The sequence below is a fragment of the Corynebacterium sp. HS2168-gen11 genome, assembly GCF_024834075.1.
Lineage (GTDB): Bacteria > Actinomycetota > Actinomycetes > Mycobacteriales > Mycobacteriaceae > Corynebacterium.
Genome location: NZ_JANUXR010000004.1, coordinates 57,672 through 173,014, shown reverse-complemented (window position 1 = coordinate 173,014; position 115,343 = coordinate 57,672). Strand labels below are relative to the sequence as shown.

105 protein-coding genes, 8 tRNA genes, 1 other RNA gene and 1 riboswitch (2 of these 115 cut by a window edge) are annotated in these 115,343 nt (G+C 53.4%); of the genes, 53 read left to right on the top strand and 61 right to left on the bottom strand.

What is annotated here, in order from left to right:
* Both NXS99_RS04500 and lpdA read right to left on the bottom strand, forming a co-directional pair.
* Window positions 1-290, bottom strand: partial view of a succinate dehydrogenase cytochrome b subunit gene (locus tag NXS99_RS04500; RefSeq protein WP_259287458.1) — the beginning only. 481 nt of this gene lie to the left of the window's left edge; only the first 290 of its 771 coding nucleotides appear in the window; its start codon is at window positions 288-290; its stop codon lies off the left edge, out of view.
* A gap of 481 nt (window positions 291-771) precedes the next feature.
* A complete protein-coding gene (lpdA, locus tag NXS99_RS04495; protein WP_259287457.1) occupies window positions 772-2,187 on the bottom strand; it encodes a dihydrolipoyl dehydrogenase in 1,416 nt (471 codons plus the stop codon).
* Window positions 2,188-3,189: 1,002 nt separating this feature from the next.
* Between lpdA and NXS99_RS04490 the strand changes: the two genes are divergently transcribed.
* From NXS99_RS04490 to NXS99_RS04425, 14 genes are all read left to right on the top strand, one after another.
* The gene (locus tag NXS99_RS04490) at window positions 3,190-4,257 is read left to right on the top strand and encodes an alpha/beta hydrolase family protein (RefSeq protein WP_259287456.1); all 1,068 of its coding nucleotides are present in this window, start codon (window positions 3,190-3,192) and stop codon (window positions 4,255-4,257) included.
* Window positions 4,258-4,440: 183 nt separating this feature from the next.
* Window positions 4,441-6,441 carry a prolyl oligopeptidase family protein gene (locus NXS99_RS04485; RefSeq protein ID WP_259287455.1) on the top strand — a complete coding sequence of 667 codons (2,001 nt, stop codon included), beginning with the start codon at window positions 4,441-4,443 and terminating at the stop codon, window positions 6,439-6,441.
* 22 nt (window positions 6,442-6,463) lie between these two features.
* Window positions 6,464-7,840, top strand: a complete 1,377-nt coding sequence (locus NXS99_RS04480) for a M1 family metallopeptidase (protein ID WP_259287454.1) — start codon at window positions 6,464-6,466, stop codon at window positions 7,838-7,840.
* A 3-nt stretch (window positions 7,841-7,843) separates the two neighbouring features.
* On the top strand, window positions 7,844-9,106 hold the full coding sequence (locus NXS99_RS04475; RefSeq protein WP_259287453.1) for a lipopolysaccharide biosynthesis protein: 1,263 nt from the start codon (window positions 7,844-7,846) through the stop codon (window positions 9,104-9,106).
* Window positions 9,107-9,286: 180 nt separating this feature from the next.
* Window positions 9,287-10,279, top strand: a complete 993-nt coding sequence (rfbB, locus tag NXS99_RS04470) for a dTDP-glucose 4,6-dehydratase (RefSeq protein ID WP_259287488.1) — start codon at window positions 9,287-9,289, stop codon at window positions 10,277-10,279.
* Window position 10,280: 1 nt separating this feature from the next.
* The gene (gene rfbD, locus NXS99_RS04465; protein WP_259287452.1) at window positions 10,281-11,666 is read left to right on the top strand and encodes a dTDP-4-dehydrorhamnose reductase; all 1,386 of its coding nucleotides are present in this window, start codon (window positions 10,281-10,283) and stop codon (window positions 11,664-11,666) included.
* A gap of 10 nt (window positions 11,667-11,676) precedes the next feature.
* Window positions 11,677-12,558 carry a glucose-1-phosphate thymidylyltransferase RfbA gene (gene rfbA, locus NXS99_RS04460; protein ID WP_259287451.1) on the top strand — a complete coding sequence of 294 codons (882 nt, stop codon included), beginning with the start codon at window positions 11,677-11,679 and terminating at the stop codon, window positions 12,556-12,558.
* 3 nt (window positions 12,559-12,561) lie between these two features.
* A complete protein-coding gene (locus tag NXS99_RS04455) occupies window positions 12,562-13,383 on the top strand; it encodes a glycosyltransferase (protein WP_259287450.1) in 822 nt (273 codons plus the stop codon).
* Window positions 13,384-13,410: 27 nt separating this feature from the next.
* Window positions 13,411-14,115, top strand: coding sequence for a glycosyltransferase family 2 protein (locus tag NXS99_RS04450; RefSeq protein ID WP_259287449.1), 705 nt, complete (start codon window positions 13,411-13,413; stop codon window positions 14,113-14,115).
* Window positions 14,112-14,507, top strand: coding sequence for a DUF2304 domain-containing protein (locus NXS99_RS04445; RefSeq protein ID WP_259287448.1), 396 nt, complete (start codon window positions 14,112-14,114; stop codon window positions 14,505-14,507). The genes NXS99_RS04450 and NXS99_RS04445 overlap by 4 nt, the downstream gene beginning before the upstream one ends.
* Window positions 14,504-14,677, top strand: a complete 174-nt coding sequence (locus NXS99_RS04440) for a hypothetical protein (protein WP_259287447.1) — start codon at window positions 14,504-14,506, stop codon at window positions 14,675-14,677. The genes NXS99_RS04445 and NXS99_RS04440 overlap by 4 nt, the downstream gene beginning before the upstream one ends.
* A 109-nt stretch (window positions 14,678-14,786) precedes the next feature.
* Window positions 14,787-15,644, top strand: a complete 858-nt coding sequence (locus tag NXS99_RS04435; RefSeq protein WP_259287446.1) for a DsbA family protein — start codon at window positions 14,787-14,789, stop codon at window positions 15,642-15,644.
* Window positions 15,645-15,649: 5 nt separating this feature from the next.
* A complete protein-coding gene (locus NXS99_RS04430) occupies window positions 15,650-16,477 on the top strand; it encodes a cytochrome c biogenesis CcdA family protein (RefSeq protein ID WP_259287445.1) in 828 nt (275 codons plus the stop codon).
* Window positions 16,478-16,562: 85 nt separating this feature from the next.
* Window positions 16,563-18,209 (top strand): AMP-binding protein, encoded by a 1,647-nt coding sequence (locus tag NXS99_RS04425; RefSeq protein WP_259287444.1) that lies wholly within the window; start codon window positions 16,563-16,565, stop codon window positions 18,207-18,209.
* Between the two features lie 314 nt (window positions 18,210-18,523).
* On the opposite strand, the gene NXS99_RS04420 is transcribed toward NXS99_RS04425, so the two are convergent.
* The 8 genes from NXS99_RS04420 to NXS99_RS04385 all read right to left on the bottom strand — a co-directional run bounded on the left by NXS99_RS04420 (window position 18,524) and on the right by NXS99_RS04385 (window position 23,526).
* Complete coding sequence (locus NXS99_RS04420) at window positions 18,524-18,832, bottom strand: hypothetical protein (protein ID WP_310593302.1); 309 nt, start codon at window positions 18,830-18,832, stop codon at window positions 18,524-18,526.
* Window positions 18,833-19,050: 218 nt separating this feature from the next.
* Entirely contained in the window at window positions 19,051-19,350 is a 300-nt protein-coding gene (locus NXS99_RS04415) for a hypothetical protein (protein ID WP_259287443.1), read from the bottom strand.
* Window positions 19,351-19,606: 256 nt separating this feature from the next.
* Window positions 19,607-19,909, bottom strand: coding sequence for a hypothetical protein (locus NXS99_RS04410; RefSeq protein WP_259287442.1), 303 nt, complete (start codon window positions 19,907-19,909; stop codon window positions 19,607-19,609).
* Between the two features lie 218 nt (window positions 19,910-20,127).
* A complete protein-coding gene (locus NXS99_RS04405; protein WP_310593301.1) occupies window positions 20,128-20,436 on the bottom strand; it encodes a hypothetical protein in 309 nt (102 codons plus the stop codon).
* Between the two features lie 241 nt (window positions 20,437-20,677).
* Window positions 20,678-20,977: a hypothetical protein gene (locus NXS99_RS04400; RefSeq protein ID WP_259287441.1), complete on the bottom strand. Its 300-nt coding sequence runs from the start codon at window positions 20,975-20,977 to the stop codon at window positions 20,678-20,680.
* Window positions 20,978-21,233: 256 nt separating this feature from the next.
* A complete protein-coding gene (locus NXS99_RS04395; RefSeq protein WP_396124813.1) occupies window positions 21,234-21,542 on the bottom strand; it encodes a hypothetical protein in 309 nt (102 codons plus the stop codon).
* Window positions 21,543-22,193: 651 nt separating this feature from the next.
* Window positions 22,194-22,269: transfer RNA gene (locus NXS99_RS04390), tRNA-Thr, on the bottom strand.
* Window positions 22,270-22,335: 66 nt separating this feature from the next.
* A complete protein-coding gene (locus tag NXS99_RS04385; RefSeq protein WP_259287440.1) occupies window positions 22,336-23,526 on the bottom strand; it encodes a DNA polymerase III subunit delta' in 1,191 nt (396 codons plus the stop codon).
* A gap of 60 nt (window positions 23,527-23,586) precedes the next feature.
* Here NXS99_RS04385 and NXS99_RS04380 point away from each other — a divergent pair, with 60 nt between their 5' ends.
* Both NXS99_RS04380 and NXS99_RS04375 read left to right on the top strand, forming a co-directional pair.
* Window positions 23,587-25,110 (top strand): adenylate/guanylate cyclase domain-containing protein, encoded by a 1,524-nt coding sequence (locus NXS99_RS04380; RefSeq protein WP_259287439.1) that lies wholly within the window; start codon window positions 23,587-23,589, stop codon window positions 25,108-25,110.
* A 296-nt stretch (window positions 25,111-25,406) separates the two neighbouring features.
* Window positions 25,407-27,371: an OPT family oligopeptide transporter gene (locus NXS99_RS04375; RefSeq protein WP_259287438.1), complete on the top strand. Its 1,965-nt coding sequence runs from the start codon at window positions 25,407-25,409 to the stop codon at window positions 27,369-27,371.
* Between the two features lie 280 nt (window positions 27,372-27,651).
* Here NXS99_RS04375 and NXS99_RS04370 read toward each other — a convergent pair whose 3' ends face one another.
* Window positions 27,652-29,088: a hypothetical protein gene (locus NXS99_RS04370; RefSeq protein ID WP_259287437.1), complete on the bottom strand. Its 1,437-nt coding sequence runs from the start codon at window positions 29,086-29,088 to the stop codon at window positions 27,652-27,654.
* Between the two features lie 258 nt (window positions 29,089-29,346).
* On the opposite strand from NXS99_RS04370, the gene NXS99_RS04365 reads away from it, so the two are divergent.
* The 7 genes from NXS99_RS04365 (at window position 29,347) to NXS99_RS04335 (ending at window position 35,988) form a co-directional block, all read left to right on the top strand.
* On the top strand, window positions 29,347-32,334 hold the full coding sequence (locus NXS99_RS04365; protein ID WP_259287436.1) for a DUF4040 family protein: 2,988 nt from the start codon (window positions 29,347-29,349) through the stop codon (window positions 32,332-32,334).
* A 5-nt stretch (window positions 32,335-32,339) separates the two neighbouring features.
* The gene (locus NXS99_RS04360; protein WP_259287435.1) at window positions 32,340-32,777 is read left to right on the top strand and encodes a cation:proton antiporter subunit C; all 438 of its coding nucleotides are present in this window, start codon (window positions 32,340-32,342) and stop codon (window positions 32,775-32,777) included.
* A gap of 5 nt (window positions 32,778-32,782) precedes the next feature.
* Window positions 32,783-34,306 carry a monovalent cation/H+ antiporter subunit D family protein gene (locus NXS99_RS04355; protein WP_259287484.1) on the top strand — a complete coding sequence of 508 codons (1,524 nt, stop codon included), beginning with the start codon at window positions 32,783-32,785 and terminating at the stop codon, window positions 34,304-34,306.
* 2 nt (window positions 34,307-34,308) lie between these two features.
* The gene (locus tag NXS99_RS04350; RefSeq protein WP_259287434.1) at window positions 34,309-34,716 is read left to right on the top strand and encodes a monovalent cation/H+ antiporter subunit E; all 408 of its coding nucleotides are present in this window, start codon (window positions 34,309-34,311) and stop codon (window positions 34,714-34,716) included.
* 43 nt (window positions 34,717-34,759) lie between these two features.
* Window positions 34,760-34,990 carry a cation:proton antiporter gene (locus NXS99_RS04345; RefSeq protein WP_396124815.1) on the top strand — a complete coding sequence of 77 codons (231 nt, stop codon included), beginning with the start codon at window positions 34,760-34,762 and terminating at the stop codon, window positions 34,988-34,990.
* A gap of 1 nt (window position 34,991) precedes the next feature.
* Window positions 34,992-35,303, top strand: a complete 312-nt coding sequence (locus NXS99_RS04340; RefSeq protein ID WP_259287432.1) for a Na+/H+ antiporter subunit G — start codon at window positions 34,992-34,994, stop codon at window positions 35,301-35,303.
* Window positions 35,304-35,433: 130 nt separating this feature from the next.
* On the top strand, window positions 35,434-35,988 hold the full coding sequence (locus NXS99_RS04335) for an RNA polymerase sigma factor (protein WP_259287431.1): 555 nt from the start codon (window positions 35,434-35,436) through the stop codon (window positions 35,986-35,988).
* Window positions 35,989-36,046: 58 nt separating this feature from the next.
* Here NXS99_RS04335 and NXS99_RS04330 read toward each other — a convergent pair whose 3' ends face one another.
* The 3 genes from NXS99_RS04330 to NXS99_RS04320 all read right to left on the bottom strand — a co-directional run bounded on the left by NXS99_RS04330 (window position 36,047) and on the right by NXS99_RS04320 (window position 40,916).
* Window positions 36,047-37,579, bottom strand: a complete 1,533-nt coding sequence (locus tag NXS99_RS04330; protein WP_259287430.1) for a catalase — start codon at window positions 37,577-37,579, stop codon at window positions 36,047-36,049.
* A 777-nt stretch (window positions 37,580-38,356) separates the two neighbouring features.
* Window positions 38,357-39,388, bottom strand: coding sequence for an aspartate-semialdehyde dehydrogenase (locus tag NXS99_RS04325; protein ID WP_259287429.1), 1,032 nt, complete (start codon window positions 39,386-39,388; stop codon window positions 38,357-38,359).
* 262 nt (window positions 39,389-39,650) lie between these two features.
* Window positions 39,651-40,916 (bottom strand): aspartate kinase, encoded by a 1,266-nt coding sequence (locus NXS99_RS04320; protein WP_259287428.1) that lies wholly within the window; start codon window positions 40,914-40,916, stop codon window positions 39,651-39,653.
* A gap of 184 nt (window positions 40,917-41,100) precedes the next feature.
* On the opposite strand from NXS99_RS04320, the gene NXS99_RS04315 reads away from it, so the two are divergent.
* On the top strand, window positions 41,101-41,952 hold the full coding sequence (locus tag NXS99_RS04315; RefSeq protein ID WP_259287427.1) for a DMT family transporter: 852 nt from the start codon (window positions 41,101-41,103) through the stop codon (window positions 41,950-41,952).
* Window positions 41,953-42,077: 125 nt separating this feature from the next.
* Here NXS99_RS04315 and NXS99_RS04310 read toward each other — a convergent pair whose 3' ends face one another.
* Entirely contained in the window at window positions 42,078-43,277 is a 1,200-nt protein-coding gene (locus NXS99_RS04310; protein WP_259287426.1) for a hypothetical protein, read from the bottom strand.
* 530 nt (window positions 43,278-43,807) lie between these two features.
* Between NXS99_RS04310 and leuA the strand changes: the two genes are divergently transcribed.
* The 5 genes from leuA (at window position 43,808) to NXS99_RS04285 (ending at window position 50,554) form a co-directional block, all read left to right on the top strand.
* On the top strand, window positions 43,808-45,625 hold the full coding sequence (gene leuA, locus NXS99_RS04305; RefSeq protein WP_259287425.1) for a 2-isopropylmalate synthase: 1,818 nt from the start codon (window positions 43,808-43,810) through the stop codon (window positions 45,623-45,625).
* A 195-nt stretch (window positions 45,626-45,820) separates the two neighbouring features.
* Window positions 45,821-46,966 carry a S1 family peptidase gene (locus NXS99_RS04300; protein ID WP_259287424.1) on the top strand — a complete coding sequence of 382 codons (1,146 nt, stop codon included), beginning with the start codon at window positions 45,821-45,823 and terminating at the stop codon, window positions 46,964-46,966.
* A gap of 129 nt (window positions 46,967-47,095) precedes the next feature.
* A complete protein-coding gene (locus NXS99_RS04295) occupies window positions 47,096-48,334 on the top strand; it encodes a BRCT domain-containing protein (RefSeq protein WP_259287423.1) in 1,239 nt (412 codons plus the stop codon).
* A gap of 162 nt (window positions 48,335-48,496) precedes the next feature.
* Window positions 48,497-49,816, top strand: coding sequence for a MurT ligase domain-containing protein (locus tag NXS99_RS04290; RefSeq protein ID WP_259287422.1), 1,320 nt, complete (start codon window positions 48,497-48,499; stop codon window positions 49,814-49,816).
* A 6-nt stretch (window positions 49,817-49,822) separates the two neighbouring features.
* A complete protein-coding gene (locus NXS99_RS04285; protein WP_259287421.1) occupies window positions 49,823-50,554 on the top strand; it encodes a type 1 glutamine amidotransferase in 732 nt (243 codons plus the stop codon).
* A gap of 40 nt (window positions 50,555-50,594) precedes the next feature.
* Here the strand turns inward: NXS99_RS04285 and recR are convergent, their stop codons facing one another.
* The 6 genes from recR to ffs all read right to left on the bottom strand — a co-directional run bounded on the left by recR (window position 50,595) and on the right by ffs (window position 56,364).
* Window positions 50,595-51,251 (bottom strand): recombination mediator RecR, encoded by a 657-nt coding sequence (recR, locus tag NXS99_RS04280; protein WP_259287420.1) that lies wholly within the window; start codon window positions 51,249-51,251, stop codon window positions 50,595-50,597.
* A 159-nt stretch (window positions 51,252-51,410) separates the two neighbouring features.
* Window positions 51,411-51,731: a YbaB/EbfC family nucleoid-associated protein gene (locus NXS99_RS04275; protein ID WP_259287419.1), complete on the bottom strand. Its 321-nt coding sequence runs from the start codon at window positions 51,729-51,731 to the stop codon at window positions 51,411-51,413.
* A 76-nt stretch (window positions 51,732-51,807) separates the two neighbouring features.
* Complete coding sequence (locus NXS99_RS04270) at window positions 51,808-54,216, bottom strand: DNA polymerase III subunit gamma and tau (protein ID WP_259287418.1); 2,409 nt, start codon at window positions 54,214-54,216, stop codon at window positions 51,808-51,810.
* 45 nt (window positions 54,217-54,261) lie between these two features.
* Window positions 54,262-54,822: a suppressor of fused domain protein gene (locus tag NXS99_RS04265; RefSeq protein ID WP_259287417.1), complete on the bottom strand. Its 561-nt coding sequence runs from the start codon at window positions 54,820-54,822 to the stop codon at window positions 54,262-54,264.
* A gap of 22 nt (window positions 54,823-54,844) precedes the next feature.
* Entirely contained in the window at window positions 54,845-56,116 is a 1,272-nt protein-coding gene (locus NXS99_RS04260; RefSeq protein WP_259287416.1) for an aminotransferase class I/II-fold pyridoxal phosphate-dependent enzyme, read from the bottom strand.
* Between the two features lie 151 nt (window positions 56,117-56,267).
* Window positions 56,268-56,364, bottom strand: an RNA gene (ffs, locus tag NXS99_RS04255) — signal recognition particle sRNA small type.
* Between the two features lie 131 nt (window positions 56,365-56,495).
* Here ffs and NXS99_RS04250 point away from each other — a divergent pair.
* Window positions 56,496-56,581, top strand: a tRNA-Ser gene (locus NXS99_RS04250).
* 198 nt (window positions 56,582-56,779) lie between these two features.
* Here the strand turns inward: NXS99_RS04250 and NXS99_RS04245 are convergent.
* Together NXS99_RS04245 and gluQRS are read right to left on the bottom strand one after the other, a co-directional pair.
* Entirely contained in the window at window positions 56,780-57,967 is a 1,188-nt protein-coding gene (locus NXS99_RS04245; RefSeq protein ID WP_259287415.1) for an HNH endonuclease, read from the bottom strand.
* Window positions 57,968-58,081: 114 nt separating this feature from the next.
* Window positions 58,082-58,975, bottom strand: coding sequence for a tRNA glutamyl-Q(34) synthetase GluQRS (gene gluQRS, locus NXS99_RS04240; protein WP_259287414.1), 894 nt, complete (start codon window positions 58,973-58,975; stop codon window positions 58,082-58,084).
* Between the two features lie 24 nt (window positions 58,976-58,999).
* Between gluQRS and NXS99_RS04235 the strand changes: the two genes are divergently transcribed.
* Window positions 59,000-59,647 carry a queuosine precursor transporter gene (locus NXS99_RS04235; RefSeq protein WP_259287413.1) on the top strand — a complete coding sequence of 216 codons (648 nt, stop codon included), beginning with the start codon at window positions 59,000-59,002 and terminating at the stop codon, window positions 59,645-59,647.
* Between the two features lie 5 nt (window positions 59,648-59,652).
* Here NXS99_RS04235 and NXS99_RS04230 read toward each other — a convergent pair whose 3' ends face one another.
* The 6 genes from NXS99_RS04230 to NXS99_RS04205 form a co-directional block, all read right to left on the bottom strand.
* The gene (locus NXS99_RS04230) at window positions 59,653-61,014 is read right to left on the bottom strand and encodes a threonine/serine exporter ThrE family protein (protein ID WP_259287412.1); all 1,362 of its coding nucleotides are present in this window, start codon (window positions 61,012-61,014) and stop codon (window positions 59,653-59,655) included.
* A gap of 57 nt (window positions 61,015-61,071) precedes the next feature.
* Window positions 61,072-62,328 carry a tRNA guanosine(34) transglycosylase Tgt gene (gene tgt, locus NXS99_RS04225; RefSeq protein ID WP_259287411.1) on the bottom strand — a complete coding sequence of 419 codons (1,257 nt, stop codon included), beginning with the start codon at window positions 62,326-62,328 and terminating at the stop codon, window positions 61,072-61,074.
* A gap of 10 nt (window positions 62,329-62,338) precedes the next feature.
* Entirely contained in the window at window positions 62,339-64,720 is a 2,382-nt protein-coding gene (locus tag NXS99_RS04220; RefSeq protein ID WP_259287410.1) for an MMPL family transporter, read from the bottom strand.
* 326 nt (window positions 64,721-65,046) lie between these two features.
* Window positions 65,047-65,137 (bottom strand) — tRNA-Ser (locus tag NXS99_RS04215).
* A 69-nt stretch (window positions 65,138-65,206) separates the two neighbouring features.
* Window positions 65,207-65,704 carry a nucleoside deaminase gene (locus NXS99_RS04210; protein WP_259287409.1) on the bottom strand — a complete coding sequence of 166 codons (498 nt, stop codon included), beginning with the start codon at window positions 65,702-65,704 and terminating at the stop codon, window positions 65,207-65,209.
* A 12-nt stretch (window positions 65,705-65,716) separates the two neighbouring features.
* On the bottom strand, window positions 65,717-66,202 hold the full coding sequence (locus tag NXS99_RS04205) for a tRNA adenosine deaminase-associated protein (RefSeq protein ID WP_259287408.1): 486 nt from the start codon (window positions 66,200-66,202) through the stop codon (window positions 65,717-65,719).
* 39 nt (window positions 66,203-66,241) lie between these two features.
* On the opposite strand from NXS99_RS04205, the gene NXS99_RS04200 reads away from it, so the two are divergent.
* Entirely contained in the window at window positions 66,242-67,252 is a 1,011-nt protein-coding gene (locus tag NXS99_RS04200; protein WP_259287407.1) for a prephenate dehydrogenase, read from the top strand.
* A gap of 174 nt (window positions 67,253-67,426) precedes the next feature.
* Here NXS99_RS04200 and NXS99_RS04195 read toward each other — a convergent pair.
* The 5 genes from NXS99_RS04195 to NXS99_RS04175 all read right to left on the bottom strand — a co-directional run bounded on the left by NXS99_RS04195 (window position 67,427) and on the right by NXS99_RS04175 (window position 70,580).
* Window positions 67,427-67,502: transfer RNA gene (locus NXS99_RS04195), tRNA-Arg, on the bottom strand.
* 72 nt (window positions 67,503-67,574) lie between these two features.
* On the bottom strand, window positions 67,575-69,152 hold the full coding sequence (locus NXS99_RS04190) for a DASS family sodium-coupled anion symporter (protein ID WP_259287406.1): 1,578 nt from the start codon (window positions 69,150-69,152) through the stop codon (window positions 67,575-67,577).
* A gap of 592 nt (window positions 69,153-69,744) precedes the next feature.
* Entirely contained in the window at window positions 69,745-70,047 is a 303-nt protein-coding gene (locus tag NXS99_RS04185) for a hypothetical protein (RefSeq protein WP_259287405.1), read from the bottom strand.
* A gap of 364 nt (window positions 70,048-70,411) precedes the next feature.
* Window positions 70,412-70,487, bottom strand: a tRNA-Arg gene (locus NXS99_RS04180).
* 1 nt (window position 70,488) lies between these two features.
* Window positions 70,489-70,580 (bottom strand) — tRNA-Ser (locus NXS99_RS04175).
* 129 nt (window positions 70,581-70,709) lie between these two features.
* Here NXS99_RS04175 and NXS99_RS04170 point away from each other — a divergent pair.
* Window positions 70,710-71,732 carry a pyridoxal phosphate-dependent aminotransferase gene (locus NXS99_RS04170; protein ID WP_259287404.1) on the top strand — a complete coding sequence of 341 codons (1,023 nt, stop codon included), beginning with the start codon at window positions 70,710-70,712 and terminating at the stop codon, window positions 71,730-71,732.
* Between the two features lie 134 nt (window positions 71,733-71,866).
* On the opposite strand, the gene NXS99_RS04165 is transcribed toward NXS99_RS04170, so the two are convergent.
* Window positions 71,867-71,954 (bottom strand) — tRNA-Ser (locus NXS99_RS04165).
* Between the two features lie 109 nt (window positions 71,955-72,063).
* Complete coding sequence (locus NXS99_RS04160; RefSeq protein WP_259287403.1) at window positions 72,064-73,296, bottom strand: aminotransferase class V-fold PLP-dependent enzyme; 1,233 nt, start codon at window positions 73,294-73,296, stop codon at window positions 72,064-72,066.
* A 67-nt stretch (window positions 73,297-73,363) separates the two neighbouring features.
* Between NXS99_RS04160 and NXS99_RS04155 the strand changes: the two genes are divergently transcribed.
* Together NXS99_RS04155 and NXS99_RS04150 are read left to right on the top strand one after the other, a co-directional pair.
* A complete protein-coding gene (locus NXS99_RS04155; RefSeq protein WP_259287483.1) occupies window positions 73,364-74,257 on the top strand; it encodes an ABC transporter permease in 894 nt (297 codons plus the stop codon).
* A gap of 29 nt (window positions 74,258-74,286) precedes the next feature.
* The gene (locus tag NXS99_RS04150; RefSeq protein ID WP_259287402.1) at window positions 74,287-75,105 is read left to right on the top strand and encodes an ABC transporter ATP-binding protein; all 819 of its coding nucleotides are present in this window, start codon (window positions 74,287-74,289) and stop codon (window positions 75,103-75,105) included.
* 47 nt (window positions 75,106-75,152) lie between these two features.
* On the opposite strand, the gene NXS99_RS04145 is transcribed toward NXS99_RS04150, so the two are convergent.
* From NXS99_RS04145 to NXS99_RS04135, 3 genes are all read right to left on the bottom strand, one after another.
* Complete coding sequence (locus NXS99_RS04145) at window positions 75,153-76,289, bottom strand: HNH endonuclease (protein ID WP_259287401.1); 1,137 nt, start codon at window positions 76,287-76,289, stop codon at window positions 75,153-75,155.
* An 86-nt stretch (window positions 76,290-76,375) separates the two neighbouring features.
* Complete coding sequence (locus NXS99_RS04140) at window positions 76,376-77,392, bottom strand: S1 family peptidase (RefSeq protein WP_259287400.1); 1,017 nt, start codon at window positions 77,390-77,392, stop codon at window positions 76,376-76,378.
* A gap of 9 nt (window positions 77,393-77,401) precedes the next feature.
* Window positions 77,402-77,632: a hypothetical protein gene (locus NXS99_RS04135; protein ID WP_259287399.1), complete on the bottom strand. Its 231-nt coding sequence runs from the start codon at window positions 77,630-77,632 to the stop codon at window positions 77,402-77,404.
* Between the two features lie 87 nt (window positions 77,633-77,719).
* On the opposite strand from NXS99_RS04135, the gene NXS99_RS04130 reads away from it, so the two are divergent.
* Window positions 77,720-78,637: a glycosyltransferase gene (locus NXS99_RS04130; RefSeq protein WP_259287398.1), complete on the top strand. Its 918-nt coding sequence runs from the start codon at window positions 77,720-77,722 to the stop codon at window positions 78,635-78,637.
* Here the strand turns inward: NXS99_RS04130 and NXS99_RS04125 are convergent.
* Together NXS99_RS04125 and NXS99_RS04120 are read right to left on the bottom strand one after the other, a co-directional pair.
* Window positions 78,591-79,022, bottom strand: a complete 432-nt coding sequence (locus NXS99_RS04125; protein ID WP_259287397.1) for a GtrA family protein — start codon at window positions 79,020-79,022, stop codon at window positions 78,591-78,593. The genes NXS99_RS04130 and NXS99_RS04125 overlap by 47 nt on opposite strands.
* Window positions 79,023-79,040: 18 nt before the next feature.
* Window positions 79,041-79,907, bottom strand: a complete 867-nt coding sequence (locus tag NXS99_RS04120) for a hypothetical protein (RefSeq protein WP_259287396.1) — start codon at window positions 79,905-79,907, stop codon at window positions 79,041-79,043.
* 166 nt (window positions 79,908-80,073) lie between these two features.
* Between NXS99_RS04120 and NXS99_RS04115 the strand changes: the two genes are divergently transcribed.
* The 5 genes from NXS99_RS04115 to NXS99_RS04095 all read left to right on the top strand — a co-directional run bounded on the left by NXS99_RS04115 (window position 80,074) and on the right by NXS99_RS04095 (window position 87,946).
* Window positions 80,074-80,301, top strand: a complete 228-nt coding sequence (locus NXS99_RS04115) for a hypothetical protein (RefSeq protein ID WP_259287395.1) — start codon at window positions 80,074-80,076, stop codon at window positions 80,299-80,301.
* A gap of 126 nt (window positions 80,302-80,427) precedes the next feature.
* Window positions 80,428-81,855 carry an FAD-binding oxidoreductase gene (locus NXS99_RS04110; RefSeq protein ID WP_259287394.1) on the top strand — a complete coding sequence of 476 codons (1,428 nt, stop codon included), beginning with the start codon at window positions 80,428-80,430 and terminating at the stop codon, window positions 81,853-81,855.
* Between the two features lie 22 nt (window positions 81,856-81,877).
* Window positions 81,878-82,639, top strand: coding sequence for a decaprenylphospho-beta-D-erythro-pentofuranosid-2-ulose 2-reductase (locus tag NXS99_RS04105; protein WP_259287393.1), 762 nt, complete (start codon window positions 81,878-81,880; stop codon window positions 82,637-82,639).
* A 103-nt stretch (window positions 82,640-82,742) separates the two neighbouring features.
* Window positions 82,743-84,764: a galactan 5-O-arabinofuranosyltransferase gene (locus NXS99_RS04100; RefSeq protein WP_259287392.1), complete on the top strand. Its 2,022-nt coding sequence runs from the start codon at window positions 82,743-82,745 to the stop codon at window positions 84,762-84,764.
* Window positions 84,761-87,946, top strand: a complete 3,186-nt coding sequence (locus NXS99_RS04095; RefSeq protein ID WP_259287391.1) for an arabinosyltransferase domain-containing protein — start codon at window positions 84,761-84,763, stop codon at window positions 87,944-87,946. Before NXS99_RS04100 ends, NXS99_RS04095 begins: the two co-directional genes overlap by 4 nt.
* Here NXS99_RS04095 and NXS99_RS04090 read toward each other — a convergent pair.
* Together NXS99_RS04090 and NXS99_RS04085 are read right to left on the bottom strand one after the other, a co-directional pair.
* Entirely contained in the window at window positions 87,885-88,715 is an 831-nt protein-coding gene (locus tag NXS99_RS04090; RefSeq protein WP_259287390.1) for a PrsW family intramembrane metalloprotease, read from the bottom strand. The two genes, NXS99_RS04095 and NXS99_RS04090, sit on opposite strands and share 62 nt — an antisense overlap.
* Window positions 88,716-88,720: 5 nt before the next feature.
* Window positions 88,721-89,125, bottom strand: a complete 405-nt coding sequence (locus tag NXS99_RS04085; protein WP_259287389.1) for a hypothetical protein — start codon at window positions 89,123-89,125, stop codon at window positions 88,721-88,723.
* A gap of 136 nt (window positions 89,126-89,261) precedes the next feature.
* Here NXS99_RS04085 and NXS99_RS04080 point away from each other — a divergent pair, with 136 nt between their 5' ends.
* Window positions 89,262-91,199: a M13 family metallopeptidase gene (locus NXS99_RS04080; RefSeq protein ID WP_259287388.1), complete on the top strand. Its 1,938-nt coding sequence runs from the start codon at window positions 89,262-89,264 to the stop codon at window positions 91,197-91,199.
* Here NXS99_RS04080 and NXS99_RS04075 read toward each other — a convergent pair.
* The 3 genes from NXS99_RS04075 to NXS99_RS04065 all read right to left on the bottom strand — a co-directional run bounded on the left by NXS99_RS04075 (window position 91,189) and on the right by NXS99_RS04065 (window position 93,342).
* Window positions 91,189-92,364 carry an HNH endonuclease gene (locus NXS99_RS04075; protein WP_259287387.1) on the bottom strand — a complete coding sequence of 392 codons (1,176 nt, stop codon included), beginning with the start codon at window positions 92,362-92,364 and terminating at the stop codon, window positions 91,189-91,191. The two genes, NXS99_RS04080 and NXS99_RS04075, sit on opposite strands and share 11 nt — an antisense overlap.
* Window positions 92,365-92,462: 98 nt before the next feature.
* The gene (locus NXS99_RS04070) at window positions 92,463-92,906 is read right to left on the bottom strand and encodes a YbjN domain-containing protein (protein ID WP_259287386.1); all 444 of its coding nucleotides are present in this window, start codon (window positions 92,904-92,906) and stop codon (window positions 92,463-92,465) included.
* A complete protein-coding gene (locus tag NXS99_RS04065) occupies window positions 92,893-93,342 on the bottom strand; it encodes a YbjN domain-containing protein (RefSeq protein WP_259287385.1) in 450 nt (149 codons plus the stop codon). The genes NXS99_RS04070 and NXS99_RS04065 overlap by 14 nt, the downstream gene beginning before the upstream one ends.
* 145 nt (window positions 93,343-93,487) lie before the next feature.
* Here NXS99_RS04065 and NXS99_RS04060 point away from each other — a divergent pair, with 145 nt between their 5' ends.
* Window positions 93,488-94,372, top strand: a complete 885-nt coding sequence (locus NXS99_RS04060) for an alpha/beta hydrolase (protein WP_259287384.1) — start codon at window positions 93,488-93,490, stop codon at window positions 94,370-94,372.
* On the opposite strand, the gene NXS99_RS04055 is transcribed toward NXS99_RS04060, so the two are convergent.
* From NXS99_RS04055 to NXS99_RS04030, 6 genes are read right to left on the bottom strand one after another with little or no spacing between them, the layout of a single operon-like run.
* Window positions 94,361-95,152 carry a VOC family protein gene (locus tag NXS99_RS04055; protein ID WP_259287383.1) on the bottom strand — a complete coding sequence of 264 codons (792 nt, stop codon included), beginning with the start codon at window positions 95,150-95,152 and terminating at the stop codon, window positions 94,361-94,363. The genes NXS99_RS04060 and NXS99_RS04055 overlap by 12 nt on opposite strands.
* On the bottom strand, window positions 95,152-95,442 hold the full coding sequence (locus tag NXS99_RS04050; RefSeq protein WP_259287382.1) for an RNA-binding S4 domain-containing protein: 291 nt from the start codon (window positions 95,440-95,442) through the stop codon (window positions 95,152-95,154). Before NXS99_RS04050 ends, NXS99_RS04055 begins: the two co-directional genes overlap by 1 nt.
* A gap of 2 nt (window positions 95,443-95,444) precedes the next feature.
* The gene (locus NXS99_RS04045) at window positions 95,445-95,765 is read right to left on the bottom strand and encodes a heavy metal-binding domain-containing protein (RefSeq protein WP_259287381.1); all 321 of its coding nucleotides are present in this window, start codon (window positions 95,763-95,765) and stop codon (window positions 95,445-95,447) included.
* A 1-nt stretch (window position 95,766) separates the two neighbouring features.
* Window positions 95,767-96,462: an SDR family NAD(P)-dependent oxidoreductase gene (locus NXS99_RS04040; RefSeq protein ID WP_259287380.1), complete on the bottom strand. Its 696-nt coding sequence runs from the start codon at window positions 96,460-96,462 to the stop codon at window positions 95,767-95,769.
* A complete protein-coding gene (locus NXS99_RS04035; RefSeq protein WP_259287379.1) occupies window positions 96,459-96,881 on the bottom strand; it encodes a MarR family winged helix-turn-helix transcriptional regulator in 423 nt (140 codons plus the stop codon). The genes NXS99_RS04040 and NXS99_RS04035 overlap by 4 nt, the downstream gene beginning before the upstream one ends.
* A gap of 51 nt (window positions 96,882-96,932) precedes the next feature.
* On the bottom strand, window positions 96,933-98,021 hold the full coding sequence (locus NXS99_RS04030) for a TIGR00730 family Rossman fold protein (protein WP_259287378.1): 1,089 nt from the start codon (window positions 98,019-98,021) through the stop codon (window positions 96,933-96,935).
* A gap of 227 nt (window positions 98,022-98,248) precedes the next feature.
* Between NXS99_RS04030 and NXS99_RS04025 the strand changes: the two genes are divergently transcribed.
* Window positions 98,249-99,244 (top strand): ROK family protein, encoded by a 996-nt coding sequence (locus NXS99_RS04025; protein ID WP_259287377.1) that lies wholly within the window; start codon window positions 98,249-98,251, stop codon window positions 99,242-99,244.
* On the opposite strand, the gene NXS99_RS04020 is transcribed toward NXS99_RS04025, so the two are convergent.
* Together NXS99_RS04020 and NXS99_RS04015 are read right to left on the bottom strand one after the other, a co-directional pair.
* Window positions 99,236-99,748 carry a gamma carbonic anhydrase family protein gene (locus NXS99_RS04020; RefSeq protein WP_259287376.1) on the bottom strand — a complete coding sequence of 171 codons (513 nt, stop codon included), beginning with the start codon at window positions 99,746-99,748 and terminating at the stop codon, window positions 99,236-99,238. The genes NXS99_RS04025 and NXS99_RS04020 overlap by 9 nt on opposite strands.
* Window positions 99,735-100,313, bottom strand: a complete 579-nt coding sequence (locus NXS99_RS04015; RefSeq protein ID WP_259287375.1) for a nitroreductase family protein — start codon at window positions 100,311-100,313, stop codon at window positions 99,735-99,737. The genes NXS99_RS04020 and NXS99_RS04015 overlap by 14 nt, the downstream gene beginning before the upstream one ends.
* Before the next feature lie 220 nt (window positions 100,314-100,533).
* Here NXS99_RS04015 and NXS99_RS04010 point away from each other — a divergent pair, with 220 nt between their 5' ends.
* The gene (locus NXS99_RS04010) at window positions 100,534-101,751 is read left to right on the top strand and encodes a dicarboxylate/amino acid:cation symporter (protein ID WP_259287374.1); all 1,218 of its coding nucleotides are present in this window, start codon (window positions 100,534-100,536) and stop codon (window positions 101,749-101,751) included.
* Here the strand turns inward: NXS99_RS04010 and thiC are convergent.
* Window positions 101,729-103,306, bottom strand: coding sequence for a phosphomethylpyrimidine synthase ThiC (gene thiC / locus NXS99_RS04005; RefSeq protein WP_310593300.1), 1,578 nt, complete (start codon window positions 103,304-103,306; stop codon window positions 101,729-101,731). The two genes, NXS99_RS04010 and thiC, sit on opposite strands and share 23 nt — an antisense overlap.
* Window positions 103,299-103,416: riboswitch (TPP riboswitch) on the bottom strand. Its footprint overlaps the gene before it by 8 nt.
* Window positions 103,417-103,560: 144 nt before the next feature.
* Between thiC and NXS99_RS04000 the strand changes: the two genes are divergently transcribed.
* Window positions 103,561-104,742 carry an HNH endonuclease signature motif containing protein gene (locus NXS99_RS04000; RefSeq protein ID WP_259287373.1) on the top strand — a complete coding sequence of 394 codons (1,182 nt, stop codon included), beginning with the start codon at window positions 103,561-103,563 and terminating at the stop codon, window positions 104,740-104,742.
* Here the strand turns inward: NXS99_RS04000 and NXS99_RS03995 are convergent.
* From NXS99_RS03995 to NXS99_RS03980, 4 genes are all read right to left on the bottom strand, one after another.
* The gene (locus NXS99_RS03995; RefSeq protein ID WP_259287372.1) at window positions 104,698-104,943 is read right to left on the bottom strand and encodes a hypothetical protein; all 246 of its coding nucleotides are present in this window, start codon (window positions 104,941-104,943) and stop codon (window positions 104,698-104,700) included. The genes NXS99_RS04000 and NXS99_RS03995 overlap by 45 nt on opposite strands.
* Window positions 104,943-105,938, bottom strand: coding sequence for a biotin synthase BioB (gene bioB / locus NXS99_RS03990; protein WP_259287371.1), 996 nt, complete (start codon window positions 105,936-105,938; stop codon window positions 104,943-104,945). The genes NXS99_RS03995 and bioB overlap by 1 nt, the downstream gene beginning before the upstream one ends.
* Window positions 105,939-106,004: 66 nt before the next feature.
* Complete coding sequence (locus NXS99_RS03985) at window positions 106,005-107,306, bottom strand: MFS transporter (protein ID WP_259287370.1); 1,302 nt, start codon at window positions 107,304-107,306, stop codon at window positions 106,005-106,007.
* 64 nt (window positions 107,307-107,370) lie between these two features.
* A tRNA-Leu gene (locus NXS99_RS03980) sits at window positions 107,371-107,454 on the bottom strand.
* A gap of 136 nt (window positions 107,455-107,590) precedes the next feature.
* Between NXS99_RS03980 and NXS99_RS03975 the strand changes: the two genes are divergently transcribed.
* Genes NXS99_RS03975 through crgA form a run of 7 tightly spaced genes read left to right on the top strand, consistent with a single transcriptional unit; the run spans window position 107,591 to window position 114,752 of the window.
* Entirely contained in the window at window positions 107,591-108,259 is a 669-nt protein-coding gene (locus NXS99_RS03975) for a DUF3662 and FHA domain-containing protein (RefSeq protein WP_259287369.1), read from the top strand.
* A gap of 6 nt (window positions 108,260-108,265) precedes the next feature.
* Window positions 108,266-108,688 (top strand): FHA domain-containing protein, encoded by a 423-nt coding sequence (locus NXS99_RS03970; RefSeq protein WP_259287482.1) that lies wholly within the window; start codon window positions 108,266-108,268, stop codon window positions 108,686-108,688.
* A complete protein-coding gene (locus NXS99_RS03965; protein WP_259287368.1) occupies window positions 108,688-109,929 on the top strand; it encodes a PP2C family serine/threonine-protein phosphatase in 1,242 nt (413 codons plus the stop codon). The genes NXS99_RS03970 and NXS99_RS03965 overlap by 1 nt, the downstream gene beginning before the upstream one ends.
* Window positions 109,913-111,202 (top strand): FtsW/RodA/SpoVE family cell cycle protein, encoded by a 1,290-nt coding sequence (locus tag NXS99_RS03960; RefSeq protein WP_259287367.1) that lies wholly within the window; start codon window positions 109,913-109,915, stop codon window positions 111,200-111,202. The genes NXS99_RS03965 and NXS99_RS03960 overlap by 17 nt, the downstream gene beginning before the upstream one ends.
* Window positions 111,199-112,581, top strand: coding sequence for a penicillin-binding transpeptidase domain-containing protein (locus NXS99_RS03955; protein WP_259287366.1), 1,383 nt, complete (start codon window positions 111,199-111,201; stop codon window positions 112,579-112,581). Before NXS99_RS03960 ends, NXS99_RS03955 begins: the two co-directional genes overlap by 4 nt.
* Window positions 112,582-112,609: 28 nt before the next feature.
* Entirely contained in the window at window positions 112,610-114,445 is a 1,836-nt protein-coding gene (locus tag NXS99_RS03950) for a Stk1 family PASTA domain-containing Ser/Thr kinase (protein ID WP_259287365.1), read from the top strand.
* Between the two features lie 37 nt (window positions 114,446-114,482).
* Window positions 114,483-114,752, top strand: a complete 270-nt coding sequence (crgA, locus tag NXS99_RS03945) for a cell division protein CrgA (RefSeq protein ID WP_259287364.1) — start codon at window positions 114,483-114,485, stop codon at window positions 114,750-114,752.
* Window positions 114,753-114,794: 42 nt separating this feature from the next.
* Here crgA and NXS99_RS03940 read toward each other — a convergent pair whose 3' ends face one another.
* Window positions 114,795-115,319 (bottom strand): peptidylprolyl isomerase, encoded by a 525-nt coding sequence (locus NXS99_RS03940; RefSeq protein WP_259287363.1) that lies wholly within the window; start codon window positions 115,317-115,319, stop codon window positions 114,795-114,797.
* 5 nt (window positions 115,320-115,324) lie between these two features.
* Window positions 115,325-115,343: the end of an ATP-binding cassette domain-containing protein gene (locus NXS99_RS03935; RefSeq protein WP_259287362.1), read on the bottom strand. 707 nt of this gene lie beyond the right edge of the window; only the last 19 of its 726 coding nucleotides appear in the window; the start codon falls outside the window, past its right edge; it ends in the stop codon at window positions 115,325-115,327.

The following is a 115,343-nucleotide window of genomic DNA, read 5'->3' as shown; positions in this document are numbered from 1 at the left end:
AAGATCCACAGGAATACTCCGTGTGGCAGCAATGGGTACATCAGGTTACGTAGCCATTCGCCGTAAACGTCGATTGGATAGGAGCCCGCATGGTCACCCTCAGTGTATGCAGGCAAGAAAACCTTTAAGTTACCAACCATGTGGAACACGACGAAGCCAGCGAAAATTAAGCCAGTTACGGCCATGGCGAGCTTCAAGACCCAGGTTGGTTGAGATGGCCGCTTACGAAGCGGCTTTTCAGTAATTTTGCCGTGAGCGATTGCGTCACGGTCGATATTATTAACAGTCATGGCACCTCCAGTGTCGTCTTTACTTTATTAGGGTTAGGCACAGTTAGACCACTTACACCGCCGTGTAGTGCGATAGCTCACAATAGGAAAAAATAACGTTTCACCTGCAAATAAGGGTAGCCTGACCTATAAGTTTGAGATGGGTCTGGTTAGCCCATCGCATTAAGCAGGAGTTTTGAAAGAGCGCTAGATGACATCTTTCCAAGAGGTTAGAAAAAGTCTGATTTGTCACTCATCTTTCAGATACACCCTTTTGGAATCAATCAAACTATTGACCATTTCCCTTCCATCAAATCGTCGTCAAGCTTGCGCGGAAAATGACACGATTGTAATTTTTAAGCGTCTCCTCGCACGCGCGAGCTTATCGACGTTTCCTTCGCCAGCCTTCATCGCTTGCAGTTTTCAGTTCACAGTTGCCAGCGCATACGGAAAAGGGCCACAACGCGGTATGCGTCGTAGCCCTTTCCTGGCAAACATGGTCTTAGAGATTAATCATATGGCCCATAATGCCTTCGGCAGCTTCTTTCATTGCCTCAGACAAGGTTGGGTGAGTATGAACATTGCGTCCGATTTCTTCTGCGGTCAGATCGAAACGCTGTGCCAAGGTTAGCTCTGGCAGCATCTCAGACACGCCAGCACCAACCATGTGTGCACCAAGCAATTCGCCGTATTCGGCATCAGCAACCAACTTCACAAAGCCAGCGGTTTCAGCCAGGCCTTGTGCCTTGCCGTTGGCGCTGAATGGGAAGGTTGCAACCTTAATTTCACGGCCAGCAAACTTCGCTTTCGCCTGCTCCTCGGTGTATCCGAAGGAAGCAACCTGTGGATTACAGAAAGTAGCACGTGGCATCATCATGTAATCGCCAAGTTCTTGGGTTTCTGCGCCAGCAATGGTCTCGGCAGCGACCACACCTTGTGCTTCAGCAACGTGTGCCAGCTGCAGCTTTGCGGTGACGTCACCAATTGCATAGATACCTGGCACGTTGGTTCGCATGCGCTCGTCAATCTCAATTGCGCCGCGCTCGGTCAGCTTCACGCCGGTGTTCTCCAGGCCATAGCCTTCGGTACGTGGAGCAAAACCGATCGAAACCATCACACGATCAGCCTTCAAGGTTTCCGACTTGGAACCATCCTTGGATTCCACATCAACCTCAACACCAGCTGCGCCGCCAAGATCGCGAATAGCGGTGGTCTTGTGGCCGGTGAGCAGTTTCACGCCAAGCTTCTTGTATTGCTTTGCGATTTCCTTGGATACATCAGCATCTTCGTTTGGCAACACGCGATCCATGAACTCAACGATGGTGATATCAACACCATAGTTGGCCAGGACGTATGCAAATTCCATACCGATTGCACCAGCACCAACGATCACCATGGACTTAGGCGCTTCAGACTTTAAGATCTGCTCCTCGAAGGAAACAATATTGCCGCCGATTGTTACACCTGGCAAGGAGCGAACAACCGAACCGGTTGCAATAATGCAGTTATCGAAGGTAATAACCTTACCAGCGTCTTTGCCGGAGGTAATTTCCATGGTCTTGGCGTCCTTGAAGGAACCCAGACCATCGATTTCGGTGATCTTATTCTTCTTCATCAGATAGTGAACACCCTTGACAATGCCCTCAGAAACCTTCCGAGAACGAGCATGGGCTGCACCGAAGTCGAATGAAACTTCACCGGTGATACCGAAAGTCTTTGCCTCATGGTTAAAGATATGAGCAACTTCAGCATTCTTTAACAGCGCCTTTGACGGAATGCAACCAACATTGAGGCAAACGCCGCCCCAATACTGCTTTTCGACAACGGCAACTTTCTTACCAAGCTGAGCTGCACGGATGGCGGATACATAGCCACCAGGGCCAGCACCGAGTACTACTACGTCATAATGTTCAGTCACGACAACAAGAATACGGAAAAATACCGCAAATGTCGCATTTTTCCGAAAATCGTGACCAAGAAGCCACGAACATGCTCACCAAGATTCATTCTTCCTGCATTGCTATACCCCCATCAGGGATCAATCGAGTGAAGCACGGCGCCGCGTGTCACGCTGAAAATTGGCAATCAAGGCGGCGTCGTCAAGCAAAAACCGCAAGCAGATGTTTCACAACATCAATACTTGCGGTTGGTGCAATCAGGTGGGCTTAGAAGAGTCCCAAAAGAGACGCAATATTGCTTGAGGCGCTGGAGCCAAGGTGCAAGATCATGCCCAAAAACTTATTGATAGCCACGATCGCAACTTCGATAAATGAAAGATTCATACGAATTCAAACTTTCTGTCATTATGCAGCACTTTTCAACCGCAACGCCGTATCGGCACATGGTTGAAAACGCTTGCAACAAGAAATAAGGAGAGTACTGAATACGTATTGTAGCCTGCTGCGCAACCGAAGCGGGAACCAGCGCTGAGCGATGCAACCGCGTGAACGCTTGTAATGCTAAGCTTTGCGACGTCCAAAGGCGCCGCGCCACCTTCCGCGCCGAATCGCGCACGTCCACCTTCCCGCAACCGCTGGACACGCGTCGCGTTCACTCACCGACAACCACGCGAAATCCCACGATGCTTTGTAACTGCAACCACAGAAGTAATCAATTTTCACATTCCGCTTGCGCCGCCATGTATGCTTAAGCCAATAGACGTGTTGTCCATTACGCACACATGCATTCTTGTTCGATCAACGCTTATGCGGCTGTCGCAAATGCTCAGGTTTACCAGCACTCTGGTTGACCAGCACTTTCACACCCTAAAGCGTTGTTGATTCTCAGCACTGACTGTTTCGCAGGAGGCAGGCGCATGCCACTACCGGCATGTCACGATACCGGCATGCACCGCTTTCAACGTGCTGGTACACGAACATGAATGATGCGTGCATACGAACCAGTCAAGGATTATTGTGCCATGAAGATTTTGCACCGACTTGCCGCTGTGCTGTGCGCGGCCGCTGTTTCCACTGCCACTCCAGCATTTGCAAGCCCAGTTGCACCGGCACAGCTCGCTGGCAACGCTGAAGTTTCGCAGCTTACGGTAGGCAAAAATCTCGAGCAGAGTTTTGCATGGCAAAACACTGTCGATGGGCAGCGTGTACTGGAAGTGTGGGCAAGCTCCCCTGCAATGGATAACCGTCAGGTTCCGTTGCTCGTAATCAAGGCCCAAAACCCACATCGCCCAGTCCTGTACTTACTCAACGGCGGCGATGGCGGCGAAGGTCGTGCGAACTGGGTGGCACAAACTGATGTGATCGACTTCTACAAGTCAAAAGACATCAATGTGGTTATCCCAATGGCTGGCAAATTCTCTTACTACACCGACTGGCAGCAACCTGAACCAGTTTTGGGCGGCAAGCAAATGTGGGAAACCTTCTTAACTCGCGAGCTGCCTGGCCCAATAGAAAATCTTTTGCAAGCCAACGGCCGTCGTGCCATTGCTGGTATGTCGATGTCTGCCACCTCTGCCCTGCTGTTAGCAGAGCATAATCCACGTTTTTATGATGCTACCGCAGCATTTTCTGGTTGCTACGCATCTTCGAAGCCAGTACCTTGGCTGTTCACCGCAATTACCTTGCAGCGCGGCCTGACCACTCCAGATAAGATGTGGGGTCCATTTGGTTCCCCTGCATGGGTGTGGAATGACGCCATGATTCAAGCTGAAGGACTCCGCGGCACTGAGGTCTATGTTTCCTCTGGTTCCGGTTTAGCTGGCGAATGGGATCTGCCAAATGGTCCACGCCTGCGTTTTGAGCACCCATTGGTGCAATCCATTGCCAGCACCTCAACCATTGTCGAAGGTGGCATCATTGAAGGTGCAACCAACGCATGTACCCATGATCTCAAGGTCAAGCTGGACAAGCTCAACATTCCAGTACAGTGGAATTTCCGCGATACTGGCACCCACTCTTGGGGCTATTGGCAAACTGATCTGCGCGATTCTTGGCCAGTGTTCGAGCGCGCATTTAACCGCCCAGAATAATCTCTCCTTCACACACGAGGTAGGCGTATTGTTGCAGCATTGCTTGACGACGCCTGCCTCGTTGTCATATTGCAGTATGGCACCGATCGCCGCACTGAACGATTTATGTTTTAGACTCAACTATGGCGCATATTCGTCATTTCAATGTTTCTTTGCATGCGAAAGGTCTTCAAAAAGATTCTTATGACTTACGATTCAATTCTGGTTGAAGATACCCGCATCCTAGAAACCATCGACAATCCAGCAGCGATTGCCTGGTCTGCGAAGATGAGCGCCCGCACGGCCAAACTCGTCGATAAGCAGCTCGCGACTCGGCTATTTGAGGCACTTGTCAATGATGAGCGCATCATCTATGTGGTTCGTCGCGGGGAATATTTGTACAACTATTGGCGCGATGACAAGCATCTTCGTGGCCAATGGCGGCGGACGAGTTATGAGAGCTATCGCAGCGCCGATCCACAGTGGGATGTGCTGATTGATCTTGATGAACTGGCGCATCGTGAAAAGGAAAACTGGGTTTGGAAAGGCTCGATTGTTCGTGATGAACAAGATCTGGCCTTAATTAAACTTTCGCGCGGCGGCAGTGACGCCAACGTGGTTCGCGAATTTGATATGCACACTCGCGAGTTTGTACCAGGTGGTTTTGAGCTTCCCGAAGCACGTTCGCAGGTTTCGTGGGTTGATCGCGACACTTTATTAGTTTCCACCGACTTCGGCCCCGATTCCCTCACCGACTCCGGCTACCCGGCGCGGGCGCATCTTTGGCGGCGTGGCGTTGCCCTGGCGGATTCAGAGGAATTATTTTGCGGCAAGCAGAGCGATCTTCTGATCACGGCGTGGGCGGATACGGATCCTGGTTTTGAACGCATTTTCATTTCGCGCAATATTGATTTTTATACCACGCGCCGCTTTATTGTGTTGCCGCACGGTTTACAGGTGCTGGAAGTGCCGGAAAATTGCGAAGTTTCAGTGTATAAACACTGGATGTTCGTCATGCCGCGCGAACCGTATCAGGGTATTCCTGCCGGTGGTTTGGGTGTGATTAATTTTGATGAATTTTTAGCCGGCAGCCGCGATTATCAGGTAATTTTCCAGCCAACTGCTCATAAGAGCTTACAAAATATTACCTTCACCCGCGACAACATTATTTTGACCACCTTAGAAGATGTCGCCAGTTCCTTAGTGCGCATGCGCTTAGGCACTTGGGAACTTGAGCACATCGCGGTACCGCCCTTGACGTCGGCACGCGTGATTACTGCGGATATTCATAGTGACGAAATTTGGATTGGTGCGGCAAGTTTCACCCAGCCAGACACCTTATACCGGGTGACTGATACCACCGTGGAAGAAATTACCCATGCGCCTGCGCTTTTCGACGCCACCGGCTTGGAAGTGCGCCAACATTGGGCAACCAGCGCCGATGGAACGCAGGTGCCGTATTTCATTGTGGGCCGCTTTGATGCAATGGGCCAGCAACGTCCGCGCCCGACATTGGTGAAAGCCTATGGTGGGTTTGAGGTTTCGTTAATGCCTGGTTATATGGCGACGTTGGGTATTGGCTGGTTAGAGCATGATCATTATTATGTGCAACCAAATATTCGTGGTGGCGGCGAGTTTGGGCCAGCGTGGCATCATCAGGCAACGAAAACGAATCGGCATAAAGTCTATGAGGATCATCAAGCTGTGTTGGATGATCTGGTTGCCAGGGGATATAGCACGCCGGCGTCGGTGTATGTGCGTGGTGCATCCAATGGTGGATTGTTGGCGGCAACTGCGCTCACGCAGTATCCGGAAAAAATTGGTGGGGCGATTATTCAGGTGCCGCTGACTGATATGTTGCGGTATCACACGTGGTCTGCAGGTGCTTCGTGGATTGCCGAGTATGGGGATCCGCGCGATCCAGCGGAATATGCCGCCTTAGCAGCGTATTCGCCATTAGCTCATGTGCCAGCAGCCACTCAGCAGCAGCTACCGCCAGCATTAATTACAACCTCAACCCTTGATGATCGCGTGCATCCTGCCCATGCGCGATTATTTGCACACGCATTAGCAGCAGCTGGTCAATCGGTGGCGTATTTTGAAAATACTGAAGGTGGGCATGCCGGTGCCGCCGATAATGCCCAGACCGCGTTTATGGAATCTTTGGTTTATAGTTGGATCCACAAACATCTCACGCAGGACTAAATCACTTTTGGGAATACCTGTTATGACCTCACTTCCGTTGCGTTCGACTCCGATTCCTGGCGTGCGCGATGCGTATACTGGCGTTGATTTCAATCTCGGCTTTCATGTGCGCCATTATGATCTCAACTTGGAATACGCTCTTGGCCCGAATTTTTTACGCGCACGAGCTGCACTGCGCATTGATCTCTACCAGCAATTACGCACCATTGTTGTAGATCTTGCGGATTGTTTCCGCGTGCGTAAAGTCCGCGCTGTGGGCATTGCCGGTGTAACTGCTATAGTGTCGAAATTCAAACATAGTGGCAATAAGCTGCGTGTTCATTTCACCACTGCCTTGCCAATTGATTCGCAGCTGAAAATACTGATCGAATATTCCGGCAACCCCACCCCTATTGCTTCACCGTGGGGCACATTGGGGTGGGAAGAATTAACCGATGGTTCCTTAGTTGCCAGCCAGCCACATGGCGCCCCAAGCTGGTTTCCGTGCGATGATACCCCTGATGAAAAATCCACCTACGATATTCGGATTCTCACCGATCACGCCTATACCGTGGTTGCAAATGGCACGCTCGTAGAAGTTCGTCGCCAAGGCGCGCGCAAACAGTGGCATTATCGCATGGAACAACCCATGGCTAGTTATCTTGCAACGGTGCAAATTGGTCGCTACGAGAAGTTCACGCTCCCCGACCACGCTGTCACAACCACTGCATATGTCCCGCCTATGCTTCTCGACGCCTTCCGCCAGGAATTTGCGCACCAGGGCACTATGATGGATGCGTTTATATCCATGTTCGGACCCTACCCATTTTCCGAATATGCCGTGGTGATTACCGCTGACGAACTAGAGATTCCGCTTGAGGCACAAGGATTAGCCACCTTTGGTGCCAACCACCTCACGAGTGATCACCGTTTTGAACGCTTGATCGCCCATGAATTAGCACATCAATGGTTTGGCAATGCTTTGGGATTAGCCCAGTGGGACGATATTTGGCTCAATGAAGGCTTTGCCTGTTACGCCGAATGGTTGTGGTTCGAGTATAAGGGTGAAAAATCAGCTGCGCAGTCAGCCTATGAGCATTACCTGCGGTTACAAGCGCAACCACAAGATCTACTATTGGCGAATCCAGGGCCTGCTGATATGTTTGATGATCGCGTTTATAAGCGTGGTGCTTTAACGCTGCATGCATATCGCGTTGTGCTCGGTGATACCGAATTTTTTGCCATGCTGCGCCGGTATGTACAAGCGTGCCTGCACAGTGTGGTCGAACCACTTGATTTCAAAGTGCACCTGCATAGCAGCGCTGCTGCGATTGGCGTTGCGGCCGCTACTATTGATCAATTGTGGCGTCAGTGGTTACATGAGTATCCGCTTCCAGCATTCCCCAAGCCCGAAGGATAGAACATGACCGTCCATGATGACCGCCCAAGTTCTTTGAAAGTACTGAGTATCGCTACTGTTGTTGCTGGTCTTTCTGGTTTTGCGGTGATTTTACTCGCGGCACGCACCTTTGATTCCGATACTTTTCGCGCTGGTGAATTTGCTGCGTACTGGGGATTCTTCTTTGCCGCCACCGGCATTTTAACAGGGCTTACCCAAGAAACCACGCGTGCAGTACGTACGCAACACACCACTGCTGCTCAACACTCACAACAGAAGCTGGCACGCCCATTTGTCGTAGGTGTGGTCTTGAGTGCACTCACTTTCGCGCTGGTGTTGATCAGTAGTCCAGTATGGTTGCATCGACTCGTCTCTGAACAGCACACCAATGCGCTCGTGCTCTTAGCAGTCGGGTTAGCAAGCTATGGCATTCAAGCCACACTTGCCGGACTCATTTCAGGCCATCACCTATGGTCGCGGTTGGCGGCATTAATTATGCTCGACACGGCTTCACGCATGGTGCTTGCCGGTGTGGCATGGTGGTTCAATTTAGGATTATTGGCATTTTTTATTGTCACCGTATTAGGCGCTGTGAGCTGGATTGTCATACTTGCGCTCTATGCCGATGTGCGTGCTATTCTCGCTGCTACAGCTGATGTGGCACCTCGTGAATTTCTTACTCAAGCTGGCTATGCGATGACAGCTTCAGGAGCCACCGCCATTGTTATTACTGGATTTCCAACCATTGTGAAGCTCACGCATCCAGAAGCTGCCGTGGGTGCGGCAATTAGCTATGCGGTTATCTTAACCCGCGCACCACTGCTCTTACCTCTCCAGCAATTCCAATCTGCCCTGATTGTGCGCTTCGTGGAACACCAACACAATCTTCTCCGCGCACTGCTTCGACCAGCTGCTGTGATTTGGGCTGTCGGTATTGGCGGTGCAGGCTTAGCGTGGCTCATTGGGCCATGGCTGTTTCGTATCTTACTGCCGGCAAGTTTTCTTACCTCAGGGGCACTGCTTGCCATGCTCACAATTGGTGCCACCTGCACAGCTTCCTTAATGCTGACAGGAACTGCCGCGTTGGCAGTCAATCAACATCAGTTGTATGTCACCGGTTGGGTGGTAGCCACGATTGTGACCATTGGCATTATGTTTGTACCATTGCCGCTGAGCACCGTCAGCGTACTTTCCTTAATAGGAGGACAAACGTTGGGCTTAGGCATCCACATCTTCGGCTTGCTGCGGGTTGCCAAACAAGCCACTCCGGTGCAAAGCGTGCACTAGCAGGTAAGTGCGCGCCTTCGCACGGTGGCCCTTGATGCGCACCTTCGCGCCGCAACCATCCTCGCCACCCAGCGCTCAACACGAGCTCAACATTTCGCCCACGAGACGCTCGTATTGTCATCAGCGGCACTGCCATGGCTTGTCATAAAGCTAAAGCAGGTAGAATGTGCTGCTATGAAGATGCTTGTCACTGGAGGTGCCGGTTTTATTGGCACAAATTTTATCCGCCGTACATTGGCTACTCGGCCAGAATATGAAATTACGGTTCTTGATAAGCTCACCTACGCTGGTAACCCTGAGAATTTACGTGGGCTGGATATTCGGTTTGTCCAAGGCGATATTGCTGATGCGGACATCGTCGATACGCTCGTTGCTACGCATGATGTGATCGTGCATTTTGCAGCGGAATCGCATAATGATAATTCTTTGGACAATCCATGGCCATTTGTGCACACAAATATCATTGGCACCTACACCTTACTCGAGGCGGTTCGTGCCCATGGGACGAGGTTGCATCATATTTCCACCGATGAGGTGTTTGGCGATTTAGCCTTGGATGATCCTGCGCGTTTTACGGAAACCACTGCGTATCGGCCGTCTTCACCGTATTCTGCAACAAAGGCAAGTTCTGATTTGTTGGTGCGTGCCTGGGTGCGGAGTTTTGGGATTCCGGCAACGCTTTCGCAATGTTCGAATAATTATGGGCCGTATCAGCATATTGAGAAGTTCATTCCGCGCCAGATCACCAATATTTTATGCGGTCTACCTGCGAAATTATATGGCACTGGGGAGCAAGTGCGCGATTGGATTCATGTTGATGATCACAACGATGCGGTGCATGTGATCCTCGATCGGGGTGAAATTGGCCAAAATTATATTATTGGTGCCGATAATGATCATGTGAATAATAAGCAGGTCATTGAGCTTATTTGTGAACTTATGGGACAAGGCAGCTACGAACACGTGGCAGATCGACCAGGGCATGATATGCGCTATGCGATGGATTCCACCAAATTGCGCACGGAATTAGGCTGGCAGCCTGCCTTTACCGATACTGAGACTGGCATGCGTACAGGATTATTGCACACAATTGAATGGTATCAGGAGCATAGAAGCTGGTGGCAGGCACAAAAAGCCGCCGTCGAGGCACGTTATCAGCAACAAGGACACTAAGATGCAAATTCGTCATACCCCTATTGCCGGCTTAGAAATTATCCAGCTTAATCTCCACGGCGACGATCGCGGTTGGTTCAAAGAAAACTGGAATCAGCGCGATTTCGCAGTCTTTACGGATGCAAGCTGGCAGCTGCAAACGTTTCGTCCGGTGCAACATAATCTTTCCTTTAATGCCACAGCAGGTGTCACTCGTGGCATGCACGCCGAGCCATGGAATAAGCTCATTAGCATTGCATATGGCGAAGTTATGGCCGCCTGGATCGACCTGCGCAGCGATTCCCCAACCTATGGCACTAAATTTCAACTCCGCATTGGGCCAGATCAGGCAGTTTTTGTTCCACGTGGGGTTGCAAATGGTTTCCAGGCATTAACGGCTACTACATATAGTTATTTAGTTGATGCTCATTGGTCTGCCGATGCGCAATATTTTTATGCCAGCTATCAAGAGATTTCCTGGCCGCTTCCTGTCACCGAACTTTCTGCCGCTGATCGCACGCATCCGCCACTTGCCCAAGCACAACCAGTCCCACCACTGCGGGTACTAATCACCGGAGCAACTGGGCAGGTTGGGCAGGCACTGCGAAAGTATTTCCCGAATGCGGAATTTAGCACGCGCGCCGATTTAGATCTCACCGCAGATCTGACCGCTGATCTGGCTTCTGATCTGAAACATGCCCGCGATTGGACGCAATATTCTGCGATTATTCATGCTGCTGCGTATACGGCGGTCGATCAAGCACAAAATGATGCGCAAACCTGCTGGCAGGTCAATGCTCATGCGGTCACCCAACTGGCAACAATTGCACGCGATTATAACCTTGTATTTGTCAATCTTTCTTCTGATTATGTTTTCGATGGCACGAAAGATACTGCTTATGTCGAAACCGATAGGGTTGCTCCATTAAATGTGTATGGGCAGTCGAAAGCCGCTGGCGAAATTGCTACTTCAATTGCACACAATCATTACAATATTCGCACGTCATGGGTGATTGGCGAGGGTGCGAACTTTGTTGCCACCATGCGTCGCTTCGCCGCTGAGGGCCGAAGTCCACAGGTAATCACCGACCAAATTGGCCGATTAACCTTCGCTGATGATCTTGCCCGCGGTATTGCTCACTTGCTGCAAACGCATGCGCCATTTGGCACCTATCATCTCACCAGCAGTGGTCCTAAAACTTCGTGGTACGAGATTGCTCAAGAAGTGTATCGCTTAAGTCATGCGGATCCAGCCTTGGTTCAGCCAATCACGGCAGCAGAATATGGCGCACAAGCCCCGCGTCCGCATAATTCTGTGTTGAACACGGCTAAACTTGAAGCCACTGGATTCCAACCTGCCGATTGGCGTACCCAATTAGCGGCATATCTTCACACATCTACCCCGTAAAGAGGAGCGCATGAAGGGCATCATTCTTGCTGGCGGCTCAGGCACCAGGCTGTATCCCGTGACCCAAGGCATTTCCAAGCAACTTCTGCCGATTTACGATAAACCAATGATCTTCTACCCCTTGGCAACGTTAATCCAAGCGGGTATCACGGAGATCTTAATTATCACCACCATCGAAGATGCCGAAAATTTCCAGCGCTTGCTTGGCGACGGCAGCCACCTGGGCATCCAGCTGCACTACGCACAGCAGCCAAAACCGGAAGGCCTCGCCCAAGCGTTCTTAATAGGCGAAGAGTTCATTGGTACTGACAGCGTGGCGCTGGCATTAGGCGATAATATCTTTGCTGGCTCCCAATTCACCTCAACCTTGGCTAATGTGCCTGAGCCAGTTGGCGGCACAGTTTTTGCCTACGAGGTGCGCGACCCGCAGCGCTATGGTGTAATTAGCTTTACTCCCGACGGCAAGGCGGAAAGCATTGAGGAAAAGCCGGAACATCCACGTTCGCCATATGCCGTGGTTGGGCTGTATTTCTATGATAATTCTGTGGTTGAGCTTGCCAAAACAGTGAAGGTTTCAGCCCGTGGCGAACTCGAAATCACCGCGATTAACGATGCCTATTTGCAAAAAGGCCAATTGCACGTCGAAAAGCTCGCCCCGGGAGATGTGTGGCTTGATACTGGCACCTTCGATTCGATGAGTGAGGCTGCCGCGTTTGTCGAAGTCTTGCAAAAACGCACCGGTGTTGTCATTGGATCGCCGGAAGTTGCGGCCTGGAAGCAGGGGCTTATCGACGCCGCCCAGTTGCAACGATTAGCACAAACATATGAAAAATCGGGCTATGGGCAACTGTTGCTCAAAGCGTTAAGCCACAATACGAAAGGATCTGCCTAGATTATGGCGACAGTTTCTGCCCTGGTCAGCGTGTATCATCGCGTGCAACCTGAAGAATTGCGATTGAGTTTGGCATCGTTGCTATCGCAAACGCACCCGCTTGATGCCATTGTGATTGTCGAAGATGGCCCGCTGAGCCCTAAATTGCAGCAGGTCATTGGTGATCATGTGGAACAATCAGGCGGCATTGCGCGTACCGTCGTACTGGCTATGAATCAAGGTGCAGGCCCTGCAAGACGCGCGGGAATTAATACTATTGACACTGATTTTGTGGCGATTTTAGATGCTGATGATATTGCAGCCGACGATCGCATTGCCAAGCAATTGGCATTTTTTGCGGCTCACCCACAGCTCGACGTGGTTGGAACAGCCGTTGCCGAATTTGAAGACGATCCGCGAACCAGCACCAATGTGCGTGTCTTGCCGGCAGATCATGCAGCCATTGCTCGCTACGCCAAGATGAATAGTCCGATCAATAATCCTTCCGTTATGATGCGCACTGCAAAGGTAAAAGAAGTCGGCAATTATCGCGATGTGCATCATATGGAAGATTATGATTTATTTGCTCGGCTGCTAGCGCACGGTGCGAAATTCGCCAATATGCCTGAGCCACTGACGTTCTTCCGCGTAACCCCGGCGCAATTCCAGCGCCGCACGGGTTCAGAAATGCTGCAGGCAGAATGGCGCATGCAACGCAATTTATATGCTTATGGGCTTATTAGTTGGCCACGGGTGTTCTTCAATGTGCTTGTGCGTACCACCTATCGGTTGCTTCCTAAAGCGGCATTGCACCGAGTGTATGCAATGTTGTTCCATGCGAAATAGCTTCCAGCAGGTAGCATGAAAGACACTATGACATCCCCAGCTGATTTTTCCGATACTTGGCTGATCATTCCCTGCTATAACGAAGGGCAAGTGATCGGCTCGGTCATCGAACACGCACGGACAACATTCCCGAATATCGTCGCTGTCAATGATGGCTCTGCCGATAACTCTGCCCAGGTAATTCGTGCCACAGGTGCGCATTTAGTGAATCACCCTGTGAACTTAGGCCAAGGTGCCGCAATTCAAACCGGTATCGAATATGCACGCCGCCAGCCAGGCGCACAATATTTTGTCACCTTTGACGCTGACGGCCAGCATCAAGTCAAAGATGTCATTCGGATGATCAACCGACTGCGAACCGAAGCTGTCGATATTATCGTTGGCACACGCTTTGGCGACGCCACCCGGGAACAAGACCAAGTTCCACTGATCAAACGCATTGTGCTCAAAACCGTTGTGATGCTCAGTCCAACTACCCGCAAACTTGGATTAACCGATGCCCACAATGGTTTACGTGCCTTTAATGCAATCGTTGCACGTGAAATGGATATTCGCATGAATGGCATGTCACACGCTTCAGAAATTGTGCACCTGATTGCGCAACGCCAGTGGCGCGTGGCCGAGGAACCAGTAGAAATTCTCTACACCGAATATTCCATGTCCAAGGGACAATCCTTAATGAATGGCATCAATATTCTTGCCGACGGTTTACTTGCACGGAGGATCTCATGATTACCAATGCCATTCAGTTGCTGTTGTTGATCCTGACTGGATTCCTCGCGTTTTATTTTTTGAACAATCGTCGAAAAGCGCGCGCGAAAGCTGGAGTGAAATTAGGATTCCTGATTTTAGTCATTGGCGCAGTCTGGGCAGTGATTCGACCAAATGATGTGACCGTTTTGGCCAACTGGATTGGGGTGGATCGCGGCACTGATTTAATGCTCTACGTTTTGATCATGGCCTTTGGATTTACCACCTTATCGACTTGGATTCGCTTCCGTGAACAAGAGTTACGCTACGCACGCCTAGCACGCGCGGTGGCTTTAACCAATGCTTTACCACCAGCGCATGTAGCCAGCGACGATGCCGCACCAACCACATCGGAGTCCGCGCAGCATAAGTGAGGCGCTCGTGGCATGGTGGAGGCGCACTGGTGGTGACCGCCGGTGAAATGACAGCACCAATGCGCGTGCATGGTGGCGGCGCTCGCAGTGCCACCCACGTCACGAACGCTGCAGTACCACCAGCACCGATGCGCGTGACCATCAACAACACTTCACAAGCGCTGCCATAACCCGATATATTGCTATATTCCCAGCTCCCTGCCTTGTGCACGCACGCACAGGCAGGTTTTTCATTACTATTACCCTATACTTACTCCTCTAACAGAAAACACTTCTTCGATGTCTCAATCTCAATTTCGTTCCATTTCCCCAACCATCTGGGCCTTCTTCGCCACCTGCCTGATTGTGGCTGCAACCGGTGGCTATATTGTCGGCACACTACAAACAGCACCACCAAAATCACATGCAAGTGCCGATATGCACGCTCCTTCTGCCGCAACATCGGAAGCAGCAGCCACGAGTGCTCCCACCAACCCTCCTGCCGCTGCCGGCACTGGCGAGCGTGCTCCTGTGACGGACCCAAAGCTTCTTGATGCCACCATTTTCGGCGGCAGTGGTGAAGTAACCAGCGAAGAAACTGTGACCAATATTCACCGCCGCAATCCAAAGGATCCTTTTGCGATTGGTGCCATCGACGCACCTGTGGTGATCTCTGAATTCTCTGATTTCGAATGCCCATTCTGTGCCCGCCACAATAATGAGACCACACCGAAAATCCTGCAAGAATACGTAGACAAAGGTTTAGTCCGCATAGAGTGGAACGATCTTCCAATTAATGGTGAGCATGCAGTTGCTGCTGCGAAAGCTGCTCGTGCTGCTGCCGCCCAAGGAAAATTCCACGAGTTTGCCACTGCCCTGTATGCGCGCAGTGCCACAATTTCTGGACACCCAAATAACACGCTCGAAGACTTCCTTGAGATCGCAACCGAAGTGAAGGTACCAGATCTTGAAAAATTCCGCGCGCAAGCAAGCGACGATACCTACGACGAAGTTATTGAAAATGCCAAGCAATACGCCACCAAACTGGGCTTAACCGGTACTCCTGGCTTTATTGTGGGCACTACCTTTGTTTCTGGTGCACAGCCATATGAGGTCTTCCAGCAAGCGATTGAACAAGAATTACGGAAAGCCAACTAAAGAACATGATTGATATTGGCATTCTGGGGGCATTCCTCGGCGGAATACTCGCACTGCTGAGTCCGTGTTCGGCATTGCTACTTCCTGCATTCTTTGCCTATGCATTCCAATCAGCAGGAGCACTGCTCACCCGCACCTTCGTCTTTTTCCTAGGACTGGCAGCAATTATGGTGCCCCTTGGTGTAGGTGCCGGCAGCGTCGGCGCATTTTTATTAAATTCTCGTGACCAGCTCATCCTCATCGGTGGCCTGATTATCATCGCCCTTGGCGTGGTGATTTTCTTCGGCGGTGGCTTCCGTTTCACCGTGCCGATCAAACTCCGCGGATCCTCTCTGCTCTCGACATTCAGCCTCGGAGCACTCTACGGATTCTCTGGTTTTTGCACCGGTCCGCTGCTCGGTGCCGTGCTCACAACTGCCGTGGTAGGAGGTTCTGCACTTTATGGTGCTTTCTTGCTTGCAACCTACGCATTCGGCATGACAGTTCCTCTATTATTCCTCGCCTTTGCGTGGAACCGTTGGGATCTTGGTAACCGTCGCTGGATTCGCGGCACGAGCTTTACATTTGGTCCTTTCCAGCTGCACAGCACCTCGATGATTTCGGGATTATTGTTTATCACAATCGGCACCTTATTCATTTTCTCGCATGGTTCCGCCGACTTACCACAATTTGTAAGTTTGCAAACCCAAGCCCGTGTTCAAGAGTGGCTTGTTTTGCATGCTGGCACGATTCCAAATAGCGTGATCTTGCTTATCGCTGGTATTATCCTCGCGGTTGGGTTATTCATTTCGATAATCCGTAACTCCCACACGCATAATTCCGATAAACATTAAAAGCCGACATTTTGTCGTCTTTGTCCTATTTGTTGTTCACGGTTGGTCTGGGGATCACTCAGCTACCGGATATTAAGAGAGAAGCATGAAACAAACTGTCTTACGCAAGGCGATCGGTACAATCGCACAGCTGAGAGAATTCTTTCCTGCGTTGTTGCGATCTGGTCTATTAGCAAACGAAGGTGGTTTTTCATCCTTAGTCTCACTTCTGCCAACTCAACTTCGCTACCGCTTCACAACCGCCCGCGAGCTTGAACATGGCTACCATAGTGTCCCCGACCGTATTGCGCTTATCGACGACGACGGCCAGCTGACCTACCGTGAACTTCGCAACCAAGCCCGCATCTTAGCTGGATACCTCCGTGATTTACAGCTGCCTGAGTTACACCTCGGCATTATGGCTCGCAATGGTCGTGGCATAATTTTGCCGCAAGGTGCCAAAGGCTATCTCGGTGCAACCAGTTACCTGCTCAATATCGGCTCTTCTGCAGCACAGCTCAAAGGCATTATTGCCCGCGATGGTATCAACGTTTTAATTATCGATGAAGAGTTCCTGCCACGAGTCGACGCAGACTTAAACATCCCAATTATTATTGCGCATCGCACTAGTGCGACCACAACCATTAATGGTTATCCAAGTATTGATGGCATTTTGGCTTCCCATAAGGCTGGGAAAATGCCGCTGCTGCCAAAACATGGCCCAATGGTTGTGATGAGTTCTGGCACCACCGGTGTACCAAAAGGTGTTGTGCGTAAAGAACCTATTTTGCCAACCATTTTGGCCTCTATTTTGACTAAAGTGCCATGGAAAGCTGGCATGACTGTTCAAATTACTGCTTCTATGTTCCACGCCTGGGGTTGGGCATGTTTTAATATCGCCCTTGGTATGCGCGGCACGATTGTTACTCGCCGCGTTTTTAATCCAGAGCAGGTGTTGGCAGATACTGCTCAGCATCGTTGCGACGCAATGATTTCTTCCCCGATCTTCTTGAAACAGCTGATCACAGTGCCAAATGGCGAACAATATGATTGTTCGAATTTGAAATTTATTTTCTCCTCTGGCAATGCTTTAACCCCGTGGCTGATTGAAGCGATGCACGCCCGCTTCGGGAAAATCTTGTGCAACTTGTACGGCTCCACCGAAATTTCTGGTGTTGCAGTTGCATCACCAGAAGATATTGTGACGCGGCCAGCATCTTCTGGCACGATTTGTGCCGGCACCGATATTGTCATTCTTGACGATAACGATTTGCCATGCCCTACGGGCACACCTGGACGCATTTTCTGTTGGAACTCGGTGACGCTACGAGGTTATACCGATCCAAAGATTCCAATGAGTACTTATGGCCACATGATTCAAATTGGCGATCGCGGCTATCTCGATCATGATGGCTACTTGTATGTGCTTGGTCGTGCTGATGACATGATTATCGTTGGTGGTGAAAATGTGTATCCACGCAGTGTAGAAGAAGTTCTTGAATCTATGCCAGGTATTGAAGATCTCTATGCTGCAGGTGTCAGCGATGAACAGTGGTTCAAACGCATTGCAGTGTGGATAGTTCGGGATCAAACAGATGCGGGTCAAGCGCTAACAGAAGACAGCATCCGCGACTGGGTGTCTTTCAAACTTGCCGAACATTCTGTGCCACGCGATGTGTATTTTGTTGATACTTTGCCACGCAATGCCACTGGCAAAGTGATTCCAGCAGAATTACATCCACCGATTAGTTAACGGAACTACCCTAGTATCCGAGGCAACAGGCGTCGTCAAGCATGCAAGATGGCGCCTGTTGATGTATTCACGTGATACACAAAACTTGGCAGGAGCTCCTGCTTGAGTGGGCAACGTTGCAGGTGAGCGGCGGCTAGAAACCTGGAATATGGGTTCAGGGGTGTCATGTTGGTCTGTAACCAGGGATTTCGCTGATGACACTCTTGTGGCGCAACGCGTTGATAGTTTTGGGTTGGATGCCAATGCGTGAGATACAGTAAAACCCCAGCTTACGGATGCTCCGGAAACTGGGGTTACGCGCAAATGTAATTTTGTTACGTGGTCTTCGGTTCGCGAAGGCTTTCCAAATCCACCACTGGATCCATAGCCGCAAACGCAAGAAGATTATTATACGTAATCTCTTCAACGAAGTCATCAAGATCCGGATTATCAAATTTTGGTTCATTGACCCACAATGCTAAAAACGGCTCTTTTAATTCACGCGGAACCCAAGCATGGGAATTAACCAAATCATCAAGAAGCACCTCAAGGGTAAGATCTGGTATAGTATCCTCTTTTCCCAACGCTGCTGGTGGTCGAGCCGCCTCCGCAACACGCTCATACAAGGGTTTAGGTATCATCATCTGCACCTCCATCGAAATTTTTTATTTTTATTCTATTACCTTCCGACACTTCTGATAGCTCTTTGTCCACGTGCTGGATATACTGAGTTGATTTTCAATATTCGAGAATCATATTTCTTCGGATTCCCAGGTACAAGCACAAATTCTATCGTGCGTGAGACCACAAAACCCCAGCTCCCGTACATCAGGGAAACTGGGGTTACGCGCAAATGTAATTGTTACGTGGTCTTCGGTTCGCGAAAGCTTTCCAAATCCACCACCGGATCCATAGCCGCAAACACAAAAAGATTATTATAAGTAATCCTTTCAACGGGCTCTTCAAGATCCGGATTATCAAATTCTGGTTCATTAACCCACAATGCTAAAAACGGCTCTTTTAAGTCACGTTGAAGCCAAGCATGAGATTCAACCAAATCATCAAGAAGAGTCTCAAGAAAAAAAACCGGAATTGCATTTCCCAACGTTGCTGGTGGTTGAGCCTCAGCAGCAACGCGCTTAACTAAAATACCAGGATCCATCGTCTTCACCTCTGTCGAAAGCTTTCATTTGTATTGTATTACCTTCCGACACTTCTGATACCCCTTGTCCACGTGTTGGATATACTGAGTTGATTTTCAATATTCGAGAATCATATTTCTCGGTATTCCCACGTATAAGCACCTTAATTTGAGTAAGGTGTTTCCACGATCACTTGAACTTAAGCATCATGTGTGAAACCACAAAACCCCAGCTCCCGCACATCAGGAAAAATGGGGTTACACACAAACCTGCAGGCTATGAATTCTCCGGTTCGCGAAGGCTTTCTAAATCCACCACTGGATCCATAGCCGCAAACGCACGAAGATTCTCATACGCAATCCTGTCAATGGTGTCTTCGATATCCGGATCGTCAAATTCTGGTTCATTGACCCACAATGCTAAAAACGGCTCTTTTAAGTCACGTTGAAGCCAAGCATGAGATTCAACCAGATCATCAAGAATCGTCTCTAGGTAAAAATCATGGATCGCATTTCCTAACACTACTGGTGGTCGAGCCGCCTCCGCAACACGCCAAGACAAAGGTTTAGGTTTCGTCATCTGTGCCTCCATCGAAATTTTTTATTTTTATTCTATTACCTTCCAATACTTCTGATAGCTCTTTGTCCACGTGTTGGATATGCTGAGTTTATTTTCAATATTCGAGGATCATATTTCTTCGTATTCCCACGTATAAGCACTAATGCTATCGTGTGTGAGATCACAAAACCCCAGCTCCCATACATCAGGGAAACTGGGGTTACGCACAAACCTGCAGGCTATGAATTCTTCGGTTCGCGAAGGCTTTCCAAATCCACCACTGGATCCATAGCCGCAAACGCAAGCAGATTATCATACGCAATCTTTTCAATGGGGTCTTCAATATCCGGATTATCATGTATCCCGTCGTTTATCCACCCTGCTAAAAACGGCTCTTTTAATTCACGCGGAACCCAAGCATGAGCTTTAACCAGGTCATCAAGAAGCACATGAACGAAATAATCTGGGGCTTCATCTTCTTGTCTCCAGACAATTGGTGGTCGAGCCGCCTCCACAATACGCTCAGACAAGGGTTTAGGTATCATCATCTGCACCTCCATCGAAATTTTTTATTTTTATTCTATTACCTTCCGACACTTCTGATACCCCTTGTCCACGTGCTGGATATACTGAGTTTATTTTCAATATTCGAGGATCATATTTCTTCGTATTCCCACGTATAAACACTAATTCGATCGTGTCCTTATCAGGAATCTCCATCGTGCGTGAGACCACAAAACCCCAGCTCCCGCACATCAGGGAAACTGGGGTTACGTGCAAATGTAATTGTTACGTGGTCTTCGGTTCGCGAAGGCTTTCCAAATCCACCACCGGATCCATAGCCGCAAACACAAAAAGATTATTATAAGTAATCCTTTCAACGGGCTCTTCAAGATCCGGATTATCAAATTCTGGTTCATTAACCCACAATGCTAAAAACGGCTCTTTTAAGTCACGTTGAAGCCAAGCATGAGATTCAACCAAATCATCAAGAAGAGTCTCAAGAAAAAAAACCGGAATTGCATTTCCCAACGTTGCTGGTGGTTGAGCCTCAGCAGCAACGCGCTTAACTAAAATACCAGGATCCATCGTCTTCACCTCTGTCGAAAGCTTTCATTTGTATTGTATTACCTTCCGACACTTCTGATACCCCTTGTCCACGTGTTGGATATACTGAGTTGATTTTCAATATTCGAGAATCATATTTCTCGGTATTCCCACGTATAAGCACCTTAATTTGAGTAAGGTGTTTCCACGATCACTTGAACTTAAGCATCATGTGTGAAACCACAAAACCCCAGCTCCCGCACATCAGGGAAACTGGGGTTACACACAAACGTAATTGTTACGTGGTCTTCGGTTCGCGAAGGCTTTCCAAATCCACCACTGGATCCATAGCCGCAAACACACGAAGATTCTCATACGCCATCTTTTCAATGGGTTCTTTAATATCTGGATCATCAAATTCTGGTTCATTGACCCACAATGCTAAAAACGGCTCTTTTAAGTCACGTTGAAGCCAAGCATGAGTTTTAACCAGATCATCAAGAAGCACCTCAAGGAAAAGCTCTGGCATAATACCCTCTCTTCCCACCTCTGCTGGTGGTCGAGCCGCCTCCGCAACACGCTCAGACAAGGGTTTAGGTATCATCATCTGCACCTCCATCGAATTATTTATTTTTTACTGTAACACCATGGACGCGATGCTGGTCCGTCTTATCTGAGGGAGGCGGCTGCGTCGTCAAGCTTTGGCAAAAATCTACTCAACCACTTGATACGATCTTGCCGAAATCCATCAAACAACAATGTCTTGACGCTACTAAAATGTAAAGAGTCAATTGCCTGCTAAAGCTATGTGCGAGGGCTTTCTTCCACACTGCACAATGAGAAATGAGAAAAACATGCTATTTACACTCATGGGACTCGGTATAGCCGTTATTACAATCTCAAGCGGCGGCAGCCTACTATGGCTTCCCGCATTCGCAGGAATCGGCTACGCCATCGACCGATCAGGGAAAAATCCTCAATGATCCCAATCATCGTTGACGAAACTACTGGTAAACGCCTCTGGTAAGGCGTAAACTGCTCCGAACACTGTGGTATCAGCGTACGCGCATGGGCGAACTACTAGGCCAATGGGCGAACTCCGCCAGTTGTTGTGATGCTCGACAACCGCAGCCTTGCTCGGTCTCTGCTCGGTCTCTGCTCGGTGTGAGAAGTGACGACCTGCAACAACTGGCAACAAGTAAAAAGACGGTCACATAAGAAAAACACCTGCTAAAAGTATGTTTTAGCTGGTGTTTCGTGGAGCCGCCTGCGAGAATCGAACTCGCGACCTTTTCATTACGAGTGAAATGCTCTACCGACTGAGCTAAGGCGGCGCAAGAAGTAAACTCCTCGACAGTGATCATACATGATCACCCCTATACTTCTACAAATTGAGGCCTCTACTGTGGTTTTATCGCCTTCCGGATCTTGCCAACCATCGCATCCATTGCGGTTTCTGGTCGCACATTCTTCGTTAATGCATCACGACACAGCTGAATCGCCTCAATACATGATAAAAGCGCATCAGCATCATATTTCCGTAGTTTTTCAGTAATTTTATCCATATCCGGATGCATCAAAGCCAACTCTGTCCCCGTGGCCAGCATCAAAGCATCCCGATACAATCCCATCAAGTCGACTAACTGCATATCCAAAACATCACGCACCGCGCGCGTTTCACGCTTCTTTTGTAATTTTTCAAGTTCTTTGATTTGCGACGCCGAACCCGAAAGAGCTTTCTGTGCACCTTTCCCTTTCGCACCCATACCTAAAGATATACGCAGCTTTTCCATCTCCCGCTCGTTTTCCGCAGCAAGCGTATGCAATGCAAACTCTTTCGCACGCTTAATCAAATCAGTCACTGCCTGAAACGCCACATCACCTTGGCTAATCAACTCAGGCAGATACAAAATTTCTGCCCGACGTTGCTGTGCTTCGGTATTAGTGGCCAAATGACGCGCACGACCAATATGGTTACCAGTGGCAGCCGCCGCCAAATCTGCAATACGCTCTGAGATTCCTTCGCGCTGTAAAATCGCACTCACTTCTGCACGTGTTGGCAGTGCAACATACACGTGCCGTGAACGTGAAACCAAAGTTGGAATCACCTCTTCTGGGTCAGTGGATGGGGCGCACAGCATAATGACCGTATGTGCTGGTGGTTCTTCTACCGTTTTCAAAAGTGCGTTTGCACTGGCTTCAGTCAAACGGTCAGCGTCGTCAAGAATAACTACGCGCCACTTTCCAACGGTTGGCATCATCGCGGCAGGCTCTACCACGTTGCGTCGCATCGATTCCACACCAATCGAAAGCTCTCGCGGCACAATGTGGATCACATCAGCGTGGGCATTGCGTAACACTTTTGTACATTGCACGCAGGTGCCACAGCCAACGACTGGTCCCACACATTCCAGCGCGGCGGCGAACGCAAGGGCGGCAATGGAGCGTCCCGATCCGGGTGGGCCAGTAAAAAGCCAAGCATGCGTCATAGCACTACTCATCGTGCCTTGTCGTGCGGCAGTTGCGGCGGCGCGAAGCTCGTTGGCAACACGGTCAGTTACACCCATTTGGGCGAAGATATCTTCAGTCACACCATTAAGATTATTAGGTCTTGCAACATTTTAGGTAGCAACGTGGTTAAGCTAGGGATCATGCAGAAATTTTGGCGAAGTCTTCGCTGGCTTCTTCAGTCATCGTGGCCAGCGTATGTAGCGACCATCCTTGGCACAAACATTGTGGCAGCTATTGGCGTCATGCTCTTTGTCAAATACCTGCTACCACTGAAGTCTTTTTCTGTATTCACCACTCACCCAGGCTTCGCCGCCTTAGGCTGGTACTACCTAGTCGCAGCATCCTTATCCGGCATCGTACTGACATTTTTCCTATTCCGACCAGTCCTCGACTGGCAATTTCATCCGCAACACCACGACCGAAATATGGTGCGCAATCTGGTCATGCGCATTCCGCTGTATCAAACTGCATTAACAGCTGGTTTCTGGGCAATCGGTATTGCCATTGTCACCATCAGCACTGCGCGGATTTCGCAATCACTGGCCACCGTTATTGGGGTAGCCACAACCTTAACTGGCTTAATGATGGTGCTGCTTACGTATCTGGAAGCCGAGCGTTTGGTGCGCCCACTCGCGGCAGCTGCCCTAGCTCGCCGATTCGAAGACTCTACGCTGGAGCCACCGATTAGCCAGCGTCTGCATATGACGTGGCTTTTAACCTCAGCTGTCCCAATCGTGGGTATCTTATTCTTGCTACGCGGCCATACTCGCGGGTTTTTTGTTGGCGATCTCGATGCCCTCATGCCCAGCGTCATCGCATTATGCGCGATCGCCCTTGGCGTGGGATTTCTAGGCGTTAGTTTGGTCGTCATCAGCGTGGTTGATCCAATCCAAGAACTCCAAAGCGCAATTAATCGCGTCCGCCGTGGCGAATTAAATGTCGAGGTCGATATTTATGATGGTTCGGAAATCGGCGTGCTGCAGGCAGGTTTCAATGAAATGATGCGCGGCCTCCGCGAACGTCAGCGTGTCCGCGATATTTTCGGCCGCTATGTCGGCGTCGAGGTAGCCCGGCGCGCTTTAGAGGAACGCCCTGAACTTGGCGGCGAGGATCGCGAAGTCGCCGTAATCTTTGTCGACGTGATTGGCTCAACCACCTTTGCTGTGCAACATGATCCCGAAGAAGTAGTCGCCGAGCTCAATCGTTTCTTTGAACACGTCGTTGATGTCGTCCACCGCAACAAGGGCGTTATTAATAAGTTCCAAGGCGATGCCGCACTTGCTGTCTTTGGCGCACCTATTTCGCTTACCGACGCTACCAGCCACGCCCTCGCCGCAGCGCGAGAATTGCGTCTGGAATTAAAAGGCATGCGACTACAAGCAGGCATTGGTGTCGCTGCAGGCCATGTGGTGGCTGGCCATATCGGTGGTCATGATCGCTTTGAATATACGGTCATTGGCGATGCAGTGAATACTGCAGCGCGACTGACCGAAATTGCGAAAGATACACCAGGTCGTGTGATTACCAATGCTTCTACCTTGCAACGCGCCAATGAGGCAGAACGCGCACGATGGACCTTAATGAAATCTGTCGAGCTACGCGGCCGTAATCTCATGACGCAACTCGCACGGCCCATTCGCCCAACACTGGCAGATCGTTCCTAAGCTTCACAAAACCACCTTATTATTGTCCACTCCATCACACTTTTGGTGGATGCGGTTGGCGTCGTCAAGCATGCAAGATGGCGATTAAGCTTTGTCTTTTATAAATTTGCGGTTGTTTACGCGACTTTCTCATCCAACGAAGAACCTAGACAGCAGCTATCTCACCGTTTAGGATTTTTTCATTAGCTCGCCTGTTAAAGGCGGCATTTTATATTTCACGACCTGCAATATTGGTATGAAACGAAGTATGAAATGCAGTTATATTCACGTTATATGAGAAAGGAAAAGCTTTAGGTATGAGCGCAATTGCCACATCCAGCGCTACGAGCAATGTTCGCGAATTAACACTCCGCGGCATTATTCTTGGCGGTCTGATTACGCTTGTCTTTACTGCGGCAAATGTTTATCTTGGCCTCAAGGTTGGTTTAACATTTGCCACCTCTATTCCAGCCGCTGTTATTTCGATGGCGATTCTGCGCAAGTTCCGCGACCACTCAGTGGTGGAAAATAATATTGTGCAAACCATCGCTTCGGCAGCAGGTACTCTCTCAGCTATTATTTTCGTGCTGCCAGGCTTGGTCATGATCGGCTTCTGGACTGGTTTCCCATACTGGACCACCGTTGCTGTGTGTGCCATCGGCGGCGTTTTAGGTGTGATGTATTCGATCCCGCTGCGCAGAGCTATGGTTACTGGCTCTGACCTGCCGTATCCAGAAGGTGTGGCAGCAGCGGAAGTCTTAAAAGTTGGCGACGATAACGCCGATCCGCAAGCCTTAGCTGAAAACCAAAAAGGCCTGAAAGTTATTATTCTGGGCGGTTTAGCATCTGCAGGGTTCTCCTTACTGGCAGCCATGCGCGCAGTTGCTGGCAGCGTTTCTTACCCATTTAAGATCTTCGGCGGCGGCACCATGATTGGTAGCTCCTTATCGCTAGCACTGATTGGCGTTGGTCACCTCGTCGGCGTTGGTGTTGGCATTGCGATGATCGTTGGTCTTTTGATCTCCTACGGCGTGCTGCTTCCAATCTTTTCTGCTGATCAGATTCAGTCTGGCGAAGAACTCTCCGCAATTATTGGCTCCACCTTCTCTGGTGAAGTCCGCTTCATTGGTGCCGGCACAATGGCCGTAGCCGCTGTGTGGACGCTGTTGAAGATTATTGTCCCGATTGCAAAAGGTATTAAGGATTCTTTGACCTCCACCCAAAAACGTGCCGCTGGTGAAACCGTGCCATTAACCGAGCGCGACATACCATTTACCATCGTCATCGGAGTCATTCTTGCCTCGATGCTGCCAATTGGCGCACTGCTCTACTTGTTTGTCCACGTTTCGGAAATTGCACACCACACTACAGCACTGATTCTCTTAAGCGTGGTATTTGTGCTGTTAATCGGCCTGATTGTGGCTTCTGTTTGCGGTTATATGGCTGGTTTGATTGGTGCTTCGAACTCGCCAATTTCTGGCGTGGGTATTATCGTCGTTTTGTCCTCCGCACTGCTTATTAAGGCCGTTACAGGAAACGAATCTGCGACCAATGCACCAGCGTTGGTGGCCTATACCCTCTTTACTTCTGCAGTGGTCTTTGGCATTGCGACGATTTCCAACGATAACCTCCAGGACTTAAAGACCGGCCAGTTGGTGGGTGCTACCCCATGGAAGCAGCAGGTCGCCTTAGTTATTGGTGTGCTGTTTGGTTCCTTAATTATCCCACCAGTGCTGCAATTGATGCTGACAGGTTTTGGTTTCGTTGGTATGGAAGGCGCTGGTGAAAATGCTTTGGCAGCGCCACAAGCATCGCTGTTGTCTTCGGTTGCAAATGGTATTTTCGGTAATTCCTTGGACTGGAGCTTAATTGGGCTTGGTGCCGCTATTGGTGTCGTTGTCATCATTATTGACGAAGTCCTGCGCAAATCCTCAGGTGATACCCGCTTCTTGCCACCCCTCGCAGTTGGCATGGGCATGTACTTGCCGATTTCTTTGACGCTGATCATTCCAATTGGTGCATTCATCGGTTCCTTCTACAACAAGTGGGCCGAGCGCCAAACGAACCCAGAATTCGCGACCCGCATGGGAACGCTGCTGGCAACTGGCTTAATCGTGGGTGAATCGTTGTTCGGTGTGCTCAATGCTGGCATTATCGGCGCGGCTGGTCGAGAAGATGCCTTGGCACTGTTCGACTTTGGCGTAGCAAGTGAATTCATTGGCGTGATTGGATTCGCCGCAACGATCGCGTTCTTGTATCGCTGGGCACGAAGCCTCCATTAAGGAAATTGCGCATGGAAGCGTAGCGGCTAAGGCTGTTGAGAGGGAGTATTCCTCAGCGTTCTGGGCGTAGGTTTCCTGGCGCGGTGCTGGGCGCGGGTGCTGGCGTTCTGGGCGCAGGCGCTGAGCACAGGTTCCCGTCCGACATTGCCGGGCCCACGCTTCCTGCCAAGCGTTCCAAGCACACGCACCGAGCCGTGCTTCCTACAATCAAAAGGTCTGCATCACCATCACCGTGATGCAGACCTTTTCATATATAAACGCAATGGTCGTGATGCCCGAATTATTGAGTCACGCTCACCTGCGGCACGTACGTTTTCCGCCCGCGATCGAGCATCATTAACGCAACCAGCCCCATCACCGTGATGCCGGCAAGCACGGCCAAGCTCACGATCAACGAATGCGTTCCACCTGCATTACCAGCTGCAACCATCGCCGCCGTGAAATAATGCACCGGCATCAATGCACTAACTGCCCACCATAGTGAACCAGCCGCGCTTGTCGACGCTGCGTGCCAAGCCCAACCGCTCACAGCAATCTGGATCGCTGCACCCACGATGCTGACAGCCGCGCCCACACGAGCACCAAATACTTTTGTTATAACCGAGCTTGCTAAAAGCGTTGCTACAACAAAGACCAATGCAATACCGGCAACCAATGCAATATCAGCTGCGATCACACCATGTGCTGCAATGCTGAACAATCCGGCAGCAATACCTGCCAGAATCACGGCTGCGAATCCGCTCAACCAAGCTTGTTCACGACTGCGCAAAGCAGCGCCTAAAAGCAAGGAGGCAGCGATAAAGAAGGCAAATAGTGGCGGCAATGTTTTGGTAATGCCGGCTTCTTGGGCTTCTGTTGTACCTGCTTGGGCAACTGGTAATGCACGTTGAATTGCCCCGACTCGCTGCTTGGTGGTCTTTGCCATATCATCAATTTTGGTAGCGCCAGCATGTAACTGATCTAAGCCCTGCATGGCTTCACCAACGCCAGCATCGAGCTGCGCCAGACCGTCGGCAAGCTCTTTCGAGCCTTTCGTTGCGGTATAAATACCATCATGGTAGGCATAGCCTGGGGTGTGGAGCTGGTTAGCGATCTCGCGGGAACCATCGCGCAATTCCAACAACTGTGCACGCATATTCTCATCGAGTTCGAAGGTCGCGACTTGTTCACGGAATCCAACAAGTTGCTCACGCAATTGTTTCTTTTCAGGATCCTTCGTATCCTTCCAATCTTCCAACGTGCGATCAATCACACCAAGGATTTGGCCGCGCACTGCATTCAGCCCCACAATCTGATCCACAGCTTGTCCCACACCATCGGCAACCTTCGTTGCACCAGCACCTAATTGACCAGTAGCCGCTTGCAACTGCACGAGACCTTCATTCAACTGGCGTGACCCATCGCGAGCCGCTGCAACAGGGCCGGTAACCTGGTCTTTTTTGCCGTGGATCTCATCAACGCCACTGAGCAGTTCTTTGGTGCCGCTTATTAAGAAACCGGTTTGTGATTGTGCCTCGCCAGTTGCCCGGCGCGCGTCGACAAGCAAATTGGCGTCGAATGCGGCAGGGGCACCTTCTGCTTCTTCCCCGACCGACCACGAATCTGCTGGGTCAAGGTCGCTGACCACGGAATATCCTGCTCCGACGAGCAAGGGGAGGGCGACCATGCAAGCGGCAAGGAGGCGGCGTGGCAGGGGGAAAGATGAGGCTTGAGTCATAGTGTACAAATTTAATGGCGTTGATTGTTCTTTTGGTGCAGGCACACCAGCAATTTAAGGTAACCTTAAAGCGATAAGTAAATGTCCCTGATGAATAAATGAAAGTAGGCGCTGCGGACAGAACTTACTGCACATGCGCTAGCATGCCGGAGCTTTTGCACTCGACGTGTTGGTGGTTCAGGAAGCCACTGTTTTTGGTGTCCGCTTCTTTCACCCCTTGGTTTTCCCGTGGGTTCCGGAAGGAGTTTGAGAGTACTAGTGTCTTTAATCGTTGTTCCAGGCCTTGCGGCCTTTGGTGTCCTGCTTGCGCCTTTGCTGGTGAAGCTTGTTGATCGCAAAGCTGGCTGGGTACTTGCTGCACTCTTTTTAGCAGCAGCAAGCTTGCTTGTGCGTGAGTTGCCAGCAATTATGCATGGTGAAGTACTTGAGTTCCACTATCGCTGGGTGCCCGATGTGCTCGGCAGCGGTCTTGACGCCAACCTTGCCTTACGCGCGGATGCCTTAAGCACCTTCTTTGCTCTCTTAGCGCTGGTCATCGGTGCCGTGGTGTTTATATACTCCGGTTCATATCTGCATAATGGCCCAGGAAATACCAATTTCTACACCATTATGACCGCCTTTATGACCGCAATTTTGCTCTTAGTCTTAGCAAATGATGCCATTGTGCTGTTTATTGCGTGGGAATTGGTTTCCTTAGCCTCATTTATGCTCATTGCCCGATCTGGCGGCAAAGGTGGCGAACGTGGCTCGCAGCGCACCTTAGTCTTAACATTCATCGGCGGTTTGACCTTGCTGGTGGCCATGGCAATTGCCGCCACCCAAGCTGGCACTACCAGTATCGACGGCATTTTAGCTGCACCGTTTTGGGCAGAAAACTCCACACTGACAGCAGTGCTAGCGATTTTGGTGGCAATTTCGGCATTTACAAAATCGGCACAGTTACCATTCCACTTCTGGTTGCCAGAAGCAATGGCAGCTATCACCCCAGTTTCGGCCTTCTTACACGCCGCCGCTGTGGTGAAAGCTGGCATTTACGTCCTATTACGTTTTTCTGCAGTCTTTCACGACGTCGCAGTGTGGAACTACCTGCTCATTATCACAGGTATGACCACCGCCGTGATGGCTTCGGTATTCGCCATTCAAAAAACCGACCTGAAAAAACTCACCGCCTATTCGACGGTGTCCCACTTGGGTTGGATTGTTGCCACCATCGGCGTTGGCACCCCATTTGCTCTGTTTGCAGCCTTAGTGCATACGCTGGCACACGCATTATTTAAGTCGTCACTGTTTATGCTCATTGGCGTCATTGACCACCAAACTGGCACTCGTGATACCACCCGCTTAGGTTCCACTTGGCGACAAATGCCATTTACCTTCGCATCGGTCGTCATTGCCGCAGGATCCATGGCCGCCTTGCCACCAACCTTCGGTTTTATCTCAAAAGAAGGCATGCTAGCAGCCTTTGAAGAAGCCCCATTGCCAAGCGTTGGCGTGGTGCTCTTAATGAGCGCGGCGGCATTCGGCGCGTTTTGTACCTTCACATACTCGGCACGCATTATTGCCGACGGCTTTATCGACGGCGACCGCGATATGAGTGACGTGAAGGAAGCCCCAATTTCTCTCTGGTTCCCAGCCGCACTTCCAGGCCTTTTATCCTTACCAGCAGCCTTTATTGCAGGTTCCTTGTCGCAACCGATTAGCAGTGCCGCCGGCGTCATTTTGCACCATAAACCACATGCACATCTTGGCCTGTGGCATGGTGTAAATCTGCCACTATTAATCTCTGCGGCTGTAACCGTAGCCGGTTTCGTCGGCGTTGCCTATCGCAAGGAAATCTGGGCCTGGGTGGACGATCGTCATTTCGCACCGCGAACTGGCAATTACTTGCTCATGCGCTTTAACCAGTCGTTGAGCTTCTTAGGCAAGAAGTTTGCGATCATGGCAGATTCCTTCGCACCAGGGCGTCACTTAAGCTACATGTTCGTCATGCTCTTTATCTATGGCGCAGTTGTGACTGGTCAAGGCTTACTGCACGGTGGCCTAGACGGCATGGAATTAATGCCACGCTTTGCTGGCGCTGATCGCGTCACCGATATCATCCCGCTGTTAATTATCACCATCGGTGTGCTGGCGGTTATCCGCACTCGGAATCGTCTCACTGGTGTGATCGTTGTCGGCGCAATTGGTGTCGGCGTGACCTTACAAATCCTCATGCTCGGCGCGCCAGACGTTGCATTAACGCAGTTCTTGGTGGAAGCCTTAGTCGTAGTGATCATGATGATGGTGGTTCGCCAACAACCAGATACCTTCCACCCAACCAAAAAGATTCGCCAAATCTCCGGCGGCTTGCTTGCCATTGGTATTGGCATTGTGACCTTCTTAGGTTCCTATATGCTGCTTGGTCGCCACGAACGCAGCGAACTGGGCATGTGGTATCTCACGGAAGCTCCAGGAATTACTGGCGGCGATAATGTTGTGAATACCATCTTGGTGGAATTCCGTGCCTTCGATACCATGGGCGAGCTTTCCGTGCTGGGTATGGCCGCAATTGTGATCGTAGCTGTTGTCACCTCAATGCCACGCTACCCATTCTTCCCAGGTACGCACCGCGTGCCATTTGGCCAATCCACAGTCAATTCCATTCCATTGCGCACGATGCTGCGCTTCCTAACACCAATGTTACTGGTCTTAAGCTTGCTGGTGTTCTGGCGTGGTCACCATGAACCAGGTGGCGGCTTCATTGCCGCTCTGATTGCCGGTTGTGCAATGATGCTGACCTACATTAGCTACCCACGCGATCGTCGCATCTTCGCCGTCGCCGCCCCAATGTATCTCACTGGTTTCGGTGTACTCATCGCGGTGCTCGCTGGTTTCTTAGGCCTGCTCAAAGGCTCATTCCTCTATGCCATTCACGGCCATTTCTTAGGCCAGCACCTAACCACCGCCATGATTTTCGACGTGGGCGTGTACCTAGCTGTACTGGGTATGCTCACGATGGCCATTAACGCACTTGGCGGCTACCTTCGCCCTGGCATGGAATATAAGGAACTGACCTTCACTCGCGAAAATTCACCATTATGGCAGCCCGATAAAGTACCTGCCGTCTTAGAAGATTTTGCTGATGAAGATCGCCATGCACCATCTGAGTTGATCCAAGAAGAAATTGAGCGAACAGCGGATCGACTTCGCGCGGCGCTCAAGGCTGATAAAACTGCTCACACCGCCACTATTAAGAAAGAGGATTAAGACTTATGCTTATTTCAGCATCAATCGCCATCCTTGCCGCTGGAGGTGTGTACCTGGTGTTACAGCGTGGCATGGTACGCATTGTGCTCGGCATGACATTAATTAGCCATGCCGTGAACCTCTTGATTCTTTCCACTGGTGTCACCACCTGGCGCGGTGAACCATTTCCATCGGTGACTGACTTAAGTGAATCTGCTGATCCATTGCCGCAGGCCTTCGTGCTGACCGCAATTGTAATTGCGATGGCAACCACCACCTATATGCTCACGTTGGCTGGTTTGGGCCGTTCCGACGACACCGAGATCGAGCTGGTACCAGATGAGCATTCCCCACTGCAGACCTTGGGACGTTCCACCACAATGGCGGAAATCGCGGCGAGCGAAGCCCACTTGGCAAAGCGTACCGCCGATTTTGCTCAGCGCGAAGAAAGGAACCACCACTAATGGATATCAGTGCTGTGCTTCCTCTCTTTGTTGGCATTCCGCTGGCGCTAGTTGCACTTTCCACCTTGGCGCCATGGCGCTGGCTTCGCGACGCTTTGGCCTTGCTTGCCCCACTTGGAACTGGCATTGCAGGTCTGTGGTTATTGAGCTATACCGCAGTCCACGGCACCATCGCGCACTCCGTTGGTCTCTATATTGGCGGCGTTGCCATTCCATTTAGTGCCGATCAATTCTCGGCGATTATGATTGTCACCACCTCAATTGTGGCATTCACGGCCAACTGGTTTGCCATTGCCGTTGGTGAAACCCAGGCGCAGTTCTACTCGCCACTGACAATCATGTTGCTGGCAGGTGTAATGGGTGCACTGCTAACGGCTGATTTATTTAACTTCTTCGTCTTTATCGAAGTCATGCTGCTGCCATCCTATGGTTTACTCACCATGACTGGTACCTGGGCGCGACTGTCAGCTGGCCGCACCTTCGTACTCGTGAACCTGGCAACCTCAACCCTGTTACTTGCTGGCGTGTCCATTGTCTACGGTGTGACCGGCAGTGTGAATATTGCTGCATTACGCGGTGTTGCCGCAGGACATGGCCCTGCAACGATCGCAATGGGCATTGTGGTATTCGCAATGGTGGTTAAAGCTGGTGTATTCCCAGTTCACACCTGGTTGCCGCGTTCGTATCCGGCAACTTCAGCCTCAGTGATGGCACTGTTTTCCGGTCTGCACACCAAAGTGGCGGTCTATATTCTGTTCCGTATCTACGTGGTGATTTTTGACCTCGACCAGCGTTGGGCCACCTTAATTATCACGATCAGCATCATCAGCATGATCGTGGGATCATTCTCAGGATTGGCAGAAAACTCCATGCGTCGAGTGCTGGCGTATCAAATGGTCAATGGTATGCCATTTATTTTGGTCATGCTGGCGTTCACCAGTGGAAATGCCCAAGCTGCACTCGCTGCAGGCATCTTATATATGCTGCACCACATGATCACCGTTGGCAGTTTGATTCTCACCGTTGGCTCTATTGAGGAAACCTACGGCAAGAACCTGCTCACCAAGCTTTCTGGAATTGCCAAGCGTGACCCAATCGTGGCGGCAGTCTTTGCCGCAGGCGCATTTTCGATTGTTGGTTTCCCACCATTTTCTGGCCTATGGGGCAAGGTTTTTATCGTCATCAATATCGCCAAGGCTGGCACGACCGCAGCATGGTTAGTTATTGCTGTAATTGTGGTGGCATCATTTGCAGCATTCTTGGCAATGCTGCGCATTTGGCGCAAAGTGTTCTGGGGTGGCGTGATGAATCGCAAGCGGATTCCAGAATCTCTCCACATTCCACGTTCGCGCTATGCGCCAGGTGCTGCGATGATTATCATCTCCTTCGCAATGTTCATCTTTGCAGGTCCGCTCATGCACGCCGTGCAATCCGCTGCGGCTGATCTGCTGAACACCGACGCATATGTCACCGCAGTATTAGATACCGCGAATCATCCTGCAGTGGGTATTCCTAAAGGAGGCAAATAGCCATGAAGATACTCCACGCTTGTAGCTACACGGTTTGGCTCATTGGCCAGCTTCTACTTGCCACCTGGACGGTATTATTTGATACCTTAACGGGCAATAAAAATATTGATCCCTGCATTGTGCACTATCCGTTACGCGTCACATCAGACTGGCATATCACGGTGTTTGCCGCCTCAATTACCTTAACGCCTGGCACAATGACCTGCACGATTATCGATGAAGATCCAGATCAAATCAAAGGACCACGTCATTTCGTGGTACATGCTGTGTACGGGTCGGATCCACATGCTGTGCTAAAAGATCTACGGGTGATGGAAGAAAAGCTTGCACCACATGTTCGCGAGATTGAGCAGCACTTCCAAGATGCTGTGATCGAGTATCCAGTCAATGTTCCAGTAAAGAAGGTGTAGTTCGATCATGTTTACAACTCTTGCCCTCATCGGCGGCGGTTTGATGGTCTTAGCGATGATCATGACGCTGGCCTTGATCAGCTACACCCGCAACGAACTCGTCCGCGCGATTGTATCTGACCTTGTCTTTTATGCCATGATCGGTATTTACGTGATCTGGACGATGTTCCACCACACCCATATTGCCTACGAAATCGTGCTGCTGGCGGCCATTGCAGGTGGTATTTTGCCGACGCTCTCTATGGCTCGCATTATCTCGAAAGGACGCCGATAATATGGTGCTCGAACTTCTCGCCGGCCTGATGATCATTGCCGCTGGTTTTATTATGGTCATCACTGCACTGGCCCTGTGGCGCTGCAAAGACGATCCTTTAACCTGTGCAAACCTGTTTAGTCCAGCAACCGCCGTTGCGCTGCCATTGGTAATTCTAGCCAAAGTCATCGTCGATATTGCCCATCACGGATTCGTCTTCAGCGATATTTTCCGCGCAGTGATCGCCATTGCAGGCTTATTAATTGTGCTGTCCGTCGGCTCGTTTATTATGGCGCGCAGCTTGTATAAAGAAGGACACGAACAACCCCATTAAGGAACTATTGTCGTGCACCTCGCATCGCTGTTGGATCACCTGATATCCAACAGCGATTGTTGTTTCAGCCCTGTCATCCAGCTGTTTCGCAGTGGCTGGAATCTTCCAACCAGTGTTAAAATGATGCCCTATGACATCTCCTCCGGCTCCAGACGCCCTCACCCAGCTTGCGCTTGCCGCTGGACGTGGGGATCGTAAAGCACTCACGGAGTTCATTCGTCAGTCGCAAGCCGACGTGTGGCGGCTCTTAGCCCACCTTGGCGACACTGAAATCGCTGATGACCTCACCCAAGAAACGTACTTGCGCGTCATTCACGCATTGCCACGCTTTGCTGCGCGTTCTTCTGCCCGCACATGGTTATTGTCATTAGCCCGTCGCGTGTGGGTTGATAGTATTCGTCACGATATGGCACGCCCTCGCAAAGCCGCAGCAGAATTAGAATCCGTTGATATTCCCGCCGATTCTCATTGGTCAGAGCTTATCGACGCGCGTATTTTGCTCGACGCGCTACCGCCAGATCGTCGAGAAGCATTGATCTTAACGCAAGTCCTTGGGTATTCCTACGAAGAAGCCGCGAAAATTTCTGACGTACGCGTTGGGACGATTCGCTCGCGGGTAGCTCGGGCTCGGGCGGATATTATTGCCGCAGCAAAATCCGATCATGCGCTCGAAGACGCTGGATAACACATAAAAAACCAGCTTCCTCCTGATGTGGTGGAAGCTGGTTTTTTATTAAGGGATGTTACTTCTTGGTTGCAAACAGTTCGCGAACGCGCTTGCCCAAGTTCTCATCAACTTGATCCCAGTAGAGGTAGACACGTTCTTCGACTTCTGGGGAAACGCCGACCATTGCGTTGGTGATGTTGTCAGCCAAACGCTCCTTTGCACCGTCATCCATGACCTCACGGTAGAGGATACCAGCCTGGACGAAGTCGCCGTCTTCTGCGTGCTTCACGTATGCTGCACGGGTCAGATCGGTGCCGTGTGGATCTGGATTGACATACAGATCTGCGGCTTGACCATAGGTTACGCCGGAGGATGAGGTCTGACCATCATCGAGGTAGCCTGCACCCTTATCGAAGCGGTTAGGGTTGTAGACTGGTGCTTCAGCTGGGTTGAAGAAGTACTCCATATTGCCCTGGTGTGAATAGGTGTTCACTGGGAAGATTGGCTGGTTTACTGGCAGCTGACGGTAGTTTGCACCAATGCGGTAGCGGTGTGCGTCTGCGTATGCGAAGGAACGAGCCATGAGCATGCGGTCTGGGGACAGGCCGATACCTGGAACCAAGTTCGCTGGGTCAAGCGCAAGCTGCTCGATCTGTGCGAAGAAGTTTTGTGGGTTCTTGTTCAACACGAAGTATCCGACGTCGATCAATGGGTAGTCCTTGTGGGACCAAGTCTTGGTCAGATCGAATGGGTTGTAACGGTAGGTCTCCGCCTCTTCGAATGGCATGATCTGAACCTTGACGTCCCAGATTGGATAGTCGCCGTTCTCGATTGCATTGTAGAGATCTTCGCGCTGGTAATCAGCGTTCTTGCCAGCCATTTCCTGAGCTTCTGCATCGGTGAAGGTCTCCCAGCCCTGGCGGGTCTTGAAGTGGTACTTCACCCAAACTGGGGTGCCTTCTTCATTGATCCACTGGAAGGTGTGGGAACCGAAACCGTCCTGGTGACGAGAGGTCTTTGGTGTACCACGATCGCCCATGAGGTAGGTTACCTGGTGAGCGGATTCTGGGGTACGGGTCCAGAAATCCCACTGTGCGTCAGCGGAACGCAGGCCGGATGGGCCGATGCGCTTCTGAGAGTGAATGAAGTCTGGGAACTTAATGCCGTCACGCAAGAAGAAGGTTGGGGTGTTGTTACCAACGATGTCGTAGTTACCTTCGGTGGTGTAGAAACGCACCGCGAAACCGTGAACGTCGCGCCACGTATCTGGGGAACCCTGCTCACCAGCAACAGTGGAGAAACGTACCGCGATTGGGGTAACCGTGTTTGGCTGGAACAGTGCAGCCTTGGTGTACTTGGAAACATCGTGGGTGATGTGCAGTTCACCGAATGCGCCGTGGCCCTTTGCGTGAGGGTTACGCTCTGGAACGCGCTCACGGTTGAAGTGTGCCAACTTTTCAATCAGGTGAATGTCATTCAAAACATTTGCACCCTGTGGGCCTGCGGTGATCGAAATATTTTCGGAAGCAACTGGTGCGCCACCATGCTGGTGGGTGTTGCCGCTCAATGCTGGGCGCTTACCCTTGTTGAGGATGTCATCAGTATTCATAATCTGACTCTCTTTCTGGATACATTATTAAGCTATAACAATGTTTTCCTATGATTAACGTTTGATTGATAGTCTATATAGGGTAAATAAACTTTTCAAGCAAGCGTTACCTAAAGTCACTACCAATAAACACTGCTTGACATCACAAATTCCTCTTTCCGCAGTTAGCCCGCCTATTTGTATAAAACAAGCACTGCTCTTGTCATTCTTTCGATGGAACACGAGCAGGGGGCAACTTTAGGCGGAGCACAGCGATTTCTGACGCATGACGCCTCTTTTCATACATCCGCAATACATGTGTTTTTGCCCGTTCTCACACTTGCTGACACTTGGCGCAAATTTCTGCTCTACGCTGGATGTTTGCTACTGATCCCATTGCCCAAGCACACGGTCAATAAAAAACATATACTCACACACCACCTGCCACTTCCAGATATATGCACGAAGTTTTGAAACGGCTCACGACGTGTCAAACACAGTTAAGCGAATCGACAAGCATGACGAGCGCAATATTGATTGCATCACAACTCTATACGGGTACGCAGCGGTCGGTATCGCGTACGGCGGTAACGAGCATTGACATAGCAGTGTAGCCCCCGTACGGCAGTACGCCGCCGGCACATCCACACACCGCCCCGACAACCACCACCGCACGCACACCAAAACTCTGAGCCCAAAGGCCCAGTTCACCAATACTGCATTCCTTAATAGGGGTTGGAGGTCGAAAAAATCCCGCCTATCGCAATAGACGGGATCTTTCTGAAAGCTTATTCGGCCTTAGACCAGCAACTCTGCGATCTGGACAGCATTCAGTGCTGCACCCTTGCGCAAGTTATCGCCAGAGACTACGAATACTAAGCCCTTGTTCTCATCAACGGTTTGATCTTGGCGAATACGTCCCACCAAAGAATCATCCTTACCAGCTGCAGCCAGTGGCGTTGGAACGTCAACAACCTCTACGCCTGGGGCTTGTGTCAGCAGTTCCTTGGCTTGGTCTGGGGTGATTGATTCCTGGAACTCTGCATGCACAGTCATGGTGTGACCAGTCAAAACTGGAACACGAACGCAGGTGCCAGAAACCTTCAGATCTGGGATATTCAGGATCTTGCGGGATTCAAAGCGCAGCTTCTGCTCCTCATCGGTTTCCAGGGAGCCGTCATCAACCAAGTTGCCTGCAAATGGCAATGCATTAAAGGCAATTGGTGCAACATATGGACCAAGCTCTGCAAATTCAACAGTCGAGCCATCGTGCACGAATGTTGCAGCATCATCGCCAGCGAGTTTGATTTGCTTGAGCAGGGTCTCGACACCCGCCAGACCCGAACCAGACACAGCCTGATAGGAAGAAACGTGCAATTTCACCAATCCAGCCTGCTTGTGCAGTGCATGCAGCACTGGAATCAGTGCCATGGTGGTGCAGTTCGGATTCGCAATAATACCCTTGACCAGGTTGTTCTTTGCCTCTGGGTTTGCCTCAGACACAATCAAAGGCACTTCTGGATCCTTACGCCATGCCGAGGAGTTATCCACAACAGTTGCACCTGCTTCAGCAAACAGTGGCGCATACTGCTTCGAGGTGGAACCACCAGCAGAGAACAGCGCAATATCAATGCCTTGCAGCGATTCAACGGTGGCTTGTGCCAGATCTTCAACCACAACATCTTGACCATTAAATGGAAGGGTTGTGCCTGCAGAACGAGCAGATGCAAAGAAACGAATCTTCTCAGCTGGGAACTTACGTTCTTCTAAAATGGAACGCATGACGCGCCCAACTTGGCCGGTAGCACCAACAACGGCAACTGTGGTCATAGGACAACCTCTCATATAGTTATGTTGAAAATTACCATAAGCTTACCCCACTGCCCCGATTTGCATGGAACGTGACTGCATAAAAATTACAAGAAGTCTCAATATTTCCAGCGCGTTTCCATGCTCACAGCTTATCGACGCCCCTTGCATTCCTCAGGTATACCCAACCGGCTATATCCCAAACCTCTTGAGACAGCAGCAAAGGCCTGATCCACGCCCGCGACGGGCAAGAATCAGGCCTTTATTTGCTAAAAACTTTGAATTAGCGGCCGGTACCTGCGTACACGGTTGCTTCTTCTTCGCCACCCAGTTCAAAGGCATCATGCAATGCCTTGACAGCTGGAGCAATATCGGATTCCCGAATAATCACAGAGATGCGAATTTCAGAGGTGTTAATGATCTCGATATTAACTTCTGCATCGCGCAGGGCTTCACAGAAGGTTGCGGTGACTCCTGGGTGGGTCCGCATGCCTGCACCAACCAACGAGACTTTGCCGATCTGGTCGTCGTAAAGCACGTTGCGGCAGGTACCAGCAGCTTCGAGCTTCTTAAGCAGCTCAACCGCGCGTGGACCGTCGGCACGTGGGCAGGTGAAGGTGATGTCGGTGCGATTATCTGCCAGGGAGGAGATATTCTGGATCACCATGTCGATATTGATTTCGGCATCAGCGAGCACGCGGAAAATTTTCGCAGCTTCACCAGGAAGATCTGGAATGCCAAGAACGGTCAGTTTTGCTTCGGAATTGTCAGTTGCGACACCAACAAGTACTGCTTCTTCCACTGGAATATCCTCCATAGAGCCGGACACGAGGGTGCCAGGGTCATTGCTATACGATGAACGAACACGAATTGGAACATTAAAGGAACGCGCATATTCAACACTGCGCAGCACCAAAATTTTCGAGCCGGACGCAGCCAGCTCCAACATTTCTTCAAATGAAAGCGAATCCAGCTTTTGCGCGTTTGGCACAATGCGTGGATCGGCGGTGTACACACCATCAACGTCGGAATAAATCTCGCACTCATCAGCGCCCAAAGCGGCAGCCAGTGCGACTGCGGTGGTATCAGAACCGCCGCGACCTAAGGTGGTGACATCACGAGTTTCACGGTTCACGCCTTGGAAACCAGCAACCAGACAAATCTTGCCTTCATCAAGTGCTTCGCGCACACGACCTGGGGTGACATCCACAATGCGGGCGTTACCATGACGTTCGGTTGTCAGCACACCAGCCTGAGAGCCAGTAAATGACTGTGCTTCGGCACCATAGGAGGCAATTGCCATTGCGACCAGTGCGTTCGAGATGCGCTCACCTGCGGTTAAGAGCATGTCCATCTCACGGGCTGGCGGCACAGGATTGACCTGAGCAGCCAGATCGAGCAATTCGTCTGTCGTGTCTCCCATTGCTGAGCACACAACGACAACATCATGCCCTTTTTTCTTTGTTGCGACAATTCGTTCTGCCACGCGTCGGATTCGCTCCGCGCTTTCTAACGAAGAGCCACCATATTTTTGGACGATTAGCGCCACGGCTCAAGCCCTTTCTGAAATTTCATCGCACGTACCGTTGGCGCATTTCAGGTCATTGAGATGTGTCCAACACTGTTTGAGAAAAATTTCGTGAGTATTTCTTTCGCTGTACAGGTATACAAGAATACTATTTCATCGTTGTGCCTTGTGCATAGTTTCCTAAACGGGGTTAGGGTGGAGTGTAATGCATAACAATTTTTTAGCCGTATGTTTTGCACTGCTCTCTGCACTCGTGATTGCCTGGGGAACAGTGGTTCGTCACCGTATCGCAGAACAAGCTCCCGCCGATGGTACGTGGTCAGGTTCACCGCTGATCACCGCCATTCGTCGTCCCTTGTGGTGGTTTGCCACCTCAACAGCGCTGATTGGCTATTCCTTGCAAGTCGTTGCCTTAAGTTATGGCTCCTTGCTCATTGTGCAACCCTTGTTGGTGTTATCTCTGATGTTCACCATGCCGATGTCGGCAATTTATGACAAACGCCCTCTCTACCGCGATGAAATCGCATGGGCTGCGGTCTTAACCATTGCCGTGGCCACGCTTATCACGCTCGGCCGCCCACTTCCGGGCAAAGGACATCCTGAGCTGTATGTGTGGCTGGCGGCATTAGGAATTGGCTTAGGCGTTATTGCAATTATTTACTTTGCGACGCGGACCAAAAACAACAATATCCGTGGCATTGCCTTAGGCGTGATTGTGGGCATTATCTATGGTTTTATCGCCGTACTTTCCAAAGCCACTGTCGATATTTTCTACCAGAGCGGATTGCTTGGATTACTGACCCACTGGGTGTTTTGGGCCTTAATTGCTGGTGCGATTGGTGGCACAATTGTGCAGCAATTTGCCTTTAATACTGGTGCGTTGCGTTTATCACTACCATCCATGACCTCTGTTGAGCCAGTGATTGCGTTTACCTTGGGCTATGTGATCTTAGGTGAGCACTTCCATGTGCATGGTTTGAATTGGATCATTATGGCTGTAGCACTGCTTGCCATGATGACCTCTACGTTTGCACTTTCTGCGCGCGCGAATAGTTAGGGACATCGCCGCAGGCCACTGCGGGACGGGGGCACTGGAGCCGTCACTGCGGCACAGCTGCGAAACGACGCGGCCACTGCGGGCTGCTGTTCGCAGGCATTAACGCCTCTTGCAAGAGATGCACGTTAAATTGCCCACTCGAAAATTGCTAGCATATACGCTGAAATCACCAGTCCACTCCAAGCCCATCCAAGCAGCCCTCCGACAAATACTCGGCGCGAACATACTTCTTCGGCTTTGATTATCGCCGGAAGCAACAGCAAAACAGCTGGTAAGAGTAATCGTGGACGAGAGTGCATGATGCCGTCGGAAAGCAAGACGTTCAGGGCAATACTTGCTACTGGAAGCCATACTTCCCACGGCATCGCGCGCCAGGAAAAGCATAGAATTACGGCACTGGACACAATGGATGCAGTGGCGATGAAATACCCGAATTCTTCCCAGGGCTGTGCGTGTTCGTAGACCCACTTGAGGGTGTGCACGCCGCCGTCGAAACTGGAATTCCATCCTCTTGCTTGCATGCCGAAATAGCCGCCGATATCGCGGGTGTGCCAGGAGGCCCATGCTAGGTAGCTTAAAACTGGTACTGCTGAAAGTATCGCGGCTATCCATGCTTGAGCTTGTCGACGATGCAACAGTGCCACAATCACAAAGAAACTGGCCACCAGATCAATGGCCGTAAGGCGAAAACATCCGGCAAGTGCGATCCATACGGCAGCATGCCACCAACGTTGATCTAACAGGGCGAGCATTGCCCAAACCATAAATGCTAAGAAGATGGCTTCGGTGTAGACCATCTGAAACACGATGGACATTGGCGCTGTTGCAATCACGATTACGCTTGCGATTCGGCCCCACAGGTGTGCGCCGAGCCGAGCGGCAAGTTTCATTGTGCCGAGGAGCAGTGCAAAGGTGCCGATATTTGAAAGTAGTGCTCCAATGACCCCAATATCTACGCCGGTGATGGTGTACAGGATACGTAACAGTGCTGGAAGCCCTGGGAAAAAGGCGAGCCTGGTGGAGGCGATTTCAAAATCGGGTGGGCTATGGCCGTCTTTGCTGAAATAGCCGTAGAGCGCAATATCGCGGTAGTGGTGAGCGTCCCATACAAATAATTGTTCGGCCAGAGAACTATCGGCTGGGGTGTACCACCACAAAATCAGCAAACGCAAGAATGGAGCGACCATGGCGATGCTGATCAGCGCGATCCAATCATAGTGAGTCAGCGTTTGTGGTACGCGTTGTGCGATGGTGAGCCACTGTGTAATGCGGGTGCTCAAGACGCGATGTTGCACTGTTTGAGAAGGTTGCTCTCCTACAGCCATCTGCCATGCCCCTTTCCTACCTCACGAACAGCGATATGCCGGCTAATTGTAGCAAGTGGGTTTTCCATTTTTCTTCCATGAGCGGTGAAGCTGAAATATGGGACGTACTGGGCGCACACGAAGCGTCGTCAAGCAAAGCGTGATTGCATAAGGTGTGACAAGTAGTTTCTCACTATGTGAAATACGCGTCTCACCCCCTAAGCACCCCCGTTATGCTGCAGATAGTTTTCAGCCGTGGCATCTGGCGCGCTAAGCTAGAACGCATGCAGCGTGCGATTCTTCTTCTTATTCGCCGCGGCGGGCTTGAGACCTTCTTTTCGGTTTAGTGGTCGGCGCCCCGTCGCGGAGTTTTGACGTGCATAACAGCACACACCCGCTGACCCGCCTTGACCTGCATAGCACGCTCGAGCATCGAGCAAGACAGTTTGATCGTTACGATACTTTTCTCCATGCATACCTCAGGCCACCGGGAATATCGCACACTATTTTTATACATTTTTCTATATTCACAGCACTAAAGGATTTTTATCATGTCCATCCACGACACGTTCATTTCTGCACCAGCCACAATTACAACTCCTGCCGGTGGCCGTCCTGCTGATCAGCAGTCATGGAATAAACAACAAAATTCGTCCATGCCGGCACATCGCTACCAGCCTTTTCATAAGGAAGTTGCCCCGGTCATTTTGCCTGATCGCACTTGGCCAGAAAAAACCATGACAAAAGCGCCGGCGTGGTGTGCTGTCGATTTGCGCGATGGTAACCAAGCGCTGATTGATCCAATGAGCCCTGAGCGCAAACGGCGCATGTTCGATCTGTTGGTGCAAATGGGTTACAAAGAAATTGAAGTCGGCTTCCCATCTGCGTCGCAAACGGATTTCGACTTCGTTCGAGAAATCATTGAGCACAATCGAATCCCAGATGATGTGACTATTCAAGTCTTGGTTCAAGCTCGTGAGCATTTGATTCGTCGCACGTTTGAAGCGTGTCAGGGCGCGAAAAATGTCATTATTCACTTTTATAATTCGACGTCGATTTTGCAGCGGCGCGTGGTGTTCCGGAAAGATACCGACGCTATTAAGAAACTTGCGACCGACGCAGCGACCTTAATTAAGGCCATTGCTCAGGATTATCCAGATACCAATTGGCGTTGGGAATACTCGCCTGAATCATTTACCGGCACTGAGTTGGAATATGCCAAAGAAGTGGTTGATGCAGTCGTCGAGATTATGGAGGCCACCCCTGAGCATCCAATTATTATTAACCTGCCAGCAACGGTGGAAATGATTACCCCGAATGTGTATGCAGATTCCGTAGAGTGGATGCATCGCAATTTGGCGCGACGCGATTCCATTATTTTGTCACTGCACCCACATAACGACCGCGGCACTGGTGTTGCCGCAGCAGAACTGGGCTATTTGGCAGGCGCGGATCGCATTGAGGGCTGCTTATTTGGCAATGGCGAGCGCACTGGCAATGTCTGCTTAGTGACACTCGGCTTGAATATGATGACGCAAGGCATTGACCCGCAAATTGATTTTTCCGATATCGATCAAATTCGCCGCACCGTAGAATATTGCAACCAGCTACGCGTTCCTGAGCGTCACCCATACGGTGGCGACTTAGTCTTTACCGCATTCTCTGGCTCGCACCAAGATGCGGTGAATAAAGGCCTGGACGCTATGGCCTCGCGGATTCGACCAGGTGCGACCCACACGGATATTAAGTGGGAAGAATTACGCGATGAGCTGTGGGAAGTACCATATCTGCCAATCGATCCAAAAGATGTCGGCCGCAACTACGAAGCTGTCATTCGCGTGAATTCGCAATCCGGCAAGGGCGGCGTCGCCTATATTATGAAAACCGATCACGGTTTGGCGCTGCCGCGTTTGCTGCAAGTGGAGTTTTCTTCCGTGGTCCAAGCTGTCACCGATGCCGAAGGCGGCGAGGTCAGTTCTGCTCGCATGATGGACATCTTCACCAGCGAGTATTTAACAACCACTACCCCACTGCGTCAGCTGAGCATGCATATTGATACTGCCGATACCGAAGCTGATGAAGCAAAGGTCACCGCCCACCTCGAGGTGAATGCCCAAGAAACCACGATCCAAGGCCACGGCAATGGTCCGATCGCAGCGTATACCAACGCCTTAGAATCCCTGGGCATTGACGTGGAAGTGCAAGAGTATATTCAACATGCTCGTACTGCCGGTGACGACGCTGAATCTGCGGCATTTATCTATGCCCTGATTAACGGCCAAGGGTCATGGGGTGTTGGCATTGCCGGATCGACCACGCACGCTTCATTAAAGGCCATTACCTCTGCCGTGAATCGCGCATTGAGCTAATCGACGCGTACGACGCATCGCAAATCTTCGCCCGCTGTTACCAGGAGATATATCTCACAGTACAGCGGGCGAATCTGCTGTAAAACCAGTCCTCACCACGCACAATAGTATGAAAATCGACTCGTATGCCGCGCATCTGAAATTTTTTATACCGAAGCTTTTCCTTCGGAAGAATCAAAGGATTAGGCTAAGCGTATGAAGATTCAATCGCTGATGCGTACCCTGATAAGCGCTGTTCTTATTGGCGCACTTGTTCCAGCTCCAGTAGCTACTGGTCAAATCGCCAAAGACAGTCCAGATTTCGTGATCAATCAAGGCGATCCGATTTATTTGTTGGAACCTGTCGGAGGTGGCGATGCTAAATTATCAACCTGCACCGTAGGCTATGTTGATAAAGCCAACAAGCGCCTTTGGACTGCTGCGCACTGTGGGAAAGACGGATTGGGCACACTCTATTCGCATTTCAAAGCAGACGGATCTCCTTATAATTTCAACGATATCGAAGAACTTAAGCAGGCCCGGCTCTTTCAAATTGGCGATCTTCACCACGTCTATCCAGGGCGCTACACGTTTATGCCGTCAGAGGATCCTCAAGCACAGCTGACTTCCGAGGAATCGCAAGAAATCAAGAAGCAGCGCGTTTATGATCTCGCTTATATTGACATTTCTCAGTATCCTCAAATCGCAGGTATCAATCAGTATTCCGGCGATACAACGTACTGGCCAACAGTCGGCGAAAAGGTCTGCCGCTACGGCGCACGCACTGGCTTAATTAAGCCACTTCACCCAACCAACAAAGTCTTCTGCGGCACGGTCATTGATGTCAATGACTATTTCGTCTACACCTCAGCACTTGGCACAGAACAAGGCGATTCCGGTGGACCAGCGTGGGTTCCAGGCAAGGGATATATTGGTCAAGTACTTGGATTCGAAGAATTCACCCTACAAAACAACGTCCCTGTGACCCGCTCCAGCACGATTATTTTCAAACAGCCAATTGATGGTGTCCCTCCTCTGTATAGTGATACTTCAGAGTTCCCGCACCCACAGATTGATTTCGATCAGCTCGCAACACCTGCACAAGAAGTAACCTTCGACAGCTCCACCTATGGTGGTACCGGCCAGCCGCCAGCAACCGTGACGATGCAGCCAACAACTACACCGACCACTCCAACGTCGACAAGCACAACGCCGGTGGCACCTACACCACCGCAGTCAGGAAGCAACACGTCGAGCACGGCAGCAAAGATTTTATTTGCTGTCATCGGCATTTTCGCTGGTATTGCCGTAGTTGCATTGCCATTCCTGCAAAAATTCCTCCCTTTTAATATTCGAGGTTAAAAGGGATACCTGAGAACAAAACACACGTTTTATGCAGGATCCAAACTGTGGGTAGATTCCTTTCTGAAGAATCTACCCACGTTTTCATTTTCGCACCTTCGAAGAAGGCGCGTACTACAATAAGACACTATGCCTGTAATCGAAGTTTTGAGCAGCACATCCGATGTGCATCCGCCGGCGATGCACCCGTCGTATGCCGCCACACACAACGCTCATGCTTCCGGTACTACGCGTCGCCGCCGACGCAAACAGCGCCCTAATCAGCATCCACGCAACCTCGTCACGCTCACGCCTGAAGAACTTGCCGCGCAAGAACAGCAGCGAGCGCAGCGCGCAGAGCAGCGAGCTGCAGAGATTGCGGCATATCCCTATGTGGTTGTCACCATTAAGGCCACTGGCATTCATCCAAGCACCGCGCGGTTAGTGGTTGTTGATGCCGTCTTATTTGCCGAAAACGGCAGCTCGGGCGATTCATTCCATGCGGTATTACAATCTGGCACCGATGTGGGACCACAGCATTTACATGGGGTTACCCCAGAAGATATTGCAGAGGCGAAACGCTTTCCGCAGATTTTGAAGGCATTAGGGCGCTTCATCGACGGTCGCACATTAATTGTGCACAATACTCCTGTGGTATGGGGCTTTTTGCATGCCGAAGCCCGGCGCGCCATGGCAAATGCAGCGCGCGCCAATCGGACTCGAAACCGGCAGCGCTCACAGCGTCGTCGTCGCGTGGGAAGAATCCCAGTACCTGCAGAAATAGCGGATACTTTAGCGAGTGCACGCCGCGAGCTGCAGGACATTGCCGATACTCGCGTTGCGAGCGTGGCACATGCCTTGGGGCTTCACGACGCCGACGCGCACGCCACCGTCGCACGCGCACGAATGCCGGAACTCTCAACCACCCGTGAAGAAACGCACCTGACGGCGAAAATCTTTTTCCATACTCGCAGCCAAGGCACACTGGTCACACGTACACCAGAGAACCTCACAGCGGATCGATTCGGGCTGCAGCGCACCCAGATTCGGGTGCAGGCGGCAACGCAAATTTGTCGCTATAGCAACCCTGGGGTGTATCGCAAAGGTGGAGATTTGGTGCAGGGCATGGAGGTTGTGGTTGCGCCTGAAATTATGCTTGATCCTGATCTCATTATTGCCGCTGCGGTTGAACACGGGCTGAGTTACTCTGAAAAAGTGACTCGGCAAACCTCGGTGGTGGTGTGCAATACCACCAATACGCAGCTGCTTGGCAAGGCAATGCACGCCTCGCGAAAAGGGGTGCCGCTTATCAGTGATGAAGAATTTTTGGCTCTGGTGGCGCGCACGCAGCCAGGCGCACCGCTTGGTCGCGAATACAGGCGGCATTAGCGATACGCGGTGCGTGGCGGCGTCGTCAAGCACAGCTCAAGTGTGGACGTCCCCATTAAGGAGCTTGGTTCGGCAACCGGCCTTAATGGGGAAGGTTGAAAAATAGCTAAGTTGGCCACAGTAGTTTCGATCGCCCCAAAAATGTAGCTAGACTTGGGGACTATGAAGCTTCCTTCTCTTTCGTCCCTTGCCCGTCTGGCAACCGACGCCGCACACGCAGCCGGTTTGGATAAAGCCCGCACGACTGTTGCTGTGGGCCTGGCACAACTGGCAACCGTGGCATCTCAAAAATCTGGGCGTGGCTCCGGTGGCATGATTGGCGGCCTGATCGCTGAAAAGATTGACCCAGAGATCATGGCGAATCTCTGCAAGGATCGTCCAGTTGCCATTGTCACTGGCACCAACGGTAAATCCACCACCACTCGAATGCTTGCCAATGCAGTTCGCACGGCGCACACGGTGGCAACCAATGACAAAGGCGACAACATGGACGCCGGCATCATTAGCGCCTTAATGGCGGGACGCGATGCCAGCCACATCATTCTCGAATGCGACGAAATGCACGTCCCATCTGTCGTCGAGCGACTCAAACCGACCTGCTTAGTGCTGCTGAATCTGTCTCGCGACCAGCTTGATCGTGTCGGTGAGATTAATACGGTGGAACGCCGTTTGCGCGAGACGGTAGCCGCGCACCCAGAGATGACAGTGGTGGCTAATGTTGATGATATTTGGATGACCTCTGCCGCCTATGACGCCAAGAATGTGGTGTGGGTGTCTGCCGGTTCAAGCTGGCAAGGCGATGCGGTGTCGTGCCCACGCACCGACAGTAATATTGTGCACAATGATGGCGATTGGTACGCCACTGGCACGTTAGAGGATGGCTCAGAATTCCGTCGGCCAACACCAACCTGGTCCACCACCGATGAGCTGCTACGTTCCCCAGAAGGCGAGCAACCACTGCAGTTGTCGTTGCCTGGCAAAGTCAATCGTGGCAACGCGGCACAAGCCATTGCGGCAGCTGTCACCTGCTTCGATATTGACCTTACTGCGGCAATTAAGGCAGTTGCAGCTGTGCATGATGTTGCCGGTCGCTACTCCACCATCACCATTGGGGAGCACACCGCGCATCTACTGCTGGCCAAGAATCCAGCCAGCTGGCAAGAAGCGATGAATATGGTTGATCGCACCGCCGATGGTTTAGTCATCGCCATTAACGGCCAGGTTGCCGATGGCGAAGACCTCTCATGGCTGTGGGACGTCAAATTTGAAAATCTCGATGATCTGCCGATCAAAGCGACTGGTGAGCGCGGTACCGACTTAGCGGTGCGCCTGACCTATGCAGAAATCGAACATGAGCTTATCGACGACATGGTCGCCGCTATTCAGGCGTGTCCACCGGGACGGATCGAAGTCCTTGCAAACTACACCGCATTCCGTGATCTCAAGCGCGCCTTGGCTCGCGCGGCCAGCAAAGGAGCGTAAATACTCATGGCAACTCTGACAATCGGCCTGGTTCTCCCCGACGTATTAGGGACCTACGGCGATAATGGTAACTCCATTGTGCTGCGTCAACGCGCACGCATGCGTGGTATCGACGCCGAAATCCACACCATCAAGCTGGGTGAAGCCATCCCTGAAAACCTCGACATCTACTGCCTCGGCGGCGGCGAAGACACCGCACAGATCCTCGCGGCAGAGCATATTATCGCCGACGGTGGACTCAACCGCGCAGCACGCAACGAGCGCCCGATTTTCGCGGTTTGCGCTGGCTTCCAGGTTCTTGGGGAAAGCTTCCGCGCTTCCGGTCGCATTATTGAAGGTGCTGGGCTTCTCGACGTCGTCACTGGCAGCCTTCAGAAACGCGCCATTGGCGAGGTGCAAACCACCCCAACGCGTACCGGTTGGACAGCGCCGCTGAACCAACAACTCACTGGTTTTGAGAATCATTTAGGTGGCACCATCTTAGGTCCTGACGCTCACCCATTAGGGATGACCTCGCGTGGCCGTGGTAATACCGATGCTGCGGATCAGGAGTTCTACGAAGGAGCCGTGCAAGGCAGTGTGCTTGGCACCTACATGCACGGGCCGGCACTGGCACGAAACCCACAGCTTGCTGATTTGCTGCTTGCGCAAGCCATGGGAATCTCATTAAGGGATCTGGCGCCTTTGGACCTGGATATCGTCGAAAAGCTGCGACACGAACGCCTGCATCAAGGCTAAATGCAAGATCCTGGTAGCGATACGTTGCTACCAGGATTTCTTATAGGCGGAAGCGGCCAGTCAGCGCGCGCGACAGGGTGAGCTCGTCCACGAACTCCAAATCGCCGCCCAGCGGCATGCCAGAGGCCAGGCGCGAAATGATCAGATCTGGGAAGTCGCGCAACAGTCGCACCAGATAACTCGCCGTCGCCTCCCCCTCGGTATTTGGATCAGTAGCCAAAATCACCTCGGTGATCTCGGGGGCAGTGTCAAACAACGGCTCCTGCGCAGTCGAATCCGCCAGCTCGCGGTCTGGCAACACCCCGCCGATGCGCTGGAGCAATTGGGCGATGTTGAGCTCGCGGGGGCCGATGCCCAGTATCGGATTCAGCGCCCCATTAAGGACATGATAGCGGCCGTGAAACTCGCCAGTGCGCTCAATGACCTGAACGTCTTTCGGCTCCTCAACCACACAAATCACGGAACGATCCCGCTGCGAATCATTGCAGATCTTGCACACATCAGCATCGGAAATATTACAACAAATGCGGCAAAACGCCACCCCATCACGCACCGCCCCTAATGCCTGCTGCAAGCGGTCAATATCGGCAGGCTCCGCTCGCATCAAATGAAATGCGAGACGTTGCGCGCTTTTCGGGCCAATACCTGGTAGTCGCGAAAACTCGTCGATGAGGTCTTGGAGTGGGCCTTCAAACACGATATAACTTCCCCCATTAAGGACGTAACGGATATGCGCTCTTAATCATAGCCTGCCGGCTTTCCATTGCGACCTCACCGGCCACAGCGCTTATGCAAAAGGCCGTATGAGGTGCAGATTGTGCTGCTCATACGGCCTTGTCAGCGATATTTGTGTGGCTTAGAAAATGCCACCCAAGCTGTCCATGCCTTGGGCCAAAGGACCCATCTTTTCTTCAGCGAGCTTGGCCAGCTTCTGGTGAGCGTCGCTCAAAGCGCCCAACACGAGATCCTGGAGGGTGTCGAGATCGGAAGGATCAACAACCTCAGGGCTGATGTTTAATGCGATGGCCTTGCCCGTACCGTCGATAGTAGCCTTGACCAGACCATTTCCAGCAACGCCTTCAACGGTCGAAGCCAAAATTTCCTGCTGCGCCACCTGCAAACGAGCCTGCATAGCCTGCGCCTCAGCGATGATTTGTGACATATCTGGTTGTCCCATGGAACACCAAACCTTTCATTCGTAACGTATTCAGTGGACTTAAGCCTACCAGCCGCGCGCAAAACTTACAGGGCAACTAAATCGGTTGCCCGCCTAACTCATTGGTGACCAGATCCATCGCGAACTCCAAGGCCGAACGGTGATCCCGCATGCCCTCCTCCACGGCAGCCTGCTCAAGCATCTCAGCTTCCTCGTCGATCACGGACTCCGGTGGCTCGGGAGGCATGTGGTCCTCAGGCTCGGGAGGTGGCGGGGCATCGTCCCAGGCAGGCGAAGGCTCCACCGCACTGTCCGCCCCATTAAGGCGGTCGCGCCACGAACGCCGAGGTCGGCCGGTTTCATCGGCTGTCTGAGGCGCTGCGGTCGGAGGCGCCGGCGTGGTGCTAGACTCCGAAGGTTGCGGCGCTGGCTGCTCAAGCACCGGCGTGGCCGCAGTCGGCGCGCTACTTGTGTCGGTAGCTGGCTCTTGATCACCCAAGCGCGCTGGTTGGCCCCAGGTCGAATCCTGAGGTGGTGAGGACTGCGACGGGGCGTCGTCAAGCTTTACGACGCTGCTAGGTTCAGGTTCACGCGGGAGTTCCGGTCGCCAAATTTCGGGGTCAACGGGTTCGGGGTGCGAAAACCCCAGCGCTTTTGGGTCAACAGCCACCTCGCAGCGCACGTCGAGGGTGATACCAGTATGTTTGTGCACCAGTTCAACGAGGACCTTGCTATGCGATTCCGCGTTCAAGCGCTGCGCGAGCGCGCCTGTGTGATGGCCGAGGATGACCGCGCCATCGCGCACGCCCATTGGATACGCCTCCGTGAGCAAAATGCCCAGCACCTGATTCTGCTTCGCGGCGTCCTTGCGGATTTTCAGCCACTGAGCACGAATTTCTTGATATTGCTGCTCGGGGTCGGTGATGGCGTGGGTTGGGTGTGGGTGCTGCTCTGGTTGCGGTGCGACCGGTGCCGGTTGCTGCTCGGTTGGAGCGGGCGCAGGCTGCGTTGGCGCAGGTGCAGGTGCGGCCGGAGGTGTGGCCGGAGCGGAGACAGGCTGCTGCTCAGGTGTTGGATGCGATACTTGTGGTTGCGACGCAGCAGGCATTGGCGCAGGTGTAGGTTGTTCCACTGGCACCGCAGTTTGTGCTGGTGTTGGTGCCACAGCAGCCGTTGGTGCTTGCTCAGCTGCAACTGGTTGCGGTGCCGCAGCTGAGTGCGCTGGATGTGTCATTGGTTCTTGTGGCACGGTCGGCGCTGGCGCAGGCGCTGGCGCAACCGGTTGTGCCGCTGCAGCTTGCTCTGCGGCTAAGCGCTGTTGTTCTGCTTCTGCTTTCAGACGAGCTTCGCGCACCGATTTGCGCTCGTACTTCGGTGGAGCTGTTTGGAGAACAGGAGTGCTGGTGGACGGGGCGGCGTCGACAAGCATTTTGGCGCACAAAATTTCCAGCAACAAGCGCGGGCTCGTCGCGCCCTTAATGGAGAAGAGGCCTTCGTTGAGGATGCCGGCAATCCGCGGCAGCGAGCGCTGGTCAAAGGCGGCGGCTTCGGCAAGCAGGGTGGCAGCGCGGTCGGTGGGGGCGTCGACAAGGCCGGCGTCGATGGCTTGCGGGACGGCTTGGAGGACGAGAAGGTCACGGAGTCGCTCAAGCAAGTCCTCTGCGAAACGACGCGGGGATAGGCCTGCTTCAATCACTCGATCGACGGTGGTGAACAATGCCGCGCGGTCGGCGGCGGAAAGTGCATCAATGGCGGCGTCGAGAAGCGCATCGTCGGTGGCGCCGAGCACCAGGCGAGCATGATCATAGGTAAGCCCGCTGGCGTCGGTGCCGGCGAACAGTTGATCGAGAACCGACAACGTGTCGCGCGGCGAGCCACCCCCGGCGCGGATAACCAGCGGATATACCGAATCTTCAACATGGATACCCTCGGCGGCGACAGTGCGCTCCAGCAGCTGACGCATCGCTTGAGGAGTCAAGAGGCGGAACGGATAATGATGCGTGCGCGAACGAATCGTCCCAATGACTTTTTCAGGTTCAGTGGTGGCGAAAATGAAAATCAGGTGAGCCGGCGGCTCCTCCACAATCTTCAGCAAGGCATTTGAGCCCTGGCGGGTGACCATGTGGGCCTCGTCGATAATGAAAATGCGATAGCGCGACTCGGCCGGGGCAAACATCGCGCGATCGCGCAACTCGCGCATATCATCAACGCTATTGTGGCTGGCAGCGTCAAGCTCAGTAACATCCAAATTCCCCGGCCCATTAGGGGCCAACGCAATACAAGAATTACATACTCCACACGGCGTCGAGGTCGGGCCTTGCTCACAATTCAGACTACGCGCCATAATGCGCGCCGACGACGTCTTGCCACACCCGCGCGGACCCGAAAACAGATACGCATGATTAATGCGGCCATTATCCAACGCGCGGGACAACGGCACGGTCACCTGCTCCTGACCAAGCAGCTCACCAAAGGAACCAGGACGATACTTGCGATATAAAGCCACGGGTTCCAGAGTACCTGAAAGGGGTGCTATTCAGCACCTCCCCCATTAAGGACGTCCCCAGTCCAGCAAATCGATGCCCTGGGTCAAAAACTGCTGGTGAAGCGCCTCAACACCATAGGTCACCGCATAATTGAACTCATCAGGAGTCAGCATAATCAACTGCACCATTAAGGTCCACCGATCCGACTCGCGCACCTGCGGCGTCTGCCCGCTCCACACAAACGGCACCACCAGCAGCCCGTGCCGCACCGACACATCCTGCGGCAAATCCACGACATCCCCTAATGCGGGAAGCAGGGTGCCGGGCTGTGCGGGCAGGGAGCCTTGCGACGCCGCCAGCATCCCCACCGCCCCATTAAGGAGCTTCAGGGCCGTAGTGTCGGTGGCGCGGTGAACCACGAATATCTCCGCCCTCACATTAAGGGACTCGGCTTCTAAGCCCGTGTCAATATTCGCAGCGTCTAAGGTGACAGCCACCGACTCAGCGCCAACCCGGCAGATACCAAAATGAAACTCTGGCACCTGCCGATTGCCTTTCGACTCCGTGTAGCTGAATTCCCCAGGAAACAGTTGTTCCACCCAAACGGTGGTTTCTTGCAGATTCACGCAGTCTTACCCACGCCGTCCCTTAATGGGAGGCCGCTTTCTCGGCCGCAGCCAACAGCACACACGTCGCCACGCCGTCCATCGCGATCTCTAATTCCTCAACCGGAGGCAGCGAAGGCGCCAAACGGATGTTTCGATCATTCGGATCCTGCTTTAATGGGAACGACGAACCAGCACCGGTCAACGCAATACCTGCATCCTTGGCAAGCTTGACGACGCGACCAGCAGTACCGTCAACCACGTCCAAAGAAATGAAATATCCACCTTCTGGCTTTGACCACGTTGCAACGTCATATTCAGAGAGTCGAGAATCCAAGATCTCCAGGACACGTGCGAATTTTGGTGCAAGCGAAGCCGCATGCTGACGCATTAACGCGCGTACGCCATCTGCTGATTCGAAGAATTGAGCGTGCGCAAGCTGGTTAATCTTATTAGGGCCGATGCCGCGCACATTAGCGGTCTTGCCGTACCAGTCGAGGTTTGCCTTCGAGGATGCGAAGAAGGAGACGCCGGAACCGGCATGGGTGATCTTCGAGGTCGACGACAGGAACCAGAAGCGGTTAGGGTTGCCAGCTTCTTCAGCCATGGCGATGACGTTGTGGACAATCGGGAACTCGTCGGTAAGCGTGTGGACGGCGTAGGCGTTGTCCCACATGATGCGGAAGTCAGGTGCGGCAGTCTCCATTAAGGCCAGTTCGCGGCATACGCGCTCGCTGAAGGTAATGCCCGTTGGGTTGCCGAACACTGGGACTGTCCACATGCCTTTGACTTGTGGGTCCTTGACGAGTTCGCGGACGATGTCCATGTCAGGGCCTTCGTCGGTCATCGGCACTGGGATCATTTCGATACCGAAGTGTTCAGTGATGGTGAAGTGGCGGTCGTAGCCTGGAACTGGGCACAGCCACTTTAAGGTTTCTTCCTGACACCATGGGCGCGGCGAATCGTTATTGCCGAAAGCGTAGGACCAGGAAATCAGATCGAACTCAATATTAAGGCTCGAGGCATCGCCGGCGATGACGAGATCGGCTGGCAGGCCGAGGGTTTCTGCCCAGATGCTGCGAATATCCATGATTCCATTAAGGCCACCGTAGTTGCGGCAGTCAGTGCCGTCGGCGGAAATGTAGTTTTCAGCTGGCAGCTTCAGTAGCTCGTTAGAGAAATCAAGTTGCTCTGATGAAGGCTTGCCCCTCGTCAGGTCTAATTTCAAATTACGAGCTTTGAGTTCCTCGTATTTTGCTGTGATTTCTTCGGTAAACGAAGCGAGGCGATCGGCATCAAATTCGAGCAGGGACAAAGTGAATCACCTTCCATATTGAACACGTATTGTGCTGTCGAGATGTCATTCTTACATCTTCATCCATTAAGGATAGACGGCTGACTAGTCTCGTGCCTAGTAGCAACAAGGCCTTTCATCAGGTTGCTAAAAAATCATGAGTGTTCAAATAAAAAAGGGGACTCCGCACACCCACCAGAGCCCACTGACCCTTGCTGCATTCCTGCCCTGGGGGAGTTCATGGGATACGCGCCATGCGAAGTCCTAATCAACACTTTAACGTATTTTGTCATGAGTCCCAAATATTTCGCTCCTTAATGGCACTACCTCGAAATTTGTGAAACCAACCCCCTTTGTGTAAACTTTCCGTGGTACACATGAGTTCTTAATGTGTCACACTGGAGGATTCGACTAGCGGCCTATGTCACACGCCTGGAACGCGTGCGGGGCTAACGCCCCTCGTGGGTTCAAATCCCACATCCTCCGCAGCGAAAACCCTGTACAACGAAAAGTTGTACAGGGTTTTATTTCGTTCATGCCTACGGCGGTTTCAAGGCAACAAAGTATACCCCCATATTGATGCAGTAATCTGCCCCTTTGCTCCCTACGTTCGGCAGGCATGCCAGGTAACCATGATGCATCTGATCATCATGGTTACCTGCGTTCGATAGCTGCTAGCACTTGCTAGATAACTGCCTTTGCTCGCTGCGCCACCGCCATTCCGGTAAACGCCGCCAAAGGATTTGGAATTTTTCTCCTAATGGTGCCGTTTGGCAGTTGATACCAGACGAGCCCCGTATCTGGATCCCGAATCACTCGCCCATTTCGTGGCCGCTTCGGATCGTCATCATTTTCAAGATTATGCTGGTGACACAGCGGACACAGATTTTCAAGCTCTGTCTTTCCTCCTTGCGAAAACGCCACAATATGGTGAATATCGCACCGTACCGCCGATTCCTCGCATTCAGCGTGCTGACATACCAAGTAACTGAGAATCTCCAGGAATCGCTGATTCGGATTTGCTCGACGCTCTAGGTCATAGACATTCATTGGACGCTTCACCCCAAATTTGTCGTTGTACATGGTTACCGCAAAACCATATGGCTCCATTTGCTGATCAAGAACGTCTTCAACGTTCAGCAACGAACCATCACTAGTCACAATTTGCCCAGTCTGCAGCATGTGCACATCCCCTAATGGGATAAGGAAACACGCCCGTTGACGCATGTCCAACGTATTATTCGGATTCTCATGTTCACCCACGTACTCATAATCAACCGCGTCCGCCGCCTGTGGCCGTGCTGTCGGAATAGCACGCGTCAGCAGCGCCTTAATGAGGCCTTCTTGCGGAGTCCGCGCCATCTGCTTCGCAACCATCTGCTTCGCCTGCGGCACCAGGCTATTGATCAACCGATCCATAATTGGCGCCGGCATTTTCGCGATCAAGTACTTCATCCCATCATGATCTGCACTTGCCGAAAACCGCAAGTACCATTCGCGCACCGGCGTATACTCCCCGTTCAAGCGCTTAATTTCGGCCCGAATATGCGCCTTTGTCTCCGCAATGCTCATCTGCGCACATTGCCGAATCATCGCCGCACGCACCTCATCAACATTGACGTCCGGATTCTTCAACCGATGTCCAATGCTGGCAATTTCATGCAGCTTATCGACGCTATAGCCGTACTCTCCTGCAGCTTTCAGCAATTCACGTGACACAAGTTTCCCGATCTCCTTGATCAAAGAAATTCGCTGCTGTGAAAGATGAATCCGCCTTGATAAAGCAGGCACAGTTTCTTTAGACTTCATCACAGCATCGACCAATTCCACGCCGCGTGGCCCGAGTTGTTCGTATGCCTGTAAAATCTCCATGCCGCAACTATGCGACATCCCACTTTGCCTGTCGATTCACAAATAGGAAATGTACGGGGTGTACAAGTGTTGCGGACTCACCACAAATATGCATACCCACTCATTAAGGCGCTCTTATCCTTGCCAGGTATAAGGATTACGATCCAATGTGGCGGGATCAAAGGTCTCCAGCAACTCCTGTGGCGTTCGCGCAGCGCTCCTTAATGAGGTGGAGATGAATTGAAACGCCTCCTGCGCCCCTATTTCTCGCATGGTCACTGCCCCATCGCGCTTGGCAAGCCGCTGGCCGTTGCTATTTAACACAAGCGGCACGTGAATGAATTCTGGCGCCTTAATGGAGAGCAGGTGCGCAAGATACGCCTGGCGCGCCGCGGAGCTCAAAAGATCATCGCCGCGCACAACTTGATCCACACCCTGGTAGCCATCATCCACAACAACGGCAAGATTGTACGCCCAATCAGGCGCCTGACCACCACGCTTGAGGATCATATCGTCAACATCACCAAGCAGCTCCCCGTGATACAGGTCCTTAATGGGGAAGGTCGTGACATCGGCCCGCAGCCGGATCGCCGGCTGCCGGTTCTCGGCACGCAATTGTTGGCGTCGTAAAGCTCGTTGCTCGTCGGTGAGCTCGCGGCAGGTGCCTGGGTAGTGGCCGGGGATGCCGTGGGGGGCGGAAGCGGCCTGCTGAATGTCTTTGCGGGAACAGTAGCATTCGTAGTGCGGCAGGCGGGCGAGCGCGGTTTCGTAGGCGCGAAAGCGGGTGGTCTGGTGGAGGACCTCGCCGTCCCAGTCAAGCCCTAATGCAGCGAGGTCTTCGAGCTGGCGGGCGGCGGAGTCGGGACGGGAACGCTGCGTGTCGATGTCCTCAATGCGCACGTAGAAGTGGCGGCCGGTGCGCCTGGCGAACAACCACGCCAACGTGGCGGTGCGCAGATTGCCGAGGTGAAGATCGCCGCTAGGGCTCGGAGCGTAGCGGCCAGCAGGTGGCAAAGGTGAGGAAGTCATGTACTCTATCGTAGAATTTTTTTCATGACTCGCTACATCCCATTAAGGACCAGTCTTTATCCGCAGCTGCTTGCAATGTTCGTGGCAGTGTTCCTGATCTCGAATATTACCTCGACCAAAGGCGTGGTGATTGGCCCGCTCGTGACCGACGGGGCGTTTTTCCTGTTCCCGCTCGCCTATGTGCTTGGCGACGTCATGAGCGAATGTTATGGGTTCCGCGTGGCTCGCCACGCGATTTGGACGGGGTTTTTCATCACCCTGCTGGCGATCATTTCGTTCTACATTGCTATTGCACTGCCACCTGCAGACTTTTACACTGGTCAGGAGGCTTTCGCCGCCACATTAGGGCTGGTGCCACGCATCGTATTGGCCTCGCTAGCGGGCTATGCGGTCGGGCAACTCCTTAATGCGTGGACGCTCACGCGCATGAAAGAACGCAACGGCGACGCCGGCCTCTGGAAGCGCCTGCTCGGCTCCACCATCGTCGGCGAGTTTGGCGATACCTTGATTTTCTGCCTCATCGCCGCGCCCGCCATCGGCATTAGCACCCTTGGCGACACCCTTAATTACGTGGCGGTTGGTTTTGTGTGGAAAACCGGCGTCGAGATCGCCATAATGCCGCTGACCTACCGCGCTATTCGCTTCGTCACCACCCACGAACAGCGCGCTTAACGACGCTACCCCAGCTTCTTATGGAAATCGATCGCGTAGCCGAATGCCCAGTCGCGATCGGTACACATTCGCGCGACTCCCAAACCGCCGGCGATAAAAATGACCACCAGGCCGGCGTCGACGGCGTTAATGATAGCGCCTGAGATGTCTCGGGTGACCAGGCCGTATACCGCCCGATACATTAAGGGCCCGGGGATCATAATGACGGAGGCTGGGACTGTCATAGTGATGCGTGGAATGGAGAAGCGTCCCACAATGGCTGGCGCAAGCAGGCCGATAAGCAGGCCGCCGATAAATGCGCAGAAGAATAGGGAGAATCCGGCGGCGACGAGCCCGAGGCGTACCAGATTCACACAGGTACCAACGGTTGCCGCTAAGATGATCATTCGCTTGGATGAATTAAACAGCACCGCAAACCCTGCAATACCAAAGAAACTGGCGAACGTAGCAACGGCGTACCATGACCAGCCGGTTTGGTAGTAGACAGGGTGTGTTGGGTTCAAGCTGATCGCCAAGCCGGTCATGGTGACTGCGAAGGTGGCGGCCAGGCTGATCTCAATGGCATAAATCAGACGCGATAGTCCTGCGGTGAAGTCAAAACGCACCAAATCGAGCAGTGCCGCGAACAGTGGGAAGCCAGGAATCAGGTACAGCACGCTGGCGACATAGCCTGCGGAAAGCTGGGCTTCTTGGATCCAATTCGCTTCTTTGGCAAGCAGTCCAATACCGAAGAAGACCAGGCTCGAGACGATGCCTGATAATGCGGTGGTGCCGAGCTGATTGAAACTCTTGTGGTGCAACAGCACGCGGACGACCTGCCCTGATGTCGCAGCAATTGCCACTATTAAGGCTGTCAGGAAGGTGAAGTGATTCAGCAGGGCAAAGCCGGCGCAGGCGAAACCGGCCGCGAGGGCCTTCGTCGTTAAGCTCCAGCGGGAACCGGTATTGGCTTCAATGCGATCGAGGTTTTCTTGTAGCTCGGCAACGGTAATTGAGTTCTGCAGGCGGTTATGTGTGAACTCCTCGATGGCTTCAATGCGCGACGAGTTAATGGCAATCGCGGACTGCTCCGAGACCAGGGTCCGGAATTGTTGGCCGCGGCGGAAGGTGCAGACCACCGAGTCAATATTGACTACCACCGCGAGGTTATCGAAGCCGAGCGCACGGGCGGCGCGTTTCATTGCTCGGATCACGCGGTAACCACCTGTGCCAGAGGCCAGCAGCATCCGACCCAAGCGCACCACTTGATCGGCTTCGACGTCCATTTCAACCTGTTTATCGAGATAATTCACGGTTGCCCAGTCTACTCCCCAACTGGATACCTCTGAATCGTGCAGCAGCTCACAACACGGCTCTGAGCTGCGCATATGGCAATAGTGTGAGAATTTTTTATAGTACTTCTCACACTATTGCCCTGCGCTGCATTATTTTTTGGCGTAATAGCGTCCCATGAATTCTGCCTTGTACTCGGCATAGTAGCCACCGGCGATCGCCGCGCGGATATTGTCTACGAGGCGCACCATGAAAGTGACATTATGCATGGTGCACAGGGTGCCGCCGAGGAATTCCTTGGCCTTAAACAAGTGATGGATATAGGCGCGCGTATAGTTTTCCGAAACGTAGCCACCGAATTCGGCGTCGATAGGCCCAAAATCGCGTTTATACGGCGCAGCGGTCAGGTTCAGGCGACCGTCGAGCGTATACACACCACCGCGGCGTCCCAAACGTGTCGGAGCGACGCAATCGAAGGTGTCCGCGCCGGCCTCAATCGCGGTGAACAGATCATCCGGCTCGGAAATGCCCAGCAAATGCCGTGGCTTCTCGCGTGGCAGCTCATCGCAGACCCACCCAACAATCGTGCCGAGATTTTCCTTCTCCAGCGCGCCGCCGATGCCGAAGCCGCCAAACCCGCGTTTGCCCTGGTCTTCCGCCTGCTGCGACAACTCGACAAGCCCGCGCGTTGCTTGACGACGCAAATCCTCGTACTGCGCACCCTGCACCACGCCCCAAAGCGACTGCAAAGGCTTCCCCACCCGCTCATTCGTCAGGCGATCATGCTCGTCCAGGCATCGCTTTGCCCATCGATGCGTCCTGGCAACCGACTGCTCCTGATACAATCTGGTATCCACCAGGGTTGTCAGTTCATCGAAGGCAAAGATGATATCGGCACCTAGCTGATGCTGAATCTGCATGGAAACTTCCGGGGTGAAGCGGTGTCGCGAACCGTCAATCACGCTGCGGAAATCCACACCATCTTCATCAACATTGGCATAACGATCTTTTTTCTTCGCGCGAATATCGCCCTCGGTGAGGTTCGCGGTATCCATCGCAAGCACTTTTTTAAAGCCCACGCCAAGACTCATCACCTGGAATCCGCCAGAATCGGTATAGGTTGGGCCATGCCAGTTCTCGAATCGCGACACGCCACCAGCCTCATCGACCACATCTGGGCCAGGCTGCAAATACAAATGGTACGCATTCGACAACACCGCTTGCGCACCAGTTGCACGCACCTGCTCTGGGGTGAGTGTTTTCACCGTCGCCTTCGTACCCACCGGAATAAAGGCCGGGGTCTGAATATCTCCATGCGGAGTATGAATCACGCCTGTGCGACCATGTCGGCCAGGGCCTGACTCTAATTCAGTACCAATGCTAAAAGTTGTGTCAACGGTTCCACTCATGCCGGCTAGTTTACACCACCGCTTTTCCACTCACCTTCGACAAGGAAGTTCCCTCCACATCCACATGCGGCAAGATACGGTCGAGCCAACGAGGCATCCACCACGTGGCTCGCCCTAATAGGAACATGGCGGCAGGGACAAAGGCCATGCGGATGAAGAACGCGTCGAAAAGCACACCGGCGCCGAGCGCGAAGCCAAAAATTTTCACAAACGGCAATGGCTGCCCCACAAAGGCTGCGAATACCGCAATCATAATGAACGCCGCTGCTGTCACAACCTTCGAAGAATGAACAAAGCCGTGCACAATCGACGTCTCAACACCATTGAATTTGCCTTCCCCGGCGCCGTGATGATGAGTGTAATATTCGCGCATGGCAGAGACGATGAACACTTGATAGTCCATTGCCAAGCCGAAGCACACACCTATTAAGAAAATCGGCATAAACGCAATGATCGGAGCAGGTGTGCCAACTAGGCCCCACAGGCCTTCTTGCCAGAACAACACGGTGACACCAAAGGCGGCGCCAACGGATAGCAAAAATCCCACGCCGGCAATCACTGGCACCATAACCGAGCGGAATACCAGCAGCAACAACACGATTGCTAAGCCCACCACAATCGATAAATACAGCGGCATTGCATGTGCTAATCGATTCACCACATCCTGCTGCACTGGCACCAAGCCGGTAATGCCGGACTCGACACCTGTGGCGGCAATCACTTCTTGCTCCTTAATGCGGAGGGCGTCAATGAGCTGGTTCGTCCGCGGATCAATATTCGCCCGCTCCGAGGACAACAGCAGCTTCGCCGCCATCTTATCCTCCGACAAGCCCACGATCTGCACGTGCTTCACGTCCTGGGTCACCGAGAATTTCTGCACCACGTATAGGTAGCTGGCGAGCGCCGCTGCGGCGTTGCGGTCGAATGGTCCGGTGGCGGGGTCGTGGCTGCTTTCCTGCACCTCCATTAAGGAGCTTAAGGCGGTGGCGTCGGGATTGACATGGTGGGCATCGATGACGACTAGGAATTGCGCGTCGGCGCCAGGGCCGAAACCTTCATACAGGATTTCTGCCTGTTTGCGTTGCGTTGTTTCCATTGGTGATTGGCCATCAGAGGGTAGGGAAAGGTGGAGTCCTAAAGCTGGCACGGTTAATGCGCCTAGGCCAAAGACCACCAGCGCAATAATCAGTGCTGGGAAACGGTGGACGAAGCGGATCCAGGATGCTGCAGGAGACCAGCGCTTCTTGCGTGCCTTTCGATTCAGGAATTTCAGCTTGCCGGAAAAGGCGCGTGGGCCGGCGATGCCCAGGATCGCGGGCAATAATGTGATCGAAATCAGCACGGCCATCAGGACTGTAAATGCCGCCGCCAGGCCCATATAGGTAAGGAAAAGAATATCGGCAACATACAGCGCCACCAGGGCGACAATCACGGTCAGGCCCGCAAACACCACTGCCGAACCAGCCGTGCCGACCGCCACACCAATGGCTTCTTGCGGCGGTAAATGCTTCAATTCCTTGCGGAATCGGAACAAAATAAACAGCGCATAATCAACACCAACTGCCAGGCCCAACATCACCGACAGCACTGGGGTGATGTTATTCAGCGGAACCCAGGCCGTTGCCAGCGTGGTTGCCAGCGAACCAAGGCTGACCGCCACCACCGCGATAATCAGCGGCATACCGGCAGCAACCAGAGAACCAAACGTGAGCAGCAAAATCACCGCCGCCACAGACAGGCCGACAATCTCCGAGGTTGATTCCACCACAATCGGATCACCATACGCCGCGCCACCGGCTTCCACCTGCAGGCCAGCTTGGCGACCCAGCTCCATTGCGTTCGCGATTGCCTCACGCTGATCAGGCCGAACGTCCGCAGGGGTAGGCACATCGAGGCTAAACGTCGTAAAGCCAATGCGGGCGTCTTCGCTGAGCAGCCGTACATTATCGGCATCACGTTGCGCATTCTCCAGCGGCATGCCATTGCTGACCTGCGTATCGACGACGAACTGGCGAAACTCGGGATCCAACGTCACCGGATTGCCGAAGCGGTCAGTGTCAGTCAGACCATCAAGATTTTCCTGGATAGACGTAATAACCGCATCAATGGCCTCTTTATTCGAGGTCTCGGTGAGTGTTTCACCCTCTGGAGCCTTAAACGCGATGGTCACGCCGGTGGCCTCAATCGGTGGCTTCTCGTTCGGAAAGTTCTTCAGCAGCAAAAAAGTGGCTTTCTGCGCCTGCGTGCCATTGATACTGAACGCATCGGTATAGCCTTCCTGGAACGCGAATGCTGAACCACCAAAAGCGGCCAAAATGATCACCCACGCGCTCACGACCAACCACTTCGCGCGGTACGACCACTTCCCTAATTGGTACAACCAAGCTGCCACAAGGGTCCCTTCCTACAGGCGATAAATCTCAAGATACCTTTTCATGCTACCTGCGCTGCCTCCTATTAGGGGATTGCGCAGGAAAACACAAGGACAATTTGGGCTTGAGGTGGTTGTGAGGGGGTTGCGGTTTGGCAGGGCGCGCGGCGGTGTGGCGGCGCGTGTGGCAGTGGGGCGCGGCGGTAACCAACGCCCGGCCGCACCTCACACCCGCACGGCACCCAGCACCGACAACTCCCGGTTGCACCCGCGCCGACAACTCTGGCGACCACCCAGACCACCCACAACAACTAAAAAAGCTCCGATACTACAAGTATCGGAGCCATTGGCGGTGGCGGCGGGATTTGAACCCGCGGTTGGGGGTTACCCAACACTCGCTTTCGAGGCGAGCACCTTCGGCCGCTCGGACACGCCACCGTTTCAAAATCCTAAGGGATAAAGTTCACTAGAGCAAATCGCCTATTCAAAAAAATTCCTTCATAAACGCTATGTCCGCAAGCACGCAAAAAACTCAGTCACTAGCTGTCCGCATTCTTGTTCTAATACGCCGCCGATGACTTCTGCCCGATGGAGCACTGCGGGGTCACGCACCACATCAAAGATCGATCCACAGGCACCAGTTTTCGGCTCATACGCACCGAACACAATTTTGCCGATCCGCGCTCCCACCGCTGCACCGGCGCACATTGTGCACGGCTCCACCGTTGAAATCAGCGTGCAATCGGTCAACCGCCACCCGTCGTAACGCTTCCCCACTGCTTCCTTAATGGCGAGCATCTCCGCATGCGCGAGCGGATCCTGATCAGCTTCTCGACGATTCACGCCTTTCCCAATCACAACCCCATCTTTATCCACCACAACCGCGCCGATAGGAATATCCTGCTGCGGAGCGTGCTGCGCCTCCATCAACGCAAGGCGCATATACGCTTCGGCCTGTGTCTGATAATGCGGCCTCGGCAGGACCGTTTTGTTTGGCTCCTCCACAACAATATTTCCTTAATAGGAGTCAAGGCCAGTGACCTCGTTGAACTCCTCCTCAAACCCAAATTCTTCCGCGAGCCTTTGCAACTGTTCCGAGGCCCACCATTCGGTTTCGTCGCAAATCACGCTGAGGATTTGTTCACTCACGCCGACATCTGCCAGGATGTCGAAATCGCCATCTGGCCACCCTTCGGTGTCCTCGAATTCTTCTTCCTCAATCAGAGGAATATCAATATCGAGCTCGTCCAGGATCCCCGCCGCAAAATCATCAACGGCGGCCATGGATGCGTCGGAAAGGAAAAGCTTTACCCCGCTTGGGGTTGGCCGGACGATGACAAAATATTCATCATCGACGCACAACAATGCGAATGCCACAGACTCTGCGCGCAGGCTGCGTACCGCTTTAACTGCGGTATCAATGGTAGAGAAATCGTCTTTAAAGGTATTGATCTGCCATGTTGTACCTGTGCGCGCGATAGTGACGGCAAAATTGTTTTTCATAACGAATAAGAATAGTCGTTCTGTGCCAGACTTGACACTATGAGTATTCACGAAATTTCGCGTCCCGTTTGCATCCTTGGCCTCGGCCTTATTGGCGGCTCCCTGTTACGGGCCTTGGTGCAGCACAATGTGCCTGCCTATGGTTTTAATCGTTCCCCGTCAGCCGCCCGCGCCGCTGCAAAAGAAGGTTTCGACGTCAGCTCAGATCTCACCGCTACTTTGCGACGCGCCGAGCAGGACAACGCCTTAATAGTATTAGCAACCCCAATGCCTGCGATTGAATCCTTGCTGATTGATCTGCAAACCCACGCACCAACCTGCGGCTTCACCGACGTCGTCAGCGTTAAAGGTGAAGTATATGATCTGGTCAAAGCCCACGGCATGGAAGATCGTTATGTTGGCAGCCACCCAATGGCAGGTACCGCCAACTCCGGTTGGCAAGCTTCCTTCCCAGAGCTGTTCCAAAATGCGGTGTGGGTTGTGACCTTTGATTATCCGCTTGATTTCCCGCAGAGGGATCAAGGATTCTGGCTCAAGCTCTGGACCGACGTTGTACATATGGCCACGTTAATTGGTTCGGAAGTCATTCCTGCCCGCGTCGAGGCGCACGATGCAGCGGTGGCCCGCATTAGCCATTTACCTCATGTGCTCGCCGAAGCGCTGGCCATCGTAGGTGATAATGGCGGTGCGTTATCGTTGTCGTTAGCAGCTGGTTCATATCGCGACGGCACCAGAGTGGCAGGTTCTACCCCGTCGCTCGTGCGGGCAATGTGTGAGACCAACCACGCGGCGTTATTGGATGCGCTTGATGAGTGCCTTAATTTGCTTCACGACGCCCGCGCGCATCTTGCCGAGCCTCATCCAAACTTAGAAGAGCTGATCGACAACGGCTACCGTTCCCGAATTCGTTTTGAAGCTCGCGCTGGTCTGAATAGTAAAGCGGCTCATGTTTCCCATCGCCCGGTCTTTCGACTCCATCCAGGTGGTGAGAACTGGATTAGCCAGTTGAAACAGGCCGAGGGCATTGGTGCACGCATTGAGGCGATCTAAACCTAAAAACCCTGTTCAGCTGGGCATATAGCATTGCTGGGCAGGGTTTTGGTGTTTCATCGTTGAACAGGAGTCGAACGCGAAGAGTCGGTGGTTGCGCCCTCTTGAAACCGCCCATGCGATTTAGGTATGCGAAAACCCCAGGCCATTATGGTTTTGACCTGGGGTTTTTAGTGGTGCGCCCGGAGGGATTCGAACCCCCAACCTTCTGATCCGTAGTCAGATGCTCTATCCGTTGAGCTACGGGCGCTTGCGGTGCAACGTGGAACTACGTTACACCATGATTCAAACTTTAGGCAAATTGCCTGTTCAAATCACTTTTTTAAAGCACAAGTCCAAACGCTGGAACGGCAAGGAAATAGGTTGTGAAGGTCACCAAGAAGACGCCAATAACATTGAGCCAAACGCCGCCCTTGATCATGTCGCCAATCTTGACGTAACCAGAACCGTATGCAATTGCGTTTGGTGGGGTTGCCACTGGAAGCATGAATGCACAGGTTGCAGACAGTGCCACTGGAATGGTCAAGAGCAAGACATTTTGGTCACCGGTTGCCGTCAGGCCAATACCGATTGCCACACCAGCCATGATTGGCAAGAAGGTCGCAGCGGTTGCGGTGTTCGAGGTGAACTCGGTGAGGATCAGCACGAGTGCCGCGATTGCGAAAATGAGCAGGAAGATTGGCAAGGAGCCGAAACCCTTTGCAAGTTCACCGATCCAGAGGGAAAGGCCAGACTCAGAGAACATCTTCGACAGCGCCAAGCCGCCTCCGAACAAGAGCAGAACATCCCAAGGAATATCATTTGCGGTCTCCCAGTCCATCAGGCGAATGCCCTTCTTGTTATCAGCTGGGATCATGAACATCAGCAGTGCAGCAGCTAGACCAATGGCAGCGTCGGCAATCTCAAGGTCAGAACCGGTCCATTTAATCAACAGTGGCACCAATACCCACGCAACTGCAGCACCAGCGAAGATAATAGCGGTCGCGAACTCGCCCCAGCCCATCTTGCCCATCTTGCGCAGTTCTTCGCGAATCATTTCGCGGCCACCAGGAATATCATCAACTTCTGGCTTGAAAATCGTCACCAACGCGAACCAGGCAATTGCCATATATACGGTTGCCAGTGGCACACCAATTAACATCCACTGTCCAAAACCAATCGAAATGTCATGGTTGTCTGCCATATACGCAACCAGCAAGGCGTTTGGAGGCGTACCAATGATGGTACCCAGCGAGCCAATCGACGCAGCATAGGCAATACCCAGCATCAATGCGGTCGCAAATTTCTTTTGGTTCTGCACACCACCGACGGATTCAGCGGTCAGCGCCAACACAGAAACACCAATTGGGAGCATAACCACAGCCGTTGCGGTGTTTGACACCCACATGGACAAGAAGCCCGTCGCAAGCATGAAGCCAGCGATCAGCTGCTTTGGCTTGGTACCAACCATCAACACCACATTCAGTGCGAGGCGGCGGTGTAAGTTCCAACGCTGCATGCCCAGCGCCAAGATGAAGCCGCCCATGAATAAGAAGATGGTCGGCGAGGCGTAAGGCGAAGAAATCTTGCCGATCGGAATTACCTGAAGCAATGGAAATGCAACCAGTGGTACTAACGCGGTTGCCGCTAGCGGGATTGCTTCCGTCATCCACCATGCACCCATGAGGATTGCAATAGCTGCGGTCACGCGTAGCGCTTGATAGCTAACTTCGAGTTCAGGATCCACCGCCTGCACAGTCTCAACTGCAGAATGAGGGAAAATCAGATAGACGATAACCGCAAGCGCTAACCCGCCGATCATGCCGATAAGCTGACGACGAGTCTCCGCCGGATCATGCGTTACAGCGTCTTCGACTAGCGCATGAGACGAAGACTCATGGGTGATTGGAGCAATACTCATATTCGCAAACCTTTACAGATTTCGTTTTGAAAATAATGTGACAATTATTACTAACACACTCGACAAAAATTGGGAATACGTTCACACTACTCATATCCCTCTCCATTACACCCACAGGTTTAGGTTAAGATTCGATTACAATTACTACCCCCTATGATTAACTGCGGAAATACACATACCGCACCAATTTATATGATCTTCGATAACCCCACATAGGGGTATATATTTCAAATTGGAATGAAAACCATTTCAGACTACCAGCAAGAATGCCATGCGATATTTCTGATATATCGAAAGCAACCAACGTCGCTAAGCATGCAATACCAAATGTATCAACGCTGCAATGTCTGATCTCAAATATCGATAGTCCCCTTGTGTGTTGCGCAGCTTTACGTACACATTGTTCAACACTCACGCGCGCAATTCCGTGAGCGTTCCTGTTTTGAATTGATCGCAGTGAACGCGCGAGGATGCTCGAGAATGCTCAAGCGGGGATTACGCAGACGTGGGATGTGGATATGTGCGCGTTTGGGTACAGAAAACCCCAGCTAGCGGATGTCCGGGAAACTGAGGTTACACGCAAAGTTGCAGGCTAGGGAGTCTTTGGTTCGCGAAGGCTTTCCAAATCCACCACTGGGTCCATAGCCGCAAACGCATGAACATTGTTGTAATCAAGCTCTTCGATTGGGTCGCCAAGATCAGGATCATCAAATTCCGGTTCATTGACCCACAATGCCAAGAACGGCTCCTTCAACTCACGCGGAAGCCAGGCGTTGGAAGTAACGAGATCATCAAGAAGGACCTGCTCAAAGTTTTCCAAACCCGGATATCTACCCAACACTGCAGGTGGTTGGGCTTCATCCGCTACTTGCTGGAATAAATTATTTGTCCGCATAGCCTCTCACATCCCTCCGTTTTTTGGAATGAGCACCATGCGTGACATTACGCTTCACTTTCCCGACAACGATATGTTCAGTGGGCACTCTTCTATCGTAAACATATCGGTCTTCAATGAATTGATGCGTCAATTCATTATCACCACCAGTCACTACTTTCCCAAGAGGCTTTGTTGCCGGGGGCTCGTTCACCTGCTGGCTTCGGGGGTTGTTTTTGTTACCTCTGGTGTTACCTCTGGTTACCTCGTTGTTACCCACGAGTGGTGACGACCTGCTACAACTGGCAACAATAGCATTGTTGCTACACGTGGTTTGGGTATGCGAAAACCCCAGGCCTTTATGGGTTTGACCTGGGGTTTTTAGTGGTGCGCCCGGAGGGATTCGAACCCCCAACCTTCTGATCCGTAGTCAGATGCTCTATCCGTTGAGCTACGGGCGCTTGGCGGAGACGAGAGGATTTGAACCTCCGGTCCTTCGTTAAAAAGACAACTCATTAGCAGTGAGCCCCATTCGGCCGCTCTGGCACGTCTCCAAGCCGTCGTTCATGCTATGAACTTCGCCCTATCTTACTCATCAATCAACGCAGTGCCAAATAATGCCCAAAAACACCGCTCTGAACTGCATTTATACTTTCCTTAATAGGGGGGTTAGTATTACCTTTATGAAACTACGCCCCGATCTCGCAGAAATCCCGGTTTATATCCCCGGCAAACGGCTTGACGACGCCCTCAAGCTCTCCAGTAACGAAGTACCACAATCACCTCTACCAGCAGCAATCCAGGCGATGGCCGACGCAGCCGCTGGTGTAAATCGTTATCCAGACATGGGTGTGGTTGCGGTTCGCGAAGCTCTGGCCGAATACCTTGCATTAACTCCTGAGCACATTGCAGTCGGTGTGGGCTCCTCAGCGCTGTGTTTACAACTTGCCCAAATCACCTCTGGACCTGGTGACGAAATTGTGTTCCCTTGGCGATCCTTCGAGGCCTACCCAATTTTCACCAAGATCGCCGGCGCCACCCCAGTGCAAGTGCCGCTTGACGAACACCACCGACTCGACCTACCTGCAATTGCAGCGGCAGTCACCGACAAAACCCGCCTAATCTTCATCTGCAACCCTAATAACCCAACCGGCACCACCATTACCGAAGCCGACTTCATCGAATTCATGCACCAAGTGCCATCGGATGTTGTCGTTGCGCTCGACGAGGCCTACTTTGAATACATCCGCGACGAGCAGTCCCCAATCGCGACGAAGCTTGTCCACCAGTTCGACAACCTCGTCGGCCTGCGCACCTTCTCCAAGGCATTCGGACTCGCTGGCACTCGTATTGGCTACGCGTTCGGTAACCCAGACCTGATGGTGGCACTGAATAAGGTCGGCATTCCATTCGGCGTCAATGCTGTGGCGCAAGCAGGCGCATTAGCCTCCTTGGAACACATCGACGAACTGCTTGCCCGTACCGACGAAGTTGTGGAACAGCGCATCCGCGCCGCTGCCCACATTGGCGCAGTCCCATCCGAATCCAACTTTATTTGGTATCCATGTGACGACGCCCCGGCGCGCACCCAGGCCCTCTTAGACAACGGTGTCATCATTCGCGGCTTCCCTGATGGCATTCGCATCACGATTACGACGAAGGAAGAAACGGATCGTTTGCTGGAGGTTTGGGACTCCCTCTATTAAGGAAATTTTCCCTTAATACGCCCTTGCCCGCCATGGTTTTTTACAAACCCGTCGCGCAGGGGCGTTTCCCATACGCACCCTCACCTGTGCAGGCAGTAAAAAACCCAGCTACCTGAGGTAACTGGGTTCCTAAATGGCGGAGATGGAGGGATTTGAACCCCCGGTTGGTTTCCCAACGCTGGTTTTCAAGACCAGTGCATTCGGCCGCTCTGCCACATCTCCAAGATGCTGTTACAAAACTTTAGCAAGTCCCACCCAATTTCACCTAACCAGACAGCTTAACGCGACATTTTGTGTTTCCTGGTGGGGTGCGACGAAGCGTCGTCAAGCATTAGCCAAAGGACGCGACCACGCGTAGCAACTGGTCAATGTCGCTGCTTGTGTTGTACACCCCTAATGAAACCGTGATGACCGGATCAGCCGGGTCCTGGCCCATCGCTTCGAGCAAGGCGTCGGTGGGGGTAAGGGAGCATAGGAGGCGGTTGTCGTGCAGCCGCCGCCCTATTAAGGAACTTTGGACGCCGGGCAGGCAGAAACTCACGCGCGGCGCACGCGGCGTTGCGGCTCCTCGCGCCATTTCGCCAGAGACGCCAAACACGTGCACACCAGGCATATTGTCTAAAGACTCGACCAAATAGTCGCTCAAGTGGCGCACATAATCGCCCGCTGCCGCCACGCTCGCCGGCAATCGACGCCGCCGCGACCCACGGGACTGCTCCAACAGATCCGCCAAATGATCAACCGCCGCACCCAAACCCGCTGCCAAACTAGGCGCATAGTCCTGCGGCGCGAACGCCTCCTGCTCCAGACGCATAAACATACTGCGATCACGCAACGACAGCGCCGCAATTCCCGGCACTCCCAGCGCCAAACCATCAATGGCAACGATGTCGGCATCCAGGTCTTCGTGCGTCACGCTCGCGAAACCGACGGTCGGGGTGGCGTCGACAAGCATCCAAGCGCGCGACTGCTTTGCGACGATCTCCCCAATTTCCTTAATAGGGTGAAGCGTGCCAACGAACCGATGCGCCGTAGACACGCTCACCAAGCGGGTGTTTCCAGACACCAAGTCCTGATACTGCCACGCTGGCACCTCGCCGGTACCCAAATCCGACTCGGCAAACACCATTTCCCCAATACCCAACTGCTGATCATCGGTGCGACACGCAATCACCTCGCCGCCGCGGCGGAACAACGGGCGCAGCGCAGAGGTCAGGCGATCGTAGAGGACCTCAAGGCTTGGGCCGAGGAGGATGGCATCAGGAGTGGTGTCGGTGAGGTCGGCGAGGGCGCGGCGGGCGGCGGCGCCATTGGCTTGCGCCCCTATTAAGGAAATATTTTTTGCATGGGTGCCCGAACCGTATTCGCGAACGTCCATTTGATGACCGTGTCGGAAGCTGCGCGCCACCGCCGACGCCACCGTCTCCGGGATCTGCGGAAATTCGTGGTCACACATATACGTCCAGCCGTCGCCTAATGAGGTGTATAAGCCTCGCACTCGGGCACTATCGAAAGTCACCACAACTCCCTTAATAATCGCATTACGCCAACATCTCTTGATCATAGTATGCCTGTCAGATGCAATTTTTACATTAACCCCGCTAGGCTATACATTCGTGCAGGAAAAACCGATGAACAATCACGCCAACGCCGAACTCGACGCCCAAATCGCGCGCATCACCGCCTCGGGGACACAAGACCGTGAACCATCACAGTCGAAAACCTTCCGAGCCGCGTGGCGCGACTTAGCGCGCGGGTTCCAGCAGCACGAACTGTGGCTGCAACTCGGCTGGCAGGACATTAAGCAGCGCTATCGACGCTCCGTATTAGGGCCATTGTGGATCACAATCGCCACCGGTGTCATGGCGCTGGCCCTCGGCATGCTCTACTCGCTGCTGTTCAAAATCCCAGTGAGCGAATTCTTGCCGCACGTCACGGTTGGGTTGATTATGTGGACCTTCATTTCTGGCTGTATTAAGGAAGGCGCAGAAATCTTCATCGACAACGAAGGCCTTATTAAGCAACTTCCTTCGGCCCTAAGTGTCCACGTCTATCGCCTCGTCTGGAAACAAACCCTGTTTTTGGCACACAATCTGGTGATCTGGGTGCTGCTCATGCTCATCTTCCCGCGGCCACTTGGCTGGGATCTCCTATTAGCGATTCCGGCAATGCTGTTGTTGATTGCGAATGGAGTTTGGGTCGCGATGTTTTTTGGTATCGTCGCAACGCGTTATCGCGACGTCGCTCCCCTATTAGAAGCGGGCGTGCAGTTGCTGTTCTACGTCACCCCGATCGTCTGGATGACGCAAACGCTCAAAGACCAAGGCGGTGCTATCTCCGAGCGGGCGAAACTCGCGCAACTGAACCCGCTGTACCATTACATGGAAGTCGTGCGTGCACCACTGATCGGCGCCGACCTGCCGGCCTATCACTGGTGGGTGGTGCTCGCGTGCACCTTTGGCGGGCTCACACTCGCGCTATTAGCGATGCGGCAGTGGCGGTTCCGTGTGAGCTATTGGGTTTAACTGTCAGCCCCCTATATTAAGGAAATTTCATGGTCTCAATTGATACCTACGATGCATGCGTAGATTTTCCAATTTTCGACGCGAAATCACGCTCAATGAAAAAAGCATTCCTGGGTGCTGCTGGCGGTGCAATCGGCCGTAATAAGGACAACACTGTCGTCGTCGAAGCGCTCAAGGACATCAACTTGCACCTGCGCGAGGGCGACCGAGTGGGGCTGGTGGGCCATAATGGCGCCGGCAAATCCACCCTATTAAGGCTTTTGTCGGGTATTTACGAACCAACTCGCGGCTCAGCCCATATCCGCGGCCGAGTTGCGCCAGTGTTCGACCTCGGCGTCGGCATGGATCCAGAAATTTCGGGCTTCGAAAACATCGTCATTCGCGGGCTATTTCTGGGCCAAACACGCAAACAAATGAAGCAAAAAATGGACGAAATCGCCGAATTCTCCGAGCTTGGCGACTACCTCGCAATGCCCCTCCGCACCTACTCCACCGGCATGCGCATTCGCCTCGCCCTCGGCGTGGTCACCTCAATAGAGCCCGAAATTTTGCTTCTCGACGAAGGCATCGGCGCCGTCGACGCCGCCTTTATGGCCAAGGCTCGCACCCGCCTCCAAGAGCTCGTTCAACGATCAGGCATCTTGGTGTTCGCCTCGCACTCCAATGATTTTCTTGCCCAGCTGTGCAATACAGCGTTGTGGGTCGATCATGGGCAGATTCGGCAAGCTGGTGCGATTCCGGATGTTGTGGAGGCCTATGAAGGCAAGGGCGCTGGCGACCACGTGCGCCGTGTATTAAGGGATCTGGAATCCAAACAGACCGATTTCCCTAATACGCAAGACGACTAGCCGAGCTCCCTCAAGAAACTCGGCTCCCGCCTTTCCCTAATCAGCCGTCAATTCAGCATGCGCGCAGCAACGCTCATGCCGTTGAATTCCTGCGCTCTGTGCAGATTTTTCTGCCGCTGTCCAAGGTTGTCCTGATACCAAATCATTTTGGTCTTCGGATCCTTAATAATGCGACCATGGCGTGGTTTCGCCGGATCGTCGTCATTTTCTCGATTATGTCTTCGACAGAGCGGACAAAGATTCCCTAATACGGTTTTGCCGCCTTTTGAGAACGCCTGTATGTGGTGTATTTCGCAGCGCACGGCCGGCACGTCGCAAGATGCGCGCTGGCACACGAGGTAGCTAATAATCGAGAGGAAGCGCTGTTCTGCGTCGGCAAGCCTCTGGATTTCGAATGCCTTAATAGGGCGTGGTGTCCCTTCACTATCGCGCCCGCACACCACCGCGAACCCCATCTTGGCGACTTCATGATCCACAATCTCCCGCAGGTCCATAATAGAGCCGTCGCTGTTGACGATCTCGCCAGTTTCGAGCAGGTGGGCGTCGTTGACCGGGATGAGGAAGCACGGGCGGTGCCGCAGGTCCATGGGGTGCGCGGCGGCGTCGTGAAGCGGCTGGTCGAGCACCGCGGCGGCAAGCGCCATGGCGTGACCTTCGGCTTCGCTGACAGCTGTGCCCATGGCGGCGAGGTGGCGTGCGCGCGGGGTGAGCAGGGCCTGGATGCGTTGTATCACCGGCGCTGGCATCTTTGCGATCATATATTTCATGCCATCCGGATCTTCCGCCCCCGAATACCGCACGTACCACGCCCGCGTCGGCACATACCCCTCGTTCAGCTCAGCAATCACCCGCCGAATATGCATGCGCAGGTCATGATGGTTCAAGTCCGCGCATTCCTGAATAAGGGTGTGCCGCAGCTTCACGACGTCCACCTCAGGATTCTTCAACCGCTTCGCCAATCCCGACAGCTCGCGCAGCCGATCCAGACTGTACCCCAGCTTCCCCGCCACAGCCAGATCCGCAGCAGTCAAAGCCTCGCTCACAGCCAACAGCATCGACGCATGCGCATACGAGCAATCAAGGAACACGGCGAGCTCTTGCTTGGTCATTCCCGAGGCCTTCACCTCTTGCAAGATCGCCGCACCTTGCCGCGTGATGCGCGAAAGCTGTTGCAGAAAATCCATACGAACATCAAAACGCTTTTGCAATCTGCCCGCAACTGAACTTGCGAAATTGTTTCGCGCAGTAGCCCTGAAATCGGTGAACGACCCTACCTTATTAGGGAAATCAAGGCAATCACAATCCCCAACACAGCCGCAAGAATCGCACTCACCTGCCACTTGCTTGACGACGCCTGGCGCTGCGGCACAGAACCTTGCTGCGACGAACTTGGCGTTGGCTGCTGTGAACTCGTCTTCGGTGCTGATTCCTGTGAACTAGGCGTTGGCGTTGGTTTCTGCGTAGTAGGCTTCGGTGCTGGCTCCTGCGAACTGGTCGTCGGCACAGGCTCCTGCGATGAAGGCACAGAACTCAGAGACGATGTCGGTGAAGAAGAAGTAGGTGGCGGCGTCGTCAAGCTTGGGGCAGGTTCCTTAATAGTGTTGTGGATCCAATCTTGCACCTCATCCAAAGCAGCGAAATGCGCCGTTGGTCGTCCAAGGCCAACGGTATAGGACAACACTCCGACCAACGTGCCGTTGATAAACAGCGGGCCACCGGAGTCGCCATGCTGCGGGTAGACCAAATCGTTGCCGGACTGGACGTATTGTGCCTCAATATACGTACCAACGAGGTTGTGCTCTACCTCTTGAGCAGAGTGGAATCTTTGTTTCACAGCCGCCGCTTCAGTTTTCACCAAGCGCCTGCCAGTTCCGCCGCCCCAGCCGAAGATTTCGCCGCGATCACCAAACGTCGTTGTGTAGGCACCGGTGCGGGCAGGACTAATTTCCTTAATAGGAGTTGGTGTGTGAACCAGCATCACATCCCCCACCGGCGCATCTTCCCTTCGATCAATCGGATAGATTTTGGCGTTTGGGTCTTTCAGGAAGGGCCGGTTGAGCCCGCGGTAGGCAGTGCTGCCGGCTTTGGCGAGGCAGTGTCGTGCGGAAATGATCCAGTGTTCGGCGATGACTGTGCCGGTGCAGGCGCCAACTTGCACGACCTTATGAGCGTATTCGTCGTCGTCGGCCACTGGAACGCCGCCGATCATGGCGTGTGCTGGGGTCAGGTGGGCGCTGGTGAGCAGCACGAGGCTCATCAGCGCTGCGGTGAGGCGTTTTGTTGTCATGACAAACCCTTAATGCTCTTGAAATTCTTCCGGATGCCAATAACGTTGCCACGCGGCCATGACCAACGTAACGGTAAAGACCACTGCGATCAGCAGCATGCCGAGGGTGCCAAAGAACACGATAGAGGCAGCGGTGCCAAGTCCTTGTGGGCCGGTCGCGGGGATGAATTGGTAGCGGATCCACATGCCGATGGCAACCAGGACCCAACTGATAATGCACGCTTTTACAATAATTTTCATTGGGCAATTTCCTTAATAGGGGATGGGTCTCATTTTAGAGCCTCACCACGCCTGCGTCCTAGCCGAGAATGTGCAAAGATAGGATTCATGACTCTTTCGCTCACCGATGCTGTTGCAGCTGTTATTGTCACCCACCAGCGGGTTGATTTGCTTCGCCATTCCTTGGAGGTGGTTGCGTCGCAAACCAGCCCGGTGCAGTGGATCATTGTGGTGGATAATGGCAATGATCCGGCGGTGCGCGAGTTGTTGGACGAGGTCGCTGGTACGCGCGGGGTGTATTTGCCGTCGCACACGAATCTGGGCGGTGCTGGTGGTTTCGCCTATGGTTTTCTCACGGCTTTGGCCTTGGGCGCGGACGCGATTTGGTGCGCCGATGACGATGGTCGTCCAGAGGATTCTCAGGTGCTTGCCACCTTGCAGGACTGTGCCGTGCGCCACCAGCTCGATCAGGTTTCCCCAGTGGTATGCAATGCCGCCGATCCGCAGCGCCTGGCCTTTCCTTTGCGACGCGGGGTGCAATGGCGCAGGTTCCGCAATGAATTAATGGATCCGGCTCACCCCGATGATGATCTCTTGGAAGGCATCGCCTCATTATTCAACGGCGCCTTAATAGGTGCGAAGGCAATGGAGGTCATTGGCGTACCCGATTTGCGCCTGTTCATTCGCGGCGACGAGGTGGAGTATCACCGCAGGTTAGTGCGTTCCGGCCTGCGCTTTGGCACCTGCTTGACCACCGCCTATTTGCATCCAGACGGCGCGGATGAGTTCAAGCCGATTCTGGGCGGCCGGATGCACACCCAGTATCCAGATAATGAGGGGAAGCGGTACTTCACCTACCGCAACCGCGGTTATCTCATGAATCAGCCAGGAATGCGCCGCCTATTGCCGCAGGAATACGCCCGTTTCGCCTGGTTTTTCTTAATACAGCGCAGGGATCTCGCGGGGTTTGTGCAGTGGTTTAAGCTGCATCGCTTGGGTCGGCAGGAGCGCTTTTATCGTCCTTAAAGATAAAGGCACGCTGCATAATGAAATTGGTCACAGTGGCCACGCCTTGGGCGATGACAAACGCGCCCAGATCGGTCATGAACTCATTAAAGATGCTGCTCAGCGGGGCTTCTAGCACTCGATAGAGGTAGGTCTGAACGGCCAGCGTCGATACGTATAAAACGGCGACTGCCAGCGAGGATCGTGCCGACACCTTGGAGTTGAACGTCCACTTCGAGTTCAGCACGTAGGCGGTGATGGTACCAAGGACCCACCCGAATACTTTGGCCAGCGTGCGATCAACGCCGAGGCCGTAGTCGAACAGCAGCGTTGAGCCTAAATCCACGATGGCCGCCACGATGCCCACGGCAATAAAACGGGTCAGTTGGGTACGCAAATTCGTCATAACCGACTAGCTTAGCGCTTATCGACGCAACAGTTCACGATAAATATCAATACGGTCAACAACGCTGGTGGTTTCATCTGCAATTGTTGCCAAGATCTGCAAGGACGCGGCACATTGCTCACGCACATCGGCAGCGGTGGTGGTGTCTGGCCAGCCGAGGGCATGTATTAAGGCTTCGCAAACGTGATCAGTCAGCGTTGCATCACTCATACAGCTTAAGGCTAATACGCAGCTCCAAAAGGCTTCGCGCTGGTGAGGGGCTGTTTCGACCGGCAATGTTGCACAAATATGAATAATTTCACTATCCAGGGCGGGTTCGCGGGAAAAATCGATAGCCTGCAGCAGCGCCACAAAGTCGAAAATTTCCGAGCGGCGAATCACCTCAGCGACTTCCACATTGGCCAGGGCTAAGATCGCATCGATTCTTTCTGTTCCGGTCAGCGCAAAATTAATGGCGGTGACATCGCAATCTTCCCCAGTGAAACTGCCCACCGCGCCAATGCAGAGCGCATCCGGAGTGCCGCGATCGCGGGTGATGGTATCAACCACTTCCAACGCTATGCTCCACAGGCCCCACATATATGTCAGCTGGTCGCCGGATTGTTGTAAGTAGTCCGACACCGGGCGGGAGCAGTCAACGTCGACAAGCGCTGCATGGCAGTGCCGTGGGGTATCGGCCGGGAATTGAAATACCGTGTCCAGCACTTGCATAAAGCCGGTGACGGTCATTGCGGAATTAATGCCGATGTGGCGCAGAATTGGCTGGTCACCGCGCTGGACTGTGGCGTTGAGGATCAGCGTTTGCTCATCGGTGACGGTGCGTAATTTGGCAGCGCGAACCGCCGACAGCGATGTCACTGTGTCGGAACGTGCTGGAGAGGTCATAGCTTCCACAGTAATAACAAATTGATATACAAGACGGCGCACCATCCGCATAACCGCCAAGAAACCAGGGTTGACCTGGCGAAATAGTAAGCAAGATTTTCTTTTCGACGCTCCGAAAGTGCGCGCAACTGCCAAAAACTTGGTCGGAAGCATCTACGATGAAACTATGTTGAATTTCTTTCGGAAAAAATCTGCTCCGGCTCCGCGCATGGCTGCTGAACATACCAATTTGCCAATGAGTAATTTTATGACTTCCTTAATAGCGGAGGAGATGCCAATGCTCGACTCCGCCTCCCGCATCCGCGTATACGAAATCTTGAATTCCTACACCGGCCCAACGATTACCTCGCAGGAGGAATTACCGGCCGAGATCCGTGAAATCTTCGACCTATAGTTTGGGTGTCAAACATATCGAGCTGACCAATTTCACAATCGTCGGTCTCACACCTTTGCTGCCAACGTGAGTACTCTGGAGAAGCGAAGAAGCTCAAAAACTACGGAAAGTGGGCACGACCCAAATATGAACAACCAGATTTCGCTCATCACTTCCGCACGCACCCTTACGGGTTGGGGCCGCACGGCTCCTACCACTGCTCAGGTTTTGAGCACTGCTGACCCTGAGGAAATTGTGCGTGCAGTCAAGCTTGTGGCTGAAGATAATGCTGACAAGCCAGATCATCTCAAGCGCGGCGTTATCGCCCGCGGTATGGGCCGTTCGTACGGTGACCCAACCCAAAACGCTGGTGGCTTGGTCATTGATATGCAGCCACTGAACAAGATTCACTCGATTGATCCTGAAACCGCCATTGTGGACGTCGACGGTGGTGTCACCCTCGACCAGCTCATGAAGGCCGCATTGCCATATGGTCTGTGGGTGCCAGTTCTGCCTGGTACTCGCCAGGTCACCATTGGTGGCGCAATTGGCCCAGATATCCACGGCAAGAACCACCACTCCGCTGGTTCTTTCGGTGATCACGTCACCTCGATGGAACTGCTGGTGGCCGATGGTCGAATCCTGCACTTGGAGCCAGAAGGTTCTGCTGACGACCCATCAGGTGAATTGTTCTGGGCTACTGTCGGCGGCATGGGCCTCACCGGCATTATCATGCGCGCCCAGATCAAGATGACCAAGACCGAAACCGCGTACTTCATCGCTGATGGTGACCTCACCGCCAATCTCGACGAAACCGTGGAGTTCCACTCGGATGGTTCCGAGCACAATTACACCTATTCCTCAGCCTGGTTCGACGCTATTTCGCCAGAACCAAAGCTGGGTCGTTCGGCTGTTTCTCGCGGTTCCTTGGCTACCTTGGCGCAGCTCGAAGAACTGAATCCAAAGCTTGCGAAGGACCCATTGAAGTTCAACGCACCACAATTGGTGACAGTTCCAGATATTTTCCCATCCTTCACCATGAACAAGTTCTCCATGATGGCCATTGGCGAACTCTGGTGGCTCAAGTCCGGCACGTACCGCAACCAGGTGCAAAACCTCACCCAGTTCTACCAGCCACTCGATCTGATTGGCGAGTGGAACCGCGGCTACGGCTCCCGCGGCTTCCTGCAGTACCAGTTCGTGGTGCCAATGGATGCAGTGGAACCATTCAAGCAGATCATTCGCGATATTCAGCGTTCCGGCCACTACTCGGCGCTGAACGTGTTTAAACTGTTCGGCAAGGGCAACCGCGCGCCGCTTTCCTATCCAATGCCTGGTTGGAACGTGTGCGTCGACTTCCCTATTAAGAAAGGTTTGGGCGCTTTCTTGGACGATCTCGATCGTCGCGTCATGGAATTCGGCGGTCGCCTCTACCTGGCCAAGGAATCGCGTACCTCTGCGGAGAATTTCCACGCGATGTACCCAGGCATGGAAGGCTGGCTCAAGACCCGCCGCGACATCGACCCAACCGGCGTCTTCGCTTCCGATATGTCCCGTCGTCTCGAGCTCAACTAACTTATAAGAAAGGCATGTACCTATGCTCAACGCTGTGGGCCAAGCCCAAAATATTCTCCTCCTCGGCGGTACCTCCGAGATCGGCCTAGCAATCGTCACCGAATTTCTTGCCAAAGGCCCGGCGCGCGTCATTTTAGCTGCTCGCCCAGATTCACCAAGGCTTGACGACGCCGTTTCGGCTTGCAAAACCGCTGGTGCAACCGATGTTGATGTGATTGACTTTGATGCCACCAACTTTGATAGCCATCAGGATGCCATCGACTTGGCCTTCGCAAATGGCGATATTGACGTTGCCATCGTGGCCTTTGGCACCTTGGGTGATCAAGAAGCCCTGTGGCAGGATCAATCCTTGGCTGTAGCTTCAGCACACACCAATTTCACTGCACCGGTTTCCGTCGGCGTGCTCCTCGGACGCAAGTTCAAGCAACAAGGCCACGGCAGCATTGTGGCATTAAGCTCAGTTGCTGGTCAGCGCGTTCGTCGCTCCAATTTCGTGTATGGTGCAGCAAAAGCTGGTATGGATGGTTTCTATATCAACCTTGGCGAAGCGCTGCGTGAATTTGGCGTGCACGTGCTCGTCGTCCGCCCAGGCCAGGTCCGCACCAAGATGTCGGCTGATGCTGGTGAAGCACCATTGACCGTCAACCGCGAAGATGTTGCAACTGCCACGGTGCAGGCTGTGCTGGATCGTAAGCAAGCCATCTTTGTGCACCCACTGTTCCAGTATGTGTCACTGGCCTTTAAGTTCATTCCGCAGGCCATTTTTAGAAAGCTGCCATTCTAAGACCGCAGATACTATGCAACCCCTACGTTATTTTCCGTAGGGGTTGTTGCATTTCAAGTGTCAGGGCACGATGTTCTCTCAGTTATGTGGAAGACTTAGAACCATGACTGTAATGGAACCACCACGTCATTTAGCAGACAACACCTTAGATACCAGCAAGGAAGAGGCCTACTCCCCTGATCTCCTTAATAGGAAGCAGACGATTCTGGGCGTCCTGTTTGCCGCAATCGGCGGCGGCTTAGCAACCTTAATCTGCTGGAAGATTCTCAAAACCACGAATTTGCCAGCCTTCGGAGCCTCATTGGTAACCCAGGCATTAAGCTCATTGACTTCGTTCCTTGTGCTGTTGATGGTTGCTGGTGTGGTGCTGATGTGGGTGCGCGATGAAAAGCGTCGACAAGCTCGCCCGCGGTGGCGAACGGCGCTGAGCTATGGCGTAACCTATCTTTCACCTGCGGCGTTGGTGGTGACAACCTTAGCGATCCCATTAGCGCCAACGCGTCTGTATCTGGACGGCTTGAATGTGGATCAGGGTTTCCGCACGCAATTTTTAACCCGCTTGACCGATGACTGGCACTTATCGGACATGAACTATATTGATCTGCCATCGTTCTATCCAAGCTTGTGGTTCTGGTTTGGTGGACGCTTAGGCAATCTCTTAGGCATTCCTGGCTGGGAGGCGTTCCAGCCATGGGCGCTGGTGTCAATTGCCGCTGCGGCCTGCGTGCTGGTGCCGGTGTGGCAGCGATTAACCGGCAGCCTACCAATCGCAACAGCTATTGCGCTGGTCACAACCGCAATTACGCTGGTGATGAATCCTGAGGAACCGTATGCGGCAATTGTTGCACTCGGAGTACCTGCAGTTTCCGTTCTGCTAAACCGCGCCCTAACCGGTAGGCGACTGGCGATTATCGGCTCCACCTTATTCTTAGGCTACTCTGCCTCGGCATATACCCTCTACACCGCAGTGGTGGCCTTAAGCGCAATTATTGTGGCGGCAATTTTTTCCGGTTTCATTTTCCGCTCGATCGCGCCACTGCTTCGCTTAATGACCATCGGCATCGGTTCGATCGCCTTTGCTGCAGTGTGGTGGCACCCATATCTATGGCAGATCTTAAGTGGAAAGCCGACAAACGAGGCGACCGCTACCCACTATTTGCCAATCGATGGTTCTCAGTTCCCGCTACCAATGCTCGCCCCAAGTGTGGTCGGCATTTTGTGCACCATCGGCGTGATTTATTTGCTTGCGCGCGCAGGTAATTCTGATGTGCGCGTGATGGGCATTTCCTTAATGCTGTTTTATGCCTGGGCTGGCCTGTCCATGGCCATGACATTAACCGGACGCACCCTCCTTGGATTCCGCCTGGATACGGTGATTACCCTGCAATTAGCCACCGCTGGTGTATTAGGGCTGGCCGACTTGCGTCTGTTTAACATTCATCAGCTGGTTTCAGAGCAGTTTTCCGCCAAAACCTCTCACACGATCAATACCGTACTGGTGGCATTGCTGACCATTGGCAGTTTGTCCTACGTACAAAATATTCCGCAGTATAACGCTCGCGGCTTGCACCACGCCTTTTCTGACACCGACGGGTATGGGCAGCGTGCCGATCGGTATCCAGCTGATGCCAGCCAGTACTATCAAGAGATTTCACAGACCATCCAAGATGACTTGGGCGGCCGGCCACCGCGCGATATCGTGATCTTGACTGACGAACGTAATTTCATGTCCTTCCATCCGTTCCGTGGCTTCCAAGGCTTTACGAGTCACTATGCAAACCCATTAGGGGAATTCGATCGCCGGAATGCGTCCATTGAAGATTGGGCCAAGCACAGTTGGACCACGCTTCAAACTCCAAAGGCATTTGTCACTCAGCTTAATAGGGCCCCGTGGAAAGCACCTGATGTGTTTATTTTCCGAGCCGATTTGGCCGACACCATCCAACGCTTCGCCAACGGTGAAAGTGTCGACGGCTGGAATTATGACCTCGCCGAAGATATTTACCCTAATAACCCGAATGTGCGTTTCCGTGGCATTCGCTTCAACCCCAATATTTTCCTCGGGCCAGGCAGCATGTGGCAGGCTCATCAGATCGGACCGTTCGTGGTGGTGACTCGTTCATGATTCAGACTTCTCCAACGTGGCTGCGTCGTCTCGCAACAATCTTCGGCAGCGTGGGCTTTCTCCTCTTTGTGCTCACCCCTTTCCTGCCAGTCAATCAAGTGCAGTCGGAAATTAGCTGGCCACAACGCCAATCCTTACAGTCGGTGACCGCACCACTGGTTGCCTACGCCCCAGAATCACTCCAAATCACGGTGCCAATCGCAGCCCGTGAACACCTGCGCCCTGGCGAAAATCTGCTGGTTGGCACCTTGCCACCGGAATCGCCGCAAGCCACTACCCGGGGCTTATTCGTGCGCTCTACTGAGGGCAACCTCGACGTGCTCGCCCGCGATGAAATCATTTTCCAGCTCGACGCCGCCAGTGTCGCGCAACTGCCTGCCGACGCGCAGCTTCGCGTCGAGTCCACCGCCACCACGACCACCGTCCTATTAGGGAAATATTCGGTAACCTCCGAAGAAGATGAGGATTTGCGCCCACAGGTTGCGGGTATCTATACCGAACTTGATCCGCAAGCAACCAAGCTTCTCGACGCCGGCTTGCATGTCGATATCACAATTAATTCCAGGTACACCTCGTCGCCAAGCATGCTGAAATACGCCGCGATCATCGGCGGTCTGGTAGCAATGCTGCTGTCGTTCTGGGCGCTGCTGCGCCTCGATGCGCTCGACGGTAAGGGCCGCTATCCGTTGTTCAGCAAGGGAACCTTCCGGCCGCGCTGGCTGGATGGGGTGGTCGCGAGTGTGCTGGGCTATTGGTATATTTTTGGCGCCAACACCTCCGACGACGGTTTTATTCTGACCATGGCGCGTGCCTCTATGCACTCCGACTACATGGCCAATTATTACCGCTGGTTCGGTGTGCCTGAATCGCCATTTGGTGCCCCTTACTATGATTTCCTCGGCTACATGGCGCAGATTTCTACCTCTTCCGTTTGGATGCGGTTGCCATCGCTGTTGGCCGCAGCTGCGATTTGGCTGCTGCTGTCGCGAGAGATTCTGCCGCGCTTAGGGCATGCCATTGGCACGCGCAAAGCCGCCCAGTGGACCACCGCCTTAATGTTTTTGGCATTCTGGCTGCCGTACAACAACGGCCTGCGACCAGAGCCAATTATTGCCCTTGGAACCTTAATGACCTGGGCGGCTTGCGAACGCGCCATTGCCCACAAGCGCCTGGCTCCTGCCGCGTTTGGCACAATTACGGCAGCCTTTGTGCTCGCCTGCGGACCAACCGGCCTTATGGCGGTGGCGGTGCTGCTGATTAGTCTTCCGCTGATCTTGCGGATCATGGCGAATCGGGCCCAGACGCTGGTGGATTGGGTAGTGCTGCTGGCACCATTTGCGGCTGTGGGGACCACTGTTTTAGTGGTTGTTTTTGGCGACCAAACCCTCATGACTGTTTTAGAGTCCATTCACGTGCGTAGCGAAAAAGGCCCATCGTTGCAATGGTTCCAAGAGTGGGTGCGCTTCGAAACGCTGTTCCAGCAAACCGTCGACGGGTCCTTTGCGCGTCGCTTCGCTGTGCTGTTTACCTTCCTTGCAGCCGGACTCGTATTTGCCTCGATGCTGCGCAACGGCAAGGTACCAGGCTCTCTGCATGGCCCAGCGACACGCCTGCTCATGGCGTTTATTGGCACCTTGTTCTTCATGAGCTTCACCCCAACCAAGTGGACGCACCACTTTGGCGTATGGGCCGGCATCGCAGCCGCACTTTCCGGCCTAGCCGCAGTGGCCTTGAGCGATTTCGGCAGCCGATCCAAGCACTCGCGTCTCTTAGTGCTTGGTGGACTCCTGTTCATTTTCGCCTTCTGTCTATCTGGCACCAACGGATTCTGGTACGTCTCCTCCTACGGTGTGCCATGGTGGGATAAGTCGATTCAGGTCAATGAGATCGAAGCCTCCACCGTCATGCTCGGCATTTCCTTAATGGTGTTGCTCACCGGCACCATTTACTATTTCCGCGCCAACGAATCTCATACTCACTCTGTCCGCTTCGCGCATTTCTTCGCCGCCCCAATCGCCGCGTTTAGCGCCATCGCGGTCAGTTTCAGCATGGCTTCCATGGCCAAAGGATTCATTGCCCAATACCCTGCCTATTCGGTCGGCCTCGGCAACCTGCGCAGTCTTACTGGTAACAGCTGTGGACTCGCCGATTTCATTCTTGCCGAAACCAACACCAACGAGTCTTTCCTCACGCCAATTAAGGGCAGCCTCGGCGATTCCCTTAATGGGGGAACCGGCTTTGATTCTGAACGCATCCAACCCATCGGCCACCACCAACACCCCCTCTTGGTCTCCGCCGCCGAGAACATGAATCGCACCCTCGGTGTCCGCGAGACGGCCGGCATTAACGGATCCTTCATCCGCCTGCCGTTTAACCTCGACCCGCAGATCGTGCCAGTTGTGGGCTCGTTCACCGAGGGGCCTCAGTATTATGGCGAGCTGACCACCACCTGGTATCAGCTGCCACCGCGCAGCGACGATACTCCGCTGTTGGTTGTCTCGGCAGCCGGCAAGATCAAGCACCGCGACCCTGATGGTATCATTCAGCAAGGCCGCGACCTGATTGTCGAATACGCCCATCAAGACTCCGCCGGCACCATCACCAGCCTTGGCGAAGCCATGCTTTACGACGTCGGCATCACCTCGAACTGGCGCAACCTGCGCCTCCCGCTTGCCGACCTTCCAGCAGAGGCAAACCTGATTCGGCTCCACGCCGTCGACTCGTCCTTTGATGAGCAGGAGTGGTTAGCCTTCACGCCGCCGCGCGTTCCACACCTTTCCCCCATTAAGGAAATTATTGGGTCGGATACCCCAGGCCTGCTCGACTGGGCAGTGCCACTGCAATTCCCATGCCAGCGGCCATTTAACCACTACGCCGGTGTAGCCGAAATCCCGCAATACCGCATTAGTGCCGACGCCAAGGGCAAAGTCTCTGGCGCAACCTTCCAGGACTACTATGGCGGCGGCGCAACTGGTACTGCCGAAGCAGTGGTGGTCTCCTATGAGCTGCCGACCTACGCCGACCAAGACTGGAACCGCGATTGGGGCGCCCTCGAGGTGTACCAGCCGCGGCCAGACTCAGCGGGCGTGACCCCGCAACCGGCCCTCATTAAGGAAACCGTTATTCAACGCTCGGGCCTGTGGAATCCAGGGCATCAGAATATCGAGACCGAAAAACACTAAGGCTTCGAATCGGGGTCTCCCAATCCGCGCGCGCCAGCCGGCTTTGGGAGACCCACAGCCATATCACCAGCGGGTACAGCACCAGCGACACCAGCGCAAGGGTCACAAACGACTGCAGATTCCACAGGAAATGCAAACTGAACGCGAGAAACAGCCAGCTGGCGAGCGTCGTAAAGCTGCGGGAACGCCGAGTCACAAACAGCCCCACGCCAAAACCCGCCAGCGCCGTCAGCGCAATATGCAGGCCAGGCCCCAGCAGCGACCGCAGCACCCACGTCTGCACCGCGCCCGCCGCGTCCGAATCCGGGTGCAGCATGGCGCCGGCAAAACCGTAAAGGTAATTCTCGGCCACATCGAAACCAAAACCGACCAGCACGCCCGTACTCAGCCCATGCCACGGACGATCCAGCCGAAACGCCAGCATAATCACCAACACACCCAAAGCCTTAATGAGCTCTTCCGGGTACGCGCCGCTTATCGACGCGGTCATCCACGGCACCCCCAACCGCTCCGCAAGCCCTAATAGGGGCACACCCACCAGGCTGACCAGTCCCAAGGACACCAGCCCACCCCACAGCACCGACGACGCCACCCAGCGCCAATCCGCCTGGGACGGAACCAGCGGGCTGCGTCGCAAAACGGCGAACAAGATCAGGGCGTACGCCGCGGCGCCAATCAGGCCGACGGCGCCGACCGCGGGCTGCGCGGCCGCCATCAGCCCTGCCCCCATTAAGGAAATTACCGCGAGAAATATTAGGAAATATCGCATGGTGCTTATACCTTTACGCGCTGTAAGTCTTGGGCCAAGGTGCCGGCCCAGCGCGTGGCATCCGGGCCGGAAACCTGCACCATTAAGGCCAATCCTTCATGAGATTCCGAACCAAACAGCATAAGTAATTCGACATTTTGGGCATGGATTCGGTAGAGGTTGGCGTCGTGAAGCACTTCGGCGGAGGTAGATACATGCGCATAGCCGCGCATCGCCCGGCGGACCGTGCGCTCAGGTATCTGGCCAGCCGGGACCACGCGCGTGACCACCTGCGCCCCAGGACATCGCCACGCGCCAGCCGCCGTGAGCTCGAACATTTCCTCGCACTCGACCGCGTGCTGCGGGGCCACCACCCACTGCGCCGCTGGATCGCCTAGGAACAGTTCGGAACGCACATGCCGGTCCGGCACCACGGCCCACGCGACCACCGGCAGCAGGCACAACATGGCAAATGCGGTGGTGAGGATGAGCCAGTCGCGGCGCGATAATTGGTGATGCAAATACAAAACCAACCCCCTATTAAGGAAATTCACGTAGAATAAGACTATGAGAATAACACTAACTGACCTTTTCCGATTCGTGAATGGTCCATGGCTTGATAACCACGTCATCCCTGAGGACCGCGCGAATGACGGCATCTTCTACCAGCTCCGCGACCAATCAGAGGCGGAGGTCCACGAGATCGTCCAAGCTTCGCCGGATTCGCTCGCTGGCGCGCTCTACAGTTCCTTTATGGACACCGAGGCCATCGAGGCCGCCGGCTTGTCTCCTATTAAGGAAGATTTGGATCTGCTTGAGGTGGCAAGCATCGACGAGTTCATCCTCTCATTAGGGAAATTGAACCGCACTGGCATCAGCGCGCCGTTCGGCGCCGCGGTGACCAAAGACTCCGGCTCAGAAGTCTCCGTCGCCTACATCCACCAGGGCGGTCTGGGGTTGCCTGATGAGGCCTACTACCGCGAAGAGGCCCACGCCGAAGTGCTCAAATTGTACGAGGATCACGTGGCCACCATGCTCGCCTTCCTATTAGGGGATGCGGCGAAGGAGGCGGCCCAGCGCGTCGTCAAGCTCGAGAGCGAAATCGCCGCCGGCCATTGGGACGTCGTCAGTTCGCGCGAAGCCGTCAAAACCTTCAACCCGATGACGTTCGACGAAATGCCAGCGTCACTCGCGGCCATGTTGCGCGCGACGGGGCTGCCGGACCAGCGCACGATCGTCATGATGCCGAGCTACTTCGAGCACCTCGACTCCCTATTAAGGAACGAGCGGCTTGACGATTGGAAGCTCTGGGCCACCTGGCACATCCTGAGCGGCCGTGCCAGCGTGCTTACCGACGCCATCTCGAACGCCAGTTTCGCGTTCTACGGCACGGTTCTCTCGGGAACGCAAGTCCAACGCGACCGTTGGAAGCGCGCCCTTGGGCTGGCGGAAAGCTTCGTGGGCGACGATATTGGGCAATTGTTCGTCGAAAAGCACTTCCCTGCGAGCTCGAAGCAGGAAATGCTCACGCTCGTCGACTACCTCATTAAGGCTTATCGAGAGCGCATCTCGACACTGACCTGGATGACTGACGCGACGCGGGCGAAGGCGCTGGAGAAGCTGGAGAAATTCCAGGCCAAGATTGGCTATCCGGACACGTGGCGCGACTACAGCAGCCTCGAATTTTCCCCTAATGGGGCGGATTTGGTGGCCAATGTGCGGGCAGGTGCTGAATATGCCCACGCCCACGAATTAGGGAAAATTGGCAAGCCAAACGACCGCTCCGAATGGCTCACGACGCCGCAAACCATAAATGCGTTCTACAATCCGACGGTCAACGACATCACCTTCCCAGCGGCAATCCTGCGCGCGCCATTTTTCAACCCGGAGGCCGACGCGGCCGAGAATTTCGGCGCAATTGGAGCGGTCATTGGGCACGAAATTGGACACGGGTTCGACGATCAAGGTTCGGAATACGACGGTGACGGCGACTTGCAGTCCTGGTGGACAGATGAAGATCGGGCGGCATTTAAGGAGCTGACGGCGAAGCTGGTTGAGCAGTTCCAGGGCTTGGTCCCTACTGTATTAAGGGATTCTGCGATTAAGACCAGCGGTGTCAATGGTGCGTTCACATTAGGGGAAAACATCGGAGACCTTGGTGGATTAGGCATCGCCGTGGTTGCCTATCGCATGTACCTTGCCGACCAAGGGCTGGATTTCGAAACTTCCCCTATATTGCCGTTTGTGGCCGAGGACGCGGATCCTGAATTAGCGCAGCACACATACAACGGTCTGCAACGCTTGTTCTTGTCGTGGGCGCATATTTGGCGCGGCAAAGCACGCCCAGAGATGGCTGCCCAATTATTAGCGATTGATCCGCACTCGCCACCAGAGTTCCGTTGCAACGTGATTGCAGGCAACATTGCCGAATTCTACGACGCGTTTGAGATCGCAGAGGACTCGCCAATGTACATACCTGCGCACGAGCGCGTGACTATTTGGTAGCAGCTCGAAGCATCCTGGCCGCGGCGGCCATCCCGGTATATTCATGAATCCGGTTGATGCTGCGTCGCGGCTGGCCGTACATGTCCCGGAACCAGACGATGCCGGTTTTCGGATCAGTAAAGACGTGCCCGTGTCTTCGCTGATCTGGGTCATCGTCGTTTTCCAGATTGTGACGACGGCAAAGCGGGCACAAATTCTCAATGCTGGTTGGTCCACCGCGCGAAAAGGCCACGATATGATGTGTGTCGCACCGGACCGCGGATATTTCGCAGTCCGCGTGCTGGCAGACAAGATGGCTAATGATGCTCAAGAAGCGTTGCGACTCGTCGGCAAAGCGCTGTATATCAAACACTTGCTGTGGTCGCGGAATGCCATTAGCGTCGTTAAAGCAGGTCACGGCGAATCCGAAATCGGCGAGCCGATCGTTAATGATTTCCTTAATGTCGAGCAAGGCGCCGTCGCTATTGGCAATCTTGCCGGTTTCGAGCATGTGGGCGTCGTCAAGCGGTATTAAGAAACATGGCCGGTGCCGCAGGTCGAGCGGATTCTCTGGATTTTCGGTCTCCGAAATGTGCTCGAGCGTGCCCGGCGCCGCGATCGCGTTACAGCGCGCCAACACCGCCTTCATGAGGCCTTCGGCGACGGTACTGGCATGCTTGACCCGCATCAGCTCCAGCGCCTGCGGCTGCAATGTGTTAATGAGCCGATCGAGCGTGGCAGCAGGCATTTTGGCAATCATGTATTTCATGCCATCGGCATCGGCGGTCTTCGAATACCGCAGGTACCACGCACGCACCGGCACATGCCCAGCATTGAGTTCCTTAATGAGGGCGCGCACGTGCCGACGCATCTCATCCACGCTCATCTCCGCGCACTCTTCCAGCAGCTGCCGCCGCACCGCCTCGACGTCTACCTCCGGGTTTTTCAGACGCTTACCCACGCCTGCCAATTCCCTCAGCTTTTCGACGCTAAAGTCGTGCTTCTCCGCCACGAGCAATTCCTCTGGTGTGAGATTCTTGCCAATGGCCAGCATCATCGAAATGGTCGATTGGGAGGTGCCCATGTACCGGGCCAGCTCGGCCGCATTGCGAGTTTCCTTAATGAGGGCGCGGACGAAGGCGGCGCCGCGCCGCCCGAACATCGCGTACTGCTCAATAAGGTCCATAAGCTGTGAGGTTACAACTTTGCGACCACCGGTTTCAACCGCAAATGCATGAGGTTTTTCACAGTCAAAATCGGGAACCGAATGCGCTCGAAATGAGTCTAATTAAAGTTGGGGTATCGTCTGTCGAGTTCGTTGAACATGCTCAAGCAGGTGCCGATGCCGCATTCGAGAAGCTGTTCCAGTTGCTCGTCGGTCACACCGTATTCCAAGTCGGCGGCGACTTCGCCGTGAATTTGGATTTCGTTGTCCTCGTCGATAAGCAAATAGGCTTTCGGCCAGAGTCGTTCGCGATTCCAGGTATTAAGGAAATCGGCGAATTCGTCGCGGTATTTGGCGGGGAAGTACTGGTTCCAGGTGCCGCGCACAACGAGTACTTCGTGTTTGGAGCCTTGCAGGATGAAACTGAAGTGGTTGTCGTCGAATCCGGCTTCGAGATCGCAATCGTCGTCGTAGGCATAGGTGTAGCCTTGGATGTCGAAGTAGGCGGCGATGCGTCCGGTCGAGACTGGGCGTGGTTCTTGCAACATTTTAGAATTCCTCACTCGTCACGAAGGCGTAAATCACGTATTTGTTTTCAAGCTCTTTGAATAATTGCATCATGGTGGCAATTGCCGCGCGTATCGACTGTCTGAGCTGCGCATCTGTTACCCCATATTCGAAGTCAATATTGAATTCGGCACGCACGTCGGCCTCGTCATTGTCCTCGTCGTGCACCATGTAGGCCTTTGGGAACACATGCATCCGATTCCAGTTATTGAGCGTGTCCCATAGCTCGTTGGAGGCGTTCCACGGCGCTGAAATATGCCACGCGCCTGTCACCGCCAGCACCTCGTTGCGCTCCCCCTGCGCATTGAAATACAACCGATTGCTCCGAAACGCCGCCATCACCGAGCCGTTTTCCATCACGCCATACGAAATATCTTCCAGCTGCAAAATTTCCTTAATGCGGTCAATGCTCAGCGGAGTTGGATAATTCATCTCAACCTTTCCTTCGTAGTTCAATACATATCGCGCCTGGCGGTGCGCCTCATTAGGGGAATACGAACATGGTTTCAATGCCAACAGGAATTTCAGGTTGCACCATGATGCTTCTTCCCATGTAAAGGTTATGTACTATATTGCCATGAATAACCCACACTTTTGGCCAAAATCGGAAAATGAGCAGCGCGCGGCGTTCCATGTGGGGGGTGTCGATCGTCAGTTGAGTCCAGAGGAGCAGTTGGACCAACTCGCCTCGTACATTCACGCCCATTATCCGGCGCCTGAAAAGAATCCGCCGTGGTCACAGCATCCTTCCGATCCTGCGGAGGCAGATACCTTTGATGCGCGTCTGCCGGATCGTCTCACGCATTCCGCCATGCTTATGCTCGGCGCGGCGGTGGACCATAGCATGCCTGGTGTTGCGTTTGCTACAGACGTCACCGTTGAGGATTGCCCTGAGTTGAACGCTCAAATTTTCCGCCCGAATTTCCCTAATGGGAGGTGGGCGATTTCACTGCATCCTGGCGGCTGGTGGAAAGGCAGCGGCGCCGCTTTGGAGCACGCGTGGCGCCCCGAGGTCGCGGCCGTGGCGCAGCTTTCGGGTGTCACGTTTTTGGATCTGGATTATCCGCTCGTGCCGGAGCATACTTTGCCGCAGGTTTGCGCGGCGGTTGAAAAGGCCGTTGCGTGGGTGCGTCGTCAAGGCGTCGATTGGGTGGGCGCCTGGGGATATTCTTCTGGCGGCGCATTAGCGGTGTTAAACGCCCCGCTTTTCGACGCCCTTGCGCTCACCTTCCCGCACCTAGACTTAAGCTTCTTGCCTGCGGATATCCAAGCCGGCCTGGAGTTCCCAGCTGCACCGGCCTGGCCACCTACATTATTCCAAGTGGCCAGCCATGACACGATCGCGGGCCGCTACCCGTGGGTGCCGGCTGAGCCTGTGGAATATATTTCGGAGCACCGAATCTCCACTCCGGAGGTGGCCCGCCAGCGGGTGCGGGATGTGGCGGCCTTTTTACAGCAGTAGGTCGTCGGACTCGTGGCCTTCTTCGACCGGTTCGGCGACGTCGCAAAGGGTAAGAATTGCCCCGGTGGCGTCGACGAGGATGGCCATGCGTCCGAAAGCGGAATCAAATGGCTCGCGCAAAATCTCGCCGCCGAGTTCAACCACGCGGTCGATAATCGCATCCACGCTGCGCACGCCTAAGAAACTTTGCCAGAAGCTTGGCACATCAGGTGGGAAGTGCCCCACCGCATTATAGATACCAGCAAAGGCTGAGCCTTCTGCCAAAGCAGTGGCGTAGCTGTGATCCTCGGTTTCTGCGACGGTCCAGCCGAACATCGCTGGATAAAACTCCAGGGCCTGTTCGTAGGAAGTGGTAGCGGTTAGTTCGTGCCATACCGGAGTGCCTGGTTCACCTGCGGCGATAAAGGAATCTTCGCCCGCTGGTTGGATCAGGCCGAACATGGCTCCGGAGCTATCAACCACAACCGCCATTTCCCCCAGGCGCACCTGGGTGGCTTCCAGCAGGACGCGCCCGCCGTTGTCCACAATTTTCCTTAATGAGGTGGCGATGTCGTCAGTCTGAAAATACGTCACCCACGTATCCGGCTGCTGCGATTCCTCAGGACGTTGCACCAATCCGGCTACTGGCAGGCCTTGGATCCGAGCCAGGCGGTAGTCGTCGGCCAGCTCTTCGATTTCCCAGCCAAGGATCTCACTGTAAAAATGCGATGCTTTACGCAGGTCAGAGGTGGTGAGGTCGATCCAGTAGGGCATGCCTGGTTCAGCTTGAAATGCTGGCATTAAAGGTTCCTCCATACTTCTGGGTCGAAGTCGTCGTCGGCGGTGGCTTCGTCGAAGAAGTCGTCTTCGGTGGCGTCTGTTTTGACTTGGGCGCAGAGCGTTCCTACGCAGACAATATCGCCATCGCGCAATTTCTTGCCGCGCCGCGTATCGACGCTACCATTCACGGTTACGTCTCCAGCAGCAATAACTTCTTTTGCAATGCCGCCAGATTCCACCAGGCTGGCGAGCTTAATGAACTGGCCGAGTTTAATTTCCGAATCACGTATCGTGACAACTACAGGTTGCATGCCTATAACTGTACAGCAGTGCCACTGGCTGAAACCATGAACATATTGCCGCCTTCAGAACCGAGAGCTTGATAAGCCAAGTGCACGCCCACCACAGCGTTTGCACCCATGCTGGCAGCTCGTTGGGTCATCGCTTCAAGGGCGAGATTTCGCGCTTTGACCAGCTCTTGTTCATACACGTTGGCGCGGCCGCCAATAATATTGCGGATACCTGCGGTGAAATCTTTCAGAACGTTTACACCAGCAACTGTTTCACCTGTAACGACGCCAAGATAGTTGCGAATTGGGCTACCTTCAATAGTTGGAGTTGTGCTGATAATCATGTTAGAACACCTGATCTCGTGGAGTAATAATCATACGGTCAATATTGACATGTGGCGGCTGGGCGGCGACCCACCGAATTGCCTCGGCAATATCTGCGGCGGTGAGGTTCAGTTTATCGGCATACACTGCCGCTGCTTTCTGCTCATCACCTTTGAAGCGCACGGTGGAAAAGTCGGTGTGGACGCGACCTGGGTTAATTTCGGTAATCCGTAGATCATGTTCAGCAAATTCGATGCGCATGACTTTATTTAAGGCGGTCACGCCAAATTTTGCGGCGTTGTATCCACTGCCACCGGCATAAGGATACAGCCCGGCCACGGAGCTAATATTGACAATCAGGCCTTGTGCCGCTTGTAGCGCTGGCAGAAGGGCGCGTGTGACACGCAAGGTTCCCAGCACGTTGGTGTCATACATGGTTTGCCAATCCGCTAGATTGGCATCGGCAATAGAATCGAGCCCTAAAGCACCACCGGCATTATTCACCAAGAGATCGCACCGCTGCACGTGGGAGGCAAATTCGGCCACCGAGGCATCGTCGGTCACATCAAGGTAATGAGCCTGAGCAGGGATTTGTTCCAGCAGGTGGGTGCGGCGAGCGCCAATGATCACTTCCCAACCGTCGTCGAGAAGCGCGCGAGCGGTGGCCGCCCCAATGCCGGAGGATGCGCCAGTTACAACTGCCAGTTTCGCGTTCATTCGCGTGAATTCACCTTCCCCATAACTTTTTGCAAAATCTCAATATCTTCGGCGGTAATGCCTAAGGTAGCTTCGACTTCCTGCAGCATGGCTTCAGCTTTGTGTTGCAGGCGCTTGGCGCGCGGCGTGAGGTCGAAAAAGACGCGTCGATAATCATCCTTGTCTGCTTGTCGACGCACCAGGCCGGCGGCTTCTAAGCGTTTGAGCAGCGGCGACAGGGTGCCTGAATCAAGGTCAATAGGACCACCAATTTCAGAAATGGTTTGGTGGTCGCGTTCCCATAATGAAAGCAGCACGAGATATTGGGGATAGGTAATCCCCCATTCATCGAAGTATGGCCGATACATGCGCTGCATTAAGCGCGAACCGGTATAAAACTGAAAACAGATCTGGGATTGCAGTTTCTCTTGAGCTGACATACTTTTTATCCTATTGTACTGACAGCCCGTTCGTGAGCATTTTGCGCAATTTTAATGATGCGTACTGGTTGTGCGCGATCCTTTTTTCCACTTTAAGCCCGGATTCGCCCACGACTGGAAACCAGAAAACAGCTCCGGAATATCTTCTGCCAGGATAATCGCGTCCAGGTAGCGCTCCCAGATAAAGCCTTCTTCCCCCATGAGACGTAAGGCATCGACCAGTGCGTTCCAGTAGCCTTCCACATTAAACAAGGCCACCGGGCCGGTATATGGCCCTAATTGTTGGCGCACGAGGACTTCCGAAAGCTCCTCAAGGGTGCCTATACCGCCTGGGAGGGCCACGAAGGCGTCGGCAAGCTCCTCCATGCGGACTTTGCGTTCGGTGATGTCTTTGGTGATTTCCAGGCGCGTAATTCCTGGGTGAGCAAATTCCAGATCCACCAAGCTTTGCGGCATCACACCGATGACTTCGCCGCCGGCTTCCAAACACGCGGTGGCACATTCGCCCATCAGGCCCACGCTGCCGCCGCCATACACCATCGAAATGCCGCGGCGGGCGAGTTCGCGCCCTAAGTCACGGGCAGCTTCGGCATATTCCGGCCGCGCACCGGTCACCGAGCCGCAATACACGGCGACGGCTGAAATCAATGGTGAAAGGGTGCGCAGCATCACGCCAGAGGCATTCTTTGCAACAAATTCATTGCGCGCGTAGAGGCGACGTGCTGGCGATTCTGGTTCCACATGCACGCTCATACCTTGCCAGCCGTGAGTGCGACCATATTGCACAGCTTGTTTAATCAGCCAGCCGCCAAGTCCTTTGCCTTGCCACTGCGGATCAACGCTAATGACAATTTCAGGCACATCTTCGTCGATAAAAGCCCAAGCGTGGATAAAGCTGACCCACATGGCGCCAACCACTGCCCCATCGGTAGTTTCGAGTACAATACCGATATCGCCGCGTTGGGCATCAAAGCTTAAGTACTCGCGCAGCTGCTCGGATTCGAGATCCTCTGCAGTAAAGCGCGGCGCAAGTCGGTTCATGTTGCGCAACACCGCCTCACCACGAATGTGGCGGTCCTCAACTACCATGCTGCGGGCGCGGAGTCCTTCAACGGGGGGTTGCAACACATGAAAACTCATGTTGAATCATTGTATTAGCTTGACTGGCCGGAACGAAACTCCCCAATGAACCGAGCTGTCCACACCAAACGCCATTCTTGTTGAACAAAGCTTAATTTTTTCTGACAATGAATCCCAAACTCCCTCACCACACCAAGAATAACGTCCATGTAGTGGCCAAATAACTCCATACCCAACGGCAACGCCAATTAGACTGAATGGTCTATTTAATATTATAATTTTTTTCTATGCACACTGAGAGTCACCCGAACGCTTCGCAACTGTTTGTTGGTCCAACCAATCCAGCTGCCCTGTGTTTCCAAATTATCCGAATGAAACAGCCTGTGACCCGCACATTCTTGGTCGAACACCTCTCTCATTCTCAACCCACAGTGACTCGGGCGGTCACCGCCTTAATGAAGCATGGTTTAATTCAAGAACAATCCATCAAAATCAAACCGCGCGGTCCTGGTCGCCCCAAAATCCCCCTCGAGGTGGCCCCTAGCGCCTGGGTGCATGCCGGCATCGCAATTGGTACGCACTCGACATATATTGGCCTCTATGGCATTCGCGGCCAGTTGCTGCGCGAAAGCTTTGTTGAAATCCATGCCACTGAGCGCACGGTGGCAAGTTTTGTTGCCGAATTGGCCCAACAGCTCACCACTATGCTGACCGAGCAAGGTTTGCCATTAGCGCATCTTGGCATTTCCACCTCTGGCACGGTGGATCATAATAATTTAATTTCGGCTAAGAACTTGAAATGGGATCGCGTTGATATTTTGACCCCATTCTCGCGCTATTTCGACGTGCCGTTGACCTTATCCAGTGTGGTCGAGGCTATCGCCGGCGCCGAGCAGCAGCACCAGTTGCCACCGTTTGTCACCGCCAAAGAACGCCGTGGCCTGGTGTTATATATGGACGATTCGATCGGTGCGGCAACCCATACCTACAACAAGGTACAGTGCCTGACCGGCAATTATTCTTCGATCCAGGAAACTGCTCTCGGCCTGATTGCGCAAACCAATCCGCATACCGTGGTGCTCGCTGGCGGCGCTTTCCATAATGCTCAGGAAGCCCGCGCCCTTGGGCGTGCGATCCGCACTTCGCGGTTCTCACATGTGGAAATCCGCGTGATCCCAACCCATATTGATAATGCGCGCGCGGCCGCCCGAGCTGTGGCTTTGTGCCAATTTTTGGCCAATCCGGTCAGTTTTGCCACCAGCATGCAGCAATACTCAATCTAACCGATGCTCCGCCGCCAACGCCACATAGCGGGCCGCATGGGCACGAAAGCTTTGCGACGTGGCGTCGTCAAGCATGCGTCGGACCTTGGCAGGAATACCCGCGGCTAAGGCTTGCGGTGGAATTTCGGTGTTTTCCAATACCACCGCACCTGCGGCAATCAGCGCTCCGGTGCCGACCGTGCTGCCCGACAGCAGTGTGGATTTCATGCCAACTAGCACCCCATCAGCCACCGTCGCACCGTGTATTAAGGCCATGTGACCAACCGTGACGTCGTCGCCAATGGTGCAGGCGGCGTCATGGTCGACATGCAGGACGCAATTGTCTTGAATATTGGTGCGCGCCCCGATCCGAATGGCGTTGATATCGCCGCGCAGCACGCAGCCATAAAACACCGAGGCATCCGGACCAATTTCAACATCGCCAATAATGGTCGCGTTCGGCGCAATAAATGCACTGGGATGAATCCGCGGCGTTTTCCCGCGAAACGGCCTAATAATGCTCATTGACGCGACGATTCGCCAAACGACCTGGATGCTCTGGCGTTTCCGCTGGATATCCCATGCCGATAATCAATCCAACCGCGTGTTCCTGCGAACCTCCCAAACCAATGACCTCGAGAACCTTCGCCTCATCCCAACCCGTGGTTGGCACCGTTGCCAGACCCTCGCCCTGAGCTGCGATCAGCGCAAAACCGGCAACCAGCATGGCATCCTTGATCGCAGTTTCCCGCAGCCGCGCGGCATCGGCATTCTCAAAAAAGCGCTGCACAAAACCCGCACGATCCGGCCCGAAAATCTCTTCCAAATCCTGCGGCTTCCCGGCGCGCGCCACGGCAATCAACAACACCGGCGCATTGCGCAAATGCTGCTGGCCAGAAGCGGCCAAAATTCCTTCCTTCACCTCATCCGAACGCACCACGACGAGGTCCGCGCGCTGCGCATTAAAGGCGGTCGGCGCTTCCAGCGCAAGCTTGACGACGCGGTCCAGTACCTCATCAGTCACAGGCTGATCGGTATAGACGCGAGTTGCACGGCGTGATTCAATCGCCTCTGGAACTGTTAATGACATGGGTGGATCTCTCCTAAATTGTTGATGTGTACATTACTTTTCAAAGTATAGTAACCGCACCATGTCTGCACAATATTCCATTTTTGCCAGACCGATCGGTCTATGTGACGTTTACCACTCGGTTATCGTTTCTGGTTGATTTTATGATTTAGTTGTTAAGTCCGCAGCGTAAAGCCACGGAAACAATAACAAAACAATACAGACAGAACGGTCTACTACAATGAAACTTAGCAACTTTGGAACCCAAGTTACCCTCGGTCTCATTATCGGCGGAATCTTGGGACTTCTAGCAAGCAGTTACACCTGGCTAATCCCAGCCCTTGACTGGATAGGCTCCACCTACATCCAGCTGCTGAAGGTCATGATCGCGCCACTGATCCTCACCGCAGTGATTAGCTCCATTGCCAACCTGCGCAAAGTTACCAACGCCGCCCGCCTCGCCGGCCACACCATCTTATGGTTCGGCATTACTGCACTGCTCAGCGTTGTCGCAGGCATTGGCACCGGTATTCTTCTGAAACCAGGCTTGAACTCCACCATCGATCCATCCACCGCAGCAGAGCCAAGCTATACCGGCTCATGGCTCGGCTTCATCGACTCAGTGATTCCAGCCAACTTCCTCGGATTGGAAGAAAACCTCTCCTTCAACGCCCTCCAACTGATCTTCATTGCCATGGCAGTCGGCATCGCCGCAGTCAAAGCCGGCGACAAGGCTACCGCATTTATCGAATTCACCGAATCGCTGCACAAAATCATCCAAGTAATCCTCTGGTGGATTATCCGCATTGCCCCAATCGGCACCGCAGCACTCATCGGCAACGCTATCGCCACCTATGGCTGGGACACCATTGGTTCCTTAAGCAAATTCGTCTTCGCCATCTACGTGGGTCTCGCAATCGTCGTCTTCGGTATCTACCCAGCGCTACTTGTACTAAACAAAATCCCAGTGATCGAATACTACAAGCGCGTCTTCCCAGTAACTTCCCTGGGCTTCGTAAGCCGCTCCTCCATGGGCACTATGCCATTAAATGAACAAATTGCGGAAGAACGCATGGGCGTGCCACGCGAATATGCATCCTTCGCCCTACCACTGGGTGCAACCACCAAAATGGACGGTTGCGCGGCTATCTACCCAGCAGTGGCAGCGATCTTCGTGGCCCAGTTCTACAATATTGAGCTGAACTTGAGCCACTACCTGCTCATTATCTTCGTTTCCGTGATTGGCTCCGCAGCGACCGCAGGTACTACCGGCGCAACTGTCATGCTGACTTTGACCCTATCGACGCTCGGCCTGCCACTTGCTGGCGTTGGTTTGCTCCTCGCCGTCGAGCCGATTGTGGATATGGGCCGCACCGCGGTAAATGTCACTGGACAGAATTTGACCGCGGTGATCGTCGCAAAGCGTCAAGGCATTCTTAAAGAGGCCGTATGGAAATAGCTCGCACATCTTGAGAGATGCGCATTGAGCAGAACTTCGGCCCGCACATCGAACAAAACTGTGCCGACTTCGCAGGCTCTGCAGGCAGCGTTTCATCGTGGAAGGCGATCGCAGTTTCCGGATCCAGGGAAAGTGCAAACTGATCGTACCAACGGAACTCGAAACGGGCCTGCGAGAGCGCGTCGTCACGCTCCTGGGCGCGCGGATGGCCCTTACCCAGATCAGCCGCGTGAGCAGCAATCTTATACGTGATCACACCGGTTTTCACATCATCGCGATTCGGTAAGCCCAAGTGCTCCTTCGGCGTCACATAACACAGCATCGCCGTGCCCGCCTGACCAATAATCGCCGCTCCGATGGCAGACGTAATATGATCGTAGCCCGGCGCGATATCCGTGGTCAGCGGGCCAAGCGTATAAAACGGTGCCTCATCGCACCACTGCTCTTCCCACTCCACATTCACAGCAACCTTGTGCATCGGCACGTGACCCGGACCCTCAATCATCACCTGAACACCATACGAACGGGCAATTTTGGTCAGCTCGCCAAGCGTGCGCAATTCCGCCAACTGAGCCTCATCGTTGGCATCGGCGATTGAGCCCGGGCGCAGGCCGTCGCCAAGGGAGAAGGTAACATCGTAGCGAGCCAAAATCTCACACAATTCGTGGAAATTCGTATACAAAAACGACTCGGTATGATCCTTTAAACACCAAGCCGCCATAATCGAACCGCCGCGCGAGACAATACCCGTTACCCGATTCGCCGTCATCGGTATATATCCAAGCAACACGCCGGCATGCACCGTCATATAATCCACGCCCTGCTCGCACTGCTCAATCACGGTGTCGCGATACAGTTCCCAGGTTAATTTCGTTGGATCACCCTTTACCTTTTCCAGCGCCTGATAAATCGGCACGGTGCCCACCGGAACTGGCGAATTGCGCAAAATCCACTCGCGCGTTTCGTGAATATTCTTACCCGTAGACAAATCCATAATGGTATCGGCGCCCCAACGCGTCGCCCATACCATCTTCTCGACCTCTTCCTGGATCGAAGAAAACACCGCCGAATTGCCAATATTGGCATTGACCTTCACCGCAAATTTCTTACCGATAATCATCGGCTCGATCTCTGGATGGCGATGATTCGCGCAAATCACTGCCCGGCCGGCGGCCACCTCCTCACGCACCACCTCCGGATCGAAACCCTCCCGCTGGGCAATGAATGTCATTTCCGGCGTAATGATTCCAGCACGCGCCCACGCCAACTGGGTGCGAACCAACAGCTCAGGATGCTCATCCGAAGCCGGAACGGCTGGTAATTGTTCCCACTGGCTGCGCAGTTTCGCCAAGCCACGCTCTAAATCCAGCTGCGGATCCTGCTCTGTATAGATACCCGAGGTGTCATAGACCCGGAATTCCTCACCCGTTGTCAGTTCAATGGCTCGCGCTGGCACTTTCAGCGTGGTGATCGAACCGTCTTGATTGCGGTGTTCTACTTCCTCATAGACCTTATGGCTGCGATAAATAGGCCCGGTAGATACACGTGTACTCATGAATACTCCTTCCTTCGCCGGCATTATCCGGACAGGTTCAAGCGGTCGAACCCTGGCCTAGGGTTCCTCTCAGCACATGGATCCTTGTATGTGCTCCCGTGGTTGTAGTTTTTACTACCATAGAACGATTCTGGCCACAAACCAAAACCCAAATCTGTGGAAAACGTTTTTTCGCACGGCAAGTTATCCACAGATTTCAGCTTTCTTGCGGCTTGCCCTTGTGCAACGTTTGGTACCGTTTTACCCTAACCACCATGAGCACATATCAGGCATGGATTGACGGTCAGCGAGCTGGCGCTGCCATGCTGCTTCACGTGCGACGCAATCACCTTGATGTCACCACGGTCGAGCAGCTAGCTCAGGTCGACCCCAAGACTGCGCGTGCCCTTGTGCATCTTGCTTCCCAATTCACCCTGCGCCACCTCGAGCAGGCCAGCGAGCATGGATTGTCCATCAACCAGCTTGAGCACATCAACCGCGCAGTTCGCCAGGTTCGCAATCCCCAGTCCGATCTGCGCAAGGAATTCATCGATGCCGCCCCGCAGCGCCTCGTCCGACACTTGCGCGATTACCTGCAGCAGCGCGTCGCTGAGCTCAACGAGGGCGAGCTCGAGCACCTCCCGCAAAAACGCTTCAATCTTGCCAAGCAGCCCGACGCTTACGGCCGCTGCTTCTTCACGGGCGTAATGCCGCAAGCCACCGCTGCCACGATTCGACGCATCCTGCACAAAGATGCGATTGCTTTACGACGCTCCCAGCAATCTCTTTCCTACGAAGATGCCTTCGGTGAAGCTTTCATCCAGCGCCTACTTGGTAAGCATCGTGCTGAGCATTCACTTGGCCCTTGCTTTTTATGGCCACTTGAGCACACCAGTACCTATTTTGCCGATGGCACAGCCGTCACTACCGACGGTGGCAAACTACGCCTCCAAGATTTACTCAATACCAAACTTGCAGATTATGGCTATGCCGTTCTCTACGGCCTCGACGAAAACGGCCAACCAGCACCAGTGAGTGGTGCCGTTGTCACCAGAACCGAAGTCGACGGAAGCGGACGCGATCCGAAACGGCATTTCTCACCATGGCAAAAATTCCTAGCATGTGTTGACAATCTTACCTGCGCATATCCAGGCTGCGAGCGAGCAGCTGCCACATGCCAAGGACACCACATCACCGCCTGGAATCAAGGTGGGCGCACGGAAATGAGCAATCTTGCTCCCCTGTGTGGCCCTCACAATGCCCAAAACGACGATGACCCCGAAAAACCTCCAGTGAACGGCAGAATCGAACGAGATCCCGAAACTGGCTTTCTCGGACATCGACGGCATAGATCCAGCCCCATTATCACCGAGCCGCATCCAAAAAGTGGAGCCAGCTGGATCCGCTCGCTCCTAGCGGCGACCGAGAAACACGGAGTCCACACTTCCGTGCCGTGAGCATTTCGCTTCCCAACCATCGGGACGAACCTGCACCACCATACGCCGGCCACATAGCTGGCAAAATCGTGGTGCCTCCAATCCTGCGCGCGCTGAGGGCGAGAGCTTAATTTCGGCATATTCAGATAAATTCTGCCCCGTATTCGGGTGAAACACCGGCGGTTCACCAGCAAGTACTGCTGCAAGCAATTGATCCTGCATTAGATACTCGAATTCAGCACTTTGATCGGAAGACGGAGGCGATCAAGCATGTCTAGATCCTGTTCCATTGGCCTTCCCAAGGTCGTCAGATAATTACCCACGATTACTGCGTTGATACCACCAAGCAACCCTTGCTCAGTGCCTAGATCGCCCAAGGTTAATTCACGCCCACCAGCGAAACGCAGCATGGTTCGTGGCAGTGCCAGACGGAAAGCTCCAACCGCACGCAGCGCATCTTTGCTATCCATGACTTCGTAGTCTGCAAATGGCGTGCCTGGACGCGGATCTAAGAAATTAATGGGCACTTCTGTTGGGTTTAATTCTGCAAGTTCGATGGCAAATTCTGCGCGCTGTTCCAAACTTTCGCCCATACCAAGGATGCCACCCGAACAAACTTCCATGCCGGATTCGGCAACCATTTTCAGGGTATCGCGCCGCGATTCCCAGGTGTGGGTGGTTACCACCTTTGGAAAATACGATCGCGCCGTTTCCAAATTATGGTTATACCGATGTACGCCGGCGGCTTTGAGCCGATCCACTTGTTCTTGGGTCAAGATTCCAACGGAGGCCGCCACTTCAATCTCTACCTCGGCTTTGATGGCAGCAACGGCTTGCTCAAGCTGGCTCATGAGTCGCTCATCGGGACCTTTTACCGCAGCCACGATGCAAAATTCAGTCGCCCCAGATTTCTGGGTTTGTTTCGCCGCTTCTATGAGCCCTTGGATGTCTAACCATGCAGAACGTACGGGAGATTCAAATAACCCCGATTGGGAGCAAAAGTGGCAATCTTCAGGGCATCCACCTGTTTTCAGCGAGACAATTCCTTCTACTTCGACTTCTTCCCCACACCAGCGCAGTCGCACTTGGTGGGCAAGGTCGAGAAGCTCCGAGATTCGCGTTTCTTCAAGCTGTAGGACTTGCAGAATCTCTTCTTTATCCAGCCCAATGCCTTGGGTAAGCACTTTTGTCCGTGCTAGTTCAAGAATGTCACTCATGTATTGGAAATTCCTTATTGGTTGAACCGTGTTCAAGTATTGTAACTGATTCAACCAATGGAATTTCTAGAGTCCGTGGAGCGCACTTTCTCGTTGTTCTTGTTCAGCTCCAATGCCAAGTTGAATGTCATTGCGGTTTTTAAATAACAGTGCCGCCACAAGGCCGATCAACGCCATTGTCATGAGATAGTATGTGACAGCTTGGGTGCTGCCGGTGGTTTTCACCAGGTAGGCTGCGATCATTGGGGAGAATGCTCCACCCAGAATGGCACCGAGCGCATAGGTAACGGAAACACCAGAGAAGCGTACTGATGCTGGGAACAACTCAGCATAGAAGGCCGATTGTTGGCCGTAGGTGAATCCAAGACCAATGGTCAAAATAGCCAATGCAATGAATAATCTGCCACTATCTACCAGTGGGAACAGCAGCCAAATGCCGCCCATCTGCATCAAGAAGCCAAGAATGTAGGTATTACGACGCCCGATATAGTCGGAAACAATACCGGCCATAAGAGTAAAAACTAGCCAGAAGGCTGCGGATGCGCTCACCGCAAACAACACGTAACTGCGTTCCATACCAAGCGTGCCGGTTGCATAGTTTTGAATAAATCCACCGGTTGTCATATACCCAGCAGCTCCATTACCGGCAAAGATCAGCGCTGCGAGCAACACAACCACCCAGTTATGGCGCAGCATTTTGCCCAGCGGATTATTCGTCATGCGCTTGCGTTCCGAGATCTCTGTAAATACCGGCGATTCATCGACCCCGTGACGGATAAAGTGCCCGATAAATATCAGCACAAAGCTCAGCAGGAACGGAATACGCCATCCCCACTCAATGAAGGCATCGCCCGGTGCGATCAGCGCCATAATGGCCAACACGCCTGAAGACATCAGCAAGCCGAGTGGCACGCCAATTTGCGGGAAGGCCCCAAACAGGCCGCGTCGTCCGGCAGGGGCGTGTTCAACTGCCATGAGTACGGCTCCGCCCCACTCACCACCAGCCGAGACACCCTGAATGATGCGCAAAAATATCAAAATCAGTGGGGCCGCGATTCCGATCGTCGCAAAGCTGGGTAGTAACCCGATGAGGGTGGTGGCAATACCCATGCCCATGAGGGTGATGCGTAGGACGGCGCGGCGTCCGATGCGGTCGCCGAAGTGTCCAGCTAGGAAAGCGCCGAGCGGGCGGAAGAGGAAGGAAAGTCCGACACTGAGGAAGGCCAGGAGGGTGGCAACGGTCGGATCGTCGGTTGCGAAGAAGGTGTGGTTGAAGACGAGGCCAGCGGCTGCGGCGTACAGAAAAAAGTCGTACCATTCAATGGCCGTACCAATAATTGTTGCGGCAGCTATTCGGTTGTGGTTCATAGGATCCCTTCATGCAAAAAAATGGAGGGTACAAACCCTAAGGCCTGTACCCTCCGACTCTCTGTGCCCAGGGGGGGACTTGAACCCCCACGTCCTTGCGAACACTGGCACCTGAAGCCAGCGCGTCTGCCAATTCCGCCACCTGGGCATATAAAATGCGACTTGCTAAAGATACCATACTCAGCCCCTGTCGCGTCAAACGAGCAGCTCGCGGCGGCCAAATGATGAGGAAATGCCGGACTTTCCCTATACTGGATGCATTAGAAAAGAAAGTGAGGCGAACAATGTCTTTCCTTGGCAAGATTGCAAAACTGGATAGTTCTTTGCAGCGAAGCATGGATAACGGCTTCGCCGCTGTTTTTGGTGGCCAGGTCGTCCCTGCTGAAATTGAGGAACTGCTGAAGCAGGAAATTGAAGATAATGTGGTGCGCTCCGACACTGGTACGGTTCATGCTCCCAACAGTTTCGTGGTGCGGGTTTCGCCGCCCGACTTCGAACATATTAGCCGTGAGCATCCACATCTTGGCACCGAGTTTGCCGATCTCCTCACGCGTTATCTGCGCAATCAGGGCTGGGAAACACGAGGTCGTGTCACGGTTACCTTTGAACAGGAAGATTCCATGAAAACAGGTCAATTGCGAGTCGCTTCCGCAATCGTGCCATCGACGAAAACCGTCACGCTCCTGCTCCAAGATGGATCTTCACGCACCCACGTGGTTAACGAAGGTTCCACGCTCATTGGCCGCGGCAACGATGTGGATTTCCGCCTTCCAGATACCGGCGTTTCCCGCCACCACGCCGAAATCGTCTGGAATGGCGAGGATGCCATCTTAGTCGACCTGCAATCCACCAACGGCACCACCGTCAATGACACACCAATCGAAAATTGGCTGCTTGCCGACGGCGACATCATCACTGTCGGCCACTCCCACATCGAAGTCCGGATTGTGTAGGTGCCAATGACTGATCTCATTGCGCTGATCCTGCGCTTCGGTATTCTCATTGCCCTATGGATTTTCGTATTCATCTCCCTGCTCGCCATGAATAAGGCCGCAACCCCCGCAGCCACCGTTCCATCAGGCGGCGGCCGTCCGAAAGCACTCGCGATTGTCGACGGTCCCCTGGCTGGCAGACAGATGGATATTACCCAGCTCACCGAATTCACCATCGGCCGTTCCGCTGCCTCCTCGGTATCTATCCAGGATGATTTCGCTTCCGGCCAACACGCCCGCTTGTTCCGCCGCGGCTCCGACTGGTTCATCGATGACCTCGATTCTCGCAATGGCACCTTCGTGCAGGGTGTGCGCATTGACACTCCCGAGCGCCTCCAAGCTGGCTTCGAAATCAAAATCGGGAGCACAACATTAAGGTTGGTCGGCTAATGAAACTAGATTTCGCAATTGGTTCTGATCAGGGCTTGGTACGCGGCAATAACGAAGATTCCGCTTATGCCGGCCCTCATTTGCTCGTGCTTGCCGACGGTATGGGTGGACACGCCGCAGGTGAAGTAGCTTCCGAATTGATGGTGCAGCATTTGGCTGCCATCGACGCGGATCCTGGCGAGAATGATATGGTGGCCATCTTGGCTTCTGTTGCAGATGAGGCCAATCATGCCATTGCTCGCACCATCCACGAGGATCCGCAAACCCAAGGCATGGGCACAACGCTCACCGCTTTGATGTTTAATGGCCATGAGCTGGCCTTGTGCCACGTTGGAGATTCGCGTGGCTATCGCCTGCGCGATGGCAAATTAGAACGTCTCACCGTCGACGATACCTACGTGCAATCCTTAATCGATCGAGGTGAACTTTCCGTTGAGGATGCTTCGACTCATCCGCAGCGTTCGATGATTTTGAAGGCGTATACCGGTCGGCCAGTTGAACCAACGCTGCGCGTACTCGATGTTGCTGTCGGCGATCGTATTTTATTGTGCTCCGATGGTCTCTCCGATCCAGTTTCCACTGAGACTATTGAGGCTGAGCTCGGCACTGGCACTCCCAATGATGCCGTCCAACGCATGATCGAATTGGCCCTGCGTTCGGGTGGTCCCGATAATGTCACCATTGTGGTTGCCGACGTGGTTGCCGAGTCCACCACAATTCCTGCCAAGCCAATGCTCGCCGGTGCCATTACTGGCGAAAAGGTCGAGCCACTGCACCCAGATACGGCCGCTGGTCGAGCAGCTGTGGCATTGCAACGCCAATCGCAGACCATCGCACCGGCACCGACACCCGCATCGTCGTCAAAGCACCTATGGAAAATCCTCCTTGCGGTACTCGTGCTGCTTGCCGGTGGTTTGTTCCTGGGGAAGAACCTCCTCGACCAACGCCTCTACCTGGCCGTGACCGAGCAGCAAACAGTCGTAATCGAGCAGGGCGTCAATATTCGCTATTTGCACGCCCCTGTCAAGCAAGCCTGCATCACTGAAAAGTCGTATCGCGCCTATTTCGCCGATCTCGACGATCCGAATTGCACACCGCTGAAGATCAGCGATTTGCAGCCGCAAGCCGCCACCCAGGTCCGCTCGGGCGAGGTTTCTGGCGATGAACGCGATATGCTTGCGGTTTTAAAAACCGTCAAGCCAAAGCTTAATGGGAGCTTGTCGAATGCCTCTAAAAAGTAAATTTCGCGGCCGCGAGTTATTGCTGCTCATTGCAGCCACACTGATCTTTTTCGCCGCAATTTTCAGCATGGACGTGCCTATCGACGCGGCCTTTTTCCAACTTCTGCTAGGCTTCGTCGGCGTCTTCTTCCTCGCCCACGTCGTATTGTCGTTCTTCGCCCCAAATTCCGATCAAGTGATGCTCCCGATCGCCGCCTTACTCAACGGCTTAGGCATCGCCATGATTTTCCGCCTCGACCTGGCTCTGGAAACCTCAATGGCCTCGCGCCAGATTGTCTGGACCCTCGTCGGCGTCGTCTTATTCGTCCTGGTGCTCGTGTTCTTACGCGATCACCGGTATCTATCCAGATTCTCCTACATCCTAGGAATCGTCGGCCTAATCTTGCTCGCGCTGCCTTTGGTATGGCCCGTTTCAGCGAATAATTCCACAGACGCTCGCATCTGGATATATATCAACGGCTTTTCGGTGCAGCCAGGCGAGTTCTCCAAGATTTTCTTACTCTTGTTCTTCTCCCAGCTGCTAATCAATAAGCGCGCCTTGTTTAACGTTGCTGGTGCCAAGATTTTGGGTATTGAGTTTCCGCGTTTGCGCGATCTGGGACCAATTTTGGCGGTGTGGGGCATCGCGATTTTCATCATGGCCGGTGAAAATGACTTCGGTCCAGCATTGTTATTGTTTAGCACGGTGTTGGGCATGATCTATATGGCCACTGGCCGAGTATCCTGGTTGATGATCGGTACCTTCTTAGTGGCGCTGGGCGGCACTGTGATTTATCAGATTTCAAGCAAGATCCAGACCCGTATCGCCAATTTCCTCGATCCCTTCCAAGATCCTGAGGGTGCCGGTTTCCAACCCACGCAGGCGCTTTTCGGCATGTCCTATGGTGGTTTAACTGGCCGCGGTTTGGGCCAGGGCCATCCCTATTTAGTGCCAGTTGCCTGGACGGATTATATCCTCTCCTCGATTGGCGAGGAGCTGGGTCTGATCGGCGTCAGCGCCATTTTGTTGTTATTCGCAGCGTTTGTCACCCGTGGCATGATCACCGCCTTAAATACCCAGGATTCTTTCGGCAAGTTGGTGGCGGCTGGTTTGTCACTCACGGTCGCTATCCAGGTATTTGTGGTGACCGCTGGTATTTCTTCCCTGATGCCAATGACGGGTCTGACAACCCCATTTATGTCGCAGGGTGGTTCTTCCTTAATGGCGAATTATATTTTGCTAGCCATCATTTTGCGCATTTCTGATTCCACTGCACGAAAGGTGGCTGCATGAACCGGTCAATCCGTGCCAGTTTGAGTTTCTGCCTGCTGTTGACCGTGATTCTGCTGGCCAATCTCACGAATATCCACGTGCTCAAAAACGATGAATACGCCCAGCAGCCCACGAATCGTCGTGGCTTAATTGATAGTTTCACCATTCCGCGCGGTTCGGTGCTCGTTGCCGGCGAGGTTATCGCTGGCTCCGAGCAAGGCGACGACGGCACCTATCATCGCACGTACCCACTCGATCCAGTTCCTTATGCTTCGGTCTTAGGCTACTGGACCCCAACGAAGGACCAATCCGGCTTAGAAGCAGGCTATGACCACTACTTCACTGGCGAAGCTTCGGCTATCAAGCAGTCATGGGATGGTCTATTTTCCCGTGAAAAGCCCGTCGGCAATGTGGAATTAACCCTTAATCCACAAGTGCAGGTGGCGGCCTTTGACGCCTTGGCGCGGAATAACTACGAGGGCGCGGCGGTCGTCGTCAAGCCTTCGACTGGGGCAATTTTGGCGATGGCAAGCACCCCGTCCTTTGATCCGCGCTCCACGCCGATTGAGGAAATTAAGTCCCAGGAATTGGCGCTGAATCGGGCCACGCAGGATGCGTTGCCACCTGGTTCTACCTTCAAGGTGATTACTACCGCAGCGGCGTTGGCGCAGGGTTTTACGCCTGATTCGCCGGTGACGGGAGCAGCTCAGGTGCCAATTGCAGGTACCGATATGTTCTTGGAAAACTATGGTGGCCAGCCATGTGCTGGTGGTGGCACGGTGGATCTGCGCACCGCCTTTGCAAATTCTTGTAATACGGCGTTTGTGGAGGTAGCTGACGCGGTTGGTCCAGAGAAATTAACGGAGGCCGCCACGTTATTTGGGGTCACCGATAGTTACGATCTGGGTGTGGCGAATGTGGCCGGCACGATTGGTGAGATTTCGCCAAGTAGTGCCATCGGCCAGCAAGATATTCGCATGACTGCGTTGCACAATGCGATGGTGGCTGCCACGGTCGCCAACCATGGGGTGCGCATGGAGCCGTATTTGGTTGAGCAAGTGGTGACAAACCACGGCAAGATCGTCGAAAAGCATAGTCCGGTCAAGCGCGCGGATGTCCTTGATACATCGATTGCACAGTCCTTGACTGAGTTGATGCACGCTTCGGAGTTGCACACTCCAGGCGGAGATCCGCGGATTGCGTCGAAAACTGGCACGGCGGAACACGGCGTGGACTCGCGCAATTCGGCACCGCATACTTGGTATATTGCTTTTTTGCCGGACGCTGATGTGGCGGTTGCGGTGGTTGTGAAAAACGGTGGTCATTTGGGCACGGGGGCCACCGGTGGTACTGTTGCAGCCCCGATTGGGCGAAGCTTGTTGCAGGTGGCCGCACATTGATTACTTTATTGGTTCGAGGAGTTACCCTATGATTGCTCAGCGATATGAACTTGGTCCGGTCATCGGCACTGGTGGTATGTCGGAAGTGTACGAAGCCACCGATACTGTACTCGGCCGCATGGTGGCGGTGAAGCTGCTGCGAAAGGAAATGGCGCGCGATAGCAATTTCCGCGAGCGTTTCCGCAAGGAGGCTCAAAACGCTGGCAAGCTGAATCATGCAGCGATTGTGGCCGTGTACGACACCGGCGAAGAGCTTATCGACGGTATCTCCACCCCATATATCGTGATGGAGCTGGTCAAGGGCCACAATCTGCGCGAAATTGTGCGCGATAACGGTGTCTTAAGTCCCGAAGAAGCCGCCACCACCTTAATTCCGGTGTGCGAAGCGCTCCAGGTGAGCCACGATGCAGGCATTATCCACCGCGATATTAAGCCTGCCAATATCATGATCACCAACACTGGCATCGTGAAAATTATGGATTTCGGCATCGCCCGCGCCTTGGACGATTCCACCGCCGCAATGACCCAAACTTCCGCCGTCATTGGTACCGCCCAGTACCTTTCCCCCGAGCAAGCTCGCGGCAAAGCCGTTGACGGCCGTTCGGATATTTACGCCCTTGGCTGCGTGATGTACGACATCATCACTGGTCACCCACCATTTGAGGGAGAAACCCCATTTGCGGTGGCCTACCAGCACGTCCAGGAAGATCCATCGGTACCAAGCGATTTCATTCCTGGGCTATCCCCATCGGAAGCATTAAACGTTAATGCGGTGGTGCTCACTGCCATGGCGAAACATCCTGGCGATCGCTACCAGTCCGCCACCGATTTTGCTGCCGATCTGCGTCGCCTCGAACGCGGCGCGGTCACCGCTGCAGCACGCAGTTATGTAGAAGAACCGCCTGCACCGGTCGTCGAAAAGCGCAGCAAAGTACTGCCAATCATTGGCGCAACCCTGGCACTAGCCTCAGTCGGCTTCCTGTCATATTTCACCTACGAATACTTCAACGTGAAACCCGCCCCCGTCGCCCAGCAAATCATGCTGCCGGACTACGCCTTGGTTTCGCAAGAAGACACAGTGGATCACTTGCAAAAGCTCGCATTGCAGCCTGAAATCCTCGAACAACATGATTCTGAGGTGCCGCGCGGCCTCGTCATCCGCACCAATCCACCAGCAAACACGGTGCTTGCGTCAGGCGCAAAAGTCACGGTTTTTGTATCTTCGGGTAAGGAAATTGCCGAAGTCCCAGATCTCAGCGATAAAACGACCGCCGAAGCTGCAAAGATTCTGAAGAAAGCAGGCTTAGAACTTGCCGAGGAAATCAAAGAAGATTCTTCCGAAACGGTCAAAGAAGGTCGGGTAATTACCCAGAGCCCTTCGCCTGGTTCGCAGGTAAGCCACGGCTCAAAGGTCACCATTACCGTCTCGAAGGGCCTGGCGCAGCAGCGCATCCCAATTATCACGGGTATGCAGTGGAAGCAGGCCGAAACTAATCTCACTTCCTTGGGCTTTGCCCCTGTGGTGGAAACTGTCGATGGCATCGAACCATCCGGCACCGTGATCTTTGTCGCTGGCGAAGGCTCTGAGGTTGATGCCAAATCAAACGTCGAGGTGCGCATCTCGAATGGTCAGCTGATCGCGCTGCCAGATCTCACGCGCAAAACCCCGCACGAGGCGCAATCCGATCTCACCGCGCTCGGCTGGCAAGGATCCTTCATCTATGGCGACCCTGTCAAAACCGGCGCGCTTGTCGACGGTGGTAAGATCGCCTATCAAGCCCAAAATCCTGGAACCCCAATTCGCAAAGACGCCACAGTTGATATTTCTCTCTGGGAGTTCGACATCACGGCCCTAAGCCCTTAACATTGAAATATTCATACTTTACTCAAAGGTTATACTCATGCCAAAGTCAAAAATTTCCCATAATCCACTCCCAATTTCCTCTGGTAACAGTGCCAATCGCACCCCAGTGAAAATTAATTCTTCAGGCACCCCAGTCTGGTACAAGACCATCATGTTTGGCCTCATGCTTGCTGGTTTATTGTGGCTGATCGTCTTCTACTTGGCCGGTCCAAAGATCGACTACATGGTGCAGCTCGGTGCCATGAACTATGGTGTTGGCTTCGGCTTATTCATCGTAGGCCTGCTCATGACCATGGGCTGGCGTTAAAAAATGGAGCCTACCGGCTTGGTAGGCTCCATTTTTTATGTATTACTTCTGAATCTCAACAGATTCAATCACAACTGGCTCGACTGGGCGATCGTAGCGATCGGTACCAGTGGTTGCAATTGCAGCCACAACTTTTTGGGATTCCGCATCCAGAACCTCACCGAAAATGGTGTGGTGATTATTCAGATGCGGTGTTGGAGCCACAGTGATGAAGAACTGAGAACCGTTGGTACCAGGGCCTGCATTTGCCATTGCCAACAGGAATGGGCGGTCGAAACGCAATTCTGGGTGGAATTCGTCAGCGAAGTGGTAGCCAGGGCCGCCACGACCGGTGCCGGTTGGGTCGCCACCTTGGATCATGAAGCCTGCAATGACGCGGTGGAAAATCGCACCATCGTAGAATGGGCCTTCGGTAGAACCAGAAGCATTCTCGGTCTTGTACTCAGCAGTGCCATCGGCAAGGGTCACGAAGTTTTCCACGGTCTTTGGTGCATGGTTACCAAAAAGCGCAATTTTAATATCTCCACGGTTCGTATGCAGAACAGCGGTAGCAGTATGAATAGTCATGCCAGCTATCTTACTCCAGCCATC

Bases quoted from the DNA above. Each gene is read 5' to 3' on its own strand.
- NXS99_RS03955 (WP_259287366.1), top strand. From the start codon at position 111,199: ATGAACCGGTCAATCCGTGCCAGTTTGAGTTTCTGCCTGCTGTTGACC.
- NXS99_RS04080 (WP_259287388.1), top strand. From the start codon at position 89,262: ATGAGAATAACACTAACTGACCTTTTCCGATTCGTGAATGGTCCATGG.
- NXS99_RS04205 (WP_259287408.1), bottom strand. From the start codon at position 66,202: ATGAAAAACAATTTTGCCGTCACTATCGCGCGCACAGGTACAACATGG.
- NXS99_RS03950 (WP_259287365.1), top strand. From the start codon at position 112,610: ATGATTGCTCAGCGATATGAACTTGGTCCGGTCATCGGCACTGGTGGT.
- bioB (WP_259287371.1), bottom strand. From the start codon at position 105,938: ATGAGTGACATTCTTGAACTAGCACGGACAAAAGTGCTTACCCAAGGC.
- NXS99_RS04490 (WP_259287456.1), top strand. From the start codon at position 3,190: ATGAAGATTTTGCACCGACTTGCCGCTGTGCTGTGCGCGGCCGCTGTT.
- NXS99_RS04115 (WP_259287395.1), top strand. From the start codon at position 80,074: ATGTTGAATTTCTTTCGGAAAAAATCTGCTCCGGCTCCGCGCATGGCT.
- crgA (WP_259287364.1), top strand. From the start codon at position 114,483: ATGCCAAAGTCAAAAATTTCCCATAATCCACTCCCAATTTCCTCTGGT.
- NXS99_RS04405 (WP_310593301.1), bottom strand. From the start codon at position 20,436: ATGATGATACCTAAACCCTTGTCTGAGCGTATTGTGGAGGCGGCTCGA.
- NXS99_RS04325 (WP_259287429.1), bottom strand. From the start codon at position 39,388: ATGACCACAGTTGCCGTTGTTGGTGCTACCGGCCAAGTTGGGCGCGTC.
- thiC (WP_310593300.1), bottom strand. From the start codon at position 103,306: ATGAGTACACGTGTATCTACCGGGCCTATTTATCGCAGCCATAAGGTC.
- NXS99_RS04045 (WP_259287381.1), bottom strand. From the start codon at position 95,765: ATGATTATCAGCACAACTCCAACTATTGAAGGTAGCCCAATTCGCAAC.
- NXS99_RS04315 (WP_259287427.1), top strand. From the start codon at position 41,101: ATGCATAACAATTTTTTAGCCGTATGTTTTGCACTGCTCTCTGCACTC.
- NXS99_RS04295 (WP_259287423.1), top strand. From the start codon at position 47,096: ATGCCTGTAATCGAAGTTTTGAGCAGCACATCCGATGTGCATCCGCCG.
- NXS99_RS04055 (WP_259287383.1), bottom strand. From the start codon at position 95,152: ATGCCAGCATTTCAAGCTGAACCAGGCATGCCCTACTGGATCGACCTC.
- NXS99_RS04330 (WP_259287430.1), bottom strand. From the start codon at position 37,579: ATGAATACTGATGACATCCTCAACAAGGGTAAGCGCCCAGCATTGAGC.
- NXS99_RS04050 (WP_259287382.1), bottom strand. From the start codon at position 95,442: ATGCAACCTGTAGTTGTCACGATACGTGATTCGGAAATTAAACTCGGC.
- tgt (WP_259287411.1), bottom strand. From the start codon at position 62,328: ATGAGTGGAACCGTTGACACAACTTTTAGCATTGGTACTGAATTAGAG.
- NXS99_RS04300 (WP_259287424.1), top strand. From the start codon at position 45,821: ATGAAGATTCAATCGCTGATGCGTACCCTGATAAGCGCTGTTCTTATT.
- NXS99_RS04200 (WP_259287407.1), top strand. From the start codon at position 66,242: ATGAGTATTCACGAAATTTCGCGTCCCGTTTGCATCCTTGGCCTCGGC.
- NXS99_RS04120 (WP_259287396.1), bottom strand. From the start codon at position 79,907: ATGACCTCTCCAGCACGTTCCGACACAGTGACATCGCTGTCGGCGGTT.
- NXS99_RS04475 (WP_259287453.1), top strand. From the start codon at position 7,844: ATGACCGTCCATGATGACCGCCCAAGTTCTTTGAAAGTACTGAGTATC.
- NXS99_RS04310 (WP_259287426.1), bottom strand. From the start codon at position 43,277: ATGGCTGTAGGAGAGCAACCTTCTCAAACAGTGCAACATCGCGTCTTG.
- NXS99_RS04350 (WP_259287434.1), top strand. From the start codon at position 34,309: ATGAAGATACTCCACGCTTGTAGCTACACGGTTTGGCTCATTGGCCAG.
- NXS99_RS04140 (WP_259287400.1), bottom strand. From the start codon at position 77,392: ATGACAACAAAACGCCTCACCGCAGCGCTGATGAGCCTCGTGCTGCTC.
- NXS99_RS04040 (WP_259287380.1), bottom strand. From the start codon at position 96,462: ATGAACGCGAAACTGGCAGTTGTAACTGGCGCATCCTCCGGCATTGGG.
- NXS99_RS04445 (WP_259287448.1), top strand. From the start codon at position 14,112: ATGATTACCAATGCCATTCAGTTGCTGTTGTTGATCCTGACTGGATTC.
- NXS99_RS04035 (WP_259287379.1), bottom strand. From the start codon at position 96,881: ATGTCAGCTCAAGAGAAACTGCAATCCCAGATCTGTTTTCAGTTTTAT.
- rfbB (WP_259287488.1), top strand. From the start codon at position 9,287: ATGCTTGTCACTGGAGGTGCCGGTTTTATTGGCACAAATTTTATCCGC.
- NXS99_RS04335 (WP_259287431.1), top strand. From the start codon at position 35,434: ATGACATCTCCTCCGGCTCCAGACGCCCTCACCCAGCTTGCGCTTGCC.
- NXS99_RS04105 (WP_259287393.1), top strand. From the start codon at position 81,878: ATGCTCAACGCTGTGGGCCAAGCCCAAAATATTCTCCTCCTCGGCGGT.
- NXS99_RS04185 (WP_259287405.1), bottom strand. From the start codon at position 70,047: ATGCGGACAAATAATTTATTCCAGCAAGTAGCGGATGAAGCCCAACCA.
- NXS99_RS04245 (WP_259287415.1), bottom strand. From the start codon at position 57,967: ATGGAGATTTTACAGGCATACGAACAACTCGGGCCACGCGGCGTGGAA.
- NXS99_RS04285 (WP_259287421.1), top strand. From the start codon at position 49,823: ATGGCAACTCTGACAATCGGCCTGGTTCTCCCCGACGTATTAGGGACC.
- NXS99_RS04010 (WP_259287374.1), top strand. From the start codon at position 100,534: ATGAAACTTAGCAACTTTGGAACCCAAGTTACCCTCGGTCTCATTATC.
- NXS99_RS04000 (WP_259287373.1), top strand. From the start codon at position 103,561: ATGAGCACATATCAGGCATGGATTGACGGTCAGCGAGCTGGCGCTGCC.
- NXS99_RS04380 (WP_259287439.1), top strand. From the start codon at position 23,587: ATGCAGAAATTTTGGCGAAGTCTTCGCTGGCTTCTTCAGTCATCGTGG.
- NXS99_RS03995 (WP_259287372.1), bottom strand. From the start codon at position 104,943: ATGCAGGATCAATTGCTTGCAGCAGTACTTGCTGGTGAACCGCCGGTG.
- NXS99_RS03975 (WP_259287369.1), top strand. From the start codon at position 107,591: ATGTCTTTCCTTGGCAAGATTGCAAAACTGGATAGTTCTTTGCAGCGA.
- NXS99_RS04430 (WP_259287445.1), top strand. From the start codon at position 15,650: ATGATTGATATTGGCATTCTGGGGGCATTCCTCGGCGGAATACTCGCA.
- NXS99_RS04150 (WP_259287402.1), top strand. From the start codon at position 74,287: ATGGTCTCAATTGATACCTACGATGCATGCGTAGATTTTCCAATTTTC.
- NXS99_RS04060 (WP_259287384.1), top strand. From the start codon at position 93,488: ATGAATAACCCACACTTTTGGCCAAAATCGGAAAATGAGCAGCGCGCG.
- NXS99_RS04155 (WP_259287483.1), top strand. From the start codon at position 73,364: ATGAACAATCACGCCAACGCCGAACTCGACGCCCAAATCGCGCGCATC.
- NXS99_RS03960 (WP_259287367.1), top strand. From the start codon at position 109,913: ATGCCTCTAAAAAGTAAATTTCGCGGCCGCGAGTTATTGCTGCTCATT.
- NXS99_RS04090 (WP_259287390.1), bottom strand. From the start codon at position 88,715: ATGCGATATTTCCTAATATTTCTCGCGGTAATTTCCTTAATGGGGGCA.
- NXS99_RS04095 (WP_259287391.1), top strand. From the start codon at position 84,761: ATGATTCAGACTTCTCCAACGTGGCTGCGTCGTCTCGCAACAATCTTC.
- NXS99_RS04020 (WP_259287376.1), bottom strand. From the start codon at position 99,748: ATGAGCATTATTAGGCCGTTTCGCGGGAAAACGCCGCGGATTCATCCC.
- NXS99_RS04235 (WP_259287413.1), top strand. From the start codon at position 59,000: ATGACTCGCTACATCCCATTAAGGACCAGTCTTTATCCGCAGCTGCTT.
- leuA (WP_259287425.1), top strand. From the start codon at position 43,808: ATGTCCATCCACGACACGTTCATTTCTGCACCAGCCACAATTACAACT.
- NXS99_RS04435 (WP_259287446.1), top strand. From the start codon at position 14,787: ATGTCTCAATCTCAATTTCGTTCCATTTCCCCAACCATCTGGGCCTTC.
- NXS99_RS04480 (WP_259287454.1), top strand. From the start codon at position 6,464: ATGACCTCACTTCCGTTGCGTTCGACTCCGATTCCTGGCGTGCGCGAT.
- NXS99_RS04145 (WP_259287401.1), bottom strand. From the start codon at position 76,289: ATGGATTTTCTGCAACAGCTTTCGCGCATCACGCGGCAAGGTGCGGCG.
- NXS99_RS04340 (WP_259287432.1), top strand. From the start codon at position 34,992: ATGGTGCTCGAACTTCTCGCCGGCCTGATGATCATTGCCGCTGGTTTT.
- NXS99_RS04230 (WP_259287412.1), bottom strand. From the start codon at position 61,014: ATGCGCAGCTCAGAGCCGTGTTGTGAGCTGCTGCACGATTCAGAGGTA.
- NXS99_RS04160 (WP_259287403.1), bottom strand. From the start codon at position 73,296: ATGATCAAGAGATGTTGGCGTAATGCGATTATTAAGGGAGTTGTGGTG.
- NXS99_RS04135 (WP_259287399.1), bottom strand. From the start codon at position 77,632: ATGAAAATTATTGTAAAAGCGTGCATTATCAGTTGGGTCCTGGTTGCC.
- NXS99_RS04370 (WP_259287437.1), bottom strand. From the start codon at position 29,088: ATGACTCAAGCCTCATCTTTCCCCCTGCCACGCCGCCTCCTTGCCGCT.
- NXS99_RS04455 (WP_259287450.1), top strand. From the start codon at position 12,562: ATGGCGACAGTTTCTGCCCTGGTCAGCGTGTATCATCGCGTGCAACCT.
- rfbD (WP_259287452.1), top strand. From the start codon at position 10,281: ATGCAAATTCGTCATACCCCTATTGCCGGCTTAGAAATTATCCAGCTT.
- NXS99_RS04130 (WP_259287398.1), top strand. From the start codon at position 77,720: ATGACTCTTTCGCTCACCGATGCTGTTGCAGCTGTTATTGTCACCCAC.
- NXS99_RS03940 (WP_259287363.1), bottom strand. From the start codon at position 115,319: ATGACTATTCATACTGCTACCGCTGTTCTGCATACGAACCGTGGAGAT.
- NXS99_RS04400 (WP_259287441.1), bottom strand. From the start codon at position 20,977: ATGGATCCTGGTATTTTAGTTAAGCGCGTTGCTGCTGAGGCTCAACCA.
- NXS99_RS04420 (WP_310593302.1), bottom strand. From the start codon at position 18,832: ATGATGATACCTAAACCCTTGTATGAGCGTGTTGCGGAGGCGGCTCGA.
- NXS99_RS03965 (WP_259287368.1), top strand. From the start codon at position 108,688: ATGAAACTAGATTTCGCAATTGGTTCTGATCAGGGCTTGGTACGCGGC.
- NXS99_RS04065 (WP_259287385.1), bottom strand. From the start codon at position 93,342: ATGAATTATCCAACTCCGCTGAGCATTGACCGCATTAAGGAAATTTTG.
- gluQRS (WP_259287414.1), bottom strand. From the start codon at position 58,975: ATGACTTCCTCACCTTTGCCACCTGCTGGCCGCTACGCTCCGAGCCCT.
- NXS99_RS04030 (WP_259287378.1), bottom strand. From the start codon at position 98,021: ATGAGTTTTCATGTGTTGCAACCCCCCGTTGAAGGACTCCGCGCCCGC.
- NXS99_RS04485 (WP_259287455.1), top strand. From the start codon at position 4,441: ATGACTTACGATTCAATTCTGGTTGAAGATACCCGCATCCTAGAAACC.
- rfbA (WP_259287451.1), top strand. From the start codon at position 11,677: ATGAAGGGCATCATTCTTGCTGGCGGCTCAGGCACCAGGCTGTATCCC.
- NXS99_RS04015 (WP_259287375.1), bottom strand. From the start codon at position 100,313: ATGTCATTAACAGTTCCAGAGGCGATTGAATCACGCCGTGCAACTCGC.
- NXS99_RS04100 (WP_259287392.1), top strand. From the start codon at position 82,743: ATGACTGTAATGGAACCACCACGTCATTTAGCAGACAACACCTTAGAT.
- NXS99_RS04375 (WP_259287438.1), top strand. From the start codon at position 25,407: ATGAGCGCAATTGCCACATCCAGCGCTACGAGCAATGTTCGCGAATTA.
- NXS99_RS04190 (WP_259287406.1), bottom strand. From the start codon at position 69,152: ATGAGTATTGCTCCAATCACCCATGAGTCTTCGTCTCATGCGCTAGTC.
- NXS99_RS03970 (WP_259287482.1), top strand. From the start codon at position 108,266: ATGACTGATCTCATTGCGCTGATCCTGCGCTTCGGTATTCTCATTGCC.
- NXS99_RS04425 (WP_259287444.1), top strand. From the start codon at position 16,563: ATGAAACAAACTGTCTTACGCAAGGCGATCGGTACAATCGCACAGCTG.
- NXS99_RS04395 (WP_396124813.1), bottom strand. From the start codon at position 21,542: ATGATGATACCTAAACCCTTGTCTGAGCGTGTTGCGGAGGCGGCTCGA.
- NXS99_RS04125 (WP_259287397.1), bottom strand. From the start codon at position 79,022: ATGACGAATTTGCGTACCCAACTGACCCGTTTTATTGCCGTGGGCATC.
- NXS99_RS04110 (WP_259287394.1), top strand. From the start codon at position 80,428: ATGAACAACCAGATTTCGCTCATCACTTCCGCACGCACCCTTACGGGT.
- NXS99_RS04275 (WP_259287419.1), bottom strand. From the start codon at position 51,731: ATGGGACAACCAGATATGTCACAAATCATCGCTGAGGCGCAGGCTATG.
- NXS99_RS04025 (WP_259287377.1), top strand. From the start codon at position 98,249: ATGCACACTGAGAGTCACCCGAACGCTTCGCAACTGTTTGTTGGTCCA.
- NXS99_RS04290 (WP_259287422.1), top strand. From the start codon at position 48,497: ATGAAGCTTCCTTCTCTTTCGTCCCTTGCCCGTCTGGCAACCGACGCC.
- NXS99_RS04410 (WP_259287442.1), bottom strand. From the start codon at position 19,909: ATGACGAAACCTAAACCTTTGTCTTGGCGTGTTGCGGAGGCGGCTCGA.
- NXS99_RS04360 (WP_259287435.1), top strand. From the start codon at position 32,340: ATGCTTATTTCAGCATCAATCGCCATCCTTGCCGCTGGAGGTGTGTAC.
- NXS99_RS04450 (WP_259287449.1), top strand. From the start codon at position 13,411: ATGACATCCCCAGCTGATTTTTCCGATACTTGGCTGATCATTCCCTGC.
- NXS99_RS03985 (WP_259287370.1), bottom strand. From the start codon at position 107,306: ATGAACCACAACCGAATAGCTGCCGCAACAATTATTGGTACGGCCATT.
- NXS99_RS04345 (WP_396124815.1), top strand. From the start codon at position 34,760: ATGGTCTTAGCGATGATCATGACGCTGGCCTTGATCAGCTACACCCGC.
- NXS99_RS04170 (WP_259287404.1), top strand. From the start codon at position 70,710: ATGAAACTACGCCCCGATCTCGCAGAAATCCCGGTTTATATCCCCGGC.
- NXS99_RS04075 (WP_259287387.1), bottom strand. From the start codon at position 92,364: ATGGACCTTATTGAGCAGTACGCGATGTTCGGGCGGCGCGGCGCCGCC.
- NXS99_RS04415 (WP_259287443.1), bottom strand. From the start codon at position 19,350: ATGGATCCTGGTATTTTAGTTAAGCGCGTTGCTGCTGAGGCTCAACCA.